This is a genomic window from Streptomyces sp. NPDC040610, assembly GCF_055594065.1.
This window is the reverse complement of record NZ_JBVIXA010000012.1, coordinates 111,917-223,406: the sequence shown is the minus strand read 5'-3', so window position 1 is coordinate 223,406 and position 111,490 is coordinate 111,917. Positions and strand designations below refer to the sequence as shown.

Annotated in this window: 102 protein-coding genes, 3 pseudogenes and 1 riboswitch (2 of these 106 cut by a window edge); of the genes and pseudogenes, 64 read left to right on the top strand and 41 right to left on the bottom strand. The window is 71.5% G+C overall.

The window, feature by feature from the left end:
- The 5 genes from ACZ6AA_RS33315 to ACZ6AA_RS33295 all read right to left on the bottom strand — a co-directional run.
- A protein-coding gene (locus ACZ6AA_RS33315; protein WP_468481079.1) for an ABC transporter ATP-binding protein crosses the window boundary here: on the bottom strand, positions 1 to 364 show its beginning. 485 nt of this gene lie to the left of the window's left edge; only the first 364 of its 849 coding nucleotides appear in the window; its start codon is at positions 362 to 364; the stop codon falls past the left edge of the window.
- A 50-nt stretch (positions 365 to 414) separates the two neighbouring features.
- On the bottom strand, positions 415 to 1,434 hold the full coding sequence (locus ACZ6AA_RS33310) for a FecCD family ABC transporter permease (protein WP_468481078.1): 1,020 nt from the start codon (positions 1,432 to 1,434) through the stop codon (positions 415 to 417).
- 155 nt (positions 1,435 to 1,589) lie between these two features.
- Entirely contained in the window at positions 1,590 to 2,633 is a 1,044-nt protein-coding gene (locus ACZ6AA_RS33305) for an ABC transporter substrate-binding protein (RefSeq protein ID WP_468449297.1), read from the bottom strand.
- Between the two features lie 58 nt (positions 2,634 to 2,691).
- A riboswitch (cobalamin riboswitch) is annotated at positions 2,692 to 2,877 on the bottom strand.
- A 13-nt stretch (positions 2,878 to 2,890) separates the two neighbouring features.
- Positions 2,891 to 3,391 (bottom strand): VOC family protein, encoded by a 501-nt coding sequence (locus ACZ6AA_RS33300; RefSeq protein WP_471462194.1) that lies wholly within the window; start codon positions 3,389 to 3,391, stop codon positions 2,891 to 2,893.
- Complete coding sequence (locus ACZ6AA_RS33295) at positions 3,388 to 4,299, bottom strand: helix-turn-helix domain-containing protein (RefSeq protein ID WP_471462192.1); 912 nt, start codon at positions 4,297 to 4,299, stop codon at positions 3,388 to 3,390. Before ACZ6AA_RS33295 ends, ACZ6AA_RS33300 begins: the two co-directional genes overlap by 4 nt.
- Positions 4,300 to 4,474: 175 nt before the next feature.
- Here ACZ6AA_RS33295 and ACZ6AA_RS33290 point away from each other — a divergent pair, with 175 nt between their 5' ends.
- Positions 4,475 to 5,626 (top strand): HAD family hydrolase, encoded by a 1,152-nt coding sequence (locus ACZ6AA_RS33290; RefSeq protein ID WP_468449300.1) that lies wholly within the window; start codon positions 4,475 to 4,477, stop codon positions 5,624 to 5,626.
- 108 nt (positions 5,627 to 5,734) lie between these two features.
- Here the strand turns inward: ACZ6AA_RS33290 and ACZ6AA_RS33285 are convergent, their stop codons facing one another.
- Positions 5,735 to 6,703: an asparaginase domain-containing protein gene (locus ACZ6AA_RS33285; protein ID WP_471462190.1), complete on the bottom strand. Its 969-nt coding sequence runs from the start codon at positions 6,701 to 6,703 to the stop codon at positions 5,735 to 5,737.
- 126 nt (positions 6,704 to 6,829) lie between these two features.
- Entirely contained in the window at positions 6,830 to 7,189 is a 360-nt protein-coding gene (locus ACZ6AA_RS33280) for a hypothetical protein (RefSeq protein WP_471462188.1), read from the bottom strand.
- A 221-nt stretch (positions 7,190 to 7,410) separates the two neighbouring features.
- On the opposite strand from ACZ6AA_RS33280, the gene ACZ6AA_RS33275 reads away from it, so the two are divergent.
- The 5 genes from ACZ6AA_RS33275 to ACZ6AA_RS33255 all read left to right on the top strand — a co-directional run bounded on the left by ACZ6AA_RS33275 (position 7,411) and on the right by ACZ6AA_RS33255 (position 11,891).
- Positions 7,411 to 7,779 carry an arsenate reductase family protein gene (locus ACZ6AA_RS33275; RefSeq protein ID WP_468449303.1) on the top strand — a complete coding sequence of 123 codons (369 nt, stop codon included), beginning with the start codon at positions 7,411 to 7,413 and terminating at the stop codon, positions 7,777 to 7,779.
- 109 nt (positions 7,780 to 7,888) lie between these two features.
- Positions 7,889 to 8,359: a hypothetical protein gene (locus ACZ6AA_RS33270; RefSeq protein WP_471462186.1), complete on the top strand. Its 471-nt coding sequence runs from the start codon at positions 7,889 to 7,891 to the stop codon at positions 8,357 to 8,359.
- 369 nt (positions 8,360 to 8,728) lie between these two features.
- Positions 8,729 to 9,766 carry a glutamine synthetase gene (gene glnII / locus ACZ6AA_RS33265; RefSeq protein WP_468449305.1) on the top strand — a complete coding sequence of 346 codons (1,038 nt, stop codon included), beginning with the start codon at positions 8,729 to 8,731 and terminating at the stop codon, positions 9,764 to 9,766.
- 386 nt (positions 9,767 to 10,152) lie between these two features.
- Positions 10,153 to 10,770, top strand: a complete 618-nt coding sequence (locus tag ACZ6AA_RS33260) for a winged helix-turn-helix domain-containing protein (RefSeq protein WP_468449306.1) — start codon at positions 10,153 to 10,155, stop codon at positions 10,768 to 10,770.
- 125 nt (positions 10,771 to 10,895) lie between these two features.
- Complete coding sequence (locus ACZ6AA_RS33255) at positions 10,896 to 11,891, top strand: NAD-dependent epimerase/dehydratase family protein (RefSeq protein WP_471462184.1); 996 nt, start codon at positions 10,896 to 10,898, stop codon at positions 11,889 to 11,891.
- Between the two features lie 311 nt (positions 11,892 to 12,202).
- Here the strand turns inward: ACZ6AA_RS33255 and ACZ6AA_RS33250 are convergent, their stop codons facing one another.
- Complete coding sequence (locus ACZ6AA_RS33250) at positions 12,203 to 14,389, bottom strand: MMPL family transporter (protein ID WP_471462182.1); 2,187 nt, start codon at positions 14,387 to 14,389, stop codon at positions 12,203 to 12,205.
- Between the two features lie 248 nt (positions 14,390 to 14,637).
- On the opposite strand from ACZ6AA_RS33250, the gene ACZ6AA_RS33245 reads away from it, so the two are divergent.
- The 3 genes from ACZ6AA_RS33245 (at position 14,638) to ACZ6AA_RS33235 (ending at position 18,161) form a co-directional block, all read left to right on the top strand.
- On the top strand, positions 14,638 to 15,915 hold the full coding sequence (locus ACZ6AA_RS33245) for a sensor histidine kinase (protein ID WP_468481001.1): 1,278 nt from the start codon (positions 14,638 to 14,640) through the stop codon (positions 15,913 to 15,915).
- The gene (locus ACZ6AA_RS33240) at positions 15,900 to 16,550 is read left to right on the top strand and encodes a LuxR C-terminal-related transcriptional regulator (protein ID WP_468449310.1); all 651 of its coding nucleotides are present in this window, start codon (positions 15,900 to 15,902) and stop codon (positions 16,548 to 16,550) included. The genes ACZ6AA_RS33245 and ACZ6AA_RS33240 overlap by 16 nt, the downstream gene beginning before the upstream one ends.
- A 75-nt stretch (positions 16,551 to 16,625) precedes the next feature.
- Entirely contained in the window at positions 16,626 to 18,161 is a 1,536-nt protein-coding gene (locus tag ACZ6AA_RS33235) for a DUF1996 domain-containing protein (protein WP_468449311.1), read from the top strand.
- A gap of 51 nt (positions 18,162 to 18,212) precedes the next feature.
- Here the strand turns inward: ACZ6AA_RS33235 and ACZ6AA_RS33230 are convergent.
- Positions 18,213 to 18,679 (bottom strand): annotated as a pseudogene (locus tag ACZ6AA_RS33230) (hypothetical protein).
- Positions 18,680 to 18,791: 112 nt separating this feature from the next.
- Here ACZ6AA_RS33230 and ACZ6AA_RS33225 point away from each other — a divergent pair.
- Entirely contained in the window at positions 18,792 to 21,929 is a 3,138-nt protein-coding gene (locus ACZ6AA_RS33225; RefSeq protein WP_471462179.1) for an alpha-N-acetylglucosaminidase, read from the top strand.
- A 227-nt stretch (positions 21,930 to 22,156) separates the two neighbouring features.
- On the opposite strand, the gene ACZ6AA_RS33220 is transcribed toward ACZ6AA_RS33225, so the two are convergent.
- Together ACZ6AA_RS33220 and ACZ6AA_RS33215 are read right to left on the bottom strand one after the other, a co-directional pair.
- On the bottom strand, positions 22,157 to 24,112 hold the full coding sequence (locus ACZ6AA_RS33220) for a hypothetical protein (RefSeq protein ID WP_468449313.1): 1,956 nt from the start codon (positions 24,110 to 24,112) through the stop codon (positions 22,157 to 22,159).
- Between the two features lie 76 nt (positions 24,113 to 24,188).
- Entirely contained in the window at positions 24,189 to 24,686 is a 498-nt protein-coding gene (locus ACZ6AA_RS33215) for a tetratricopeptide repeat protein (RefSeq protein WP_471462176.1), read from the bottom strand.
- 103 nt (positions 24,687 to 24,789) lie between these two features.
- Between ACZ6AA_RS33215 and ACZ6AA_RS33210 the strand changes: the two genes are divergently transcribed.
- The 3 genes from ACZ6AA_RS33210 to ACZ6AA_RS33200 all read left to right on the top strand — a co-directional run bounded on the left by ACZ6AA_RS33210 (position 24,790) and on the right by ACZ6AA_RS33200 (position 27,594).
- Positions 24,790 to 25,704 (top strand): metal-dependent hydrolase, encoded by a 915-nt coding sequence (locus ACZ6AA_RS33210; protein ID WP_468449315.1) that lies wholly within the window; start codon positions 24,790 to 24,792, stop codon positions 25,702 to 25,704.
- A 1-nt stretch (position 25,705) separates the two neighbouring features.
- Positions 25,706 to 26,797 carry a PDR/VanB family oxidoreductase gene (locus ACZ6AA_RS33205; RefSeq protein ID WP_471462173.1) on the top strand — a complete coding sequence of 364 codons (1,092 nt, stop codon included), beginning with the start codon at positions 25,706 to 25,708 and terminating at the stop codon, positions 26,795 to 26,797.
- Positions 26,798 to 26,889: 92 nt separating this feature from the next.
- A complete protein-coding gene (locus ACZ6AA_RS33200) occupies positions 26,890 to 27,594 on the top strand; it encodes a TetR/AcrR family transcriptional regulator (RefSeq protein WP_468449317.1) in 705 nt (234 codons plus the stop codon).
- 103 nt (positions 27,595 to 27,697) lie between these two features.
- Here ACZ6AA_RS33200 and ACZ6AA_RS33195 read toward each other — a convergent pair whose 3' ends face one another.
- Positions 27,698 to 28,057, bottom strand: a complete 360-nt coding sequence (locus ACZ6AA_RS33195) for a 5-carboxymethyl-2-hydroxymuconate Delta-isomerase (RefSeq protein ID WP_468449318.1) — start codon at positions 28,055 to 28,057, stop codon at positions 27,698 to 27,700.
- Between the two features lie 116 nt (positions 28,058 to 28,173).
- Complete coding sequence (locus tag ACZ6AA_RS33190; protein WP_471462170.1) at positions 28,174 to 29,937, bottom strand: SpoIIE family protein phosphatase; 1,764 nt, start codon at positions 29,935 to 29,937, stop codon at positions 28,174 to 28,176.
- A gap of 295 nt (positions 29,938 to 30,232) precedes the next feature.
- Between ACZ6AA_RS33190 and ACZ6AA_RS33185 the strand changes: the two genes are divergently transcribed.
- The 3 genes from ACZ6AA_RS33185 to ACZ6AA_RS33175 all read left to right on the top strand — a co-directional run bounded on the left by ACZ6AA_RS33185 (position 30,233) and on the right by ACZ6AA_RS33175 (position 34,043).
- Positions 30,233 to 31,975, top strand: coding sequence for a glycoside hydrolase family 13 protein (locus ACZ6AA_RS33185; RefSeq protein ID WP_471462168.1), 1,743 nt, complete (start codon positions 30,233 to 30,235; stop codon positions 31,973 to 31,975).
- A 48-nt stretch (positions 31,976 to 32,023) separates the two neighbouring features.
- Positions 32,024 to 33,052, top strand: coding sequence for a LacI family DNA-binding transcriptional regulator (locus ACZ6AA_RS33180; RefSeq protein ID WP_468449321.1), 1,029 nt, complete (start codon positions 32,024 to 32,026; stop codon positions 33,050 to 33,052).
- A gap of 118 nt (positions 33,053 to 33,170) precedes the next feature.
- Complete coding sequence (locus ACZ6AA_RS33175; RefSeq protein WP_468449322.1) at positions 33,171 to 34,043, top strand: phosphatase PAP2 family protein; 873 nt, start codon at positions 33,171 to 33,173, stop codon at positions 34,041 to 34,043.
- 49 nt (positions 34,044 to 34,092) lie between these two features.
- On the opposite strand, the gene ACZ6AA_RS33170 is transcribed toward ACZ6AA_RS33175, so the two are convergent.
- Positions 34,093 to 37,086, bottom strand: a complete 2,994-nt coding sequence (locus ACZ6AA_RS33170; RefSeq protein ID WP_468449323.1) for a bifunctional [glutamine synthetase] adenylyltransferase/[glutamine synthetase]-adenylyl-L-tyrosine phosphorylase — start codon at positions 37,084 to 37,086, stop codon at positions 34,093 to 34,095.
- Positions 37,087 to 37,205: 119 nt separating this feature from the next.
- Here ACZ6AA_RS33170 and ACZ6AA_RS33165 point away from each other — a divergent pair, with 119 nt between their 5' ends.
- Together ACZ6AA_RS33165 and ACZ6AA_RS33160 are read left to right on the top strand one after the other, a co-directional pair.
- Entirely contained in the window at positions 37,206 to 37,718 is a 513-nt protein-coding gene (locus ACZ6AA_RS33165; RefSeq protein ID WP_471462165.1) for a pyridoxamine 5'-phosphate oxidase family protein, read from the top strand.
- A 67-nt stretch (positions 37,719 to 37,785) separates the two neighbouring features.
- Positions 37,786 to 38,214, top strand: coding sequence for a VOC family protein (locus tag ACZ6AA_RS33160; RefSeq protein WP_468480993.1), 429 nt, complete (start codon positions 37,786 to 37,788; stop codon positions 38,212 to 38,214).
- Between the two features lie 54 nt (positions 38,215 to 38,268).
- On the opposite strand, the pseudogene ACZ6AA_RS33155 reads toward ACZ6AA_RS33160, so the two are convergent.
- Positions 38,269 to 38,355, bottom strand: a pseudogene (locus ACZ6AA_RS33155) (glutamine synthetase); the annotation flags it as partial.
- Between the two features lie 524 nt (positions 38,356 to 38,879).
- Here ACZ6AA_RS33155 and ACZ6AA_RS33150 point away from each other — a divergent pair.
- From ACZ6AA_RS33150 to ACZ6AA_RS33140, 3 genes are all read left to right on the top strand, one after another.
- Positions 38,880 to 39,815 (top strand): hypothetical protein, encoded by a 936-nt coding sequence (locus tag ACZ6AA_RS33150; RefSeq protein ID WP_471462162.1) that lies wholly within the window; start codon positions 38,880 to 38,882, stop codon positions 39,813 to 39,815.
- 277 nt (positions 39,816 to 40,092) lie between these two features.
- On the top strand, positions 40,093 to 40,461 hold the full coding sequence (locus tag ACZ6AA_RS33145; protein WP_471462160.1) for a hypothetical protein: 369 nt from the start codon (positions 40,093 to 40,095) through the stop codon (positions 40,459 to 40,461).
- A gap of 233 nt (positions 40,462 to 40,694) precedes the next feature.
- Positions 40,695 to 40,910 carry a hypothetical protein gene (locus tag ACZ6AA_RS33140; protein WP_471462158.1) on the top strand — a complete coding sequence of 72 codons (216 nt, stop codon included), beginning with the start codon at positions 40,695 to 40,697 and terminating at the stop codon, positions 40,908 to 40,910.
- Between the two features lie 56 nt (positions 40,911 to 40,966).
- Here ACZ6AA_RS33140 and ACZ6AA_RS33135 read toward each other — a convergent pair whose 3' ends face one another.
- From ACZ6AA_RS33135 to ACZ6AA_RS33125, 3 genes are all read right to left on the bottom strand, one after another.
- Positions 40,967 to 41,413, bottom strand: a complete 447-nt coding sequence (locus tag ACZ6AA_RS33135; protein WP_471462218.1) for an NUDIX domain-containing protein — start codon at positions 41,411 to 41,413, stop codon at positions 40,967 to 40,969.
- 52 nt (positions 41,414 to 41,465) lie between these two features.
- On the bottom strand, positions 41,466 to 42,689 hold the full coding sequence (locus ACZ6AA_RS33130) for a helix-turn-helix domain-containing protein (protein ID WP_471462157.1): 1,224 nt from the start codon (positions 42,687 to 42,689) through the stop codon (positions 41,466 to 41,468).
- A 233-nt stretch (positions 42,690 to 42,922) separates the two neighbouring features.
- Complete coding sequence (locus ACZ6AA_RS33125) at positions 42,923 to 43,291, bottom strand: GntR family transcriptional regulator (RefSeq protein ID WP_471462155.1); 369 nt, start codon at positions 43,289 to 43,291, stop codon at positions 42,923 to 42,925.
- Between the two features lie 486 nt (positions 43,292 to 43,777).
- On the opposite strand from ACZ6AA_RS33125, the gene ACZ6AA_RS33120 reads away from it, so the two are divergent.
- From ACZ6AA_RS33120 to ACZ6AA_RS33100, 5 genes are all read left to right on the top strand, one after another.
- Positions 43,778 to 44,590: a DUF4097 family beta strand repeat-containing protein gene (locus ACZ6AA_RS33120; RefSeq protein WP_471462154.1), complete on the top strand. Its 813-nt coding sequence runs from the start codon at positions 43,778 to 43,780 to the stop codon at positions 44,588 to 44,590.
- A gap of 103 nt (positions 44,591 to 44,693) precedes the next feature.
- A complete protein-coding gene (locus ACZ6AA_RS33115; protein WP_471462153.1) occupies positions 44,694 to 44,858 on the top strand; it encodes a hypothetical protein in 165 nt (54 codons plus the stop codon).
- A 182-nt stretch (positions 44,859 to 45,040) separates the two neighbouring features.
- Complete coding sequence (locus ACZ6AA_RS33110) at positions 45,041 to 45,334, top strand: hypothetical protein (protein ID WP_471462151.1); 294 nt, start codon at positions 45,041 to 45,043, stop codon at positions 45,332 to 45,334.
- Entirely contained in the window at positions 45,331 to 45,537 is a 207-nt protein-coding gene (locus tag ACZ6AA_RS33105; protein WP_471462150.1) for a hypothetical protein, read from the top strand. Before ACZ6AA_RS33110 ends, ACZ6AA_RS33105 begins: the two co-directional genes overlap by 4 nt.
- Positions 45,534 to 46,532: a DUF2637 domain-containing protein gene (locus ACZ6AA_RS33100; RefSeq protein ID WP_471462148.1), complete on the top strand. Its 999-nt coding sequence runs from the start codon at positions 45,534 to 45,536 to the stop codon at positions 46,530 to 46,532. Before ACZ6AA_RS33105 ends, ACZ6AA_RS33100 begins: the two co-directional genes overlap by 4 nt.
- Positions 46,533 to 46,991: 459 nt before the next feature.
- Here ACZ6AA_RS33100 and ACZ6AA_RS33095 read toward each other — a convergent pair whose 3' ends face one another.
- Entirely contained in the window at positions 46,992 to 48,446 is a 1,455-nt protein-coding gene (locus tag ACZ6AA_RS33095) for a hypothetical protein (protein ID WP_471462147.1), read from the bottom strand.
- Between the two features lie 138 nt (positions 48,447 to 48,584).
- Here ACZ6AA_RS33095 and ACZ6AA_RS33090 point away from each other — a divergent pair, with 138 nt between their 5' ends.
- Positions 48,585 to 48,869, top strand: coding sequence for a hypothetical protein (locus tag ACZ6AA_RS33090; protein ID WP_471462146.1), 285 nt, complete (start codon positions 48,585 to 48,587; stop codon positions 48,867 to 48,869).
- 189 nt (positions 48,870 to 49,058) lie between these two features.
- Here ACZ6AA_RS33090 and ACZ6AA_RS33085 read toward each other — a convergent pair whose 3' ends face one another.
- Positions 49,059 to 49,652, bottom strand: a complete 594-nt coding sequence (locus ACZ6AA_RS33085; protein ID WP_471462145.1) for a hypothetical protein — start codon at positions 49,650 to 49,652, stop codon at positions 49,059 to 49,061.
- 87 nt (positions 49,653 to 49,739) lie between these two features.
- Between ACZ6AA_RS33085 and ACZ6AA_RS33080 the strand changes: the two are divergent.
- The 14 genes and pseudogenes from ACZ6AA_RS33080 to ACZ6AA_RS33015 all read left to right on the top strand — a co-directional run.
- Positions 49,740 to 50,195: pseudogene (locus ACZ6AA_RS33080) on the top strand (GGDEF domain-containing protein); the annotation flags it as partial.
- On the top strand, positions 50,192 to 50,521 hold the full coding sequence (locus ACZ6AA_RS33075; protein ID WP_471462143.1) for a hypothetical protein: 330 nt from the start codon (positions 50,192 to 50,194) through the stop codon (positions 50,519 to 50,521). The pseudogene ACZ6AA_RS33080 and the gene ACZ6AA_RS33075, both read left to right, overlap by 4 nt.
- 48 nt (positions 50,522 to 50,569) lie before the next feature.
- Positions 50,570 to 52,057, top strand: coding sequence for a DNA cytosine methyltransferase (locus tag ACZ6AA_RS33070; protein WP_471462141.1), 1,488 nt, complete (start codon positions 50,570 to 50,572; stop codon positions 52,055 to 52,057).
- 95 nt (positions 52,058 to 52,152) lie between these two features.
- Entirely contained in the window at positions 52,153 to 54,390 is a 2,238-nt protein-coding gene (locus ACZ6AA_RS33065) for a cell division protein FtsK (RefSeq protein ID WP_471462139.1), read from the top strand.
- 141 nt (positions 54,391 to 54,531) lie between these two features.
- Positions 54,532 to 54,825 (top strand): hypothetical protein, encoded by a 294-nt coding sequence (locus ACZ6AA_RS33060; protein WP_471462138.1) that lies wholly within the window; start codon positions 54,532 to 54,534, stop codon positions 54,823 to 54,825.
- The gene (locus ACZ6AA_RS33055) at positions 54,816 to 55,004 is read left to right on the top strand and encodes a hypothetical protein (protein WP_471462136.1); all 189 of its coding nucleotides are present in this window, start codon (positions 54,816 to 54,818) and stop codon (positions 55,002 to 55,004) included. Before ACZ6AA_RS33060 ends, ACZ6AA_RS33055 begins: the two co-directional genes overlap by 10 nt.
- Positions 55,005 to 55,013: 9 nt before the next feature.
- The gene (locus ACZ6AA_RS33050; RefSeq protein ID WP_471462134.1) at positions 55,014 to 55,346 is read left to right on the top strand and encodes a hypothetical protein; all 333 of its coding nucleotides are present in this window, start codon (positions 55,014 to 55,016) and stop codon (positions 55,344 to 55,346) included.
- 19 nt (positions 55,347 to 55,365) lie between these two features.
- Positions 55,366 to 55,758, top strand: coding sequence for a hypothetical protein (locus ACZ6AA_RS33045; RefSeq protein ID WP_471462132.1), 393 nt, complete (start codon positions 55,366 to 55,368; stop codon positions 55,756 to 55,758).
- A complete protein-coding gene (locus ACZ6AA_RS33040) occupies positions 55,755 to 55,940 on the top strand; it encodes a hypothetical protein (RefSeq protein ID WP_471462130.1) in 186 nt (61 codons plus the stop codon). Before ACZ6AA_RS33045 ends, ACZ6AA_RS33040 begins: the two co-directional genes overlap by 4 nt.
- A 4-nt stretch (positions 55,941 to 55,944) precedes the next feature.
- Positions 55,945 to 56,433, top strand: a complete 489-nt coding sequence (ssb, locus tag ACZ6AA_RS33035; RefSeq protein WP_471462128.1) for a single-stranded DNA-binding protein — start codon at positions 55,945 to 55,947, stop codon at positions 56,431 to 56,433.
- An 88-nt stretch (positions 56,434 to 56,521) separates the two neighbouring features.
- Positions 56,522 to 57,430: a bifunctional DNA primase/polymerase gene (locus ACZ6AA_RS33030; protein ID WP_471462126.1), complete on the top strand. Its 909-nt coding sequence runs from the start codon at positions 56,522 to 56,524 to the stop codon at positions 57,428 to 57,430.
- A 37-nt stretch (positions 57,431 to 57,467) separates the two neighbouring features.
- A complete protein-coding gene (locus tag ACZ6AA_RS33025; protein ID WP_471462125.1) occupies positions 57,468 to 58,910 on the top strand; it encodes a DNA primase family protein in 1,443 nt (480 codons plus the stop codon).
- 54 nt (positions 58,911 to 58,964) lie between these two features.
- Positions 58,965 to 59,210, top strand: a complete 246-nt coding sequence (locus ACZ6AA_RS33020) for a helix-turn-helix domain-containing protein (RefSeq protein WP_471462123.1) — start codon at positions 58,965 to 58,967, stop codon at positions 59,208 to 59,210.
- Between the two features lie 79 nt (positions 59,211 to 59,289).
- Positions 59,290 to 60,549, top strand: a complete 1,260-nt coding sequence (locus ACZ6AA_RS33015) for a site-specific integrase (RefSeq protein WP_471462122.1) — start codon at positions 59,290 to 59,292, stop codon at positions 60,547 to 60,549.
- Between the two features lie 342 nt (positions 60,550 to 60,891).
- Here ACZ6AA_RS33015 and ACZ6AA_RS33010 read toward each other — a convergent pair whose 3' ends face one another.
- From ACZ6AA_RS33010 to ACZ6AA_RS33000, 3 genes are read right to left on the bottom strand one after another with little or no spacing between them, the layout of a single operon-like run.
- A complete protein-coding gene (locus ACZ6AA_RS33010; RefSeq protein ID WP_471462120.1) occupies positions 60,892 to 61,881 on the bottom strand; it encodes a hypothetical protein in 990 nt (329 codons plus the stop codon).
- Positions 61,859 to 62,518, bottom strand: coding sequence for a hypothetical protein (locus ACZ6AA_RS33005; protein ID WP_471462119.1), 660 nt, complete (start codon positions 62,516 to 62,518; stop codon positions 61,859 to 61,861). The genes ACZ6AA_RS33010 and ACZ6AA_RS33005 overlap by 23 nt, the downstream gene beginning before the upstream one ends.
- A 10-nt stretch (positions 62,519 to 62,528) precedes the next feature.
- Positions 62,529 to 63,320, bottom strand: coding sequence for a TIGR04255 family protein (locus ACZ6AA_RS33000; RefSeq protein WP_471462118.1), 792 nt, complete (start codon positions 63,318 to 63,320; stop codon positions 62,529 to 62,531).
- Positions 63,321 to 64,039: 719 nt separating this feature from the next.
- Here ACZ6AA_RS33000 and ACZ6AA_RS32995 point away from each other — a divergent pair.
- The gene (locus ACZ6AA_RS32995) at positions 64,040 to 64,666 is read left to right on the top strand and encodes a hypothetical protein (protein WP_471462116.1); all 627 of its coding nucleotides are present in this window, start codon (positions 64,040 to 64,042) and stop codon (positions 64,664 to 64,666) included.
- 141 nt (positions 64,667 to 64,807) lie between these two features.
- Here ACZ6AA_RS32995 and ACZ6AA_RS32990 read toward each other — a convergent pair whose 3' ends face one another.
- Positions 64,808 to 66,169: a glutamine synthetase family protein gene (locus ACZ6AA_RS32990; protein ID WP_030363288.1), complete on the bottom strand. Its 1,362-nt coding sequence runs from the start codon at positions 66,167 to 66,169 to the stop codon at positions 64,808 to 64,810.
- A gap of 461 nt (positions 66,170 to 66,630) precedes the next feature.
- Here ACZ6AA_RS32990 and ACZ6AA_RS32985 point away from each other — a divergent pair, with 461 nt between their 5' ends.
- Positions 66,631 to 67,305 carry a DUF3105 domain-containing protein gene (locus ACZ6AA_RS32985; RefSeq protein ID WP_468449354.1) on the top strand — a complete coding sequence of 225 codons (675 nt, stop codon included), beginning with the start codon at positions 66,631 to 66,633 and terminating at the stop codon, positions 67,303 to 67,305.
- A 7-nt stretch (positions 67,306 to 67,312) separates the two neighbouring features.
- Entirely contained in the window at positions 67,313 to 67,954 is a 642-nt protein-coding gene (locus ACZ6AA_RS32980) for a DUF305 domain-containing protein (RefSeq protein WP_471462114.1), read from the top strand.
- Positions 67,955 to 68,050: 96 nt separating this feature from the next.
- Here the strand turns inward: ACZ6AA_RS32980 and ACZ6AA_RS32975 are convergent, their stop codons facing one another.
- On the bottom strand, positions 68,051 to 68,530 hold the full coding sequence (locus ACZ6AA_RS32975) for a DUF5990 family protein (RefSeq protein ID WP_471462112.1): 480 nt from the start codon (positions 68,528 to 68,530) through the stop codon (positions 68,051 to 68,053).
- Between the two features lie 48 nt (positions 68,531 to 68,578).
- Entirely contained in the window at positions 68,579 to 69,622 is a 1,044-nt protein-coding gene (locus tag ACZ6AA_RS32970; RefSeq protein ID WP_471462110.1) for a hydroxyacid dehydrogenase, read from the bottom strand.
- A gap of 329 nt (positions 69,623 to 69,951) precedes the next feature.
- Here ACZ6AA_RS32970 and ACZ6AA_RS32965 point away from each other — a divergent pair, with 329 nt between their 5' ends.
- The 4 genes from ACZ6AA_RS32965 (at position 69,952) to ACZ6AA_RS32950 (ending at position 74,647) form a co-directional block, all read left to right on the top strand.
- Entirely contained in the window at positions 69,952 to 70,806 is an 855-nt protein-coding gene (locus tag ACZ6AA_RS32965) for an ABC transporter permease (protein WP_468450133.1), read from the top strand.
- A gap of 68 nt (positions 70,807 to 70,874) precedes the next feature.
- Positions 70,875 to 71,738 (top strand): carbohydrate ABC transporter permease, encoded by an 864-nt coding sequence (locus ACZ6AA_RS32960; RefSeq protein WP_471462216.1) that lies wholly within the window; start codon positions 70,875 to 70,877, stop codon positions 71,736 to 71,738.
- A 34-nt stretch (positions 71,739 to 71,772) separates the two neighbouring features.
- Positions 71,773 to 73,449 carry an extracellular solute-binding protein gene (locus ACZ6AA_RS32955; protein ID WP_468480991.1) on the top strand — a complete coding sequence of 559 codons (1,677 nt, stop codon included), beginning with the start codon at positions 71,773 to 71,775 and terminating at the stop codon, positions 73,447 to 73,449.
- A 133-nt stretch (positions 73,450 to 73,582) separates the two neighbouring features.
- Positions 73,583 to 74,647: a LacI family DNA-binding transcriptional regulator gene (locus ACZ6AA_RS32950; protein ID WP_468449359.1), complete on the top strand. Its 1,065-nt coding sequence runs from the start codon at positions 73,583 to 73,585 to the stop codon at positions 74,645 to 74,647.
- 190 nt (positions 74,648 to 74,837) lie between these two features.
- Here ACZ6AA_RS32950 and ACZ6AA_RS32945 read toward each other — a convergent pair whose 3' ends face one another.
- Genes ACZ6AA_RS32945 through ACZ6AA_RS32935 form a run of 3 tightly spaced genes read right to left on the bottom strand, consistent with a single transcriptional unit; the run spans position 74,838 to position 77,933 of the window.
- Positions 74,838 to 75,641: an alpha/beta fold hydrolase gene (locus tag ACZ6AA_RS32945; protein WP_471462215.1), complete on the bottom strand. Its 804-nt coding sequence runs from the start codon at positions 75,639 to 75,641 to the stop codon at positions 74,838 to 74,840.
- Positions 75,642 to 75,694: 53 nt separating this feature from the next.
- A complete protein-coding gene (locus ACZ6AA_RS32940; protein WP_471462108.1) occupies positions 75,695 to 76,414 on the bottom strand; it encodes a DUF998 domain-containing protein in 720 nt (239 codons plus the stop codon).
- A gap of 13 nt (positions 76,415 to 76,427) precedes the next feature.
- Entirely contained in the window at positions 76,428 to 77,933 is a 1,506-nt protein-coding gene (locus tag ACZ6AA_RS32935; RefSeq protein ID WP_468449362.1) for an APC family permease, read from the bottom strand.
- A 70-nt stretch (positions 77,934 to 78,003) separates the two neighbouring features.
- On the opposite strand from ACZ6AA_RS32935, the gene ACZ6AA_RS32930 reads away from it, so the two are divergent.
- From ACZ6AA_RS32930 to ACZ6AA_RS32920, 3 genes are all read left to right on the top strand, one after another.
- Positions 78,004 to 78,588 (top strand): hypothetical protein, encoded by a 585-nt coding sequence (locus ACZ6AA_RS32930; RefSeq protein ID WP_471462106.1) that lies wholly within the window; start codon positions 78,004 to 78,006, stop codon positions 78,586 to 78,588.
- 134 nt (positions 78,589 to 78,722) lie between these two features.
- On the top strand, positions 78,723 to 80,426 hold the full coding sequence (locus ACZ6AA_RS32925) for a multicopper oxidase family protein (RefSeq protein WP_471462104.1): 1,704 nt from the start codon (positions 78,723 to 78,725) through the stop codon (positions 80,424 to 80,426).
- 229 nt (positions 80,427 to 80,655) lie between these two features.
- Positions 80,656 to 82,407, top strand: a complete 1,752-nt coding sequence (locus ACZ6AA_RS32920; RefSeq protein ID WP_471462102.1) for an NAD+ synthase — start codon at positions 80,656 to 80,658, stop codon at positions 82,405 to 82,407.
- 422 nt (positions 82,408 to 82,829) lie between these two features.
- Here ACZ6AA_RS32920 and ACZ6AA_RS32915 read toward each other — a convergent pair whose 3' ends face one another.
- The 4 genes from ACZ6AA_RS32915 to ACZ6AA_RS32900 all read right to left on the bottom strand — a co-directional run bounded on the left by ACZ6AA_RS32915 (position 82,830) and on the right by ACZ6AA_RS32900 (position 87,858).
- Entirely contained in the window at positions 82,830 to 84,053 is a 1,224-nt protein-coding gene (locus ACZ6AA_RS32915) for an MFS transporter (protein WP_468449366.1), read from the bottom strand.
- Between the two features lie 171 nt (positions 84,054 to 84,224).
- Positions 84,225 to 85,247, bottom strand: coding sequence for an endonuclease/exonuclease/phosphatase family protein (locus ACZ6AA_RS32910; RefSeq protein ID WP_468449367.1), 1,023 nt, complete (start codon positions 85,245 to 85,247; stop codon positions 84,225 to 84,227).
- Between the two features lie 269 nt (positions 85,248 to 85,516).
- A complete protein-coding gene (locus ACZ6AA_RS32905) occupies positions 85,517 to 86,185 on the bottom strand; it encodes a TetR/AcrR family transcriptional regulator (protein WP_468480983.1) in 669 nt (222 codons plus the stop codon).
- 71 nt (positions 86,186 to 86,256) lie between these two features.
- Positions 86,257 to 87,858: an MFS transporter gene (locus ACZ6AA_RS32900; protein ID WP_468449369.1), complete on the bottom strand. Its 1,602-nt coding sequence runs from the start codon at positions 87,856 to 87,858 to the stop codon at positions 86,257 to 86,259.
- A 285-nt stretch (positions 87,859 to 88,143) separates the two neighbouring features.
- On the opposite strand from ACZ6AA_RS32900, the gene panB reads away from it, so the two are divergent.
- From panB to ACZ6AA_RS32885, 3 genes are all read left to right on the top strand, one after another.
- A complete protein-coding gene (gene panB, locus ACZ6AA_RS32895) occupies positions 88,144 to 89,025 on the top strand; it encodes a 3-methyl-2-oxobutanoate hydroxymethyltransferase (RefSeq protein ID WP_471462098.1) in 882 nt (293 codons plus the stop codon).
- 298 nt (positions 89,026 to 89,323) lie between these two features.
- A complete protein-coding gene (locus ACZ6AA_RS32890; protein ID WP_468449371.1) occupies positions 89,324 to 90,367 on the top strand; it encodes an ATP-binding cassette domain-containing protein in 1,044 nt (347 codons plus the stop codon).
- Positions 90,364 to 91,221 carry an ABC transporter permease gene (locus ACZ6AA_RS32885; protein ID WP_468449372.1) on the top strand — a complete coding sequence of 286 codons (858 nt, stop codon included), beginning with the start codon at positions 90,364 to 90,366 and terminating at the stop codon, positions 91,219 to 91,221. The genes ACZ6AA_RS32890 and ACZ6AA_RS32885 overlap by 4 nt, the downstream gene beginning before the upstream one ends.
- Before the next feature lie 52 nt (positions 91,222 to 91,273).
- Here ACZ6AA_RS32885 and ACZ6AA_RS32880 read toward each other — a convergent pair whose 3' ends face one another.
- Positions 91,274 to 94,804 carry an AfsR/SARP family transcriptional regulator gene (locus ACZ6AA_RS32880; protein WP_471462096.1) on the bottom strand — a complete coding sequence of 1,177 codons (3,531 nt, stop codon included), beginning with the start codon at positions 94,802 to 94,804 and terminating at the stop codon, positions 91,274 to 91,276.
- A 299-nt stretch (positions 94,805 to 95,103) separates the two neighbouring features.
- Between ACZ6AA_RS32880 and ACZ6AA_RS32875 the strand changes: the two genes are divergently transcribed.
- Positions 95,104 to 95,901, top strand: coding sequence for a site-2 protease family protein (locus tag ACZ6AA_RS32875; protein ID WP_471462094.1), 798 nt, complete (start codon positions 95,104 to 95,106; stop codon positions 95,899 to 95,901).
- A gap of 29 nt (positions 95,902 to 95,930) precedes the next feature.
- Here the strand turns inward: ACZ6AA_RS32875 and ACZ6AA_RS32870 are convergent, their stop codons facing one another.
- From ACZ6AA_RS32870 to ACZ6AA_RS32860, 3 genes are all read right to left on the bottom strand, one after another.
- The gene (locus ACZ6AA_RS32870) at positions 95,931 to 96,128 is read right to left on the bottom strand and encodes a hypothetical protein (protein WP_468449375.1); all 198 of its coding nucleotides are present in this window, start codon (positions 96,126 to 96,128) and stop codon (positions 95,931 to 95,933) included.
- Positions 96,129 to 96,210: 82 nt separating this feature from the next.
- Positions 96,211 to 96,915: an NADPH-dependent F420 reductase gene (gene npdG / locus ACZ6AA_RS32865; protein WP_468449376.1), complete on the bottom strand. Its 705-nt coding sequence runs from the start codon at positions 96,913 to 96,915 to the stop codon at positions 96,211 to 96,213.
- 47 nt (positions 96,916 to 96,962) lie between these two features.
- Positions 96,963 to 98,066, bottom strand: coding sequence for a sialidase family protein (locus ACZ6AA_RS32860; RefSeq protein ID WP_468480979.1), 1,104 nt, complete (start codon positions 98,064 to 98,066; stop codon positions 96,963 to 96,965).
- Positions 98,067 to 98,145: 79 nt separating this feature from the next.
- Between ACZ6AA_RS32860 and ACZ6AA_RS32855 the strand changes: the two genes are divergently transcribed.
- Both ACZ6AA_RS32855 and ACZ6AA_RS32850 read left to right on the top strand, forming a co-directional pair.
- The gene (locus ACZ6AA_RS32855) at positions 98,146 to 98,748 is read left to right on the top strand and encodes a hypothetical protein (RefSeq protein WP_468449378.1); all 603 of its coding nucleotides are present in this window, start codon (positions 98,146 to 98,148) and stop codon (positions 98,746 to 98,748) included.
- A gap of 128 nt (positions 98,749 to 98,876) precedes the next feature.
- Positions 98,877 to 100,145 carry an MFS transporter gene (locus ACZ6AA_RS32850; RefSeq protein ID WP_468449379.1) on the top strand — a complete coding sequence of 423 codons (1,269 nt, stop codon included), beginning with the start codon at positions 98,877 to 98,879 and terminating at the stop codon, positions 100,143 to 100,145.
- A 325-nt stretch (positions 100,146 to 100,470) separates the two neighbouring features.
- Here ACZ6AA_RS32850 and ACZ6AA_RS32845 read toward each other — a convergent pair whose 3' ends face one another.
- Positions 100,471 to 100,698: a hypothetical protein gene (locus ACZ6AA_RS32845; protein ID WP_468480978.1), complete on the bottom strand. Its 228-nt coding sequence runs from the start codon at positions 100,696 to 100,698 to the stop codon at positions 100,471 to 100,473.
- Between the two features lie 58 nt (positions 100,699 to 100,756).
- Here ACZ6AA_RS32845 and map point away from each other — a divergent pair, with 58 nt between their 5' ends.
- Together map and ACZ6AA_RS32835 are read left to right on the top strand one after the other, a co-directional pair.
- The gene (gene map, locus ACZ6AA_RS32840; RefSeq protein WP_468480977.1) at positions 100,757 to 101,614 is read left to right on the top strand and encodes a type I methionyl aminopeptidase; all 858 of its coding nucleotides are present in this window, start codon (positions 100,757 to 100,759) and stop codon (positions 101,612 to 101,614) included.
- 221 nt (positions 101,615 to 101,835) lie between these two features.
- Positions 101,836 to 102,513: a biliverdin-producing heme oxygenase gene (locus tag ACZ6AA_RS32835; protein ID WP_468996008.1), complete on the top strand. Its 678-nt coding sequence runs from the start codon at positions 101,836 to 101,838 to the stop codon at positions 102,511 to 102,513.
- 12 nt (positions 102,514 to 102,525) lie between these two features.
- Here ACZ6AA_RS32835 and ACZ6AA_RS32830 read toward each other — a convergent pair whose 3' ends face one another.
- The 3 genes from ACZ6AA_RS32830 to ACZ6AA_RS32820 form a co-directional block, all read right to left on the bottom strand.
- A complete protein-coding gene (locus tag ACZ6AA_RS32830; protein WP_468450137.1) occupies positions 102,526 to 103,182 on the bottom strand; it encodes a PhzF family phenazine biosynthesis protein in 657 nt (218 codons plus the stop codon).
- A gap of 311 nt (positions 103,183 to 103,493) precedes the next feature.
- On the bottom strand, positions 103,494 to 105,035 hold the full coding sequence (locus tag ACZ6AA_RS32825) for an HtaA domain-containing protein (RefSeq protein ID WP_471462090.1): 1,542 nt from the start codon (positions 105,033 to 105,035) through the stop codon (positions 103,494 to 103,496).
- Positions 105,036 to 105,172: 137 nt separating this feature from the next.
- Positions 105,173 to 106,702 carry an HtaA domain-containing protein gene (locus ACZ6AA_RS32820; RefSeq protein ID WP_471462088.1) on the bottom strand — a complete coding sequence of 510 codons (1,530 nt, stop codon included), beginning with the start codon at positions 106,700 to 106,702 and terminating at the stop codon, positions 105,173 to 105,175.
- A gap of 146 nt (positions 106,703 to 106,848) precedes the next feature.
- Here ACZ6AA_RS32820 and ACZ6AA_RS32815 point away from each other — a divergent pair, with 146 nt between their 5' ends.
- The 5 genes from ACZ6AA_RS32815 to efeB all read left to right on the top strand — a co-directional run.
- Positions 106,849 to 107,874, top strand: a complete 1,026-nt coding sequence (locus ACZ6AA_RS32815) for a heme/hemin ABC transporter substrate-binding protein (RefSeq protein ID WP_471462086.1) — start codon at positions 106,849 to 106,851, stop codon at positions 107,872 to 107,874.
- The gene (locus ACZ6AA_RS32810; protein ID WP_468449386.1) at positions 107,871 to 109,034 is read left to right on the top strand and encodes a FecCD family ABC transporter permease; all 1,164 of its coding nucleotides are present in this window, start codon (positions 107,871 to 107,873) and stop codon (positions 109,032 to 109,034) included. Before ACZ6AA_RS32815 ends, ACZ6AA_RS32810 begins: the two co-directional genes overlap by 4 nt.
- The gene (locus ACZ6AA_RS32805; RefSeq protein ID WP_468480973.1) at positions 109,031 to 109,879 is read left to right on the top strand and encodes a heme ABC transporter ATP-binding protein; all 849 of its coding nucleotides are present in this window, start codon (positions 109,031 to 109,033) and stop codon (positions 109,877 to 109,879) included. The genes ACZ6AA_RS32810 and ACZ6AA_RS32805 overlap by 4 nt, the downstream gene beginning before the upstream one ends.
- A 124-nt stretch (positions 109,880 to 110,003) precedes the next feature.
- A complete protein-coding gene (gene efeO, locus ACZ6AA_RS32800) occupies positions 110,004 to 111,161 on the top strand; it encodes an iron uptake system protein EfeO (RefSeq protein WP_468449388.1) in 1,158 nt (385 codons plus the stop codon).
- A 30-nt stretch (positions 111,162 to 111,191) separates the two neighbouring features.
- Positions 111,192 to 111,490, top strand: the 5' end (the start) of a protein-coding gene (gene efeB / locus ACZ6AA_RS32795) for an iron uptake transporter deferrochelatase/peroxidase subunit (protein ID WP_471462084.1). 1,012 nt of this gene lie beyond the right edge of the window; 299 of the gene's 1,311 nt are visible here — the first part of the coding sequence; it begins with the start codon at positions 111,192 to 111,194; its stop codon lies off the right edge, out of view.

The following is a 111,490-nucleotide window of genomic DNA, read 5'->3' as shown; positions in this document are numbered from 1 at the left end:
TGCGGCCGAGGGCCACCACCTCCCGTACGGTCAGCTCCACCTGCGTGGCGGCGTGCTGGTCGACCACCGCGAGCCTGCGCGCCGTCTCCCTGCGGCCGAGCCGGGGCAGCGGCGTGCCGTCCAGCGTGACCACGCCCGCCGCGGGTGCGAGGACGCCCGCGAGGAGGCGCAGGAGCGTGGACTTGCCGGAGCCGTTCGGACCGATCAGGCCGAGCGTGGTGCCCGGCCGCGGGGCGAGCGTGATGCCGTCGACGATGAGGCGGCCCCCTGCCTCATGGGCGACGCGGGCCGCCGCGAGCCCGGGGGGTGCGGGCTTCTCGTACGTCGTCGGCTTCTCGTACGCCACCGGCTTCTCGTACGTCATCGGCTCCTCCGCCGCCGTCGGCCCCTCCGCCGCCATCCGCTCCCCCACCCTCATCGGCTCTTCCGCGTCCGGTACAGCACCGCCACGAACGCCGGTACGCCGATCAGCGACGTGACCACCCCCACCGGGACCTCCTGCGGGTCGAGGACCGTGCGGGCGAGGGTGTCCACCCAGATCAGGAACACCGCGCCCGCGAGCGCCGTCACCGGGAGCAGCCGCGGATGGCCCGCCCCCACCACCGCCCGGGCCGCGTGCGGCAGCGCCAGGCCCACGAACCCGATCGCCCCGGCGCTGCTGACCAGGGCCGCCGTCAGGAGCGCCGTGGTGCAGAGCAGCAGCACGCGCACCCGGCCCACGTGCACGCCGAGGGTGGCCGCCGCGTCCTGGCCGAAGGCGAACGCGTCCAGCGCCCGGGCGTGCAGGAGGCACACGGCGAGCGCGACGACGAGCACCGCGCCGCACGTCCAGACGTCCGTCCAGGCCGCGCCGCTCAGCGAGCCGAGCAGCCAGAACAGGACGCCGCGGGTCGTCTCGGCGTCGGCCGCGGTGAGGACGACGAAGGAGGTGAGCGCGGAGAAGAGCTGCATCGCGGCCACGCCGGACAGGACCACCCGGTCCGTGGTGTCGCCGAGGGTGTGGCTGAGCAGCAGGACCAGGGCGAAGGACAGGACGGCGCCGATGAACGCGCCCGCCGACACCGTGAGCGCTCCCCCGCCGACGCCGAGGACCACGACGGCGACGGCGCCCGTGGACGCGCCGGAGGAGACGCCGAGCACGAACGGGTCGGCGAGCGGGTTGCGCAGCAGCGACTGGAGCACCGCCCCGCACACGGCGAGGCCCGCGCCGCACACCGCCGCGAGAACCGTGCGCGGCATCCGCAGGTTCCACACGATGCCGTCGCGGATCGGCGTCAGCTCCGCCTCGCCCCAGCCGAGGTGGGCCGCCACGGCCGACCACACGTCGGGCACGGAGATGTCGGCGGGGCCGATGGTGATGGCCACGGCGATGGAGAGGAACAGGACCGCGAGTCCGGCCAGGGAGAGGAGCGCACCGCGCAGCGCGGCACGCAGGCGGCCAGCCGGGGATGCCTGACGTACGTCACCTGGCGCGACCTCGTACGACGCGTCGCCGGGCGCGGTCTCGGACGACGACGCATCACCGGGCGCGGCCTCGGAGGACGCGTCACCGGCCACGGCGTCGCGCGAGCCGCCGTCCGCGGCGCCCCTCACTTCGTCAGGCCGAACTCGCGCAGCGCCGCCGCGACTTGTTCGATGCCGTCGACGGTGCGGACGCTCGGGTTCAGGGCCTGGCCGCTGAGCAGGACGTAGCGCTTCTTCTTCACGGCCGTGAGGTTCTTCGTGGCCGGGTTGGACTCCAGGAACTTGATCTTCTGGCGGGCGCTCTCGGCGGACTGGGACCTGCGGGTGAGGTCGCCGATGACGAGGACGTCGGGGTCGCGGTCGGCGATGGTCTCCCAGTTGATCTGGGGCCACTCCTCGCGGGTGTCGGCGAAGGCGTTCTGCACGCCGAGTTCGCGGGTGATGACGCCGGGGGCCCCGCAGCAGCCCGCGATGTAGGGGGACTCGGAGTTGGCGAACCAGTACATGAGGGTGGTGTCGGAGGCGTCGACGGACTTCTTGGCGCGCGCGGCCCGGGACTTGAGGTCCGCGATCAGCTTCTCGCCGCGCTTCTCCACGTCGAAGACCCGCGCGAGGTCGCGGATCTCGCCGTACACGGTGTCCATGGTGAGGGTCTTGGTGCGGGTGCCGTCGTCGTCACCGGCGTTGTCCTTGCCCGCGCAGTCGGTCGGCGAGACGTAGACGGGTACGCCGAGTTCGGTGAACTTGGCGCGGTCGGCGACGCCGCCCTTGCCGACCGTGTAGAGGAACGACGCGCTGACGAAGTCGGGCTCCTTGTCGAGCACCTTCTCCAGCGCCGGGTAGCGGTCGGCGAGCCGCGGGACCTTGGCGTTCTCCTTCTCCAGGCCCTTCAGGACGGGGTCCGTCCAGGTGCCGGTGCCCACCATGCGGTCGGCCAGGCCGAGGGAGAGGAGGATCTCGGTGGAGCCCTGGTCGAGGGAGACGGCCCGCTCCGGCGGGGCCTGCACCTTCGTCCGCTCACCGCACGCGGTGAGGGTGACGGGGTAGCCCGCCCGCGCCTTGTCCGACGTCTTCGCGGGCGAGCCGCCGCACGCGGTCAGCAGGACGAGGCCCGCGCTCAGCGAGGCGGCGAGGGATGTACGGCGAACGCGCCGCGTGGTCGAAGGCACACGTCTTCCCGAGTCTCAGGGCTCATGCGCGGAGCCTGGTCTGCGAACTCCGCCGCCCGTGCGGACGGCGGTGCCAGCAGGTCTTCGGACTCGGGTTCGTCCGGGCGGGGCCGCCTTCCCGGGGTCCGTGGACTCCCAGTGGCCGCTGGCCCCGCCCGTCCCCCTCACCGCTGCGCGTCAGTTCCGGACTTCCACCGGATTCCCCGACCCAGATGCGGGTACGACTGGCGTCCGCAAGCTATCACTCCGGCGCGGCATCACCCCTGGTCGGGGCGCGGCTCACCGCGGTAGGTGCCGAAGGACCACTTGTTGCCCTCGGGGTCGGCGACCGCGAACTCGCGGCTGCCGTACGGCTGGTCCTCGATCTCGCGGATCACCTTCACACCGGCGGTGGTGAGGCGGAGGTAGAGGTCGTCGACGTGGTCGGTGACGACGTACGCGCCGAACGTGCCCGGCCGCAGGCACCATTCGGCGGCCTTCGGGTCGTAGCTGCCGAGCATGACGCCGCCGCCCTCGGGCCAGTCGAGCTGGGCGTGGGCGACGCGGTCGCCGTCCTCGTAGACGGCGGTGCGCAGGAAGCCGACGGTGCCGACGAGGAAGTCGATGAGGGCGGGGGCGTCGTCGGCCTGGAAGGTGGCCCAGACGTCGGGCGCGCGCCGGTGCGCAGGGGCTTGGTCGGCCTGACCGGCCTGATCAGCCTGGCCGGTCTGCGGGCTCTGCGCGCTTTGCGTGCTCTGCGGGGTTTCGTTGCTGTTCATGTGTCCCAGTCTTCGCCGCCCGCGTGCCCTCCGGCTTGGATATTCCGGCACTCCTCGGCCATCCAGGCGCTGGGGCTCACGCCCGTGTACTGCCGGAAGTCCCGTACGAGGTGGGAGTGGTCGTAGTACCCGCAGTCGGCGGCGATCCGGGCGAGGTCGGGACGCCTGCCCGCGGCGACCGCGCGGACGACGGCCGCCTTCGCGTGCTGGAAGCGGATGAGGCGGGCGGCCTGTTTGGGGGTGACGCCGGTCTCGGCGCGGAACAGCGCGGACAGCCGGCGTTCGCTGAGGGCGACGTGCGCGGACAGGCCGCGCAGGGTGCCCGCGCCGCGGTGCCGGGCGAGCCAGGCCCAGGCCTCGCCGACCTCGGGCCGCACCGCCCCGGCGCGCTCGGCGTCGGCCGCGCGGCGCGCCAAGTAGGCGTTGAGGAGGGCGAACCGGTCACCCCAGGCTTCCTGCTCGCAGAGGCGTTCGCGCACGTCGGCGGCGAGGCGGCCGAGCACGTCGGTGCCGTCGGTGACGAGCTGCCCGGCCAGCTCGGCGGCGGGCAGGCCGAGGAGCGCGCGGGCCGCGAGCGGGTGCACGGCGAGCTGGATCCCGGCCTCGTGCTCGGGCTGGACGACGTACGCGGGGCTCTGGTGCAGGCCGCCGACGACGATGTCCGTGCGGACGGCGTCGGGGCCGGTCGCCTGGCCGGGGGTGGCCCCGGTGGTGACGGGGCCGTCGAGGGAGAAGATCAGCGTGAGGTACGGGGACGGCAGGCCGCGGTGCAGGGCGGGGCGCCGGCCGCTGCTGCGGTAGCCCACGGCGGACACGACCAGGCCGCCGGGCGGGGGCGCGGCGCGGACGAACTCGCGGGAGGCGGCGGCGCCGTCCCGGGCGGTGGTGTCCGTAGCCGTGGGGCCCATGACCCCATTGTGCGCGGGCACGGACGGGCCTGTCGTCCGGTGCGGCTACCCGCCTCCGTCCGTCCCATGCCCGGCACGCACGGTGACCTCGATCATGGGAATCGGGCGCCTGGTCCTCGTAGCATGGCGCGCCGCTCCGGACGGGTCGGCGCAGCGCTCTCAGGGAACGGGAACCATGGCTATTCGGGCAAAGGGCAGGCTGGCGGTCGGCGGAGCGGCGGGGGCGCTGGCGGCGGCGGTGTTCGCGGGCGGCGCGCTGTGGCCGTCCGCGGCCGACGCGAAGGCGGCGGACGGCAAGGGGCCGAGCGCGTCGGCCCGTGCCGCGGCGGCCGACCTCGAGCACTGGCCGAAGCCGGTGGCGGCGAAGCTCGGCAAGGTCATCGCGAAGAACGAGGGGAAGGGCGCGTACGCGGTCTTCGACGCGGACAACACGACGTACCGCCACGACCTGGAGGAGTCGCTCCTTCCGTTCCTGGAGATGAAGGGCGTCCTGAGCCGCGAGTCGATGGCACCGTCCCTGAAGGTCATCCCGTTCAAGGACACGGCCACGCACAAGGAAAGCCTGTACAGCTACTACAACCGGCTCTGCGAGGTCGACGACCAGGTCTGCTACCCGTGGGCGGCGCAGATCTTCTCCGGCTTCACGCTGAAGAAGCTGAAGGGGTACGTGGACGACCTCCTGGCGTACGACAAGCCGATCCCGGCGACGTACTACGAGAACGGCAAGGTCACGAAGACCGAGGTCGAGCGGCCCGAGTTCTTCCCCGGCATGCAGGAGCTGTACAAGTCGCTGCGCGCGCACGGCATCGAGGTGTACGTGGTGAGCGCGGCCAGCGAGGACCTGGTGCGGATGGTGCTCGCCGACCCGAAGTACGGGTACGGGGTGAAGCCGCAGAACGTCATCGGCGTCGGCCTGCAGCTCAAGGATCCGAGGACGGGCCGGGTGACCAGCGCCCGCAAGGAGATCGCCGAGGGCCGGTTCGGCCCGAAGGACCGGGCGAAGCTCGCGGCGTACGAGCTGACGCCGAACCTGTGGGCGCCGCTGACCTGGTACCAGGGCAAGCCCGCCGCCATCTCCACGTACATCGACGAGTGGAAGAAGCCGGTCCTCGTCGCCGGGGACACCCCCGTGAGCGACGGCCCGATGCTGTTCCACTCGGCGGACGTGCGGCACGGGGGCGTGCGCGTGTGGGTCAACCGCAAGGACAGCTACATGAAGCAGCTGGACGGGATGAAGCGGAAGAACGCGGCGCGGCAGCGGGAGTTGGGGCAGCCGGTGACGGCGGACAAGCGGTGGCTGACGGTGACGCCGGAGCAGATCGGCTAGCGGGTCGGAGCGGTCGGGCCGAGGTCGGCCCGTGCGCGGGGGCGGCCCGCCCGGGGTCGGCCCCACCGGGGAAGTCCCGGGGTCGGCCGACCCCGGGGCTTCCCCGCGCTACCCGGCCCGCAGCCGGTCGAAGGCCGCGCCCACCGCCGCCCGGTCGGCGCCGTCGGCGAGCAGCGCGTGCAGGAGCAGTCGGGCCTTGGGCGCGTCGAGCTGGCCCGCGGAGATCAGGCTGCGGGAAAGCAGGTCGGACTCCGAACCCGGCCCGCGGTAGGTCTCGCTGAGCAGCGGGCCCGCGCCGGTGCGCGAGGCGAGGACGACGGGCATGCGGGCGGCCGCGGCGGCCAGCGGCTCGACCAGCCACTTCGGCACGTGGCCCGCGCCGAACGCGGCGACCACCAGGCCGTCGAAGCGGTCGTCCACGGCTTCGAGCAACTCGCCCCCGTCGCCCAGGGAGAGCGTCAGCAGGGCGACGCGGGCGGGGGCACGCAGCCGCAACGGCCGCTCCACCGTGGGCTGCCCGGGCCGCAGCAGGATGTGCGGGACGCCCTCCACGACGCGGCCGAGGGGGCCCGCGCCGGGTGAGGCGAAGGTCGCCACGGACGTGGTGTGCGTCTTGCGCACGTGCCGGGCGGCGTGGATCTCGTCGGCGAGGACCGTGAGCACGCCGAGGCCGCGGCAGCCCGGGTCGGCGGCGGTCGCGAGCGCCGCGGCGAGGTTCGCCGGGCCGTCCGCGCCGGGCAGGTCGGGGCGGCGCATCGCGCCCGTGACGACGACGGGCTCGCGGGGCGCGCAGACCACGTCGAGCAGGAAGGCCGTCTCCTCCAGGGTGTCGGTGCCCTGCACGACGACCGCGCCGTGCCCCGCCGCGGTGGCCTCGTCCACCCTCCCTGCCAGCTCGGCCAGGTCCGCCAACGCCAGTGAGGATCCGGGGAGTCGGCGGACGTCGTGCAGCTCGATGTCCACTCCTGCCGGGACCGGGGCGGCGGCCAGGGTCTGGGCGCCGGTGAGACGGGCGTGGTCGCCGCCCTGCGCGGAGATGGTGCCGCCGAGGGTGAACACGCTGACGGTCTTGGGCACGGGGGCTCGCTTCCGGGGCGGGAGGTGGGACGGGGTGGGGCGGGTGGGCCCCCTGGGGCCTCTCCCCGCTTTCACCCCGTCCCGAAACGAGCGGACCGCGCCGGTGCGGCGCGGCCCCGGTCCGCGTCAGCGGCTGTAGCGCATCAGGGCCCGCACCATGTGGCAGGTGGTGTCCGACGGCGGGTGGATGCCGACCGTCTCCGCCATGGTGCGTATCCGTACGTTGCTCGCCTGGTTCGGCACCAGGACGCCCGCGTCGAGCAGGGCGATGGCCAGGCGCATGGCCTTGAGGCGGCGGTTGTGCGTGATGTACCAGTCGCGGGGGCGGCCGGGGGGCAGGGGGCGCTTCTCCATCGGGACGTACGGCACGTCGCAGAGCGTGGGATGGTCCGGGCGCGGGGCGCGCGACCTGCGCGCGGGACGCGGGGCGGCAGTAGTGCGGGTGCGGGTGACATCGGGCTTCGACGGCAGTGCGGCAGCGGGCACAGGCATCCTCCTGTCGCGTTCAGGAGCCCTCGCGGCCCCTTCGAACATTGCTACCAGTTTACTGCCCACCACTGACAATCAGCAGTCCGCACAGACCGCCAAACTCGCAGGTGGACAGGGAACTTGCCGCTCCGTCACACCAGTTCCGCGAGGTACGCGTGGGACTCCAAGAATTCGAACACCACCTGGGTCGCGAGGCTCACGGCGCTAGCGTGTGCGCCATGGAGATCTGGATCAACCCCGCCTGTTCGAAGTGCCGCAGCGCGCTGTCCCTGCTCGACGAGGAGGGCGCCGCGTACACCGTCCGCCGCTACCTGGAGGACGTGCCGAGCCCCGACGAGATCCGCGCCGTCCTCGACCGCCTCGGCCTGGAGCCCTGGGACATCACCCGCACCCAGGAGGCCGCCGCGAAGGAGCTCGACCTGAAGGACCGCGCGCGCTGGCCGCGCGACGCGTCCGGGCGCGACGCCTGGATCGAGGCGCTCGCCGCCCATCCGAAGCTGATCCAGCGGCCCATCATCACGGCGGACGACGGTACGGCGGTGGTGGGGCGGTCGGAGGAGGCCGTGCGGGACGCCCTCGCGCGGTAGCCGATCGACCGGCAACCGATCGGCCACGGCAGGCAAAACGTTACATACCGGCCCATAGGGTTGAGCGCTCCATCTGCGGAAGGCAGGCCACCGGAGGAAGGAGCGCACCGTGCGGAGCTGGCTGTCCGGGGGCGTGTACGGCACCGTCCTCGCGAGCGCGCTGCTCGCCGCCCTCCAGTCCGAGGGCACCCCCTACACGCCCTACTACGACGCCGCCTGGGTCATGGTCACCGCGGGCACGGCGGCGCTCGCGCACGGCTACGCCCATCACATGACCACGCATCGGCCCGGCAGGGGGCTGCACCGGTGGCGACAGCTCGGCTGGGCCCTCGCCGACGAGTGGCCCGTCGTGATCGCCTGCTGGCCGACCGTGGCGCTGCTCGTGACCGCCGGGGTGATGGGGTGGCCCGAGGCGGACGTCACGTACGCGGGGCTGATGTTGAACGCGGCGCTGCTCTTCGGGTGGGGGACGTTCGCCGCGTTGCGGGTGGGGTATCGGCGGGGGGCCGCTGTGCTGATCGGGGGTGCGGATGCGGCGATCGGGGTGGTGATCGCTGTGGCCAATGCGGTGATCAAGTAGGGCCCTGCCGGGGGCTCCCCAAGCCCGCCCCTTCCCGAAACTGGGGGCTCCGCCCCCAGACCCCGCTCCTCAAACGCCGGAGGGGCTGTATATCTCGCCGGTGCGGCAAGGTTTTGGCCCGTCCGGCGATTGAGGACGAGGCGCGGAGCGCCGATCAGCGGGGGTCCAGGGGGCGGCAGCCCCCGGGTTCGGGAAGGGGCGGGGTTGGGGAGCCCCCGGCAAGGTGACCCCCATCACCCCCACCCCAGGTAACACGGGGTTCACAAACGGGCAACGGACGGGAAATCGCGGGTTGGCAGTCTGCGCAGCATCACCACGGCCGCAGCACCCGCACGTCTGCGCCGTACCAAGCGTCAAAGGATGAAGCCCGTGACCTTCAAGGCTGAGTACATCTGGATAGACGGCACCGAGCCGACGGCCAAGCTTCGCTCGAAGACGAAGATCCTGGCCGACTCCCAGCGCACCGCCACGGTCGCGGACCTGCCGATCTGGGGCTTCGACGGCTCGTCCACCAACCAGGCCGAAGGTCACGCCTCGGACCGCGTGCTCAACCCCGTCGCCAGCTACCCGGACCCGATCCGCGGCGGCGACGACATCCTCGTCCTGTGCGAGGTCCTGGACATCGACATGACGCCGCACGCGTCGAACACGCGCGCCGCGCTGGCCGAGGTCGCCGGCCGGTACGCCGCGCAGGAGTCGATCTTCGGCATCGAGCAGGAGTACACGTTCTTCAAGGGCGCCCGCCCGCTCGGCTTCCCGGAGGGCGGCTTCCCGGCGGCGCAGGGCGGCTACTACTGCGGCGTCGGCGCCGACGAGATCTTCGGCCGTGACGTCGTCGAGGCGCACCTGGACAACTGCCTGAAGGCGGGCCTCGGCATCTCCGGCATCAACGCCGAAGTGATGCCCGGCCAGTGGGAGTTCCAGGTCGGCCCGCTGTCCCCGCTGGAGGTCTCCGACCAGCTGTGGGTGGCCCGCTGGCTGCTGTACCGCACCGCCGAGGACTTCGGCGTCTCCGCGACCCTCGACCCGAAGCCGGTCAAGGGCGACTGGAACGGCGCGGGCGCGCACACGAACTTCTCCACGAAGGCGATGCGCGAGGGTTACGAGGCGATCATCACCGCGTGCGAGTCGCTCGGCGAGGGCTCCAAGCCGATGGACCACGTCAAGAACTACGGCGCGGGCATCGACGACCGCCTCACCGGCCTGCACGAGACGGCCCCGTGGAACGAGTACAGCTACGGCGTCTCCGACCGCGGCGCGTCCGTCCGCATCCCGTGGCAGGTCGAGAAGGACGGCAAGGGCTACATCGAGGACCGCCGCCCGAACGCCAACGTCGACCCGTACGTCGTGACGCGGCTGCTCGTCGACACCTGCTGCTCGGCGCTGGAGAAGGCCGGGCAGGTCTGACCGATCCGAACCGTTCCCTACGGTCTGCCGGTTTTCGTCCGGGGCGCCCATCCGCGTGGTGGGCGCCCCGGACGCGTCCCCCAACTTCCGCCTCGGAGCGGGCCGTTTCGGGCCACGCGCACACCAAGGGGTCGTATCAACGTGCGAGAGGAATCCGCCGAACCCGTTCTCATCTGCTTCAATGGGGCCATGGGCAGCTTCCAGGACACCGCGACAGGTCACTGTGACCTCGAGCCTTTCTGGCCTTCCCGGCAGCATCACGACTTCGACCGGGTGTGTTGCCGCGCGCTGACCGCGCGGGCCCTCTGAAGCCGTTCTCCCGGCCTCCGGCCTGACGCGCACGACGTACGTCCTCGACGACTCCTCCGCGCGAAAGAGCTGACCTCATGGCGAACTCCCGTTCCTTCTCCGCCGCCCCCGCCGCCGCCACCTCCACGGCCCCGGTGGCTCCCCGCCCCACCACCCCCTCCGCACGCGGGCGTCTGCGTGCCGTCGCCCCCGACGAGGTCGCCCAGGTGTCCGGCCTCGCCGACATCTCGGGCTTCCTGCCGCCGGGCGCGACGCTGCTGCCCGCGCCCCAGCACACGCTGCCCGCCCGGCCGGGGCAGCCGCCGATGATCGGCTATCTGGTCCTGCTTCCCGCCGGCCAGGAGCACGTCCCCGCCGGTCCCGTCGCCGCCGAGCCCGAGCCGTCGCTCGACGCGGGCGGCCGCGGACCCGTGCGCATCGACACCGCGCGCCGCTCCGCGCACGTCGAGGGGCAGCCGCTCGACCTCACGTACCTGGAGTTCGAGCTGCTCGCGCATCTCGTCGCCCATCCGCACCGGGTGCACACCCGCGACCAGTTGGTGACGACGGTGTGGGGGTACGGGCACGTGGGCGACGGGCGGACCGTCGACGTCCACATCGCCCGGCTGCGACGCAAGCTCGGGGTCGAGCACCGGGCGACGATCCAGACGGTGCGGCGGGTCGGGTACAAGTACGCGCCGCCGACCGCCGGGTGACGGCCGTCGGGCCCCGCCGCGCGGCAGCCGTCAGGACCTGGCCGGATTCCTCCTGCGGCTGAACGATTCTTCCGCTGGCGGAATCCGGTTCCCCCGGGGCCGCCCCTGCCGTCAGAGTCGCGCTCATGAGACTTCTGATGCTGGGTGGTACGGAGTTCGTGGGGCGGGCCGTCACCGAGGACGCGCTCGCGCGCGGCTGGGACGTGACGGTGTTCCACCGGGGGCGGCACGCGGCGCCGGACGGGGCGCGGGCCGTCCACGGGGACCGGACCACGGCCGCGGGGCTCGCGGCGCTCGCCGCCGACGGCGGCCCGTGGGACGCCGTCGTCGACACCTGGTCCGGGGCGCCGCGGGTGGTCCGGGACGCGGCGCGGCTGCTCGCCGGGCGGGCCGGGCGCTACGCGTACGTCTCCAGCGCCTCCGTCTACCGCTACCCCGGCGAGGCCGGGTCCGACGAGTCCCACCCCCTCGTGGCGGGCGACCCCGACGCCGACGCCGTCGCCTACGCGGAGGACAAGCGCGGGGGCGAGCTGGCCGCGGAAGGAGCCTTCGGGGCGGAGCGGACGCTGCACGTGCGGGCCGGGCTGATCCTCGGCCCCTACGAGAACATCGGGCGGCTGCCGTGGTGGCTGAACCGGGTCGCCCGGGGCGGGGCCGTGCTCGCGCCCGGGCCGCGGAACGCCTCCGTCCAGTACGTGGACGTACGCGATCTCGCCGTGTGGACGCTGGACGCCCTGGCCGCGGGGCTGTCCGGGCCCTACAACGTCGTCTGCCCCCAAGGGCACGTCACCATGGGCGACTTGCTCGACGCGTGCGTGGGCGTGGCGGGGGCGCCCGGGGTGGAGCTCGTCTGGACCGCCCCCGAGGCGGTGCTCGCCGCGGGCATCGAGCCCTGGCAGGAGCTCCCCGTCTGGCTGCCGCCCGGCGAGCTGTACGACACGATGCACGACACCAGCCCCGCGAAGGCCCTGCGGGCCGGGCTGCGCTGCCGGAGCGCCCTCGACACGGTCTCCGACACGTGGGGCTGGCTCCGGAGCCTCGGCGGGGTGGCGCCGCAGCGGGCTGATCGGCCGGTGGTGGGGCTTCCCCCGGCGAAGGAGGCAGCTGCGCTGGGCCTGTGAGGTGGCCTTGGCCGGCCGAGGGGGCGGTGGCCTGGCTCAGGGTGCCCCTCCGCGGGCCGGGGTGCGGTGGCGCTTGCCGGGCTGCTGCCCGGGCCCGGTGACCGTGGACGTCAACGGCACCGTGGACGGCAACGGGCCCCGCATCCCGCACTCGCCGACGGCGGGCAACCCCAGCAGGAGACGCTCTCCGTCTGGTCGGCCGGAAACGGGTGGGCGGGTGGGAGGCCCGCCCGCCACGGGTGACCCCAGGCCAAGGGCCCGCCCCGCCCACCCCGGAGGGGGCGAGTGGGGCGGGCCCGGCTCGTCGGGGCTCAGACGCGCTGCGGGGCGGGCGCGGGTGCCGGGGCCACCGGGGCCGGGGCCTCGTGGGAGACCTGGGGCAGCCACCGGAGACAGCGCGGAGTGTGCCAGTTGCGCTCGCCGAGAAGGGTCATGAGGGAGGGCAGCAGGACCATACGGACCACCGTGGCGTCGAGGAGGACGGCGACCCCGAGCCCCACCCCCATCTGCTGCATGTCCTGCATGGACAACGTGCCGAAGACGGCGAACACGGCCACCATGATCACAGCGGCACCGGTCACCGCACCGGCGGTGCGCGTGATGCCCTCACGGATCGCGTCCCGGTTCCCGAGCCCCCGGTCCCGCGCCTCCCGGATCCGGGAGACCACGAACACGTGGTAGTCCATCGACAGGCCGAACAGGACGACGAGGACGAACAGCGGCATCCAGTTCTCGATGGCGCCGACCTTCTCCGAGCCGATGAGCGAGGCACCCCAGCCGTGCTGGAAGACGGCGGTCATGACGCCGTACGCGGCGCCCACGGACAGCAGGTTGAGGGCGATGGAGGTCACGGCGATCACCACGGACCGGAAGCTGAACAGCATCAGCAGGAACGTGACGGCGGCGATGAACAGGAACACCGGCACGATGCCCTTGGAGAGCTGGTCGCTGAAGTCCTCGGACTCGGCCAGGTCCCCGCCGACGTACGCCTCGACTCCCCCGCCGCGCCCGTCCCGTACCTCACGTACCTCGTCACGCAGCTCCGCGAGGGCCTTCTTCGCGTCCGCGCCGGTACCGCTGCCGGGCAGCGGGACGGCGATCTCCGCGACGTTCTGGCGTGCGTGGACGGTGACTTCGGCGGCCTTGCCCGCCTGCTGCTTCAGCGTACGGAGGGTGTCGCGCGCCGGTCCTGAGGTGATGTCGTCGGCCTTGACCACGATCCGGGCGGGCGCGGGACCGCCGGGGAACTCCTCGGTGATGGCCTTGAAGGAGACGGAGAGCGGCGCGTCGGAGCCGAACTGCTTCTCCAGGCCGAGCTGTTCGGTCTTCATGCCGAGGGCGGGCGCGGCGAGGGCGAGAAGCAGCACGGTCGCGGCGACCGCGAAGAACTTCGGCTTGGCGAGGACCGGCTTGAGGAGCGATCCGGCGACGGAGCCGCTGGCGTGGACGCCCTTCTTGGAGCGGCGGTTGAGGAAGGGGATGCGACCGGCGTCGATGCGGTCGCCGAGCCAGGCGAGCAGCGCGGGCAGCACCGTGACGGAGCCGAGCATGGCCACGCAGACGACCAGGATGGTGGCGACGGCGAAGCCCTTGAAGAGGAGCAGCCCGGACAGGAACATGCCCGCCATGGCCACCATGACCGTCAGGCCGGACACCAGGACGGCCCGCCCGCTGGTGGCCGCGGCGATGCGCAGCGCGGTCTCGGCGTCGTGCCCGGCGGCCCGCTCGTCCCGCTCGCGCCGCAGGTAGAACAGGCAGTAGTCGACGCCGACAGCGAGGCCCATCAGGAACATCACGGAGTACGTGGTCTCGAACAGGTGCAGCGAGTGGCTGGCCAGGGAGAGCAGGCCGAAGGCGGCCACGCAGGCGGTGAGGGCGAGCCCGACGGGAAGGAGCGCGGCCACGACGGCGCCGAAGGCGACGAGGAGGATGCCGAGTGCCAGCGGTACGGCGGTGAACTCGGCCTTCTTCAGGTCGTCGGAGAGCAGGTCCTTCAGGTGCTTCTCGGAGCTGGCGTCGCCGAACTGGTGGACGCTGATCCCGCGCTCCCGCCCGGCGTCCTCGGCCTTGGCGACGGCGTCGAGGACCGGCTGCACCTGGTCGGCGGCGTCGTCGGACTTGCCCTTCATCTGAAAGCGCAGCAGGGCTTCCTTGCCGTCCTCGGAAGGCAGCGGGGGCTGGACCTTCTCGACCTTGCCGGTGTCGCGGAGCGCCCGGGAGAGGTCGGCGGCGGCGTCCCGCCAGCCGTCGGCGGACTTGGCGCCGACCATGACGAGCTCGCCCGCGGGCTCGTCGATCCCGGCGTCGTCGAGGATCTTCGTGGCCCGGGCCGAGTCGCCGACGCCCATCTCGTCGTCGGTGGCCGTGACCGTACCGGTGGCGCCGCCGATCACGGTGGCGAGGACCACGAACAGCAGCCAGCCGAGGATCGCCGTCTTGCGATGGTGTGCGCTCCACACCCCGAGTCGTGCCGCGAGGTTCTTCCCCTTGGCGCTCATGTCCTTCGCCCCCAGTTGAGTAAGCGTGAGATAAGCCGAACTGACGTGATCCACGCTAGAAATCAGGGGCGTCCCGCCCCAGCCGCCGAGCCCCCCTGTCGGTGAAGCACAGGGCCCCGCGCGGAGGTGGTGCTGGCAACACCCCCAAGCGGGTGCCCGGACCAATGACCCGGGCCGCCGTGACCAGGGAGACTGTTCGAGTGCCGGACGCAGCGACCGCGTACGGGCCGTTTGAGGAGAGGGACATCATGAAGACGTCGAGGGTGCGCGAAGCACTGGTGTCGGGGGCGCGCGGCCTGTATCTGGCGATCATCTCGCTGGCCGGGTCGATCACGCTCTTCGTCCTCGCGGTCGTGTCGATCGCGTTCATCGCGCTCGGGATCGGCCTCTTCACGACCCCGGTGGTCCTCGCGGCCGTGGCCAGGTTCGCCAACCTGCGCCGGGTGCACGCCGCCGAGTGGGCGGACGTCCGCATCCCGATCCCCTACCGGCAGCCGCCCGCGACCGAGCCGCCCGGAGCCGTCGGCCAGGTCGCGCGCTGCCTGCGGATGCTGAAGGACCCGGCGACCTGGCGCGACCTGCAGTGGCTCCTGGTCGACATGACGGCGGGTGCCGTCATGGCGATCCTCGCGCCCGCGCTGATCCTCTACATGGCGTACGGCTGGGTCCTCGCCCTCGGCGTCTGGCGGCCGATCTACAACGCGGGCGGCGGCGAGTGGTTCGCCTTCATCCACGTCACCTCGCAGATGACCGCGAACGCGGCGGCCCTGCTCGGCACGGCCCTCTTCGCCGTCGGCCTCTACGCCAACCCGCAGCTGATCCGCGGACACTTCCTGCTCGCCCGCAGCCTGCTCGCGCCCACCGCCTCGATGCGCGAGCGCGAACTCGCGCTGCGCGTGGACCGCCTGGAGGAGACCCGGCACGACGCGGTGGACACCTCCGCCGCCGAGCTGCGCCGCATCGAGCGCGATCTGCACGACGGGGCGCAGGCCCGCCTGGTCGCCATGGGCATGGACCTCGGCACCATCGAGGCGCTCGTGGAGAAGGACCCGGCGAAGGCCAAGGAGATGCTCGCCAAGGCCCGGCAGAACTCCGGCGAGGCGCTGACCGAGCTGCGCGACCTGGTCCGCGGCATCCACCCGCCGGTGCTCGCCGAGCGCGGCCTCGGCGACGCGGTGAAGGCGCTCGCGCTGCGGCTCCCGCTGGAGACGGAGGTCGACGTGGAGCTGCCGGGCCGCCTGGACGAGCCGGTGGAGGCGGCGGCGTACTTCGCGGTGAGCGAGACCCTGACGAACGCGGTGAAGTACGCGCAGGCGGAGCGCGTCTGGGTGGACGTGCACCACGCCAACGGCATGCTGCGGATCGCGATCACGGACAACGGCAAGGGCGGGGCGCGGATCGGCGCCGGGTCGGGGCTGAGCGGGATCGAACGGCGACTCGGTACATTCGACGGCGTACTGGCCGTCAGCAGCCCCGTTGGCGGTCCGACCATGGTGACCATGGAGATCCCTTGCGAGTTGTCCTAGCCGAAGATCTCTTCCTGCTGCGCGACGGTCTCGTGCGGATGCTGGAGGCATTCGACTTCGAGATCGCGGCGGCCGTAGAGACCGGGCCGGAGCTGACGAAGGCCCTGGCCGAGCTTGAGCCGGACGTCGCGGTCGTCGACGTCCGGCTGCCGCCGTCGCACACGGACGAGGGCCTGCAGTGCGCGCTCGCCGCGCGGCGGGCGCGCCCCGGTCTTCCGGTGCTCGTCCTCTCGCAGCACGTGGAGCAGTTGTACGCGCGCGAGCTGCTCGCCGACGGCAACGGCGGGGTCGGCTATCTCCTCAAGGACCGGGTCTTCGACGCGGAGCAGTTCGTGGACGCGGTGCGCCGGGTCGCGGCGGGCGGCACCGCGATGGATCCGACGGTCATCCAGCAGCTCCTCTCGCGGCGCGCCAGCGACCAGCCGCTCGGCGCGCTCACCCCGCGTGAGCGCGAGGTCCTCGAACTGATGGCGCAGGGCCGGTCCAACGCCGCGATCGCGGGACAGCTCGTGGTGACGGAGCGGGCCATCGCCAAACACACCTCAAATATTTTCGCGAAGCTCGACCTTCCGGTGTCGGACGACGACAACCGCCGTGTCCTCGCGGTTCTCGCCTATCTCGATCAAGGGCGTTGATACGTAAGGGAGTTCGCGCCGAGAATTTCCCGGCGGGCTTTGAACACGGTGGACCGCCGGTGCGTACGTAGCCCCATGGGACGCACCTCACGACGCACGTCACGAAAACGATCAAAACTGGCCGGGCGGGCGATCGCCGCGTCGGCGGCGCTCATCCTGGGCGGCGGCGGACTTGTCGCGGTGAATGTCTACGCGAACGCCGAGGACGGCGGGGGTCCGCCGCCGGAGAGCCAGGTGCAGAACCAGGCTCAGGGCGGGGACCAGCAGGCGACCACCATCAGCTGCCCCGACGTCGGCAATCAGCTCCCGGAGGTTCCCGAGGGCGCGCGCGCCGAGGTCGACCGCGAACTCGCCACGCTCGACAGCCAGATCACCGACGCCTATGCCCGGTTCGCGGAGGCCGAGGACAAGAATTCCGTCCTCGGCCCGCTCGCGGAGCAGCGGCGCCCGACCATCGACAACATCCGCTCGGCCCTCGACAAGGACGGCCGAGCACCCGAGAACCTGGACAGCATGGCGCCGTGCACCCTGCGCGCCGACGACGACGGCCGCGGTCAACAAGGCAGCCAACAGGGCGGGGACCAGGGCCAGGGCGGCCAGGACCAGGGCAGCGGCAACGGCGACCAGGGGCAGGACGGCGGCCAGGACCAGGGCCAGGGAGATGGCCAGGGCGACGGGCAGGGCGGGGACCAAGGGCAGGGCCAGGGCCAGGGTCAGGCGGGCAACGGCCCCGAAGCCGGTGACTTCGTCGACATCAAGTCGGTCCGCCCCAATGTCCAGAAGCCGCGCAAACAACGCGGCGCGTCACGCGGCACCTTCACCACGAATTGCGGAACGAACGAGAACGGAAAGTTCAATCCGGACAATGTCATCGTCGCGCCCGGCGTGAGCAATGGCGCCCACCATATGCACGATTACGTCGGAAATCAGGAGACGGATGCCTTCTCCGGTGACGACGATCTCGCGAACGGTGACACCAGTTGCCGCAATCGGGGCGACAAGTCGACGTATTACTGGCCGGTCCTTCGACTGCAGAACGGAAACAACGAGAACGACGCCGACGCGGACGGCGGCGGCCGGGACAAGAACGTCGGCGAGATCCAGACGCCGGACCAGGTCACGCTGAAGTTCGCCGGAAGTCCGGTCGGCAAGGTGACCGCGATGCCACGTTTCCTGCGCATCATCACCGGTGACGCCAAGGCCTTCACGAATGGGGACGCCAACGCCAACGCGTCCTGGAGCTGCACCGGATTCGAGAACCGGCAGCTGAAGGACAAATACCCGATCTGCCCCCAGGGCAGCAAGGTCGTGCGCACCTTCAACTTCCAGAGCTGCTGGGACGGCCAGAACACCGACAGCGCGAACCACCGCACCCACGTCGCGTTCGCCGACCAGCGCAGCGGCCGCTGCCCGCAGGGCTTCCGCGCCATCCCGCAGCTCGTGCAGCGCGTCGTGTACGACGTACCGCCGGGACCCGGCTTCGCCGTCGACTCCTTCCCCGAGCAACTGCACAAGCCCATCACCGACCACGGCGACTTCATCAACGTGTTCGACGAGCGGCTGATGCAGCGCGTCGCCAAGTGCATCAACGGCAACCGCCGCTGCGCATAACCCCCGAACTGCTGCGCGGCCGTCTCCGCGCGGTGCCGGTGGAACCGTGCCCTACGTGCCCAGGGCCCGGTCCTCGCTCCCCCCACCACCCTCCCTCACGGCGAGTGGTGCGAGGCCCGTTCCACCGTCCCGCCGAGCCGGCCGCGCAGCGCTCCGACCACGGCCGGATTCCCGACGGCGACCCACTTCCTGCCGACGAGGTATGTACCGCCGTAGTCCTTGGCCGCGTTCAGCCAGTCGCGCTCGCCGCGGTCGGTGGCGAAGGTCGCGAGGACGAAACGGCCGTCCTCGTTCTGGCACTTGGCCTGGCGCAGCTCATCGGCGTTCGTCTGGATGTCGGGCGCGCACTCGGCCTTCGCCGCCAGCTGCTCCAGAGTCCCGGTGGCCGTACTCGGCGCCGCGTCCGCCGCGCCACCGCCACCGGATCCCTCGTCGGAGCCCGCGGCGAGACCCGCCACGATCACCAGGCCGAGCGTCGTGGCCGAAAGCGCTCCCGCGGCCCACACCATCTTCCTCATCTCTTCCTCCTGTCCCGTCCGGCGATGCGAACTCGCCTTCTCCGTACGCACCGTTGAGCGCCGGAGGCCGCGCGGATACCGTGCGCCGCAGTCATCGACGCAGGGGGTACACATGTACGAACCGTCGCGACGCACCATGCTCGGCACCGCCGGCGCCATCGGCCTGACGGGGCTCGGAGGCCTGGGAACCACCGTCGGCACCCCGGCTCCGGCCCACGCGGCCGAGGGGCCCGCCGCGGGCCCCGCCCTCGATACGGATTCCGCGCGCTCCGTGCTCAATCGGCAACTCCCGCACCACGCGGACCAGTTCAGACTGAGACTGGTCCCGGCTCAGGGAGGCCGGGACCGCTTCCGCGTGACCGGCGCCACGGGCCGCATCGAGGTGTCGGGCACCACGCCCGCCGTGCTGCTCACCGGCGTCCACTGGTACCTGAAGTACGTGTGCGGCGCGCACATCGCCTGGAACGGCGGCCAGCTCGACCTGCCACGCCGCCTGCCCGCACCGGCCCGCCCGCTGACCCGCGCCACCGCGCTGCGCCACCGCTTCGCCCTCAACGACACCAACGACGGCTACACCGCCCCGTACGCCGACTGGCCGTACTGGGAGCGCATGATCGACGTCCTCGCGCTGCACGGCTGCAACGAGGTGCTCACCATCGCGGGCACCGAGGCCGTCTACCACCGCGTCCTGAAGGACTTCCAGTACACCGACGCCGAGTCCCGCGCCTGGCTGCCCGCGCCCTCGCACCAGCCGTGGTGGCTCCTTCAGAACCTGTCCGGGTACGGCGGCCCGCTCTCCCCCGAGATCATCGATCGGCGCGTGGAGCTCGGCCGGAAGATCGTCGACCGGCTGCGCGACCTCGGCATGGCGCCGGTGCTCCCCGGCTACTACGGGCACGTCCCGGACGGCTTCGTGGCCCGCAACGGCGGTGACGCGCGCGTCGTCCCGCAGGGCACCTGGCACGGCTTCAAGCGCCCCGACTGGCTCGACCCGCGCACCGACGCCTTCGCGCGGGTCGCCGCGTCCTTCTACCGCCACCAGCGCGAACTCTTCGGCGCCGCCGACCACTTCAAGATGGACCTGCTGCACGAGGGCGGCACCGCGGGCGACGTGCCCGTGCCCGCCGCCGCGCAAGGCGTCGAAACCGCCCTCAGGACCGCGCACCCCGGCGCGACCTGGGTGATCCTCGGCTGGCAGGAGAACCCGCTGCCCGCGCTCCTGGACGCCGTCGACCGCGAGAAGATGCTGATCGTCGACGGCGTCTCCGACCGCTACCAGAACGTCAGCGACCGCGAGAAGGACTGGGGCGGCACGCCCTACGCCTTCGGTACGATCCCGAACTTCGGCGGCCGCTCCACCATCGGCGCCCGTACGCACCTGTGGCAGGACAGGTTCTTCGCCTGGCGCGACAAGCCGGACAGCGCGCTCGTGGGCACCGCGTACATGCCGGAGGCCACCGACCGCGACCCCGCCGCCTTCGAGCTGTTCTCCGAACTCGCCTGGATGGACGACGAGGTGGACCGCGCCGACTGGTTCTCGGCGTACGCCGACTTCCGCTACGGCGGCCGCGACAGCCGCGCCCGCGCCGCCTGGCGTGCCCTGCACGACACCGCGTACCAGCACCGGGCCGTCGAGCGCAGCGACCCGCACGACTCGCTGTTCGCCGCCCGCCCCGACCTGGCCGCGAACCGCGCCGCCGAGTACGCGCCGCGCGCCCTCACCTACGACCCCGGCCGCTTCGACGCCGCCCTCGCCGGGCTGCTCGGCGTCGCGAGCGGACTGCGGCGCAGCGCGGCCTACAAGCACGACCTCGTCGATGTCGCCCGCCAGGCCCTCGCCCACCGCAGCCGCCAGCTCCTGCCCCAGCTCAGGACCGCGTACACGCGCAAGGACCAGGACACCTTCCGCGCCCTGTCGCACCTGTGGCTGCGCCTGATGCGGCTCTCCGACGACGTCACCGGTACGCATCCGGCGTTCCTGCTCGGCCCCTGGATCGAGGACGCCCGGCGCCTGGCCACCAGCGACACCGAGCGCGCCGAGTTCGAGCGCACCGCGAAGGTCCTCATCACCGTCTGGGGCGACCGGCCCACCTCCGACCCCGGCAACCTCCACGACTACGGCAACCGCGAATGGCACGGCCTGACCGGCGACTTCTATCTGCCGCGCTGGCAGAAGTGGCTCGACGAACTCGCCGACGCGCTCGCCGCGGGGCGCGCGCCCACGCCCGTCGACTGGTACGGGGCCGTCGAGGAGCCGTGGACGCGGGAGCGCAAGGACTATCCGCTGCGGCCCGTCGCCGACGCCCACCGCACCGCCGCCCGCGTCCACGACGTCCTCGCCCGCGCCCCCTACCAGGGCTCCCTGGACGTCACCGCGGCGCCGCCGTCCTTCCCGCCCGGCGGGCACGCGCGCATCTCCGCCCTCTTCCGCAACGTCAACGGGCTGCGCGCCACCGGCCGCGTCGACTTCACCCTCACCGGCCTCGACGCCGATCCTGACGGGCCGACGTCGCTGCCCCGGGTGCCCGCCGGGGGCAGCGGCACCGTCGCCTGGCGCGTGAGCGCCCCCGGCGCTCCGCTCGACCGGCCGCTGCGGCCGCTGCCCTACACCCTCACCGCCCGCTACGGGCCCGAGGGCGAGAAGCGGGTGCCCGCCGTCCACGAAGGGACCCTCTTCGTCGCCGGGCCCCTCGGCCCGGGCTGGGAGACCTACACCAACAGCGGGGCCGTCTTCGGGGAGTTGGACGGGCGGTACGCCATCGACGGGGGCGGGGCCGATCTGTGGCGGGGCACCGCCGAGTTCGGCGCCCTCTACCGGCCCGGGGGGCTGCGCGACGGGGGGTCCGTCACGGTCCGCGTCGACTCCCAGGCCGTCACCGGGCCCTGGGCCCGCGCCGGGATCATCGCCCGCAACTCCCTCGCCACGCCCGGCTCCCCCGGCTTCCTCAACCTCGCCGTCACCCCCGCCAACGGCGTCGTCCTCTCCTACGACACCACCGGCGACGGCACCCTCGACACCTACCAGCGCGTGACCGGCGTCCGCGCGCCCGTCCTCCTCCGGCTCTCCCGTGCCGGGGGCACCTTCACCGGGGCCCTCTCCACCGACGGCGGCACCACGTGGCGCACCGTCGCCTCCGTCCCGGTCGCCGGGGTGGGCTCCGCCCAGGACGTGGGGATGTTCATGACGGCGACGCACGGCGGGGCGGGGGGCCGCGGCACGGCGGAATTCAGCGCGTGGCAACTGCCCTGACCCTGCCGGGGGCTCCGCCCCTGGACCCCGGGGTGGGTGCCCCCTCCGGGTGGGCCGGGGGCACCCCCGATCACGCTCCGCGCTCGTCCTCAAACGCCGGACGGGCTGACATGTGCCGGGCTGTTGGTCAGGAGACGGGCAGTAGGGGCGGGTGGGTGGGGAATAGCCCGTCCGGCGTTTGAGGACGAGGCGCGGAGCGCCGATTCGGGGGTGCCCCCGGGGGTGGTTCAGCGCAGGGTGGGGAGTTTGGTGCCGTCGGGGAGGGTGCCGGTCACCGTGGGGCGGGTGCCCTGGGGGGTGCGGGTGGCGAGGGTGTTGCCGGAGGCGCGCTCGCCGCCGGACACGGCCACGGAGGCCACGTCCTTGCTGCCCGCGGCGAGCAGATACCAGCCCCCGGCGGGGGACTTCCACAGCACCCCGGCCAGCACCCGCGGCTCCCGCACCCCACAGGCGGGCCCCCCTTCGGCCTTGGCGGCGACAGCCCCGGCCGCGGCACCGGGCGCGAGGAACTGGGCGAGCACCCGCCCACCCCCACCGCGCCAGGTCTCGGCCCGGGTGCACACCCACACCGCGCCCCCGCTCCCGTCGGGCATCGCCTGCCGGGCGTACTGCCAGGAGTTCACGGCCCGCACCCCGTGCGACCGGGCCGCGGCGAGGGAGCAGGCAGTCCGCGCCCAGTCCCGGGGCGCGGCCTCGCGGGGCGCGTCGGGCCGCCCCGCGGTGAGGCGCGCGGGAGCCAGCTCGCCGAGGTCGGTGGCGAGCCGCGAGGCCCCGGTGTGGTCGCGGAGCTGGAGGGCGTTCCAGGACCGGCACTCGCGGGCGAGGGCGGGGCTGCCGAAGGGGTCGGTGACCCCGTCGGCGGAGCGCCGCAGCGGGGTGGCGGCGGCGTCGGGCTCGAGCAGGTCGCGTACGACGGCGGTCCGTACCCAGGGCGCCGTCAGATAGCGGACGTTGCCGTCGGCGCGGCCCACGACGACGGCCCCGGAGTCCCCGGCGTCCGCGCCGTCGACGCGGGCGAAGTCGAGCGCGGCACCGCCGGTCCCGTCCTGCGGCTCGGCGTACCGCACGACGCGCAGCCCGTCGTACAGGAGCACCACACGGGCCCCGTCGACGGGCCCGGCGAACAGCAGTTGCGGGGGCCCGGGCGGCGCCCCGGACGCGGTGCCGGGCGTCGCGGACACCTGCACGCTCCTGCCGGGCCGCGCCCACACGGCGAGGGCGCGCCTGAGCAGCGCCTTGTCGTCGATGAGCGCACCGCGGGCGGGCCACACGGAGAAGTCGGTGCGCGCGGACTGCTTCCAGGCGGCGGGCGCGACCCGGGTGAGCCGCCCGGGGTCGAGGGCGGCCTCGGCGGCGGGGTTCTTCGCGTACGGCGGCGCGGCGGCGCCGTCCGGGCCCCAGCCCTCGCCGGGCATGCCGAGCAGCGCCCCGCACACGAGGGCGGCGACGGCCGCGACGGCGGCGGCCTTCAGGTGCTGGCGGCGGCGCATCAGATCGGTGGGCCGGGCCTGCAGGGAGCACGGGTCGAACTCGGGCGACTCCAGGAGCGCGGCGGGGCCCCGGCCGCCGGGCGGCCCCTCGGCGCCGACCTCGGCGAGCGCGGCGGCGATGCCGTCGGCCTCCTCGGAGTCCTCGTCGGTGTCGACGCCGACCGCGTCGAGGATCCGCCGTGTCTCGTCGTCCGTGAGCCGTTCGAGCCCGCGCAGGACGTACGCGGCGCGGGCGGGCCCGGACAGGGCGGCGAGCCGCTGGTCCAGGGCGAGTTCGTCGGCGCCGCCGGAGCGCGGGAACAGCCTGAGGCCCCACACCTGCGGCAGCAGCGGCGGCAGTTGGGCGCGCTTGGGCCAGGCCCGCCGCTTCAGCGGAAGCCCGGCGTCGAGCGCGGCGCGCAGCACCTGGCAGCGGACGTAGGCGTAGCCGGGGTCGGTGCCCCGGCCCGCCTGCCTGCGCTGGTCGGGGACCGCGGGGGCGCTGGCGCGGCCGCGCGGGAGTGCGCGCTGGACCAGGGCGTGCGCGGTCAGGACGCGGCGGTTGCGGCCGAGGGCCGGGGGCAGCACCAGGTAGGCGAGGCGGACCAGGCGCGGGTAGTGCTCGACGAGGGCGGCCTCGGCCTGTTCCACGTCGACGACGGGTGATGCGGAGCCGCTCGGGGAGGCGGCTTTCGTGGACTGCGATGACGACACGTTCAGCAGAACGAGCGAATCGTCCGGCGGTCACTTCACGCTGGTGGGCGCGGGGGCCCGGCGGGGGTGCGCGGGGTCACTCGGGCTCGACCAGGAGGCGCGCGTAGTTCGCCAGCGAACGCTGGTAGCGCGGGAGATGGGGGGCGAGGGCACCCACCGCGAGGGAGACGGCCTCCCGGCCCCGGTCCGCGTCGATCAGACACAGGGCCAGGGTGGCGCGCACGGCGTCGTCCAACTCGTCGTGCTCCGCGTCGAGTTCCGGGGTGAGCAGGGCGATGCCCTCCTCCAGGCGGCCGATGTTCCGCAGGGAGCTGGCCAGTTGGATCACGGTGCGGCGCCGGCGGTAGCCGTCGATGCCGAGGGCCAGGGCCTCCTGGTACAGGGGGACGGCCTTGTCCGAGTGGCCGGTCGAGTCGTAGGCGCAGGCCCGTTCGAACGGCGCCACGGGGCTGCCCTCCGGCAACTCCCCGGCCAGCTCGTCGATCCGCTCCCGGAACTCCCCGGCCCGCTCCTCGTCGTACGCGTCGATCTCGGCCCACGCGGCGGCCATGCGCTTCTCCCAGTCTGCGTCCATCGCCACACTCTGGCACGACGGCCTCCCCGGCCCGTCCAGAGGGGAGCAAAAAGCCGCCGCACACACCTGTACCGCCCCAGCTACCCACCAGTACATTGACGCCATGTCTAATACGAAGGCCAGGCTCCCGCAGCCCGTCGCCTCCGAGCACATAGCGCTCAAGGCACGCAACGTCTCCTTCTCCTGGGAGAGCACCCCGCTCCACTGGCTCCCGGGGGACCCCTTCACCACGCACACGATCAACGTGCTGCACCTCCTGCTCCCGGCGGGCGAGCGCTGGTTCGTACATGTGTACAAGCAGGTGCTGCCCCTCATCCGCGACGAGCGGCTGCGCGAGGACGTCATCGGGTTCATCGGCCAGGAGGCCATGCACTCGCAGGCCCACGACGAGGTCCTGCCGCACCTGCGGGAGCAGGGCCTGGACCCCACCCCGTACACCGCCCAGGTCGACTGGCTCTTCGAGAAGCTCCTCGGCGACCGCACGCTGCCGCCGGGCAGGCCCCGGCACTGGTGGCTGATGGAGCGCGTCGCGATGATCTCGGCGATCGAGCACTACACCGCGTTCCTGGGCGACTGGGTCCTGAACGCGCGGGAGCTGGACCGGCGCGGGGCCGATCCGACGATGCTGGACCTGCTGCGCTGGCACGGCGCGGAGGAGGTCGAGCACCGGGCGGTCGCCTTCGACCTCTTCATGCACGTCGACGGGGGCTACCGGCGCCGCGCCCGCACCTGGGCCACCGCCTTCACCGCGCTGGTGTTCCTGTGGCAGCGCGGCGCCCGGTTCTTCATGGAGAACGACCCGACGCTCGTCGACGGCAAGGCCTCCTTCCGGGACTTCCACCGCAGCGGCCGCGCCGGCACCCTGCCCACCACGGGCGACATGATCCGCTCCATCCCGCGCTATCTGAGCCGCGCCTACCACCCCTCCCAGGAGGGCAGCACCGAGCAGGCCGTCGCCTACCTCGCCTCGTCCCCCGCGGCCACCGCCGCCGAGGCCCGCGCGAACGGAGCCGCCTGACATGCCGCCGCACCTGCCCCGCACCGCCCGCACCCTCCTCGTCGCGACCGTCGCCGCCCTCCTCGCCCGCCGCGCCCTGCGCCGCCGCATCGGCGCCTCCCCGCTGTGGCCGCTGCCCGCCCTGGACGAGCCCGTCTCCGGGCAGCCGCGCTCGCGGGCGCTGCGGCTGCGCGTCACCCACCGCGAGCGGGTCGCCGATGGCGTCGTCCAACTGCGCCTGGAGGGCGGGCACCTGGACGTGCTGCCCGCCTGGGAGCCGGGCGCGCATCTGGATCTCGTACTGCCGTCGGGGCTCGTCCGGCAGTACTCGCTGTGCGGGGACCCCGAGGACACGTCCTCGTACACCGTCGCCACCCGGCTCATCGGCGCGGACGAGGGCGGCCGCGGCGGGTCCCGCGAGGTGCACGAGGCGCTGGGCGAGGGGACGGAGGTGGAGGTGCGCGGGCCGCGCAACCGGTTCCCGCTGGTCGACGGGGCCGCGTCGTACGCCTTCGTCGCGGGCGGGATCGGGGTCACGCCGATTCTCGCCATGGTGCGGGCCGTGGACGCGGCGGGCGCCGACTGGCGGCTGCTGTACTGCGGGCGGAGCCGGGCCTCGATGCCGTTCCTGGAGGAGTTGGAGAAGCTGGGCGGGCCGGGCGGGCGGGTGACCGTCGTCGCCGAGGACGAGGCCGGGCGGCCCGACGTGGGGGGCTTTCTCGGGGCGGGCGCGGCGGGTGCCGTGTACGTGTGCGGGCCCGAGGGGCTCATGGACGCCGTCGCCGGGGCGCTGCCCGAGGGGTGCGCGCTGCACCTGGAGCGGTTCGCGCCCGCCGCGGCCGCGGGCGGCGAGAGCGCCTTCGAGGTCGAACTGCGGCGCAGCGGCCGCACGGTGACCGTGGGCGCGGACACCACGGTGCTCGCGGCCGTCCGCGCCGAGCTGCCCGACACCCCGTACTCCTGCGAGCAGGGGTTCTGCGGGACCTGCCAACACCGGGTCCTGGAGGGCGAGATCGACCACCGCGACGAGCTGCTGACCGACGGCGAGCGCGGGGACTCGATGCTGATCTGTGTGTCGCGGGCGCGCGGCACGCGGCTCGTCCTGGACGCGTAGCGGCGCGGCGGGGACGGCGGGGACACAGCTCGGGCGAACAGGCGGAGCAGGGGCGTCCGTTCACGGCCGGATCACATCGGTAGAGTGTTCGCATGACTACCGGGATGCGCCGCAGGATGGGTGTCGAGGAGCGGCGGCAGCAACTGATCGGGGTCGCGCTCGAGCTGTTCAGCCACCGCTCGCCCGACGACGTCTCCATCGACGAGATAGCGTCGGCGGCGGGCATCTCGCGCCCGCTCGTGTACCACTACTTCCCCGGCAAGCTCAGCCTGTACGAGGCGGCGCTCAAGCGGGCCGCCGACGAGCTGGCCGAGCGGTTCCTGGAGCCGCACGAGGGGCCGCTGGGGGCGCGGCTGCTGCGCGTGACGGGACGTTTCCTCGGCTTCGTCGACGAGCACGGGCCCGGCTTCTCCGCGCTGATGCGCGGCGGTCCCGCGGTCGGCTCCTCGACGACGAACGCGCTCATCGACTCGGTGCGGCAGGCCGCGTACGACCAGATCCTCGCGCACCTCGGCGTCACGGCGCCGCCCGCCCGGCTCGAACTGGTGGTGCGCTCCTGGATCTCGCTCGCCGAGTCGACGGCGCTGATCTGGCTGGACGGCCGCCGCATTCCGCGCGCCGAGCTGGAGCTCCAACTCGTCCATGACTTCGCCGCGTTGGCGGCGGTGAGCGCCGCCTACGACGACGAGATGGCGCTGCTGCTCGGCGGCATCCTCGCGGACGAGCCCGCCGACGGGCCGTTCGCGGACCTCCTCGGCCGCCTCGCCGCGCTGGCGCCGCGCGCGGCCCTTCCGTAGCCCGGCGGGAGCCGGTCGCGCCCCGGGGCGGTCGGCGCCTCAGGCCGTCGGCGCCTCGGGCCGTCGGCGCCTCGGGCCGTCGGCGCCTCGGGCCGTCGACGCCTCAGGCGTCGGTCGCCTTGCGGTAGGACGCGTCGAGGTCGCGCACCTCCGCCGAGATGTGCACCACGCGCCCCGCCACGGGCGTGAGATGGCGGCGTACGAGCGCGACCGCCGCGTCCGTCACCCGCGCCCTGACCTCGGCCGTGCGGCCGGGCAGCAGCCCGATCAGCACATGCACCACCGCGTGCCCGTCCTCGTCGCCGCCCACGACGGTCGCCTCCGTGCGCACGAAGCGGGTCTTGCAGGCCTCCAGGGTGGCGGCCGCCTCCTCGACGAGCAGCGGGTGCAGCGCGAGCGCGAGGCCCCGCCGGTCGAAGGAGTCCGCGAGCGGCTCGGAGTAGTCGACGGTGATCTGCGGCATGGGGTGCTCTCTCCGGCGTGCGTACGGCTACGGATCTGGGTGATCACCCTGTCTCCGTACGGGCTCCGCGCGCAAGGCCGACCGGACGGCCCGCGCGCGGCCGTCCTCGGGGCGGGCTAGGCGCCGACGGACGAAGCCGTCAGGCGCAGGGCCAACAGGGCGATGTCGTCGTCCCGTTCGCGGCCGAAGCGTTCCAGGAGCGTGTCGCACAGGGCGGTCACGCCGGGCGGGGCGGCGGCGGCCGCGAGGCGCAGGTGCTCCATGGACACGGCGAGGTCGGTGCCGCGGGTCTCGATGAGTCCGTCGGTGACCATGAGCATGCGGTCCGCGGGGGCGAGCCGGGTCTCCACGGGCGGCGGCCGGTCCAGGCCGAGGCCGAGCAGCGGGCCGCTCGCCCTGATGTACGCGGCCGGGCCCGTGTCGCTCACGACGAGCGGCGGGATGTGCCCCGCGTTCGCGACGCGGATGCGGCCCGTGGGCGGGTCGACGAGGGTCAGGCACATGGTGGCGGTGACGTCGGGGTGGTAGCGCTGGAGCATGCGGTCGAGGCGGGCGGCGAGGCGGCCGGGGTCGGGGTCCTCGATGCAGTACGCGCGCAGGGCGTGGCGCAGTTCCACCATCACCGTGGCCGCGTCCAGGGAGTGGCCCGCGACATCGCCGATGCCGGTGAGCACCCCGGCGGGCGTGGGCAGCGCGGCGTAGAAGTCGCCGCCGATCTCCGCCTGCCGGGACGCGGGTTCGTAGCGGACGACGATCTCGGTGCCGGGCAGGTCGGGCAGCGCGCTCGGCAGGAAGCTGTGCTGGAGGGTCAGCGCGATGTGGCGCTCCTTCTCGTACATCAGGAGCCGTTCCGCGACGCGGGCCGTGGCGTGCGCCAGGCGGCCGAGGTCGGTGGCGGAGTCCTGCGCGTACGCGGCGGTGGCCAGGCACACCGGGGCGCGGTCCTCGCGGGTGCGGGCGAGGGCGAGCAGCGCCCCCTCCCCCGGCACGGCGAGCCCGGCCGCCTCCGCCGCGGCGCTGTCCTGCCACGGGGTCGGACACCCCGCGCGTGCCTGGTCCGGGGCCCCCTCGCCGCGGCCCGCCGTGAACTGCACGGGCCCCCGCGACGCCCCCACGAACCCCGCGGGCCACATCGGCGCGGGCACGGTCGCGGTGTGGACGCCGGTCCTGCCGGACATCAGGCGCCACATCAGATGGGCGGCGCTCTCGTGCGCGTCGGCGCCGGGCGGCTCGGCGGCGGCGCGGCGCTGGGAGCGGCCGCAGTGGATCTCGCCCTCCTCGCCGAGGACGAAGGCCGCGGCGGGGGCGGCGGCGAGGCCCGCCGCGCCGGCCGCCGCCGCGTCCACCAGTTCACGCACCGAGCTCGCGGACTGCACGTCGAGGACGGCTTCGGCGAGGCGGCTGAGGCGGCCCGCCCGGGTCTGGGCGGCGCTGCGGTGCCGGGCGCCGCGGGCGGCGGCGCGGACGACGGCGGCGATCTCCTCCGGTTCGGCGGGCACGGTCAGATAGGACTCGCCGCCCGCGTCGAGGCCGCGGCAGCGGTCCGCGGAGCCGTGCGCGGCGGCGGAGAAGTGCACGACGGGCAGGGACGCGGTGGTCGGGGAGGCCTTCAGGCGGCGGCACAGGTCGTAGCCGCTCATGTCGGGCAGGCCCACGTCGACGAGGGCCACGTCGGGCAGGTCGTCCGCGCGCAGCCGCACGTCGAGTTCGGTCAGCGCCTCGCCGGCGCTCGCGGCCAGGACGACCCGGTGGCCCGCGCGGCGCAGCACCGCGCCCAGCGCGTACCGGCTCGCGGCCACGTCGTCGACGACCAGGACCGTGGTGACCCCCGGCCCGGCCTCTCCTTTGTCACCCTTGACTGCTTTGTCCTTGACGCCCACGTAGACATCCCCCAGGAGCGGCGGACGGTAACGGGCCCTTTCGGGCTCGCCGTCCACGCTAGCGCTCTAACACACCACCGGGGAGTACGTGGCCACGGTACGACCTGGAACGGTGGAGATCATCCGACCCTCAGCAGCCACCCCGGGCCCGGCGCTAGGATCCGCCCTCTCCCGGGCGAGGTCCGCCCGGCGTTCGTGACCTTCCCCGCGCGCGGCACGTTCATCCCTGTGCCCGGATCCGTCGGGGCGACACTGTGGGGAACGGCAGGGAATCCCCGTACCGGCAAGGGACTTCATGACCCAGCACATCACCGACGCCACCAGCACCGTCACGACCGACACCGCATCGGGCAGCACGCCCGAGGCCACCACCGGCACCGAAGGCCCCCGCGCCGCCCACGGCGGCTGGTGGCACGACGCCGTCATCTACCAGGTCTACCCGCGCAGCTTCGCCGACGCCGACGGCGACGGCATGGGCGACCTGCCCGGCGTGACGGCCCGCCTCCCGCACCTGAGGGACCTCGGCGTGGACGCCGTCTGGCTCTCCCCGTTCTACGCGTCGCCGCAGGCCGACGCCGGGTACGACGTCGCCGACTACCGCGTGGTCGACCCGGTCTTCGGCACCCTCGCGGACGCCGACGAACTGGTGCGCCGGGCCCATGATCTCGGCCTGCGCGTGATCGTCGACATCGTGCCCAACCACTGCTCGGACCAGCACGAGTGGTTCCGCGCGGCCCTGGCGGACGGCCCCGCGTCGCCGCTGAGGGAGCGCTTCCACTTCCGCCCCGGCCGGGGCCCGGGCGGCGAACTGCCGCCCAACGACTGGGAGTCCGTCTTCGGCGGCCCGGCCTGGACCCGCACCACCGACCCCGACGGCACCCCCGGCGACTGGTACCTCCACCTGTTCGCGCCCGAGCAGCCCGACTTCGACTGGGAGCACCCGGCGGTGCGCGAGGAGTTCCGCTCCATCCTGCGCTTCTGGCTCGACCTCGGCGTCGACGGCTTCCGCGTGGATGTGGCGCACGGCCTGATCAAGGCGCCGGGCCTGCCGGACGTCGGCCACGGCGAGCAGGTCAAGCTCCTGGGCGCCGCGCCCGTGCCGTACTTCGACCAGGACGGCGTGCACGAGATCTACCGGGACTGGCGGGCGCTGCTCGACGGCTACGACGGCGAGCGCGTCGCCGTCGCCGAGGCGTGGACGCCGACGGTGGAGCGCAGCGCGCTGTATCTGCGCCCGGACGAGCTGCACCAGGCCTTCAACTTCGCGTATCTGACGACGGGCTGGGACGCGGCCGCTTTGCGCGCCGTCATCGACCGCTCCCTGGACGCGATGAACTCCGTGGCCGCGCCCGCGACATGGGTGCTCTCCAACCACGACGTGGTGCGGCACAGCACGCGCTTCGCCGACGGCGACCCGGCCAGGGGGCTGCGCCGGGCGCGCGCCGCCACGCTGTTGATGCTGGCGCTGCCCGGCTCGGCGTACCTCTACCAGGGCGAGGAGCTCGGCCTGCCCGAGGTGACGGACCTGCCCGACGAGGTGCGCCAGGACCCGGCGTTCCTCCGCGGCGCCGGACAGGGGTCGGGGCAGGAGGGCACGCGGGACGGGTGCCGGGTGCCGCTGCCGTGGTCCGGGGCGCGGCCGCCGTTCGGGTTCGGGCCCGTCGAGGGCGGCCCGAGCTGGCTGCCGCAGCCCGCGGGGTGGGCGGACCTCACGGCCGAGGCGCAGCAGGGCGATCCGGCCTCGACCCTGGAGCTGTACCGGGCGGCGCTCGCGCTGCGCCGCGCGCACCCGGCGCTCGGCGCGGGCCGGGACGTGGAGTGGTGCGAGGCACCCGCGGGCGTCCTCGCGTTCCGCAGGACCGCAGCGGGCCGCACCCTCGTCGTGACCACGAACCTCACCGACCGCCCCGTCACTCTTCCCGCCCCCGGCACCCCGCTGCTGTGCAGCCTCAACTCGCGCACCCCCGCGGCCGACTTGGGCGGGCCCGGCACCGACGCCGTGCTCCCGCCGGACGCGACCGTCTGGTGGGAGCGGTGAGACCCGACTGGTGGGCAGCGTGAGACACGACCGGTACAGTCCAATCCTGTGACCGCGCGACTGGCCGACATCGCAGCACAGGCGGGGGTCAGCGAGGCGACCGTGAGCCGGGTCCTGAACGGCAAGCCGGGCGTCGCTGCGGCCACCCGCCAGTCCGTGCTCGCCGCCCTCGACGTCCTCGGCTACGAACGGCCCGTGCGGCTGCGGCAGCGGAGCGCGGGCCTGGTCGGCCTGATCACGCCCGAGCTGGAGAACCCGATATTCCCCGCCCTCGCCCAGGTGATCGGCCAGGCCCTGACCCGGCAGGGGTACACCCCGGTGCTCGCCACCCAGACCCCGGGCGGCTCCACCGAGGACGAACTGACGGAGATGCTGGTGGACCGCGGGGTCGCGGGCATCATCTTCGTCTCGGGTCTGCACGCGGACACCACGGCGGACACCGGGCGCTATGAGCAGCTGCGCGCGCAGGGGGTGCCGTTCGTCCTCGTGGACGGCTTCTCGCCGAAGGTGCGGGCGCCCTTCATCTCGCCCGACGACCGGGCGGCGATGCGCCTGGCCGTCACCCACCTGGCCTCGCTCGGGCACACCCGGGTCGGGCTCGCCCTCGGGCCGCGGCGCTTCGTCCCCGTACAGCGGAAGATCGAGGGGTTCACGCGGTCGATGCGGGAGACGTTCCGGCTGCCGCCCGAGGACATCGAGGGGGAGCTGATCCAGCACTCCCTGTACACGCTCGAAGGCGGACAGGCAGCGGCGGCGGCGCTCCTGGACCGGGGCTGCACGGCCGTGGTGTGCGCCAGCGACATGATGGCGCTCGGCGCGATACGGGCCGCGCGGGAGCGGGGCCTGGAGGTGCCGGACGACGTCTCGGTGGTCGGCTTCGACGACTCGGTGCTCGTCGCGTTCACCGACCCGCCCCTGACGACGGTCCGCAAGCCGGTGCCCGCGATGGGCCAGGCCGCGGTGCGCACGCTCCTGGAGGAGATCGGGGGTACCCCCGCCCCGCACAGCGAATTCGTGTTCATGCCGGAGCTGGTGGTCAGGGGCTCGACGGCCGCGCGCAAGGCCCCCGGGGCGTAGGGATCCGTCGTCCCTGGGGCGGAGGGGATCTCCTCGTACTTGGGGCGTAGGGAATGCGGTCGGAACCCGACCGGGGGATGATCTGAGCAGTGGTGGCTATCTGGCAGACTCTGTGCCTATGGGTGAGATGACTGTGACGACACTGGAAGGCCAACAGGGGCCCACCACCTCATCACCCATCGCGGGCGAGGAAGATGACCGCAATGGGCGGAATCTCCTGCGTCGGCTGCGCACGCCCCGGCGCCCGAAGCTGTGGTTCGAGATCCTGCTGATCGCGGTGAGTTACTGGACGTACTCACTGATCCGCAACGCCGTCCCGGAGCAGAAGTCGGCCGCGCTGCGCAACGCCGACTGGATCTGGGACGTCGAGCACAGCCTCGGTCTCGCCTTCGAGCGCTCGGTCAACCACGCGGTCGACTCGGTGACATGGCTCATCGTCGGCATGAACTACTACTACGCGACGCTGCACTTCATCGTGACGCTCGGCGTCCTGGTGTGGCTCTACCGCTGCCATCCCGGCCGGTACGCGGCCACCCGCCTGGTGCTCTTCGCGACGACGGCGGTGGCCCTCGTCGGCTACTACCTGTATCCGCTGGCGCCGCCCCGCCTGATGCCCGGCGGCGACTTCATCGACACGGTGGTGGTCCACAACACCTGGGGCTCGATGGCCTCCGGCGACCTGAAGAACATGTCGAACCAGTACGCGGCCATGCCGTCGATGCACATCGGCTGGTCCCTGTGGTGCGGCCTGACGATCTTCGCGCTCGCGTCGGTGCCCTGGGTGAAGGTCCTCGGCCTGCTCTACCCGACGCTCACCCTGGTCGTGATCGTGGCCACGGCCAACCACTTCTGGCTGGACGCGGTCGGCGGCATGATCTGCCTGGCGTTCGGCTACACGGTGGCGCGCCTCTGGTACGGAAAGCTGCCGTACGCCCTGCCGAAGCTGGTGCCCGAGCAACGGCCACGGGAGAAGGCGTACGCCCCCCGGTAGGGCAGCCCCTGCAAGCCCCCTGAGCCCTCCACCACGGCTCCACCACGGCTCACGCCCCGTAGAACCGCTCCTCCATCACCGCCCGCGCCCGCCGGGTGATCCGCCGGTAGTCGTCCAGCATCACGCCGACCTGGCCCGCGTCATAGCCCAAGTACCGCCCGACGGCGGCCAGCTCCCTGCCGTCCGACGGGAACGTGTCGCCCGCCCTGCCCCTCACCAGCATCACCGCGTTGCGCACACGGGTCGCGAGCACCCAGGCCTCGTCGAGGATCGCCGCGTCCTCCGTGGCGATCAGCTCGGCCGCGCACGCCGCGTGCAGGGCCTCGCGGGTGCGGGTGGTGCGCAGCCCGGGCTCGGCCCAGCCGTGCTGGAGCTGGAGCAGCTGGACGGTCCACTCCACGTCGGAGAGGCCGCCGCGGCCGAGCTTGGTGTGCAGGGTGGGGTCGGCGCCGCGGGGCAGCCGCTCGGACTCCATGCGGGCCTTCAGGCGGCGGATCTCGCGGACCGCGTCCTCGCCGAGGCCCTCCGCGGGGTAGCGCAGCGGGTCCACGAGGTCGACGAAGGCACGGCCGAGGTCGGCGTCGCCCGCGACCGGGTCGGCCCGGAGCAGCGCCTGCGACTCCCAGACCAGGGACCAGCGGCGGTAGTAGGCCTCGTACGACTTCAGGGTGCGCACCAGCGGCCCCGACTTGCCCTCCGGGCGCAGGTCCGCGTCGATGGCCAGCGGCGGGTCGGCGCTCGGCAGCTGCAGCAGCCGTCGCATCTCGGCGACGACGGAGTTCGCGGCCTTCGCGGCCTCCTGGTCGTCCACGCCCTCGCGCGGCTGGTGCACGAACAGGACGTCCGCGTCCGAGCCGTAGCTCAGCTCGCGGCCCCCGAAGCGGCCCATGCCGATGACCGCGAACCGGGTCGGCAGCTCGTCGCCCCAGCCCTCCCGGACCACCGCGCGCAGCGTGCCCGCGATGGTGGCGGCCGTCAGGTCCGAGACGGCGGTGCCGACCCGGTCCACGAGCGCGCCCGCGTCGGCCTCGACGGGGCTCTCCTCGGTGCCGTAGGAGGCGATGATGTCGGCGGCCGACGTGCGGAACAGCTCGCGCCGCCGCACCCCGCGGGCCGCCGCGACCGCCTGCTCGCCGCCGTCGGCGCGGCCCACGGCGGCGAGGACCTCCTGTTCCAGGTGGTCGCGTGCGCGCGGCTCAAGGCCCCGGGCGTCGCCGAGCAGCGCCACCGCCTCGGGCGCGCGAAGGAGCAGGTCGGGGGCGAACCGGCCGGCCGAGAGCACCCGGGCCAGGTTCTCCGCCGCGGCGCCCTCGTCGCGCAGGAGCCGCAGGTACCAGGGGGTCTTGCCGAGCGCGTCGGAGACCTTGCGGAAGCCGAGCAGGCCCGCGTCGGGGTCGGCGGAGTCCGCGAACCAGCCGAGCAGGACGGGCAGCAGGGTGCGCTGGATGGCGGCCTTGCGGGTCACGCCGGACGCGAGGGCCTCCAGGTGGCGCAGGGCCGCGCCGGGGTCGGCGTACCCGAGCGCCACCAGGCGTTCCCTCGCCGCCTCCGTACTGAGCCGGGACTCGCCGGGGGCGAGCTGGGCGACGGCGTCGAGCAGCGGGCGGTAGAACAGCTTCTCGTGCAGGCGGCGCACCACGGAGGTGTGCCGCTTCCAGGCGCGGGCGAGGTCGGTGAGGGGCTCGGTGCGCATGCCCAGGGAGCGGCCGATGCGGCGCAGGTCGGCGTCGTCGTCGGGCAGCAGGTGGGTGCGGCGCAGCCGGTAGAGCTGGATGCGGTGTTCCAGGGAGCGCAGGAAGCGGTAGGCGTCGTCGAGCTGGGTGGCGTCCACGCGGCCCACGTAGCCGCCCGCGGCGAGCGCGGCGAGGGCGTCGAGGGTGGTGGCGCTGCGCAGCGAGGCGTCGGCGCGGCCGTGCACCAACTGGAGCAGCTGGACGGCGAATTCGACGTCGCGCAGCCCGCCGGGGCCGAGCTTCAGCTCGCGGTCGACCTCGCCCACGGGGATGTTCTCGACGACGCGGCGGCGCATCTTCTGCACGTCGTCGATGAAGTTCTCGCGCTCGGCGGCCTGCCACACCAGCGGCGCGACGGCGGCCACGTAGTCCGCGCCCAGCTCGGCGTCACCGGCGACGGGCCGCGCCTTGAGCAGCGCCTGGAACTCCCAGGTCTTCGCCCAGCGCTGGTAGTACGCGAGATGGCTGGACAGGGTCCGCACCAGCGGGCCGTTCCTGCCCTCGGGGCGCAGATTGGCGTCGACCGGCCAGATGGTGCCCTCGACCGTGGTCTCGGAACAGATCCGCATCAGGTGCGAGGCGAGGCGGGTCGCGGCCCGCAGCGCCTTGTCCTCATCGGCGCCGTCGACGGCCTCGCCCACGAAGATCACGTCGACGTCGGAGACGTAGTTCAGCTCGTGGCCGCCGCACTTGCCCATCGCGATCACCGCGAGGCGGCACTGCGCGGCGTCGGCGGGCGCGTCCCTGCGGGCCATGGCGAGGGCGGCGCGCAGGGTGGCCGTGGCGAGGTCGGCGAGTTCGGCGGCGGTCTCGGAGACGTCGGTGGTGCCGCAGACGTCGCGGGCGGCGATGGACAGCAGGCAGCGGCGGTAGGCGACGCGCAGCGACACCGGGTCGTGCGCCTCGGCGAGGCCGCGCTCGAACTCCGCCACACCGGGGTGCAGGTCGGTGGCCTCGTACGTGACCAGGGCCCGCCAGTCCCCCGGGTGCCGGGCCAGATGGTCGGCGAGGGCCTCGGAGGCGCCGAGGACGCCGAGCAGGCGGTCCCGCAGGGGCTTGGCGCTGATCAGGGTGTCGAGCAGTTCGCGGCGCGCCATGTCGTCCGGCTGCGCCTCGGCGAGCCGGACCAGGCCGAGCAGCGCCAGGTCCGGGTCGGCGGTGGCGCCGAGGGCGTCGAGGAGCACCGGGTCGGTGCGGACGGCGTCCAGCTCGGACGCGGCGAGGAGGCGTTCGGCGGCGGACGGGTCGGTGAACCCGTACCGCAGCAGCCGCGTGAACGTACTGCTCCTGCGCCCCTGCGGCACCGTCATCCCCGCGCCCTTCGCTCGCCTGTTCCTGGCGACGAGCCTACCCAGGGCCCGGCCGATGAGTTCCGCCCGCGTGCGGGGTCCCCACTGGGACAGGAGCATGGAGAGCAGGAGGCTACGTCATGCCGAGCCAGGAACCCCGTACGGAGATCGACGCCCGCTACAGCAGCGAGGGGGCGGCCCCGACCCCCTGGCCACAGGCCCGGGACGCGCTCGCGGCGGCCGAGCTGTGCTGGATCTCGACGGTACGTCCCGACGGGCGCCCGCACGTCACCCCGCTGAGCGCCCTGTGGCAAGGGGGTGACCTGTGCTTCTCCACCGGCCCCGACGAGCGCAAGGCCCGCAACCTGGAGGCCAACCCCGAGGTCGTCCTGACCACCGGCACCAACCTCTGGGACAAGGGTCTCGACGTGGTCGTCGAGGGCACGGCGGTGCGGATCACGGACGGGGCGCGGCTGCGGGAGCTCGCGGCGGCCTGGGAGGAGAAGTACGGCGGCTTCTTCCACTACGAGGTGCGGGACGGCTGCTTCCTCCACGAGTCGGGACGCGCGTACGTCTTCGCGGTGACGCCCCGTACGGCGTTCGGCTTCGCCAAGGGCGAGCCGTTCAGCCAGACGCGTTACCGCTTCGCCTGAGGCGCCCGCGCCGGGGCACCCGCCCGTTCCCCGGGACAGGGCACCGGATCGCTGCTGTACTCGACGCATGGAATACACACTCGAAGTGATCGGCATCCCCGTCAGCGACCTCGACCGGTCCAAGGAGTTCTACGAGTCCAAGTGCGGCTTCCACGTCGACCTCGACGGGGAGGTCATGCCGGGCGCACGCCTGATCCAGCTCACGCCGCCGGGATCGGGCTGTTCGATCATGCTCAGCACCGTCCTCTGGGAGACCACCCCGGGCCCCACCCCCCAGCCCGGCTCCTACCAGGGCCTCCAGCTCTGCGTCCCCGACATCAAGCAGGCCCACGCCGAGCTGACCGCCCGCGGCCTGGAGATCTCCGAGCCGGTCCAGTACGCGGAGCAGGACGGCGCCACGTTCATGTACTTCACCGACCCGGACGGCAACGGCTGGGCGGTCCAGGAGTATCGGGTACGGGCGAAGACACCACTGCGGGAGGCGATTCACCCCTGACCGGGACGTCGGGAGAGCCCCGTGAGGGGCGCGGAACTGCGCCCCTTCGGGGCCCTACAGCACCGGCAGGTTCTTGCGGAGCTCGAAGGCCGTCACCTCGGAGCGGTACTCCTCCCACTCCTGCTTCTTGTTCCGGAGGAAGTGGCTCAGCCCCTGGGTGACCTGGCTCAGTCACCTCTGGCACAGGGCTGACCAGCGCCCGGACGGCTGTCGTTGGTCATTGTTGGTCGTTGCGGGCCGCTCTCGCACGGCCCACGGACGGCCCGGAATCGGTGGCGCGATCCCACGTGATTCGATGCGCACACGGCTCCGGAGGCCGTATGCCGGAACAGCCCTGACCTGCGGGAGCGGCGGGCCGATGCCACTGTCCCCTTGCGGTTCACGCACTTCTCACGCACTCAGTGGGCGCTTGGGGCTGCTCGGCAGCAGACTCCGGACTCTCGGTCTGGATGCCCCGTCATGGGAGCCGGACGACATGAGCCCGCACCTGGAAGCAGCTCACGAGGCCGATGAAGGCAAGAGCACGTGCCGCAGGCCAGTCCGCGGGGGTACGTACTTGGAGATCTCGGAGTCACTGCATCTGAAGATTGAGGCAGGCAAGATCGCGAGGCGCCGCCGTCAGAAACCCCTAGGCCAATGGTCGAAGTCACAGCTACCGTCATCCCATGGACGATTCCCTCTCGTTCGACAGCTTCGTTGCAAGCGCTCAAAGGTCGGGCCTCAAAGCCATGGAAGACCATGCCCAGGGCGAGTACGACGAGTTCGCGCTCCACGGTGGGGTAGCAGTTGAACTCCTCGCGAAGGCTGTCCTGGTGTCCAAGAACCCGATCTATATCGCCGAGATGCGGGGAAGCACCGAGATGCTTTTCCACCTCGGCGGACATCGCGCAGCAAGTAAGGTCCGCACGATCGGGGCTATCGAGGCAATCGCACGGTTGCGAACGCTCGATATACTTGGCGCCGACAGGCAGTTGGATCTCTTGATCGATTTGCGTAACGGAGTCGCACACACGACCGGCACGCAACAAGCCAAGTCCCTCATGCCCGTCCTTGCACAAACTGTCGAGAAGCTGCTACAGGAAGTAAATCGCCCCTTGGATTTGTTCTGGGGGCGTTGGACGACCGTGGCCCGCTTGGCTGTAGATACAAAACGTAGTCAGATCTACCGAGACGTTCAGGTCCGAATCCGCCAAGCTCGACTCGCTTTTGATGACCGCTTCGAAGGACTCCCTAGCGGAGCCAAGGAGCGCGCCATGAGCACCCCGGTCCCGGAGGGCATTCACCAACGGGGCATTTATGAAGTCAGAGCCATCGGTGATGACGTCCTATTCACAGTGTCTCCGGCTCTTTGCCCTGCCTGTGGGGGGCGTGCGTGGATGCGACTCAGGACTCTGACCGAGTCAAGTACTAGCGCGACTATGAGTACCGAAGCTCTTTCCTGCCCACTCTGTCGCCTGGAGCTGAACGGCCAGGGAGAGATCGATGCGTCTGGCGCGCATGTTGAAGGAGAACCGAGAACACCCATACCCTCGACGATCACCATGACGTACGGACCCACCATGCCGTACTCAATTGAACTCGGCGAAACCCACCCGGGCTGACCTTCACATAGATGCGACGTCGCAGAGCGTTGGTTACAGAAAGCTGCCGGAGACGAATAGGATAGGCACCCTTGTGCATCGACCTAGACTGGGCTGAAATGAGCTTGTGGACGCAAGCTCAGCAGCAGTTCTAGGGGCGGCAGTCGGCGCGGTCGGAGGCCTCGGGGGTGGTGTTCTCACAGTCATTGGGCAAACACGGTACCTGCGTATCCAGCACCGCGCAGAGCGGGAACAGTGGCTGAGCGATCTTCGGCGCGAGACTTACAACAACCTCCTGATGACAACAAAGCAGTTGTCGAACAGCTTATGGAAAGCCGCTGATCAACTGCATGAAGTGGCAGCCAACCCTGCAGATTGGCAAGCCGTGTACCGGGAGGCGCACGATGCGTGGACCCAGTTCAGTGCATCTGCGGCGGCAGTCAGCATGGCCGGACCTCGGGGTGTAGCGGAGGTGGCGGGGCGACTGCGGACGGCGATGAATGAGTGGGAAATGGTCTGCACCTCATGGACTCATGCCGCAGTGCGCAGTGGGGACGGCCAACTGCGGGACTACGAAGCTCGATTTAAGGCTGCGGCTGCCGCAAAGCAGCCTCTCGACGAGGAGTTTCAGCTCGCAGCGCGGCAGGCCTTGGGCACGAACGAGTAGACCGGCGCGCCTTCCGCTCCGGCCACCGCGCTCAGATCACGACTCAAGCGGATGCTTGCATTCTGGGCCGCGACGAGTCGCGGCTCAGGGCAATGTGGCGCCAACCCAGGCTCAAGGAACCAGCCTCAGATGAGTTCCTTTCCAGCCAACCGTCCGTAACAGAGTCGCCGCATCACCCTGCCCCCGCTACACAGGGAAGCTGGGACGTTCCTGCCTGGGGGAAGGGCCGACCGGTGAAGCTGACGATCAATCTGGCAGTTCTGCTGGCTGTCGCCCTCGTCATATTCGTACGCCGACGCGTACAGGCCAGAAGTCGGGTCGACCAGACGATGGTGCTGACCGTAGCGGTGACGTTCGGTGTGCTGGTCGCTCCAACTGACTTCGGTCAGGGAATTCTGCGTACCGTTACCGATCTCGCGCAGAGCGTTTCGGATGCAGGCACTCCATGATCTCGGGGTAGTGGAGTATCCCGGCGGCACCTAGGGACTCCCCTCGGCCTTCACTATCACCCTGGATGCTGGCCGTGCTCCAGGTAGGCCACCTGACCCTCGCTGCGAGCGTTCACGGCCGCCCGGACCCGTCGCGCGAGACGCGGAATGGTCAAGGAATCGACGTCATCGATGCTGTGGAAGGCGTACGCCTTGATCTCGGAACGCTGCAACCGGATCTGTTCCTGAAGCTGGGCAGGTAGCTCACCGCCATCGAAGAGATACAGCACCTTGTCGCCTTCAGCAGGGCTGGGGGCCCAGTCGACGGCAAGGAGACGGCCGATCTCAGGCGTGATGCCCAGCTCTTCGCGGACCTCCCGCACGCATGCCTGTAGCGGGGACTCACCGGCGTCGACGTACCCGCCCGGGATATCCCGGTAGTCCTTGTACGTCGGCTCAAGGAGCATGACGCGCCCGTGCTCGTCAAAGAACAGCGCGCCCGCAGCCATGCGCGGGCGCGCCATCTTCGCCTCGTGTTCGTTCTCGGTCTCGCTCACGTGACCGAGCCTAACCACCTCAGACGACTCGAAGCCTGCCGGCCAAGTCGGCCACCGAACTGCTTGGGCGCCCCCGTGTCCCTCGGACCCAGCCGAGTACGAGCTCACGGCTCATGTAGTGGTGCCTGACCTGCTCCGGGGCCAGCTGTTCCGCTTCAAGGACCACGGCGAGCGCTTCGTCGGTGCGGTTCCGGGCAGTGAGGGCACGCGCTACTTCGAGGTCGTGGCGCACCCGGCGCTCAACAGGCAGGCCGCTCGTATCGATCTGCGCTCCGAGGTCGGAAGCGATCTGGAAGTCTCCGAGTTCTCCGGCCGTGGCCACCTTGTGGATGGCGACGTTGGTCGGGCCGAATGCCGTCCACATGTGGTTGGCGTCGGCGCCGAGCCGTGTTGCCGTCGTCTCCGCTTCGCGGAGGAAGTCCTGGGTCGACGCGCGGTCCTCTGCGCGGGCGGCCGCCATGGCCCCGGTCAGGAACAACGTCCCGTAGACGGACAGGTACGAGGGCGTCGCTTCGCCGAGCCCTGGTTCCAGATATCCGGCCGCGTCGCCTACGAGCTGTACGGCGGTCTCGTATCGCCCGGTCGACAGCAGGCAGTGAGTCACGGAGCGGAAGAGCGATCCCGTGATCACGTTGTTGCCGCTCTGCTGCGCTGCGGCCAGTCCGCGGTCGGCCGCCATCCACGCAAGTTCGTTCTCACCGAGCTTGCCGAGCACCATCGCCGCGCCCTGGTACGTCAGCGCGAGCAGGGCGTTGGCTTCCTCGCGCTCCTCCCCCGCGTACGTACGGGAAGCCACGAGGGCGTCGGCAAGGAGGAGCGGCAACTGCCGCGTGGCGAAGCCGAAGCGAGATGCCTGGTAGGCGTCCCACACCTCGCCCACGTCGGCTCGAAGGTTCGCCAGAGTCGGGGGCTCGCCGTCGGCGGGCGCGCTCAGGAGCGGGGTCAACTGGCGGTAGTCCATGAGGGCTTCGCGCAGAGCAGGGACGGTGCGCCGGCCGCTGTCGTTCGACCACTCCAAGAGCGTGGGCTCGCCGATGAGGTCGCCGATGGAGACGTCCAGGGCGTGGGCCAGGGCACGGATCACTGAGAGTCGGTCAAGCTCGATGCGGTTGTTCTCCGCCTTGCCGAGCCAGTCCGACGTACGGCCGACCAGTCCGGCCAGCACTTCCTGGGAGAGGCCCCGGCGATGCCGGTACCAGGCCACGCGTTCGCCGATCGTCAGGTGCTGCGTCATTCCTCGCATGGCTTCAGCCTCACCTCAGTTGGGATGAGGACCCCGGAAGGTTTTTCCGGGGTCGCCTCAGAGCCTGGTCATAGCGTCGTAGGTGTCGAGACCGAGACATCCACAGCGATGGCAAGGGGGCACAGGCATGTCTCTGACATCTGATGAGCGGCACCAAGTGATGGTGGCTCTTTCGGAGCTCTCTGCGGAAGTGGGCGCCCTCGCAGAACGCGCACGAGGCCTTGCGGAACCTGTCAGTTCGGCTTGTCCGACTTCTCCAACCGCTGAAGACGCTCGTCCAGACGCGCCAGGTGCTCACGCATCGATTCGACCTCCTTCATGATTGCGGCGAACTCCGGGCTGGGGCTCGGCGCTTCCTCATCGCCTGAGACCTGAGCGCTCACGAAGTAGCCGCGCGTCGAGTCAGGGGCCACCAGCCCCCACTTCGCCAGGAGTTGGACGGCCTTGGTGGCTGTTCCCGCGGCGACATCGAAGCGCTCTGCGATCGCACGAACCGAAGGCAGCTTGTCCCCCGCCTTCAGCCTGCCGGTCTTGATCTCGTCCCGCAGGGTCTCGGCGATCTGCTCGTTCACCCGTCGCGCGTCGTCAGAAGTAGGCGTCATGCGTCGATGCTAGCCCCTCTTGATCTAGGTCAAGCAGCACGACCAACACAATCTCTTGTACTAGTTGTAGCAGCCGTGCTAGAACAGTCTCACGCCAAGCGGGATCGCCCGGCAGGAAGGCGGCTCAGCCGCACGCCAACGGGCCCCGGAAGCGCGTTCTTTGATAAGCGCGTCGCCGCAGGTGACCGCACATAAGTGGGCTTCTGAGCCGTCTCCCCCGAAGTGACGGCCGCGCGCACGCAAGATCGCGCATCGCACTGTCTGCGAGCGGGCCCGGCCTGGCCACGATGCCGTCGGCCCCGCTCGCTTCCAAGGCGGCCCCTTGGCCGCTCCCCGTCTTGGCTCAGCGGCCGGATGTGCCGCTGCCAGTCGCCTGATCCGCGCCTGCCGCCTCTCGCGGCTTGGCCTGCCGGTCGCGACGGCGTCCCGAACAGGGACAACCCGCCGCCCCGGCCTCCGTACCCCGACGCAGTCAGGAGTTCTTCCATGACCAAGCGCACGATCCCCGTGGCCGCCTTCGGTCCGATCGCCCTGGACCTGACGATGCACACCGGCACGATCCACCTGGCCGTCGACCCCGCGTTGAAGCAGGCGCGGGTGGAGCTGACGACGGACGCCGGATCGGGTCCGTCGGCCGACGCGATCCGGGACACCGACGTCAGCCTCACCGGGCAGAACCTCACCGTCCGTGTCCCAGACACCGCCGGCGCAACGGCGGGCAGCACGACCGTGAGCTTCAACGGCAACACGATGACGTTCTCCGGCGGCAACGGCGTGCAGATCAACGGCGGCAACATCTACGTCTCCGGGCACGGCCGCGGCAAGGTCTTCGTCAACGGCCGCGAGGTCACCGCCGACGGCCCCGCCGGGCCAGCACTGACGCCGATCGCCCTCACCGCCCATCTGCCCGCCGGGTCCGTGGCGTTGGTCAGCACGCGCAGTGCCAGGACGGTCGTCACGGGTGAACTGGCGCGCCTGGATTTCGACGCCACCTCCGCAAGCCTGACCGCGGAGCGCATCGGGGACCTGGACGCCACGATCACCAGCGGCAAGGTGGTCGTCAGTGACGTGACGGGCTCGCTCGCGGCGAACGTCACCTCCGGCTATCTCGCCGTCGGCGCCTACAGCGGTCATGACGCGCGGCTGAACCTCACCTCCGGCCAGGCCCGGATGGCCGCAACCTCCAAGTCCAGCGGCCGCATGGCGGTGGACGTCACCTCCGGCCAGGCGTACATCACCGGCGCCGCGCACCTGAACGTCCGCCGCCGCGCCACCAGCGGCTACGTCCAGGTCAGCTAGCGCCGCTACCGCCCCGATGGTCGCAAGGCCGGGTTCGACTCCCGGCCGGGGCACCGCGGCACAGCAGCCGCGTGCAAGTCCACCACGCACTGAGGAGAAGTACATGAGCGACAAGAGCCGCGCCGTCTTCAACTTCGGCGACAACGACGACATCACGTTCGGCGGGGACATCGTCTTGGGCGACCAGATCGACGTGTCCGGTGGAGTGGTCCACGGCGACGTGATCATGGGTGGCCGCGCCACCGAGGACACGGACGACAACGAGTAGAAGCCGCAGCATACCGGCCCCGGCCAAGCCGCGAGGTGGCGGATCGAATCCGCTCCGGGGCACCGCGCTCCTGCCGCATCCCGCGGTACGGACGCCATCTCACACGGGGCGGGCGCCGTCTCGCCAAAGGCCTGCGCCCGCCCCGGCTTCCTCCCGTCCCTCCGCATCAGGAGTGCCTTGTCATGAAGTCGTTCATCGGTATGCATGAGGTCGTCTCGGTTGACGACTACATCGAACTCGCCCTTGGGGCCCCGGTTGAGCTGTGGCTGGGGGTGGAGGGCGAGAGCGAGTTAGAGCGCGCGGCGCGTGAGGATGCGGCGCGCGACATCCTCGCCGACCACCCGCATCTGGTCGACGACGTGTCCCGGATCGCCGCCGAGGCCATCGAGGCCTTCGCGCCGACGCTGGGCGACGTCGCCCCGCTGGCCCGGCCCGCCACCCGTCGCGGCAAGGCTCCGAGGGCGGTGGCGGCATGAGTACCAAGTCCTCGCCGCCGGACCTTGTGGCTCTGTGGCTGTTCCTGGCCGGGGCGTTCACCATGATGTGCGCCACCGTGGTCCTCATCGGCACGGGCGATTCCGTGTGGCGGTTCGTCCTCGCCGGTGGCGGTGTCGTCCAGTTCACCGGGTGGGCGCTGCACCGCTGTGCGCTGTGCCGCCAGCGGGGCGGTGTCCGATGAGCACCCCCGTCGCGAGTGAGCGTGCTGCGGTTCCGCCGCTGACGCGCCCTGAGTTGGGCCTGGCCGGGCTCGGGGCGCTGGCCGCCGCCGGCGTCGGCGGGCTCGGCCTCATCTCCTCCTTCGATGCCGTGTCGGTGGCTGCCGCACGGTGGGGGTTCGGTGAGCCGTGGATGCTGCCGGTCGGGATCGACGTGGCCATCCCGGTGTTCACCGTGGCCAACCTGCTGTTGATCCGGATGGACATGGCGCTGGCGTGGGTGCGGTTCGTGCCCTGGGTCCTCACCCTCATCACGTGCTGGCTGAACATCGCGGCCGGGCACTCCCTGTCCGCGAAGGTGGCGCACGGCACGATGCCGCTGCTGTGGGTGGTGTTCTCCGAGATCGGCGCGCACATCTACGCGGTGCGGATCGGCGCGGCCACCGGTCGGCGCATGGACAAGGTCCGCTTCTCGCGGTGGCTGCTCGCCCCGCTGTCGACGTTCGCGCTGTGGCGGCGTATGACGCTGTGGGAGATCACCTCCTACGCCGACGCGCTCGCCCGCGAGCGGGAGCGGCAGTTGTCCCGTGCGGAGTTGCGGGAGCGCTACGGGCGCGGCTGGCGCCACAAGACCCCCAGGCGCGAGCGCGTGATGCTGCGCATGGGCGAACTCGCGCCCGCCGCCGACGAGGTGCCGCTCAAGGCGGAGCAGGCCCCCGAGCCCCCGCTGCGCGAGGCAGTCAAGCCGCCGCGCAAGCGCCCGGCGAAGCCCTCGGCCAAGACGGTGCAGCGCAGCTTCGAGGACACGCTGGCCCAGGCGCGTAAGGCCACTGCCGACTGGGAGGACAGCAAGATCAATGCCGAGGTGCTGCGCAAGGAACTGCGCTGCGGCTCCGGCCCCGCCCGGCAGGTGCGTGACGTGCTGCTCGCCGAACGGGCCGACGGCCGGGTCCTGCACCCCGTCGACACCCCTGTGCCGGACGCGTCCGGCGACGACGCCGAGGAGGTGGCAGCGTGAACAGCCTGGCCACGATCCTCCTGTCCGCACTGCCGCTCGCGGCAGGCTGGTCCGTCCACGCACGGTGGCTGCGCGGCCGACTGGACACAGCCCGGCGGGATCCGCTCACCGGGTTACGCACCCGTGAGGGGTTCACCCGCCGTGCCACGGCTCTGCTCAGGGACCCGCGCGCGGTCGTCGTCCTCGCCGACGTCGACCATGTTGACCGGACTACCGCAGGGCAAGCCGGTGTGTCGGGGGACGTGTTGAGGCTACGCCCGGTACGAGACATACAGAAGTTCTCTGGGAGAGGCCGTGTGGCGCGAGGCCATGAGGACAGTAGCTGTGCAGCTCAGCGCCGACTTCGCTTACCGTAGCCAGTGCAACAGGTGTGGCGCCATCGCTGGATCGAGCGAACTGGGTGGCGCCTGCCTGTCGTCCGGCCTTCCAGACCAGATCGCAGGATTCAGCCTCAGGCTCTCAGGTCTTGCGAACAGCACTGGTGAAGCCAGCAACGAAGAGGGTCGCAAAGCCCCAGGCAAGGGCCTGGAGGGTCCAGCCAGTAGCCGTGAGGGCCTGACCGGCGGCATTGTCGGTCGTAACGCACCGACTGCGGACATCGGTCTTGAGCAGAGGCAGCCCGAAATCGATGCCCACGCCCACACGGTCCGTAATCGAGCAACCGCTCGAGCGGGCACTCTTGGAGTCGGCAGGTGCAAGTCCGCCGTGCGCACCAGGGCCGACCACAGCCAGCAGTACTGCAGCGAGGACGATGGCAAGGAGCCATAGCAGGGCCCGCCACGGCTGATAGCCGTAGCCAAGGGTGAGCCAGGTCAGTCGGCCCCAAACGCGTTCCCCACGGCTTGCGGCCCTACGTAGCTGGTCGTCACGCTGGGCAATCAGGACAGTGCGGGCGTCGCGGTCATGTCCTTGGGCGCGGTGGCCCGAAGCTAACTGCTGGTATGGCTGCGCGGAGTAGCTGAAGGTGGCGACACTCAGCAGCTCCAGCCACGTCTCCCATGGAACCCCCTTGGGTATGCCCGTATAGGTCAACCCGTCCACAGATAGCCGCTCAGCGGAATTGTACGCCTCCGGGTTTACGGCACAAAAGAATGACTCAGGGTCAACGTCAAACACGAACTGACCACCGATACGGGCCTCATTCAGTCGAATCGTTCCAAAGATGCCACCGTTCACTGATTGGAATTCACCGCCCAGGCAGAGGTCGCCGTCAACTCTCAGGCTTTCGGCCCATAGTACGGGGTTGTGATTGCTCAGCACCCGCGCCTCTACACACTCCAGCATTCCTCCGATATGCACCCGGCTCAGCCGTATCGCGCCATGCGCACCACCGGCGAACGCTTCGAACACGCGGTTCCCGTACCAACCGCGCAGCAGAACGTCCCCATCAACTCGCATACCGTCGGCAGAAAGTGCCGGACCCCAGCCGCAGTGCAGCTTCGCACTCGTAAGGACCAGATCGCCGGTGATGTGGGCCCCGTAGAGTCGAACCTGCCCCTCAATCTTCGCCTCTGGCAGCCACAGGGTAGTGGTGGTGAGCCCACCCGCATCCAGAGCCTGACTGGAGCCCTCAATGAGACATCCTTCTAAAAGAAGGGCAGGTAACTGGGCATTGTTAGCCACGATTCCTTCAGTGAGAAAACACCAGGACAGATCTAAACTCAAGTCGGTGGAGAGGTTTTCTAGGTTGAGCTGGCCGGTGATTAGGGTACCGCGCAGACGCACTCCCCGTGGGTCAGGATCGGGCGCGAGTCGGCCGCGCATGATGTCTCGAATTACTTGAGCAGGGATTGTCCGGTCATCGCCCCAGGAACGCATTTCCTGCTCGTCAACAGCACGATCCCCTGCACGCAGATCCAGCAACTCGCCACGCGAAACATGGTCGATTAGCATCTGTGCCAAGTCTGCCATCATGCCCCTTCCGACCGGCTATACCCGTCACCGTACGGCGCAGACCAGCTCCTGTCTGCGCCGTCGACATCGCTACTAAACGGACGCGGAACCAGGGTTTCGGCACAGGAATCACTCTCGCTGGTTCAGGGCCCGGGTGAGATGGCGGTTGGCGTCGCGTGCAGCCTCAAGTTCAGTTGTGCGCTCGTCCAGCACCGCGGTCAGTTCGACGCTGTGCTGTTCAAGCGGAAGCGGCTGATCGAGATCATCCACAGCCTGACTGACCGGGTCAAAGAGGCCAAGCTCAACGGCTGGCTCGGCGAAGCCGAAGGGCTCCAGGTCAGTCTCCAGGCGGCCAGCAAAAAGCTGACGGCAATGGACCAGGCCCACGCCCGCAACACGACCCGCATCACCGATCTAGGGCTGCCCCAGATCAGACACTCCTGAAGATCACGCGGGGTGCGGCCCACCTACCAAGCTCGCCGCCCCCCGTCCCCACCTGCCTCGGCCGCGGCAACATATCGCGCCAAGAATCATGGCGCCTCCCCCCGGGGGCGCAGCCTCCAGGCTGCCCTGGCCGAGAGCAGCAACGGTCGCCGACCCACCACTCGCCAGTCCGCTCTACAACCACGTCCGCTAGGAGGCTGATATTCGGTGGCAACTACAAGGACACTCGCCTTCCGCGCAGTCGAGCGCTTGATAGGAAGGGTCAACCAGACCACTCTGTTGCAGTTCCTTCAGCAACTGCGTGAACCCAGCGCGAGACTTGTCATCGGACACTTCTTCGCCAGCCGCCTCGCCGAGCTTGCGCCGGGCCGTGGCCAAACCACAGGCGTACTCAGCGACGTGCCACGCGATCAGCCCATCCAAGTAGTGAACTACCGCGTCCCTCCTGCCCGCCGTGCCGAAAGAATCCGAATCCCGCAGCAACGCGGCGCGACCTGCTGCGAGCCGTTCGAAGCACCACAAGAGGGTGAAGTACGCCGTGAGGCTGGCAGCAACATCGTGGCCGCCACCAGAAGCATCGAAACCGCCATAGTGCAGAGGCCCCGTGATCGCGCGGGCGTCGGCAACTTCCCCCGTGGTCAGATCGCGGTGCAGGGCACAGGCTCTCTCAAAACGTGCACGTCGATGCTCGGACCGATAGGCGACAAGGGCAATGGCAACTGCGACCAGAGCAACAACTGTCGAGGAAATCCCAACCACGGCGGACCAGTCGATCGCTCCCATACATCCCCCCAGCAGCCGAACCAGCTCCCCTTAGAGCACCGCGCTCTCGCTGCCTTGTCCAGAGTCAGAAAACGGCTCTTAGTCCAGAAAAGCCGTTTCAAGCAGATCAACGACACCCACGGGCACGCGGCCGGGGACGCGCTGTTGAAGGCGACCGCGGACCGTCTCGCCCACCACGTCGGCCGTACCGGGGTGGCGGGGAGGCTCGGGGGCGATGAATTCGCCGCCGTCCTCATCGACAACCACGGCACCGCCGGCGACCTCCTCGCCGTGCTGCACGGCGTGCTCGCCCGGCCGGTCGACGGCCAGGACCCGCACGTGCGCACCACCATCTCGCTCGGCTGGGTCCGCGCCGCAGACTTCCCCGCCGACGATCTGTCCGGGCTGCTGCGGCGGGCGGATGAGGCGATGTACGCGGCCAAGCAGGCCCGCGCCGGAACCCGCCGCGCCGGACTCGGCTGGCTGTTCGCCACCGTCACCGGACGCCGCTCCGGCCGCACCGGCGCCCGCACCGACGTGCCCGTGGTGGGGGTGGCGGCATGAGTGAACCGCTGACCACTCCGGCCGTGTGGCGGCCGGTGATGAAGGCGGCGGGATTCCGCTGCCAGTGCACCGGCCAGTGCGGCAACGCGCACACCAAGAGCGGCGGGCGCTGCCCGCACGAGCACGACGCCTACACCAGTAGGCACGGGAGCCGGGTGCATCTGATGGCCGCGCCGGCCGACCCGCTGACCGCCCCCGTGGCGGCGGCCGGACTGTCGGCCAGCGAGTTGCGGGCCTGGTGCCCGGCCTGCCACACCGCCGCCGCCCGCCGTGCCCGGCGCGAGCAGCCCGCGCCGTCGGACCAGCGCGCCCTCTTCGATCTCTGAACCTCGTCCTGTGCTCTTCCCTCTGATCCGTGAAATGGGAGGTCGGGCATGAGCCTGACGTTCACCGATCTGTTCTGCGGCGCGGGCGGCTCCTCCACCGGCCTGGTCGCCGCCGGATACGACCTGAAGCTCGCCGCGAACCACTGGCAGCGGGCGATCGAGACGCACGCCGCCAACCACCCCGGTGCCGAGCACCTCATCGCCGACATCAACAACTACGACATGCGACGCCTGCCGCGCACGGACGTGCTGTGGGCCTCGCCCATCTGCACCGAACTCTCCCCCGCGGGCGGACGCCGCCGCACGCACGGGCAGCTCGCCTTCGACCTTCAGGAACACGGAAGCGTCGCGGACGCGGCGTGGGAGCGTACGCGGGCCACCGCCTACGACGTCATCCGGGCCACCGAAGTCCACCGCTACCAGGCGGTGTTGTGCGAGAACGTGCTGGAGTTCGTCGTCGACTGGGAGCTGTTCGACTGGTGGCGGCGCGGTATGGAACTGCTCGGCTACCGCTCGCAGATCGTGTCGGTGTCCTCCGCCCACGTCGGCGGCGCCGACAACCCGGCCGCGCCGCAGTGGCGGGACCGCATCTACGTGGTCTTCACCCGCACCACCATGCCGCTGCCCGACCTCAAGCCCACACCGCCCGCCTGGTGCCCCGAGTGCTGCGAGGACGTACTTGCCGTCCAGTCGTGGCGCAATGGGCGCCGGGTGGGCAAGTACAAGCAGCAGTACGACTACCGCTGCCCCAATACCCGCTGCCGCCACGTCATCGTGGAACCCTACGTACGCCCGGCGGCGAGCATTATCGACTGGTCCAACCTCGGGGTGCGCATCGGCGACCGCGCCGCCCACAAGCTGCGCCCGCTAGCTGCGAACACCATCAATCGCATCCGCGCCGGACTGGCGCTGCTCGGAGACCAGCGCATGGTCCTCACGGTCAACCACGGCGGCCACGACGGACGCCCCGCGCCCGCCGACGGGTCCCCTCTGGCCGCCCGCACGGTGAAAATCGGAGACGCGGTCCTGGTCCCGGCGGGCGGCACCTGGAACACCGCCTCCACCACGGTGGCGGAGCCGATGCGGACTCGCCTGGCCAACCCCAAGGGCTTCGAAGCCCTGCTCACCCCGCCGCAGGCGGATGACTCGTTCATCGTCACGCTGCGCCGCAACGCCAGTGCCCGACCGGTCTCCGCCCCGGTGGACACCGTCACCGGGCAGGGCCGCCACCACTGGCTCGTCATCCCCTACCGCAACGCCGCCGCCAAGAGCGCGGCCCAGCCGCTGCACACGCTCGGCACCGTCGACTCCGCCGCCCTGCTCGGTGCGGCACCGCAGTTGGAGGACTGCCACTACCGGATGATCCAGCCGCGCGAACAGCTCCTCGCGCAGCGCTTCCCCGACGACTACGTCGTCCACGGCAACAAGGGCGAACAGACCATACAGGCCGGGAACGCCGTGTCCTGCAACGTCGCCCAGTGGATCGGCGCCCGCGTCGCCGACGCCCTGACCCAAACGGCCGCGCACGCCGCCTGACAAACCCCGCACATCAACTACGCGGAGCCCGGCCGCCCAACCTTCCACAGCCAGCGACCGGGCTCCTCTATCCCCTCTGTAAGGAGGACAGTTCAGTGAAGCACCCCGACGACGACAACGAACTCTTCCACCGGCTCGAAGCCGAGATGAGCACCACCCACGGCCTCACCTCCGGCGGTGAGGTAGTCGACCTCGACAAGGCCCGGTCGGCGCGCGGGGAGTCGGCCGACCCGGCCCCCGACCCGTCGGTCGACTCCGGCCCGACCGAGTCGGGCTCGGCGCCGGTCGCCGAGTCGGCCGACCCTACTTTGCACGTGATGGTCGACCAGCCGACCGCGAAGTCGGCTGGTCCTGGCTATCTGGGTCGGCTGATGGGCGCCCGGCGCCGTGACGTGGTTCCGGTGTGGCTGCGGTCGGTGGCGGAGCTGAAGACCGCCACCGCGTGGGTGGCCCGGCACTACGCGCACACCGTCGGCTATCACGCGCTGCGCTCGCCCTGGTACGCCACCCGCCTCGCCCTCCAAGCCCCTGCCGGGGCCGCGAAGTTCACCGGTGCCACGATGCGGTGGGTCGCGGACACCGAGGGCGAGCCGGTGCGGCTGGCCGCGGTGCGGCGCGAGGACGCGGCGGAGTATCTGAAGCTCTCCCGGCAGCGCGACGGCCGCGTCCGCCTGCGCGCCCTGGTCGCCGTGCTGGCGATGTTCGTCGGGCTCGGCTCTGCCCTGGCGATCTACGTGCTCGCCCCCGGCTGGCTTCAGACGATCTCCGTCGGCGCGCTCGTCATGGCCCTCGGCTGCGTCGGGCGCAAGGCCGATGCCCCGGTCATCCACCGCGCGGTCGACCTGCCCAAGGCCACCAAGCTCACCAGTGACATCGTCCTGCGCGCCCTCGGCTCCCTCGGCATCCCCGCGATCAACCAGGCGCAGGGCAAGGGCCGGGACGGGTTTGAGTTCACCGCCCCGATCACCCGCGACGGCCCAGGCTGGCGCGCGGAAGGCAACCTGCCCTACGGGGTGACGGTCACCGACATCATCGAGCGCCGCGAACGCCTCGCCTCCGGCCTGCGCCGCCCGCTGGGCTGCGTGTGGCCTGAGGCGGTGCCGGACGAGCACACCGGGCACCTGGTGCTGTGGGTCGGGGACCAGGACATGTCCAAGGCGAAGAAGCCCGCCTGGCCGCTGCTGAAGTCCGGCAGCACGGACCTGTTCAAGCCGGTCGCCTACGGCACCGACCAGCGCGGACGCTGGGTGGAGATCACCCTCATGTACATCGCCGGGGTGATCGGCGCGATCCCGCGCATGGGCAAGACGTTCCTGCTCCGCCTCCTGACGCTGATCGCCGCGCTGGACCCGCGGGCGGAGCTGCACACCTACGACATGAAGGGCACCGGCGACCTGGACCCGGTGGGCGATGCGGTCTCCCACCGGCACGCCGCGGGCGACGATGACGACGCCATCGAGTACATGATCCGCGACTTCCGAGCCCTGCGCGAGGAACTGCGCCGCCGTACGAAGGTGATCCGCTCGCTGCCGCGCGACATCTGCCCGGAGTCGAAGGTGACCAGCGCTCTTGCCGACAAGCGCTCCCTGGGACTGCACCCGATCGTCATCAGCGTGGACGAGTGCCAGGTGCCCTTCGAGCACCCCAAGTACGGCAAGGAGTTCGAGGAGATCGCCACCGACCTGGTCAAGCGCGGCCCGGCGACGGGGATCGTGCTGCTGCTCGCCACGCAGCGCCCAGACGCCAAGTCTCTACCCACGGCCATCAGCGCGAACGCCTCACTGCGAATGTGCCTGAAGGTCATGGGCCAACTGGAGAACGACATGGTGCTCGGCACCTCCGCCTACAAGCGCGGGGTACGGGCGACCATGTTCGCCTGGGCCGACAAGGGCATCCACTACCTCGTCGGCGAGGGCTCCGACGCCCGCATCGTCTACGGCGTCTTCGTCGACGCCCCGCACGCTGCGGCCATCGCCGCCCGCGCCCGCAAGGCACGCGAAGCGCTCGGACTGCTGTCCGGCCACGCCCTCGGTGAGGCACCCGAGCCGACCGCGCCCGCCTACGACCTGCTCGCCGACATCCTCGCCGTGGTCGCGGCCAAGGAAGCCAAGGTGTGGTCGGAGACCGTGGTGGCTCGCCTGGCGGAGCTGCGCCCGGAGGTCTACGACGGGTGGGAGCCCGAGACGCTGTCCTCGGCTCTCAAGCCGCGCGGGATCGCCACCATCCAGGTCGGCCGACGGGTGAAGGGCAAGGTCGTCAACCGGCGTGGCATCGACCGCTCCCACATCACCACCGCGATCGCGGAGCGTGACGGGAAGCGGGATGCGGGCTGACGCCTGAGGGCCGCTAGCGCTAGCGGCACACCCCGCTAGCGTTAGCGGCCCCCTTAGCGCCCTGCACCCATCTTGATCAGGTCGCTAGCGGATAGCGACCCACCTGCGGAAACCCCTGAAACCCGCCTGGAAGGGCTCGTGATGACCCCTGCCCTGCTCGCTATCACCCTCCTCATAGGCGTAACGCTCTGTTATGTCGCTGTGTGTGCTGCCTCGCCGTTCGGGAACTGCCGCAAGTGCTCCGGATGGGGCTTTGCGATGAAGACCGACCGCAAGGGGCGCCTCAAGCGCGGCAAGGACTGCCGCCGCTGCCACGCCACCGGCAAACGCATCCGCACCGGCCGCTGGCTCTACAACCGCTGGGCCCGCACCTACCGCAACGGCACCCAACCGCCCGCCACTTCGGCCTCGAAGGGAGGCCCGACATGGTCGTGACCATCTCGCTCGTCCTGCTCGCCGGGGTGGTCCTGGCGCTGCTCGTGCACCACCGCAAGGTCGCCGTCGGCGGCGCGCTCGTGGCCGCGCTGTTCGGGTTCCTGCTCGCCTCCACCGACGCCGGACCCGACATCAGCGACTCCCTCCAGTCCATCGCCGACACCCTCTCCGACCAGTAGGAGGCGCCCATGCGCCACCGCGCCCCGCCCCCGCCCACCCCGGGAATCCTCGCCCCCCACATCCCCGCCGACACCTACCGCCGCGCACAAGCCACCGGCCAGCCGATCATCCTCATCCAGCCCATGCCCACCGTGCCCGCCCCGCAGCGCCGCACGGCCCGCACCTGCCTGATCGGCGTCAGCGTCGTCGTCGCGGCCGGTGTCGGCGGCATGGGCCTGGTCGTCGCCTTCCTCGCGCTGCTCGACATCGCCGCGCACACCGCCACCGCCATCGGCGGCGCCGTCGGCACGGTCGGCGTCGGCGGGATCACCGTCAAACTCACCCGCCCCAAGACCAAGTGACCAGGAAGGAACACCCGCCATGACCGTCCACACGACACCCCTCGCTCTGATCGTGGGCGCCGACCAAGCCCATACCTTCCTCCACTCCAGCGCCCGGGAACTCGTCGACCTGGACCACCTGCCCGAGCCGGTGGCGTTACGGCTCACCCACCGGCGCGTCCTGCGCGGTGACCCGATGGTGCTGGCCGCGTCCGGCCAGGTCTGGACGCTGCGCGCGGACACCGACCCCGACGACGCCCCCGCCCACCGCCTGTCCGTGCACGCCCGGCTCGCCTGCCCGCCCCGCGTGCTGGTCACCGACCCCGACGACCCCACCGGCGAGGAGGACGAACTCCTCATCGAGGTCCTGGAGATGTACCAGCTCGCCACCTGGCACCACCACCGCCCCACCGCTGAGGAACACGCCGCGTGAGCTTCGAGATCCGTGTCATCTGCGACCCCCTCGACAGCAACCGTGTCAGCGCGGCCCTGGCCGCCGCGTTCGACACCGGCCCGGCCCGCACTTACCCCACCCGCGACCGCAAGCGCACCCGCCTGTACTTCACCGCCGACCACCGCGACTCCAGCGACAACCGCACCCCCGAAAGCGAGTGACCTCATGTCCGCAGGCGAGACCCCCATCACCGTCATCGGCAACCTGACCGACGACCCCGAACTCCGCTTCACCCCCAACGGCGCCGCGATGGCGAAGTTCACCGTCGCCTCCACCCCCCGCGCCTACGACAAGACCAGCGGCCAGTGGCAGGACGGCACCGCGATGTTCCTGCGCTGCACCGCCTGGCGCGACCTGGCCCAGCACATTGCCGACAGCCTCCCCAAGGGCACCCGCGTGATCGACAACGGCCGCCTGCGCCAGCACAACTGGCAGACCCCCGAGGGCGACAACCGCTCCATGCTCAGCCTCGAAGTCGACGAGATCGGGCCCTCGCTGCGCTTCGCCACCGCCAGGGTCGAACGCGTCCAGCGAGGTGCCGCGACGACCCGTGTGGGCGCGGACGCGTGGACCAACGCCGCTCCCGCCGCGGGCGCCACCCCGCCGTCGTCGTGGGCGGGCACGCCGTCGCAGGGCGATCAGCCCCCGTTCTAGATACGCCCGGGGCGGGGTGCCGTCTCGCCAAAGCCTGCACCCCGCCCCGGTCCTCCCGTCCCTCCACGAGAGCAGGAGAACCCCCAGCATGCGCCATGCCACCCCACCCACGCGAGACCAGCACAGGCCACAGCCGACCAGTCCCCTGACCACCGCACTGGCGCTCGCAGCCAGGGGCGTGCCCGTGCTGCCGCTGCGCGTGGGCAAAGCCCCCTTCAACAACTGCCCCACCTGCGCCAAGAACGCGTGCGGCGGGCGGCCGAACATGAAACAGGCCGGACCCTGTACCTGCCCGCGCCCCTGCCACGCATGGGCCGCCGCGACCACCAACCCCGACACCCTCGCCTCCATCGCGTGGGCCACCGCATGGAGGCAGGCCACGGCGGTCGCCTACCACCCCGCCGGCGTCCGCCTCACCGTCGTCGACCTCGACCACGCCGACGCCATCGCCTGGGCCCAAGCCCATCTGCCGCCCACCCGCACCGTGCCCACCACACGCGGCCAGCACTGGATCTACCTCGGCACCATGCCCTCCGCACACGGCGTACGGCCCGGTGTGGACATCAAATCCCGCATGGCCTACGCCCGCTGGCTCGGCCCCGGCACCGGCCGCATGACGCCCCTGCCCGATGCCGTGCGCAGGCTCGCCGTCCGCAAAGAGGCCACCCCGCCGCGCGGGGCGGTGGCCTCTTCCACCCCCGCCCCGGCGGTGTGGGAGCGGTCGGTGGCCAGCGGGTGCCGCCATACCGAGCGCTACGTCCGCACCGGCCTGGAACAAGGCCTCGCCCTCATCCACGCGCACCCCGAAGCCGGCGCCGGATCACAGACCTTCCAAGTCGCCCGCTTCCTCGCCAAACAGCACAGCCAGTGCCCCGGCCCCTGCAGCCTGGACGCCCTCGCCGAGGAGATCATGGCCGCCGCCGTCGCGGTCGGCGTGCCCGAACCCTACGCACGCCGCGCCGTCACCAACGGCCTGAACCCCACCCCCGCGGCATGAACCACCCCGCACGCACCACGGAAGGAAGGGGCCTTGCATGACCGCCGAGGAACTGCCCGCGCCCTCCAACCCCATGGCCGTCGCCCGCCGCCTCCTGCCCGACTGGCAAAACGACCAAGGCCACCTGGTGTACCGGCGCTGGCGCGGCTCCTGGATGCGCTGGACCGGAACAAGCTGGCGCGAGCTGGACGAGAACCAGATCCGCGCCCACATGTACACGCGCCTTGAACACGCCACCTACCAGGGCGGCACCGACCGCGACGGCAACCCCGAAATGCACGACTGGGCACCCACCAAACAGAAGATCAGCAACCTCCTGGACGCCCTGGGAGCGATCACCCTGCTAGCCACCGAAGTCGACGCACCCGCATGGATCAACTGCCAGCACGGCGACGTCAGCGAGGACGGGCCGCTCGTGGCGTGCGACAACGGCCTGCTGCGCATCCGTGACCGCGAACTCCTCCCGCACGGGCCCGGATTCTTCAACCTCGTCTCTGTGCCCTTCACCTACGACCCCCACGCCACCTCCCCCACTTGGGAGCAGTTCCTGCGCCAGATCTGGCCCGACGACGCCGACGCCATCGCCGCGCTACAGGAGTGGTTCGGCTACGTCCTCTCAGGCCGTACCGACCAGCAGAAGATCCTCCTCATGGTCGGCCCCTCCCGCTCCGGCAAGGGCACCATCGCCCGCATCCTCAAAGCGCTGGTAGGCAAGGAAAACCTTGCCGGGCCCACCCTCGCGGGCCTGGGCACGAACTTCGGGCTGTCGACCCTGATCGGCAAGCCGCTCGGAGTCATCTCCGACGCGCGGCTCTCCGGCAACGACAACAGCCAGGTCGTGGAAAGGCTGCTGACGATCTCCGGCGAGGACACCATCGACATCGACCGCAAGTACCGCCAGCCCTGGACCGGCAAACTGCCCACCCGCCTAGTGATCCTGTCCAATGAGCTGCCCCACTTCGGCGACTCCTCCGGGGTCATCGCCAAACGCTTCGTGCTGCTCAACATGCGGGTCTCCTGGCTCGGCAGGGAAGACTCCACCCTCACCGACCGGCTGACCGCGGAAATGCCCGGCATCCTCAACTGGGCACTGGACGGCCTCGCCCGCCTCCAGCGCACCGGCCGCATCACCGAACCCGCCTCCAGCCGCGAGGCCGTCACCACCATGCAGGACACCGCCTCCCCCACCAGCGCCTTCGTCCGCGAACGCTGCACCACTGGCCCGGCCTGCAGCGTGCCCGTGGACGCACTGTGGACGGTCTGGCGTGAATGGGCCGAGGACAACGGAGTCCGCCCCGGCACCAAGCAGGTCTTCGGCCGCAACCTGCTATCCGTCGTCCCCCAGCTCAACCGCAACCGGCCCCGCGACACCGACGGCCGACAAGTCGCCACGTACAACGGGATCAGCCTCATCCAGTGCGAACCACATTCGCCTGAGTCGCGACTCATCGCGACTCAAGGCCCCTCTGAGCGCCGCTGAGTCGCGATGAGTCACGACTCAGAGCAATGTGATTCCAACTCGCGGGAGGACGCCGTGAGCGCGACCGCCCCCATCGAGACCGACCCCCGAGCCAGCCTCAGGGGCGGCCTCCCGGACCGGTACCTCACCCCCGACGACATCGCCGAGATGTTCGAGGTGCCCCTCGAAACCGTCTACCAGTGGCGCAAGAAGCGCACGGGCCCACTCGGCTTCCGCGTAGGCAAACACCTCCGCTACGACCCGGCGGATGTACGCGCCTACGTCACCGAACGAAAGAAGGCCGAGCAGACAGCCGCCTGACACATTCACCCACCGCACACGCGGGGAGGGCCACGTCGTGGCCCTCCCTGCTCCATGCCCAGAAGGGATTCCGCCCTACATGGCAGGCCACATCCAAGACCGCTGGTACAAGACCGAAACCAACGCCGACGGGAAAACTGTGCGCACCAGGACCGACCGCCACGGGACGGGCCTGCGCTACCGCGCCCGCTACGTCGGCCCCGACGGCACCGAGAAGTCTCAGAGCTTCCCCGACGGGCAGAAGCGCAAGGCTGAGCTGTGGCTGAACAAGACCATGGCCGATATGGACAGCGGCCGGTACATCGATCCCAAGGCAGGTCGCACCACCTTCCGCCAGTACGCCGAGAAGTGGCTCAAGACGCAGACCACCGATGCCACGACGAGAGAGCCAGTCCGCGTGCAGATCCGCCGGCATGCCATCCCGTATCTGGGGTCGCGGCCGCTCGGCTCGTTCAAGCCCGAGCACATCCGCGACTGGCTCGCCGAGCTGGAACGTGCGATCCCCGCCTCTTCGTACCGCCGGGTCATCTTCGCAAGCGTCTCCGCCGTGTTCACGGCGGCGGTGGAGGATGACCACCTGCACCGGAATCCGTGCAAGTCGAGCAGCGTCCGCGCGCCCGGCCCGAACAATCGTCGCGTGGTCCCGTGGACCATGGAGCGCACGTTCGCCGTACGCGCCGCACTGCCGGAGCAGTACCGCGCCGCTGTCGACCTGGGTGCCGGGTGTGGCCTTCGGCAGGGCGAGATCTTCGGTCTACCGGTCGACGAAATCGGATTCGACACCGGATGGCTGCACGTCGCCTACCAGGTGAAGGTGTCCGAAGGAAAGCTCGTGTTCGCCCCTCCCAAGCGGGAGAAGGAACGAGACGTGCCGCTCGCCGCTTCCGTGGCACACGTACTCAAGGAACACATGGAGGCCCACTCGCCCGTGAAGGTGACGCTGCCGTGGCAGCGCCCCGACGGGCAGCCGGTCACGAAGCGGCTCTTGTTCGTGCGCCCGGACGGTGACGGCGCCGTCCGGCGTACAGACTTCAACACCCGCTTCTGGAAGCCCGCCCTCGTGACGGCAGGCGTCATCCCGGAGCCCAAGCTCGGCGAGCGCCACCAGGCCGCGCGCCAGCACGGCATGCACGCACTCAGGCACTTCTACGCGTCTGTACTTCTGGACGCAGGCGAGAACATCAAGGCCCTGAGTACCTACCTGGGACACACCGACCCCGGCTTCACACTCCGTGTCTACACGCACTTGATGCCGAGCAGTGAGAGACGGTCTCGCAAGGCCGTGGACATCATGTATCGCGGCGTGGACCGGCGTGTAGTGCAACGCTCGCCGCGGTAGACCTTCCCTACCTCATCAAGCACCCGGCTAGGCCCCGCCGGGCGGGCTTCCCGGCTACGCTCGGGGCGCCGCTCCTGCCTTCGGCCCGCTCCGCCCCGGCTGCGCCGACCCGGCCAGCGGGCACATCGTGGCGAGCGTGGTGCGCTCCCGTCCCGTCCACCATCGACCCAGGCAGAGCCGAGCAGACGCGGCCCACGGCTTCCAGGTCGTTCGTACAGTGGCGCGCTCCACCTGGACGCCATGAAATACGCCCGCTCCACGGTGTGTGGGTCGACGGCGGACGGGATGGGAGTTGAAGAGCGGATTGGGTGAAGCTGAGTGCTTAGCGCACCGTGACGCCTCTCATTCCTCTCCTGAAAGAGAGAGGTACTCCAGATCAAGCTGCTCTGTTTGCCGAATCTGCTCCAGGGTGAAGCTCTCGGTATCCGCAAGCTGAAACGTGAAGGACTTGATTTCCGCCACGGGTTCACACAATGATACCCAGTATCTGCAAACTCCCAGCCACTTTTCGAGCGCGTCAATGTCATTACAAGTCTGGATTCCGCGAAGCGCTTCAGGCGAAGGCGTGGAGCCGTCCCATCGAATAGTCACGAAATCGGCTTCCGGTAGCACATCAGGGTAGAGAATGAAATACAGGACGACTTCCACTTGACGGGAATTCCAGTTGGGCAGGCCTCCCGCGCGGATTTGAAACACTTTACGAAGCGCGTAACCCTCATCGCTACCTTTCCCGTGTTTCCCGAGGAGCCTCCTCCGCATACGGGAAATCGATTTGTTGAAGTTGTCTGGGAAAGCAAATCTGCCGAATCTGCGAGAAACAATGGCTGCAAAATCGCGAATCTGGCTGTCTGCAGATAGGCCATGGACAGGATCACTGCCGATCAAAACGCTTTTTTCTGCGGTGAACATCCGGGTGAGGTCCACGGCAACGCCTTCGCCAATGCCTGGAAGCCATGCGAGTGTGGTTGATTCGCCTTTACGTACGGAAGGCGCAAGGGACTCCGGAATCTCGACTAGTGGGCACACTTGCACGTAAGGCTGAATTGCCACGCTGCGAACAACATCACACGTCTGAGAGACAATCGCATATCCGAGTGACTCTTTAGTGTCCAGTGCCAAAAATTCCGGGGCGTCGTGGTCCTCGACGGCAAGGGGAATAGATTCCCCAAGACGAAAAGAATCGGTCGCATCGGACAGCGGTCGCCGCAGGTCAACGAGCCGTAGAGCATAGATGTCGCGCAGAACATCGCCTTGGCGCCAACGAGCCGTTTCGGCGTCTACGCGTTGCTCGATAACGCCCTTCTGCACCTCATCGGCTGTTTGGTTCGCCATCCATGCTCCGACTCTCTTGCCCACCCAACCGTCGACCACTTCGAACAACCTCGGTCTGCGGCACGGGGGTTGGATCAGTGCCTCGTAGCAGACTAGCGGCCGACATCTCGGCACGCAGCGGCTTCTCCTGAGTTCGAAGGCCGAAACCGATCATCAGCCGGTATGGAGTCGTCTCGCCTGCCTGAGAGGTCAACAGGTGATCGCGTGTGGACTCTGGCTCGCCTTGGTCGTACTCGGCGATCACCGCAAGGTGCCGGTCGAGGAGGTACGCATGGTGCTCCGTCATCCGGTTTCCGGATGCCCAGAGGTGCACGGCACGCCTGCTGACTCCAAAGAGGCGAGCCACCTGATTCCAGCTCAAGCCAGAGCGGTCATGCAATTCACGAATCTTGAGTTCTGTGCCACGGATTTTCGCCGAGTCCACGTCCGTGCCAGTGGCAACCCCGTTGCCGGTCTGAAAGCTTACGTAAGCAATCTCTTCTTGTCGTGCCGGCGGACTCTGAACGATGTTAGTCGTTCCCGTGACGCCCCAAAACAGGAGCGCGGTAGCAGAAATTGGCCTTACGCTGGCTGAGGCATATCCACCAGAACGCGCACTTATTTCCTCATCGCGCGTCGACGTCGTCATTACCGTCACGACTAGCCCCCTAAGCGTAGCGTTCCAGGAATGCGTCCTTCACAAGCGCCCTAAAGCCGCGATAAGCAGCTCCAGCAAGGTTCAGCACTCTGATTGATACGCGCTCGACTGAGTATTCCTCCGCCGTGTCAGTAAATGAATCTAGATCCAGCAACCATGTGGCCGTAGAGGCAACCGGAACAGTAGGTTCTGCAGTGGCACCAGGTGGAACCCAGCCGCTGCGGACCAATAGCCTATCTGATCCGCGTGCGAAGAGACTTTCATTTACTGATTGAGTCAATTTCGCCTGTTGGGTTTCTTGGGCGAGAGCCCATCCACCTAGAACGTGCGAATGCACGAATTTATTCAGATCACTCAAGACCTCTGCGTCCGAGATCTGATTAATGTATCGAATTCCGACGCGGTCGCACAAGACCGGGTCCGCGATGTCGCTTAGTGCACTCAGGACCGTAGTGAGCCGTTCGCAAAAATCCTCGCGAGAGGTGTATTTGCTGGTTTCGAGAGAGATGAACGAGTCGGAAAATGAGACCTGCCATTCTCTATTTCGACTCTGGAGCTGCCAAACCATTCCCTGACTGGGTTGCTGCATCACGCCCTGCGGGCTAATGACAAGGTTAATGCCAGCTTTTTGGCGCCCAATAGGGTACAAATCTCGCAAGGCTTTCGCGAGCCGATGTTGCCCTTCCGGCAGTGCGAGTTCGGGCACGGAAGGGTAGCGAACCTGCGTCAGGACGCGCGACAGAGGGGCCCGCGCAAGCGGTACCTCGATGGCTGGCAAGTCTCCAAACAGTCCGTCGCCCATACTTCACACGTTACTTCACACCCCACCGCGTGGCACTACTTCGCGCTCGATCTCACACTGGGAGCCGACCGAGTCGAACACGAGAACTGACGGAGTTGTGAGACTGGCTGATGTCTCGACCATGCAGGGAGGAAACGCCCCTAGGCCTCTAACCAGCCTGGTTCTGAGTCGGTCGGCAACGCAGGCGCCAGCGGTGGGTCGTGCCGTCGACGACAATGCGGCGCGAACCCTTGCGGCCGCTGCCATGGCGAGACTGACCGCGACCCTAGCTGTTCACGGCGTGGGGAGGCTGAGAGTTTCGGGCCGTCTCTGGGCCGTCCAAGGCCGCTCAGCAGTGACCAGCGGCGACCGACATGACAGGTGCCCAGCGCGACGAACCCAGGTCAGCCCCATCCATCTGCGATGCTGGTACAGCCATGCCTAAGCCCGGAGAACTAAGCTTTCGTGCGCACTGATCTTGCGGACCGGGTGAGTTTCCACTGCTGGCAATGCCGACGAACAGCGGCGGACAAGCGCGAACATCAGCGGACCGTCAGCGCAGGTGACAGGCACAGCAGCCCAAGCGAGGCGACCACCCCGAGCCGCTTCGAGACGAAGGGCCCCGTCACCAGTAGCGCCAGCAGTTCCAGCCCTTGTGGCCAAATTGCCCCCTTGTGGGCACCTCGTGCGCCTGCCACACAGTTGATGGGTGGACGTTCAGGGGGGGGAGGGCGCGTCATATGGCGGTGTCAGGTGGAGACTGGGCCAAGCCGTCCGATTGGGCAGTTGGGCGGTTCGGGCGACAGGCCGGCGCGCTCGCTGCCATCGTCCCGCGGCAACTGGCCAAGGCACACGCGACAGCGCATGCCACGCACCTCGCGGCCGGGCTGAAGAAGCGGAGCCCCTACGGGGTCACGCTCGCACAGGCTGTCCGGGAGCATCTCGCGGACATGGCGCGTGAGATGAACGAGTCCGTGCGCGATGTGCGCGGATTCGAGTACGCGGTGATCCAGGAGCACGTCCTCTTCCCGTACAGGTACGCCGACCGGCTGAAGCCCCTCGACCGTGCCCGGTTGCCCGCCAACGTCTCTCCCACCCGCCGTCGGCTGTTCCGGGCCCATGGGCCGAAGTCACCGGAAGGTCTGTTCGAGCTTGATGACGGCCTCACGACGGAGGAGTACCTCGGACTGCACGATGCCTTCGAAGAACTGGGGGCTTCGACGAAGCTCGTCTGCGTGTTCTTCACGGCGGATGCGGAGAACGGCATACACGCCATCTACTGGGGAGAAGCGCACCTCGAACCCGACCGCTCTTTCACCTGGCCTCACAGTGAACAGCTCCCGGTGGCACCCGTGCCGTTCGGGTGACGGATGAGCCCGACCTCGGCGGCCCGATCAGGCGCCGACGGCCCACAGACGGCCCAGCCTCCAATCCGACACTTCGGGGCCGTCGGTCTTAGACCGACGGCCCCGAAGGCTTGATGCGCTGAGAAACGCTCTGACCTGCCCTTACAGCACCGGCAGGTTCTTGCGGAGCTCGAAGGCCGTCACCTCGGAGCGGTACTCCTCCCACTCCTGCTTCTTGTTCCGGAGGAAGAAGTCGTACACGTGCTCGCCGAGCGTCTCGGCGACCAGCTCCGACCGCTCCATGAGGGCAATCGCCTCGCCGAGGTTCTGCGGCAGCGGCTCGATCCCCATCGCGCGCCGCTCCGCGTCGGAGAGGGCCCAGACGTCGTCGTCGGCGCCCGGCGGCAGCTCGTAGCCCTCCTCGATGCCCTTGAGGCCGGCGGCGAGCAGGACGGCGTACGTCAGGTACGGGTTCGCGCCGGAGTCGATGGAGCGGACCTCGACGCGGGCCGAGCCGGTCTTGCCGGGCTTGTACATGGGCACGCGGATGAGCGCGGAGCGGTTGTTGTGGCCCCAGCAGATGTACGAGGGGGCCTCGCCGCCGGCGCCCGCGGTGCGCTCGGAGCCGCCCCAGATGCGCTTGTAGGAGTTCACCCACTGGTTGGTGACCGCGGAGATCTCGGCGGCGTGCTTCAGCAGGCCCGCGATGAAGGAGCGGCCGACCTTGGAGAGCTGGTACTCGGCGCCGGACTCGTAGAAGGCGTTGCGGTCGCCCTCGAAGAGCGACAGGTGCGTGTGCATGCCGGAGCCGGGGTGCTCGGAGAACGGCTTCGGCATGAAGGTCGCCTGGACCCCCTGCTCCAACGCCACCTGCTTCATGACCAGGCGGAACGTCATGATGTTGTCGGCCGTGGAGAGCGCGTCGGCGTAGCGCAGGTCGATCTCCTGCTGGCCGGGGGCGCCCTCGTGGTGGCTGAACTCCACCGAGATGCCCATGGATTCGAGCATCGTGATGGCCTGGCGGCGGAAGTCCATGCCCACGTTCTGCGGGGTGTGGTCGAAGTAGCCGGAGTTGTCGGCGGGGCTCGGCCGGGAGCCGTCCAGGGGCTTGTCCTTGAGCAGGAAGAACTCGATCTCGGGGTGGGTGTAGAAGGTGAACCCGAGGTCGGAGGTCTTGGCGAGCGCCCGCTTCAGTACGTAACGGGGGTCCGCGAAGGACGGGGAGCCGTCCGGCATCAGGATGTCGCAGAACATCCGGGCCGTGCCGGGGGCCTCGGCGCGCCAGGGCAGGACCTGGAAGGTGCCGGGGTCGGGCTTGGCGATCATGTCGGACTCGTAGACCCGGGCGAAGCCCTCGATGGCCGAGCCGTCGAAGCCGATGCCCTCGTCGAAGGCCTGTTCAAGCTCGGCGGGAGCGACCGCGACCGACTTCAGGAAGCCGAGTACGTCCGTGAACCACAGGCGCACGAACCGGATGTCGCGCTCCTCCAGAGTGCGGAGCACGAACTCCTGCTGCTTGTCCATCTCGACTTCCACCCATCCTTGCTGGTCGGAACCGGCTGCTCCCAAGCCATGGGACGTCGCCCCGGCACACGAGCATCCCACCACACGGTTTCGTGCGCGTTGCGGCTGCTCCTTGCCCATAGTGCACGCTCACCCCGGCACGGGGTATCCGGGACGGGTCCGGGGGCCCGGCGGGGCGGCCGGGGCGGGGCGGCCGGAGCCGGGGGCCGGAGCGGGTGGCCGGGGTCCACATGGCCGGGATCGGCCGGATGGCGGCGGCACTCGCCCGTGCCACCCGTGCAGTATTTGACAGAGCGCCTCCTCCACCCGCCGACGCGGAGGCTACGATCAACGCACTCGCAACGCCCCCAGCTGTGCCGCACCGCCCCTTGGCTCCACCGGTTCCACGCACCGCCCTTGTTCCACGCACCGCCCCTTGTTCAACCCATCCGACTTCGTCGCTTTCCGCAGAAGGACACACCATGGGTTCCGCCAAGAAGACGAGCAGCGCCGAGCGCAAGGCCCGGATAGAGGAGATGCGGCGCGCCGAACGCGCCCGCGAGCGCCGCAACAGCGTGCTCACCATCGCCTTGAGCACGGTCATCGTCGCCGCGCTCGGCGTCGGCGGCTACTTCCTCATCTCGCAGGCCGACGACGACAACAACGAGTCCGGCAAGGCGGGTGACGCCAAGGCGGTGGCCAAGTTCACCACGACCGCCGACGGCGAGCGGGTCTGGGATGCCAAGAAGCTCGGCCGCACCCACGTCGGCGGCAAGGTGAACTACCCGGTGACCCCGCCGGTCGGCGGCAACCACAACCAGGTGTGGATGAACTGCAACGGCGACGTCTACACCAAGGAAGTCCCCAACGAGAACGCTGTGCACTCCTTGGAGCACGGCGCGGTCTGGGTGACGTACAACGACCAGGCGAAGCCCGCCGACTTGAAGAAGCTGGAAGCCAAGGTCAAGAAGACCCCGTACTCCCTGATGAGCCCCGTGAAGAAGCAGAAGGACCCGATCCTGCTGTCCGCCTGGGGGCACCAGCGGGCGGTGAAGGACGCGGCCGACAAGCAGATCGACCCCTTCTTCTCCACCTACGTCCAGGGCAAGCAGACCCCCGAGCCCGGTGCGGCCTGCACCAACGGCCTGGGGCAGTGATGACGTGATGAAGCGCAGGGACTGGCTGATCGGCGCCGTCGCCGGGGCGGTGCTCGCGGCGGGCGGCATCACCGCCGCCGTCGCCTCCACCGACGGCTCCTCGGGCTCCTCTGATGCCGCCGGTTCCGACGGCGTGCCGTCGAGCACGTCCGCCGACGCGGGGTTCGCCCGGGACATGGCCGTCCACCACCAGCAGGCCGTCGAGATGTCCTACGTCATCCGGGACCGCACCCGGAACAAGGAAATCCGGCGCCTCGCCTACGACATCGCGCAGACCCAGGCCAACCAGCGCGGCATGATGCTGGGCTGGCTCGACCTGTGGGAGCTGCCGAAGGTGCCGCCCGGCGAGCCCATGGAGTGGATGGACATGACCGGCGCCCCCTCGGCGGGCGACGGCTCCCTCATGCCGGGCATGGCCACGAACGCGCAGATGAAGCGGCTCGGGGAGCTGAACGGGAAGCAGGCCGAGGTCTTCTACCTGAAGCTGATGACCGCCCATCACCAGGGGGGCATCCACATGGCTCAGGGGTGTGTCGAGCGGTGCGATGTGCCGGTTGAGCGGCGGCTCGCGCAGGGGATGGTCGAGTCCCAGGAGTCCGAGGTCAAGCTGATGTCCGACCTGCTGAAGGCGCGGGGCGCGAAGCCGTAGGGGTGCCCTCGCGGGGGCGCCCCAGTCCCGCCCCTTCTCCGAAACCGGGGGCTGCCGCCCCCTGGACCCCGCTGATCGGCGCTCCGCGCCTAGTCCTCAAGCGCCGGACGGGCTGATATTTACCGGCACATCTGGGGCGCCCCCGCGAGGCCTACACCCCCACCCCACCCCCGGCGGCCGCACCCCTGCGCACAACGGCATCCCCGCCCCGTCCGTGAGCCCCACCTCCCCCACGGCCGCCCCGGCCTCCAGCGCCGCCTCCGGCAGGTCGCCGAACCACAGCTTGGCCCGGCGGAACATCGCGAACTGACCGCCGGGGGGCAGCTCGCCCCAGGTGAGGTAGAAGAAGCGGTCGCCCCGCTTGCCCTGGACATGGGGCCCCTTGAAGTCGGGGGTGCCGTCGGGCGCGGCGACCACGGCCACCTCGAACTCGAACACCGCCTCGGCCGCGTCCGCCCGGACCAGCTGGTCGGGCTCCGCGCCGCGCTGCACCCCCACGTGCACGTCCCGATAGTCCCCGCACTCCGCCCCGGGCAGATCACGGCCGATGAGGCGCACAGTCAGCTTCTGAGTCATGGGATTCAGTCCACCACGGGGGTCTGACAGTCGCCCGCGGGCGGGCCCTCACGCGAGCCGCACGAGGTCCTCCCGCCGCAGCCGCCCGAGCAGTGCCTCCCCCCGCACGTACCGCTCGACCTCCGCCACGGCGTACTCCCCGAGCCTGCGCACCTCACTGCCCTGCGCACCCGCGATGTGCGGGGTGACCAGGACGTTAGGGAGGGCGAGGAGGGGGTGTCCGGGCGGCAGGGGTTCGGGCTCGGTGACGTCGAGGAAGGCGTCGAGGCGGCCTGCGGCGCAGGCGCGGGTCAGGGCCTCGGTGTCGACGAGGGAGCCGCGCGCGGTGTTGACGACGACGCCGCCGTCGGGGATGAGGGCGAGCATCCGCTCGCTCAGCAGGCCCCGGGTCTCGGGGAGTTGGGGCGCGTGCAGGGTGACGACGCTGCTGGCCCGGCAGAGGTCGGGCAGATCGACGAGGTCGACGCCGAGGGCGGCGGCCTGGGCGGGGGTGACGTAGGGGTCGGTGAGCAGGACGCGGTGTCCGGCGTCGGAGGCGTTGAGGGCGGCGATGACGCGGCGGCCGATGCGGGAGGCCCCGACGACGCCGATGGTGCGGGCGTCGGCGCCGGTGCGTTCGGTGAACGGCGGCCAGCGCTCGGCGTAGCGGGCGGCGGCGGGCAGCGCGCCCTTCGTGGCGAAGGTGATCGCGGCGAGGGTGTAGGCGACGACGGGGCCCGCGTTGGCGTCGGCGGCGGAGGAGACGAGGATGCCGCGGTCCCACAGGGCGTTGGTGACCACGGGTTTGACGGATCCCGCGGCGTGCACGACGGCCCGCAGGCGGGGCGCGTGGGCGAGCACGTCGGCGGTCAGGCGGGGGCAGTCCCAGCCGGTGACGAGGACCTCGGCCCGGGAGAGCGCCGCGCGGGCGTCGGCGCCGGTGAGCCCGCCGGTGAGCGCGCCGGGCGGCAACTCGACGCTGCGGGCCAGGCGTTGGCGCAGTCCGGGGGCGAGGACGCGGTCCACGACGTCGGCCCCCATGGCGAGGGCGGCCACCGGCCTGCGCCGCTCCGGTCCCGCGGCTTCCCGCGGCTGCTCCAGCTGATCGGGCACGCGTCGCCACCTCTCGTAGAAAACGGTTACTGGAAGGAGTCAGGAGGCTAAGCCTCTGTCGCGACAGCGGTCAAGAGAGGGCAGGCAGCGTCAAGGGACAGCTCTGCGAAGGGGGTTGACCGGGGACAGTAACCGCTTTAGATTCCCGGCACCTTGTCCCGACAGCTGTGTTCAAGACTGGGGGTTCCGTGTCAGCGGTGACGAAGGACCGGGCCGAAATCGAGGCGGTGACACCGCCGACGGAGCCCACCAAGGGGGCAATTGCCCGCAAAAGCGGGCGGGGCGAGAAGTGGAAACGGTTTCAGCGCACTCGGCTCCTGGTGCTGCTCATGGTGCCGGGCCTCGCGTACTTCCTGGTCTTCCACTACGGCGCGTTCATCGCGAACGCCGTGGCGTTCAAGGAGTACGTCCCCTTCGACGGCCTGTGGGCGAGCCCCTGGGTCGGCACCGAGAACTTCAGCCGGATGTTCGGCGACCCGGACTTCTGGCACGCGACCTGGAACACGCTGTTCATCGCGGTGCTCCAGCTCGTGTTCTTCTTCCCCGCGCCGCTCGCCCTCGCGCTCCTGCTGCACAGCCTGACCTCGGACCTGCTGCGCCGCTTCACACAGTCCGTGATCTATCTGCCGCACTTCCTGTCGTGGGTCGTGGTGGTGGCGCTGTTCCAGCAAGTCCTCGGCGACACGGGCCTGTTGAACACGACGCTGAGCGACGCGGGCCTGCACACCGTCGACGTCATCGGCAACCCGGACGCGTACAAGCCGCTCGTCGTCCTCGAAGTGATCTGGAAGGACGCGGGCTGGGGCACGATCATCTTCCTCGCCGCGCTGATGCAGGTGAACGAGCAGCTCTACGAGGCCGCCGCGATCGACGGGGCCGGGCCCTGGCGGCGCTTCTGGCACGTCACGCTGCCCAGCATCCGGCCCATCGTGATCCTGCTGCTGATCATGCGGCTCGGCGACATCCTGTCCGTCGGCTTCGAACAGATGCTGCTGCAACGGCAGTCGGTGGGCCCGGAGGCCGGTGAGGTCCTGGACACCTTCGTCTTCTGGCAGGGCATCGTCGGCGGCGACACCGGCTACGCGGCCGCCGCCGGACTCTTCAAGGGCGTCGTCGGCGCGGCACTCGTCTTCACAGCCAACCGGATCGCACACCGGCTCGGCGAGCAGGGGGTCTACAAGTGAGCAGCACCATCAGCCCCAGGACAGCGCCACGGAAGCCGCGTACGCCCCAAGTCGTCCGCCCCGCCTGGATGGAGCGGCCCCGGCCGCTCACCAAGGCCGCCAAGGGCGTGGCGGTCGCCGTCGTCCTCGCCCTCGTCCTGATCCCCTTCCTGGTGATCGTCTCGACGTCGCTCGCGTCCAACCGGGAGGTCGTCGACAACGGCGGCTGGGTGCTGTGGCCGAGCGAGCCGACGCTGCGCGCCTACCGCACCGTCCTCAGCGGCGGCATCGTCACCAAGGCGCTCGGCGTGAGCGTCGCCCTGACGGCCGCGGGCACCCTCTTCTCGCTCGCCTGCACCACCTTCCTCGCCTACGCCCTCGCCCGCCCCGGCGTCTTCGGCGGCAAGCCGGTGCTGCTCCTCATCCTGTTCACGTTCCTCTTCCCGCCCGGCATGATCCCGGCGTTCCTGCTGGTCAAGGGCATGGGGCTGATGGACACGTACACGGCTCTGATCGCGCCCGTGCTCATCAACGTCTTCAATCTGATCGTCCTGCGCGGCTTCTTCCAGGGGATTCCCGAGGAGCTGTACGAGGCGGCGCGCCTGGACGGCGCGAACGACTGGCAGATCCTGTGGCGGGTCGTGCTCCCGCTGTCGAAGGCGGCGCTCGCGGTGGTCTCGCTGTTCTACGCGGTGAGCTACTGGAACGCCTGGTTCCATGCCTCGATCTATCTGGAGTCCGACCACTGGCCGCTGTCGCAGGTCCTGCGGACGTACGTCATCGGCGGCTCCCAGATCGCCGACACCGGCCTGAGCGAGGCGGGCCAGGTCTCCGCCCCGCAGACGACACAGATGGCCGTCCTCGTGATCGCGACCGTGCCGATCCTGCTCGTCTACCCCTTCCTGCAGAAGTACTTCACCAAGGGCGTGCTCACCGGCGCCATCAAGAGCTGAGCCACCTCCCCGTACACGCCGAAAGGTTGACCTCGTGTCTGGTTCCCAGGGTTCCTCGCGCCTCCCCATGGGGCGCCGGGCGCTGCTGCGCTCGATCGCCGTCGGCGGCGCCGCCCTCGCCGCCCCCGCCGTCCTCACCGGCTGCTCCACCGGCTCGGGCGGCGGCGGTGACGTGTCCAACGCCGGGAAGAAGATGGCCCCTTGGCCCACCTTCACCCCGACCAGGGGCCCGGCGCCCGACCTCCCGCCCAGCACCGCGGGCGTGCAGGCGGGCTTCACCTCCTACCCGCGGCGCCTGGTGACGGCGACGGACGGCAAGCCCGGCACCGGCAAGGAGAGGATCCGCGTCCTGTCCATCACGTACGGCACGCCGCCGAAGCCCGCCGGGTCCAACAAGTACTGGCAGGCGATGAACGAGGCCCTCGGCGTCGAGGTCGAGTTCACGGTCGTGCCGGACGCGGACTTCCGCTCGAAGATGGCGACGCTCATGGCGGGCGACAGCGACGACCTGCCGGACCTCATCAACATCGGCGGCGGGTACGTCCTGCCGCGCGAGGCGCAGTTCGTGAAGGCCCGCTGCGCCGACCTGTCGGAGCACCTGTCGGGCGACGCGGTCAAGGACTACCCGAACCTCGCGGGCATCCCCACGTACGCCTGGGAGGGCATGGGCCGGATCGGGGGGCGGCTCTACGGGCTGCCGGTCGAGCGGGCCAAGGTGCAGGGCGCGATGTTCATCAACCGTGAGGCCTTCGACAAGGCGGGCTACCGGCCCGGCATGTCGGCGCCGGACTTCCGGGCGATGGTCAAGGAGGGCTCCGGCGGCGGCAAGCACATGCTCGGCACCTCGACCGTCAGCTACTACAGCTACCTCTACCACGCCATGTGGCACGGGGCGCCCAACGAGTGGCGGATCAAGGACGGCCGGATCACGCCCATGTACGGCACCGAGGAGTTCAAGGCCGCCCTGGAGTTCATGGCGCGGCTGCGGGCCGACGGCGCCTACAACTCCGACGCCACCTCGATCTCCCAGGTCGACCTGAAGACGCAGTTCTACAACGGCACCGTCCGCTCCATGACGGACGGCTGGGGCGCGGTGCTCTCCAACGCGCAGGGCATCAAGGACGCGTACACCCTGGACGCCGCCGTGCCCTACGAAGTGCCCGGCGCGACGCCCGTCTACCAGCAGAACCGCGGCTGCTTCGGCTACACCGTCGTCAAGAAGGCGTCCAAGGAGCGCATCCGCCTCATGCTGCGCGTCCTGAACTGGCTGGCCTCGCCGTTCGGCTCCAAGGAGTACCAGCTCATGCACTACGGAGTGGAGGGCACCCACTTCCGGTTCGACAAGGCGGGCGACCCGATCCCCACGGAGCGCGGCCTCGTCGAGTCCCGCACGAACCTGCCGTTCCCGTATCTGATGGACGCCCCGCAGCCGCTGTACTTCCCCGGGCAGGCCGGCCTCACGAAGCGGCTGCACGCCTGGGAGAAGAAGGTCGTGCCGCTGCTCGTGCCCAACGACCGCTGGGGGTTGCAGTCGGCGACCTTCAACCGGGTCGGCGCGTCGCTCCAGCAGATCGTCGAGGACGGGGTGACGGCCGTCGTCTCCGGCCGCAAGAGCCTGTCCTCCTGGGACGACGTCCACCGCAAGTGGCGGTCGCAGGGCGGCGACAAGTGCGCCGAGGAGTTCGCGGAGGAGTACGAGGCGGCGCACTGAGGCGGTGGCGGGGGCGCGATGATGGTCCCGGGCGGGCCGTACGTCCGTCCGGGACGCGCTGTCCGTACGTCACGCGCGGGCCGTCCGCCGCCCGAGGGCGGGCGGCACCGGGCGAGTTGAGGAGAGGCACACAGTGGGGGAACGGGTCACCATCCGCGAAGTCGCCGCACGCGCGGGGGTCTCCGTGGCGACCGTCTCGCGGGTCCTCGCGGGCAACTATCCGACGTCCGCGACCTCGCGGGCGAAGGTGCAGCGGGCCGTGAAGGAGCTGGACTACGTCGTCAACGCGCACGCGCGCGCGTTGGCGGGCGCCGGGCGCAAGACCATCGCCGTGCTCACCTACGACGTGCTGAGCCCGTTCTACGCGCACGTCGCGCAGGGCGTCGAGATGGAGGCCGCCCGGCACGGGCGGCTCACGCTCGTCGCCTCCACCGGCAGCGATCCCGCGCGGGAGCTGGCGCTGGTGCAGATGATGCGGGAGCAGGCCGCCGAGGCGGTCGTCCTCGTCGGCGGGGTCATCGAGGACGACGAGTACCGGGAGCGGATGGCCCGGTACGCCGAGGCCCTCGCCGCCGCGGGCTCCCGGCTCGTGCTGTGCGGGCGGCCCGCGCCCGCGCCCGACGTGCCCGCCCTCGTCGTCGAGTACGACAACGAGGCGGGCGCGTACGCCGTGACCAGCCATCTGCTCGGCGCGGGGCACCGGCGCATCGCCCTCATCGGCTACCAGCCCGGCAACACCACCGGGGAGGACCGGGTGCACGGGTATCTGCGGGCCCTCGACGACCACGGGGTGCCGCGGTCCGACGCGATCGTGCACGGGGTGGGGTTCGGGCCGCACCACGGGTACGAGGCGATCCGGGATCTGCTGCGGGCCGCCGACGGGAAGCCGGAGTTCACCGCCGTGTTCGCCGGGGACGACCGGGTGGCGGCGGCCACGGTGGTCGCGTTGCGGGAGTACGGGCTCTCCGTCCCCGAGGACGTCTCCGTCGTCGGCTACAACGACGATCCCGTCGCCTCCGACGTCACGCCCGGGCTCACCACCGTCCACATCCCCGCCGAGGAGATGGGGCGCACCGCCGTCCGCCTCGCCCTCTCGGGGGCGCCGCCGCGGTCGGGGCCCGAGCGGCACGTCCTGGGTACGCACATCGTGGTCCGCGCGAGCGTTCGGCGTCTTGCCGTGGTTCGGGGGCGCGTCTGACGCGTCGGCTGCGTCGGCGCCTTCCCGAGCCCGCCGCTCCCCGGCGGATATCCCCCACCCGCCCACCCGTTCACCCCACACGACGGGCTTCTGGCAGCAGTCCCTCCCTCCTCCCCTCCCCGCTGTGGGCAGTTGGTCTGCCCAGAGGGCGATGAAGGAGGGGTGGGCACCACCCACCCCTGCAGCGCCGTCAGGTCTGGCTCGTCGCGAGGATTGCCTCGGTCACCTCGTGGGGGTGAGACCGCATCAAGAGGTGGTTCGCCGGGGTCAGGGCGCGGTAGGTCGCCCCCAGTGTCGTGGCCAAGGCGCGTTGGCGGGTCAGCCAGGGGTCGGACGCGGGCGTCCGGGAGGTCGACGCCGCGAGGACCGTCACCGGGGTTCCGGCGGGCAGGCGGGACCCGCGCCGCAGCAGCGCGAGCTCGTGCGCCACGTCGGCGTACGTCACGTACTCAAGGAGCCCCGCACGCCACACCCGACTCGCGCCGTAGAGCGAGCGCAGCTCCCGTGGGGCGGGGCGCCCCGCCAGCCACCGCGCGGGCGGGCCCAGCGCGAGCGGCACCCCGGCCGCGCCGAGCACCGCCCCGCAGGCCCGGGCGGCAGCCACCCGCGCGTCCCGGCAGGGAACGGCCCGCGTCGACTTCTCCACGCTGGAGTCGACCAGCACCACCCCGGCCGTCCGCCGAGGACAGAGCCGTGCGAAGGCCTCCACGTGGAACCCGGCGAGCGAGTGCCCCACGACGGTCACCGCCGCCCCGCCGAGCCCCACCGCGTCCAGGACGAGCCCGATCCGCTCGGCCTCCCCCGCCAGCGTGGGCGCCCCCCGCGCGGGCCCGCTGAGCCCGAGCCCGGGCCGGTCGAAGCGGACGACGGTGCGGTACGGGGCGAGGCGCGCCACCACGGGGTCCCACTCCCGCCAGGCGAGGCCGAGCCCCGCGCTGAGCACGCACACGGGCCCGTCCCCGGTCACGTCCACGTGATGCGGCACCCCGCCGATCCGTACGAAGGAACCCCGGGACGGCGTCGCCACCCTCACCCCCGATGCCACCCTCACCCCCGGTGCCAGGATCGCCTTACCAGCCACGCCACCACCACCAGCCACACCGCGATCGTGAGCAACTGGAGCCGCTGCGCGACCCCGAGCCCCCAGGTTCCCCGACCGGCGTCGAACGCGGCGACGGCCGCCAGCGTCCACACGGTGGCGGCCAGTTCGACGCCGAGCAGGAGGGTGAGGAGCCCGCCCGCGCGCGCCCCGGCCCTGCGTACCACCACCGTGAGCAGCACCATCCCCACCAGCGCCCCCGCCACCGCGACACTGCTGCTGACGGCGTGCGCGGAGTGCGCCGCGGGCACGAGCCCGGCCCGCTCCCGGGCCACGCAGGCCGCGTCCGCGGTGGGCGCGCAGCTCAGCGGGAGCCGCGAGTCGGCCGCGGTGGCCGCGCCGAAGACCGCGACGCCGGTCCACCCGAGGGCGGTCAGGCGGGCGAGGCCGCGCGAGAGCCCGGCGGGCCGGACGCGCCGCAGCAGCGCGAGCACGGCACCGGCGCACACCAGCACGCCCGCCCCGAAGTCCAGGGAGCGGAAGAACGTCCCGTACGGCTGGTCCTCGGCGGCGAGCTCACTGACGTACGACCGCAGCGGCGAGAGCCCGGTCGGCAGGAACGCTTCGAGGGCCCACGTGGTGTAGGCGAGGGCGCCGAGCGCGAGGAGAACGGCGACGGCCGTGCGGGCGCCGCGGCGGGCTCCGGCGGCGGGGGGCTCGGGAGACATAGGCGGACAAAGGCTAGTCCGTGGCGTTCGTGCGCTGGTGGTCAGGGTGAATCCACTCCGGTCTGCGGTACTTGAGGAAGGCGGCGGGCGCGACGACGCCGAGCGCGAGGAGCCCGCCGCCGACGATGAGCAGATAGCGCCACAGGGGCGCGTTCCCGAACTGGTCGGGCGGTACGAAGCCGATGCCGAGCGCGCAGGCCGAGGCGACGAAGCCGACCCCGGCGACCAGCGTCACGGCGGGCACCACGAAGCCGCGCCGCACGTGCGGCTGGGTGGCGCGCAGCCGCACCACGGCCACGAACATCAGCAGATAGGCGATGAGGTAGATCTGCACGGTGATGACGGAGAACATCCAGTACGCGCTGGACACGTCGTCGCTGAACGCGTAGAGGACGCCGATGAGGGTGGTCACGACCCCTTGCGCGACCATGATGTTGAGCGGGACGCCGTGCCGGTTGAACTTCTGCAGGAACGGCGGCAGATATCCCTCCTGCCGGGCCAGCGTCACCAGCCCCTTGGCGGGTCCGGCCAGCCACGTGAGCATCCCGCCGAGCGCGGCGAGCACCAGCATGACGCCGACGACCTTGGTCATCCAGCCGACGTGGAAGTGGTCGAAGAACGCCTGGAAGGCCTGCATCAGACCGGCCGTGAGGCTGAGTTCGGAGGCCGGCATGACCCAGCTGATGGCCAGGGCCGGAAGGATGAAGATCAGCAGGACGAGTCCGGTGGCCAGGAAGACCGAGCGCGGGTACTCGGCGCGCGGGTGCCGCAGCGAGGAGACGTGCACGCCGTTCATCTCCATGCCCGCGTACGACAGGAAGTTGTTGACGATGAGGACGAGGCTGGCCAGGCCCGTCCACGGCGGCAGCCAGTGGTCGGCGCTCATCGGCGCCTCGGAGGCGTTGCCCTGCCCCAGGAAGACGATGCCGAGCGCTACGAGGACGACACCGGGCACCAGGGTGCCGATCACCAGGCCGAGCGAGGACAGGCCCGCGACGGTCTTCGTGCCGCGCGAGGTCACCCATACGCCGGTCCAGTAGATGACGACGATGACGATGGCCACGTAGAGGCCGTCCTCGGCAAGACTCGGGTGCACGACGTACGCGAACGTGGAGGCGACGTACGCGAGCAGGCTCGGGTAGTACGCGATGGTCATCGCGAACTGGCACCACACCGCGACGAAGCCCAGCGGCTTGCCCAGGGCCTCGCTGACCCAGCGGTAGATGCCGCCGGTCCAGCCGGAGGCCAGCTCGGCGCCGACGAGGGCGGTGGGCAGCAGGAAGACCAGGGCGGGCAGCAGATACAGGAAGACCGCGGCGAGGCCGTACAGGGCCATCGACGGGGACGGGCGCAGGCTGGCCACCGACGCGGTGGTCATGAGGGCGAGCGTCAACCAGGAGATGAACTGCCGCTTGGTCCCGGTGTCGGCGCCCGCGTCCGAGGCGAGCGCGGCCACCTCCTCCGCCGCCGCGGCCCCGGGCGTCGCCCCGTTCTGACCGGGTCTGTCCGTGGTCGTCATGGGCTCATGATCGTCGGAGGGTGCCGGGGCCGCACCTCACCCCATACCCAGGAGGGGTAGGCTCCGGGCCGTGACCCCGAAGAGCCCGACGACGCGCGCGAGCCAACTCGCCCTGCTCGTCGCGCTGCTCTTCGGCATCGTGGCGATGCATTCGCTGGGTCATCCCCGGGAGCACGGGGCGAGCGCCGAACGGGCTACCGCGGGCGGGCACGCGGGGGCGGTGGCGGGCGGTGGGCACGCGCGCGCGGGGGGCGGTGATGAGCACGCGCGCGGGGTCAGCGGTGGCCGGCACGCGCGCGGGGCGATGGCCGTGAACCCGGTGGACGTGACTCCGATGACCGCGAACTCGGCGGACGTGCACCCGATGACCGCGGGCTCGATGGACGTGAGCCCGGCGGCCGGGAGCCCGGCGGCCGGGAGTCCGGCGGCGGGCGGCCCGGCCGACGGGCACGACTCCGGCATGGACCCCCTCTCCGTCTGCCTGGCCGTCCTCGGCGCCGCCCTCACCCTCGCCCTGCTGTACGCGGCGGTCCGCCACCGGCCGCGCGGCACCCCCGTGCACGTACCCGGCCCCGCCCGGCTCCTGGACGCCCTGCGGCCCCATCCCCCGCCGCCCCGCGCCCTTCTCACCCGCCTCGCCGTGCTGCGCGTATAGGCCGCCGCACCGGCTGTTTCGCGCTGCCCGCGCGCCCCGGAGACGGAATGGGAACCTCCGGGCGGTGAGCGGTGTACCAGAAGCAGCAGACGCGCCCTTCTGCACGCACCACACAGACGAGGTGTTCACCAACCATGCGCACACCCATCTCGCGCACCCCCCAGTCATCGGGCACCCACCAGCCATCGGGTACGCCCCGGTCTTCGGGCGCGCCCCGCATCCCGGACGCGTCGCGCCGGGCGCTGCTCGGTGCCGCGATCGCCGCCGCCGGCACGGGACTTGTGACGGCCTGTTCCGGCGACGGCTCCCACTCCGGGCACGCGGGCGGCGGCCAGGGCGGCCCCTCCGCGCCCCCGAAGGGCTATGTGACACCCACCGGCCGGGAGGTCGCCGCCGCGGAGCGCAGGCGCCCCGGCGGCGGCCGGGTCCGAAAGCTGCGGCTCACGGCCGCCCCGGCCACGCTCGACCTCGGCGGCCCCACGGTGCGCACCTGGGCGTACGGCGAGGACCTGCCCGGCAAGGAGGTCCGCGTCACCGCGGGCGACACCCTCGCCCTCACCCTCGCCAACCACCTCCCCGAGCCCACCACCCTGCACTGGCACGGCCTCGCCCTGCGCAACGACATGGACGGCGTCCCTGCCCTCACCCAGCGCGAGATCCGCCCCGGCGCCGACTTCACGTACCGCTTCAAGGTCCCGCACCCGGGGACGTACTGGTTCCACCCCCACGCGGGCACCCAGCAGGACCGGGGGCTCTACGCACCCCTGATCGTCGACGACCCCAAGGAGCCCCTGAAGTACGACAAGGAATGGGTCGTCGTCCTGGACGACTGGGTCGACGGGGTGGACGGCTCCACGCCGGACGCCGTCCTGAAGGAGCTGCGGGCCGGGATGGACCACGGCGGAAGCGGCGGCGGGGACGGCGGGGGCGGGCACGACATGTCCCACATGTCGATGACGCGGCCCCGGTCCAAGGACACCGCGGAGCCGAGCGGCCCGGCCGGGCCCTCTCGGATGATGATGGGCGCCAGGAGCGACATCCTCGGGCCGGACGCGGGCGACGTGGCCTACCCCCACTACGTGCTCAACGGCCGCACCCCCCAGTCCCCCACGACCTTCCGCGCCCGCCCCGGCGACCGCGTCCGCATCCGTCTGATCAACGCGGGCGGCGACACGGCCTTCCGGGTGGCGCTCGGCGGCCATGAGCTGACGGTGACGCACACGGACGGCTTCCCGGTGCGGCCCAAGAAGGCCGACGCACTGCTCATCGGCATGGGCGAGCGGTACGACGTCCTGGTCACCGTCAAGGACGGCGTGTTCCCGCTGACGGCGGTGGCCGAGGGCAAGAAGGCGGCGGCCAGGGCGCTGCTCCGCACGGGCGGGGGCGCGCCGCCGCCCGCGTCGGCGCGCCCCAAGGAGCTGACGGGCCGGGTACTCCTGGCCGACCGGCTCACGGCCGACGACTCCGTGGCCCTGGACGACCGCGAGCCGGACCGCACGGTCAGGATCCGGCTGACGGGCGGCATGGCGAAGTACGACTGGGCCTTCGACGGGAAGCCCTACTCCCCCGGCGGGCGGCACCCGGTCCGCGCCGGGGAGCGCGTCCGGATCGCGTTCACCAACGGCACCACGATGTGGCACCCGCTCCATCTGCACGGCCACACGTTCGCCCTGGCGGGCGCCCCCGGACGCCCCCGCAAGGACACGGCGGTCGTGCTGCCGAACGGCACGCTGACGGTGGACCTCGACGCGGACAACCCCGGCCTGTGGATGATCCACTGCCACAACGTCTACCACGCGGAGGCGGGGATGATGACGGTGCTCGGCTACCGCTCCTGAGGGTGCCGGGGCACCGGCACTGACGGCGGTCGGCGCGGGTGCCGACCGCCCCCGGAGTGCGGGTCACGACCCCCGCACCCCGGGCGCGCCCCCGGCAGCCGCCTGGGTGCGCCCCCGCGCCCACCCGGCGCCGGGGCGCATCCGGCCGCCGTGTCCCACGCCCCACGTGGGCCGCCCCACACCCGTCCACAGGGGGCATCGCGTCGATTTGACGATTAGACTGGGCGACGTGCCTCAACTACGCCTCGCCCTGAATCAGATCGACTCGACCGTCGGCGATCTCTCCCAGAACGCCGAGGCGATCGTCCACTGGACCCGGCACTCCGCCGAGCAGGGAGCGCACCTGGCCGCGTTCCCCGAGATGGCGCTGACCGGCTACCCCGTGGAGGACCTCGCCCTGCGCGCGTCCTTCGTCGACGCCTCCCGCCGGGAGCTGCGCGCCCTCGCGGCCCGCCTCCACGACGAGGGGCTCGGCGAACTCCCCGTGGTGGTCGGCTACCTGGACCGCACGGAGGAGGCCAAGCCGCGCTACGGCCAGCCCGCCGGAGCCCCCCGCAACGCGGGCGCGGTGCTGCACCGCGGCGAGGTGGCGCTGACCTTCTCCAAGCACCACCTCCCCAACTACGGCGTCTTCGACGAGTTCCGGTACTTCGTGCCGGGCGAGACCCTGCCCGTCGTCCGCGTGCACGGCGTCGATGTCGCGCTCGCGATCTGCGAGGACCTCTGGCAGGACGGCGGCCGCGTCCCGGCGACGCGCACGGCGGGGGCGGGGCTGCTGCTGTCCATCAACGCCTCGCCGTACGAGCAGAACAAGGACGACCAGCGTCTGGAGCTGGTGCGCAAGCGCGCGCAGGAGGCGGGCTGCACGACCGCGTACCTCGCGATGACGGGCGGCCAGGACGAGCTGGTCTTCGACGGGGACTCCATCGTCGTGGACAAGGACGGCGAAGTCGTCGCGCGGGCGCCGCAGTTCGCGCAGGGGTGCGTGGTCCTCGACCTGGAGCTGCCCGCCGCCGGGCCGGTGCCCGAGGGCGTCGTCGACGACGGCCTGCGCGTCGAGCACGTCACGCTGTCCGCGGAGCCGCTGCCCGCGTACGAGGCGGAATTCGACGGCGGGTACGCGGACCGGCTCGACGACGACGAGGAGACGTACTCGGCGCTCGTCGTGGGGCTGCGGGCCTACGTCACCAAGAACGGCTTCCGCTCCGTCCTCATCGGGCTCTCCGGAGGCATCGACTCCGCGCTGACGGCGGCGATCGCGTGCGACGCGCTCGGGGCGGAGCACGTGTACGGGGTCGCGATGCCGTCGCGGTACTCGTCCGAGCACTCCGTCGGTGACGCCGAGGAGTTGGCGCGGCGTACGGGGCTGAATCTGCGCAACGTCCCCATCGCGCCGATGTTCGACGCCTACATGGAGTCCCTCGGCCTCACCGGGCTCGCCGAGGAGAACCTGCAGTCGCGGCTGCGCGGGACCACGCTCATGGCGCTCTCCAACCAGGAGGGGCACATCGTGCTCGCGCCCGGCAACAAGTCCGAGCTGGCCGTGGGGTACTCGACGCTGTACGGCGACTCCGTCGGGGCGTACGGGCCCATCAAGGACGTCTACAAGAGCGCCGTCTTCCGCTTGGCGCGGTGGCGCAACGAGGCGGCCCGCTCTCGCGGGGAGACGCCGCCGATCCCCGAGAACTCCATCAGCAAGCCGCCCAGCGCGGAGCTTCGGCCCGACCAGGTGGACACCGACTCTCTGCCCGACTATCCCGTGCTCGACGGGATCCTCGAGTTGTACGTCGACCGGGACCAGGGGGCCGATGAGATCGTCGCCGCCGGGTTCGAGGCGGAGCTCGTCGCCAAGACGCTCCGCATGGTGGACACCGCCGAGTACAAGCGCCGGCAGTACCCGCCCGGCACCAAGATCTCCCCCAAGGGCTTCGGCAAGGACCGGCGGCTGCCGATCACGAACCACTGGCGCGAGACGGCTTGACCGGGGGCCCTGCCGGGGGCTCCCCAACCCCGCCCCTTTCCCGAAACCGGGGCTGCGCCCCTGGACCCCAGGGGTGGGACTCCCCTCCGGGTGGGACGGGGCACCCCCGAATCGGCGCTCCGCGCCTCGTCCTCAAACGCCGGACGGGCTGAAAACTTCGCCGGGGCGGGCCGGAGAAGGCACTGCGGGGCCGGGGCGCAGCGGGGGTCGGGGGCGGAGGGGCGCAGGGGCTGGGCAGGGCAGGGCAGGGCAGGCGACGTGGTGGGGTGGGGTGGGGTGGTGTTGTGGGGTGGTTCGGGGCCCGCGAGTGCCGGGCTGTTGTCCAGCCCGTGGACAGGTGGGGCGGGTGGGTGGGAGAGAGCCTGTCCGGCGTTTGAGGACGGGGCGCGGAGCGCCGGTGGCGGGGGTGCCCCCGGTTCCGGCTACGGGTGGGGCGCGTCGGCCGGGGGCGCGGGGACGTGTTCGGCGACCAGGCGGCCCGGGGCCCCCGGCCCGGTCTCACGGCCGCGGTCGACCGCGTACGCCACGGACGCCACCCCGATGCCGAAGACGGCAAGCGCCGCCCCGGCCACGGCGGGCGACGTGACGCCGAAGCCCGCGGCGAGGGCGAGCCCACCGATCCAGGCCCCACCGGCGTTGGCGAGGTTGAAGGCGGCCTGGTTGGCGGAGGAGGCGAGGGAAGGCGCGGCGGCGGCCTTCTCCATGACCATCAACTGCAGGGGCGACCCCGTCGTGAACGCGGCCATCCCGAGCAGCGTCACCCCCACAGCCGCACTCCACTCGGCCCGCATGAGGACGGGGAAGAGGAGCAGGACGAGGACGAGCGCACCGAGCCCGCCGAAGAGGGTCCCGCGCAGGGAGTGGTCGGCGAGACGCCCCCCGAGCAGGTTCCCCGCGGTCGCGCCGACGCCGAAGAGGGCGAGCAGCAGCGTCACGCTGGCCTCGGCGAACCCGGCGGAGTCGGTGAGCATCGGGGTGACGTAGCTGTAGGCGGCGAAGAGGGCGCCGAAGCCCGCGACGGTCGTACCGAGGGCGAGCCAGACGGGCAGCGAGCCGAGGGCGCGCAGCTCCCCGCGGAGCCCGGCGTTCTCGCCGTGACCGTGGTCGGCGGGCACGAGGAGCGCGAGCGCGGCGATGGCGGCGAGCCCGATGGCGCTGACGGCGAGGAAAGTGGCGCGCCACCCGAGCTGCTGCCCCATGAGGGTGGCGACGGGCACGCCGACGACGTTGGCGACGGTGAGCCCGAGGAACATCAGGGAGACGGAGCGGGCCTTGCGCTCGGGCCCGACGAGCCCGGTGGCGACGACCGCGCCGACGCCGAAGAACGCGCCGTGCGGAAGGCCGCTCACGAAGCGGGCCACCATCAGCCAGTGGTAGTCGGGCGCGGCGGCGGACACGGCGTTGCCGACGACGAAGAGGGCCATCAGGCCGATGAGGACGCGCCGCCGGGGCAGCTTCGCGGTGACGGCGGCGAGCAGCGGGGCGCCGATGACGACGCCGAGGGCGTAGGCGGAGACGAGGTGCCCGGCGGTGGGGATGGATATGTGCAGGTCGTCCGCGACGTTGGGCAGCAGGCCCATCATCACGAACTCGGTGGTGCCGATGCCGAAGGCGCCCACGGCGAGGGCGAGCAGGGCCAGGGGCATGAGGGACGTACCTTCCAGGAACGGGGGCGCGAGACGGCGGGCGTACGGAATCCGGGTCCGTACCACCGACGGATCCGTACCACCGCTCGATACGAAGCCGAATCCGTAAGTTTACCGTCGAAACAAAGGCTCCCGGCCCGAGTATTCCGCGAGGTTAAGGGCGGATGACCGTCAGAGGTCGACGCTCGCGGCCACCGGCAGGTGATCGCTGCCCGTCTTGGGCAGGGTCCAGGAGGACACCGGCTCGACGCCCTTGACCAGGATCTGGTCGATGCGTGCCATCGGGAACGAGGCGGGCCAGCTGAAGCCGAACCCGTCGCCCGCGGCGCCCTGCGTGGAGCGCAGCTGGGAGGTGACGGCGTTCAGGGCGCGGTCGTTCATGGTGCCGTTCAGGTCGCCGAGCAGCACGACCTTGCCGAGCCGCTCGTCGGAGATGGCCTCGCCGAGCGCGTCGGCGCTGTCGTCGCGCTGCCCGGCCGTGAAGCCCGCGTCGAGCTTGACCCGCACCGACGGCAGGTGCGCCACGTACACGGCGACCTGCCCCTTGGGCGTGTCGACGGTGGTGCGCATCGCGCGCGTCCAGCCGAGCTTGATGTCGACGGGCTTGGTCCCGGTCAGCGGGTACTTGCTCCAGACGCCGACGGTGCCCTGCACCGAGTGGTACTTGTACGTTCCGGCGAGCGCCTTCTCGTACGTGGGCACGGCGGCGGCGGTGAGTTCCTCCAGGGCGACGACGTCGGCGCCGGACGCGGCGACGTCGCGGGCGGTGCCGGAGGGGTCGGGGTTGTCGGCGTTCACGTTGTGCGTGGCGACGGTCAGGTCGCCGCCGCTGCCGGACTTGTCGGTGATGAGCCCGCCGAAGGCGCTGAACCAGACGGCCACCGGCAGCACGAGCGCGATCAGGGCCGTCGCGGACTTGCGGACGACGGCGACGACGAGCAGGACCGGGACGAACACACCGAGCCAGGGCAGGAAGGTCTCGGTGAGGCTGCCGAGGTTGCCGACGCCGTTGGGGATCTGGGCGTGCAGCAGCATCACGAGACCGATGAGGACCGCGATCCCCGCCGTGATCAGCCCGCGCCGCCAGATGCCGGGGTCGCCCCGCCATCCGTCGGCCAGGCGCCGCAGTCCGGAGGTCCGGCGCTCGGGGTCCGAGCCGCCGCTGTCCGTCTCCGCCTTGTACGCCTGCGCCATACTCTCGTCGCCTCACTGACTGCCGTGCACACCGTCTCCCCGCCCCTGCACCCTAGGCGATGATCGCGTGTCTCCTCCGCCGTCCGGTGACGGCCGTACGGGCACGAGGACGACCGGACGGGCTCGCGAGGTTCCGGATGTGTGCGCCAGGCACGGCCTCTGTGACGAAACGCGCACATCGTCCATGGGGCGTGGCGCACGCGGCCGGTGCGGGCAAGGGGCGGGCGGCCGCGGCGAGGGTGGCGAACGCCACGCACGCGGCCGCGGGTTCACTTCGCGGGCCGCAGTCCTTCGAGGACCAGGTCGACGATGCGCACCGGCAGGTCCTCGTCCAGCGGGGCGTCGGGGCGCAGCACGCTGCGTACCAGCATGGGGCCGACGAACAGTTCGTTGGCGAGCACGATGTCGACGTCCGCGCGGAGTTCGCCGGTCTCCACGCCGCGGCGCAGCACCTCGAAGGAGACGCGGCGCTGCGGGTCGATGACCGTCTTGTGGTAGGCCTCCCACAGTTTCGGCAGGCTCTTCATCTGCGCGAAGACGTTGTGCAGGATCGCGGACGAGCGCATGGTGAGGCCGCGGCGGCGGATGTGTTCGACGAGGACGACGAGGTCGTCGCGCATGGAGGTGCCGGGGAGTTCGGCGGGGGGCTCCTCCAGGGTGCGCAGGACGTCGACGAACATCTCCTCCTTGCCGCTCCAGCGGCGATAGATGGTGGCCTTGCCCACCCCCGCGGTGCGGGCGACGCGCTCGATGGACAGCTCCGCGAGGGGTACGCCGTCCTCGATGAGCTTGATGACGCCCTCGATGATCGCGCGTTCCACGGCCTCGCTCCGGGGACGGCCCCTGGCGCCTGCGCCCTTGGCGGTGTCGCCCTCGACCTTGCCGGTGCGGCCCTGCTCCACGATGTTCGACTCCTCTGCGGTCTGCGTCCCCCGCATTGTCCCTGGTCCCCGTCGCGGGACCAGGGACACCGTCGTCCTCACGATGCCGTCGGCCCGGAGCCGCGCCCTCAGTGGTCGGCGCCCACCCGGTCGGGGGCGGGAGTGTCCGACGAGGGCACCGCTTCCTCGGGCGGCTTGCCCGGCAGGTACAGGGAGACGACGAGCACGCCCACCAGGGCGACGCCCGCACCGCACAGCGCGGTGATGTGCATGGCGTGCAGGAACGAGTCGTTGGCCGCGGAGACCAGCGCCTCACCCCGCCCGCCGAGCCGCCCGGCCACCCCGAGCGTCGCCTCGATGGACTCGCCCGCGGTGTGCCGCGCCCCGGGCGGCAGCACCTTCAGCTCGTCCTCGACGCCCCCGCGGTAGGCCGCGGAGAGGACGGACCCGAGGACGGCGATGCCGAGCGCCCCGCCGACCTGCCGGAAGGTGTTGCTGAGGGCGGACGCGGAGCCCGCCTTCTCGCGGGGCAGCGCCTGCATGATGACGACGCTGGTGGGCGTCATGATGTGCGCCATGCCCGCGCCCATGAAGAAGAAGATGACCTCCATGACCCAGATGGGAGTGTCGGCGTCGAGGAGGGTGAAGGCGACGAGCGTGAGGGTGATCACCGTGAGACCACCGGCGCAGACGGCCCGGACCCCGAAGCGGTCGACGACGAGCCGGGCGCGCGGCGCGAAGATCAGCTGGGCGACGGCGAGCGGCAGCATGAGCAGGCCGGTCTCCAGCGGCGAGTACCCGCGCACGCTCTGGGTGTAGAAGACGGCGAAGAACGTGACGCCCATCAGCGCGAAGAAGACGAGCGCGATGGCGGTGATGGCCGCGGAGAAGACGCGGTTCTTGAAGTACGAGATGTCGATGGACGGGTGGTCGCTGCGCTTCTCGTACCAGACGAAGCCGACGAGCACGGCCAGGCCCGCGAGGATCGTGGCGAGGGCCGCGGGGTCGGTGAAGTCGGCGAGCTGGCCGCCCTTGATGATGCCGTAGACGAGCAGCACCAGGCCGATGACGGAGAGCACGACGCCGACGAGGTCGATGCGGCCCGGCTTCGGGTCCTTGGAGTCGGGGACGAGCACGATCATCAGGCCGATGGCGACGATCACGATCGGCACGTTGATGAGGAAGACCGAGCCCCACCAGAAGTGGTCGAGGAGGACGCCTCCGGTGATGGGCCCGATCGCGACGGCGAGGCCGACGCCGGCGGCCCAGATGCCGATGGCCTTGGGCTGCTCCTCGCGCTCGAAGACATGCATGAGGACGGCGAGGGTCGCGGGCATCACGAAGGCGGCGCCGAGCCCCATCAGGCCGCGGAAGCCGATGAGTTCGGCGGGCGAGCCGGACTGGGCGGCGAGCGCGGAGCCGATGCCGAAGACGGCGAGCCCGGCGAGCAGCACCTTCTTGCGGCCGAGGCGGTCGCCGAGCAGGCCCGCGGTGAAGAGCAGTCCGGCGAAGACGAGCGTGTAGGAGTTGATGGCCCACTCGAGCTCGCCCTGGGTGGCGCCGAGGCCGGTGGGCTCGGGGGTCGAGATCGTCTTGATGGCGACGTTCAGGATCGAGTTGTCCAGGACGACGATGAGCAGGCTGAGCATGAGGACGCCGAGGATCGCCCAGCGACGGCGGTGCACCGCCTCCGGTATCCGGGGCGTGTCGGGGACGGCAGGTGTGGTCATGCGCCCCACCCTAGGCCCATTTCGATACGAGACCGTCTCGTATTGGAAAGGATGGGGAAGGCTTTACGCGCTCTTTTCCGGCTCCTTCCCCGTCCATCATGTGGAATCTTTCCGTCCACTCCCCGGAACCAAGGCCTCCGTGCCCCCGGAACCCGCCGCGTCCACAGCCGGGCCGGAATTGGCCGAAAGAACACCCCCTAGCCTCCGGGCGGCACGCGATGCCACCATGGACGTGATCCGGGGACGCCGTCAGGGCGCCTCGAGACGACAGAAGGAGCCGTTGCGATGACGCAGCTTTCGGCTGCCCAGAGCCCCGCCCCCAAGGAGCGGACGCCCGACAGCAGCAAGGCGCTGTACGGCGGCAAGGGCACGCGCCGCATCACCGTCCGCGACATCACCGCCGCCAAGGAGCGCGGCGAGAAGTGGCCCATGCTCACCGCGTACGACGCGATGACCGCGTCCGTCTTCGACGAGGCCGGGATCCCGGTCATGCTCGTCGGCGACTCGGCGGGCAACTGCCACCTGGGGTACGAGACGACCGTGCCCGTGACCCTCGACGAGATGGCCGTCCTGTCCGCGGCCGTGGTCCGCGGCACGAGCCGCGCCCTGATCGTCGCCGACCTGCCCTTCGGTTCGTACCAGGAGGGCCCCGTCCAGGCGCTCAGGTCCGCCACCCGCCTGATCAAGGAGGCCGGGGTGGGCGCGGTGAAGCTGGAGGGCGGTGAGCGCTCGCTGGCCCAGACCGAGCTGCTCGTCAGCTCCGGCATCCCCGTCATGTCCCACCTGGGCCTGACCCCACAGTCCGTGAACACCATGGGCTACCGCGTCCAGGGCCGCGGCGAGGAGGCGGCCCAGCAACTGCTGCGGGACGCCAAGTCGGCCGAGGCCGCGGGCGCCTTCGCGGTGGTGCTCGAACTCGTACCGGCCGAGCTCGCCGCCGAGGTCACCCGGTCGCTGCACATCCCGACCGTGGGCATCGGCGCGGGCTCCGACTGCGACGCCCAGGTCCTGGTGTGGACCGACATGCTGGGCCTGACCGCAGGCAAGATGCCGCGCTTCGTGAAGCAGTACGCGGATCTGCGCGGCGTGATGGGCGACGCCGCGAAGGCGTTCGCCGAGGACGTGGTGGGCGGCGCGTTCCCGGCCGCGGAGCACGCGGTCCACTGACGCCCTGGCCGCGGCTCCCGGCACGACGTGCCCCGGGAGCCGCGGCCGACCGAACCATCGCGGCACCAACGGCAGCCCGCCGACCGTCCCCCGTCGGCGGGCTGCCCGCCTCCTCCCGGCCTGTCCGGGTAGCCACCGTCGATATCGCGCCACCGCGCCTCGCGGGCAGCTCGCACCGCTTCGCGGTGGTTCCTCCGCACCCGTCCATGAGGACGGCCGCCCACCGGCAACCCCCCGCTCCCGCTCCTGTCGGTCGGCTGTCGGTGGATTGTCGGTGGCACCTGCTCTCATGTACGGCATGACAGAAATCGACAACAAGCCCCAACGGGGAGCGGACGGCGCCGGAAGCGCCGTTTCGGTACGGGGGCTGGTCAAGCACTACGGCGAGACCAAGGCGCTGGACGGCGTCGATGTGGACGTCCGCGAGGGAACGGTCCTCGGCGTCCTCGGACCCAACGGCGCCGGCAAGACCACACTCGTACGCTGCCTCTCCACGCTGATCACACCCGACTCCGGCAGCGCCTTCGTCGCGGGGTACGACGTGCTGCGCCAGCCGCGCCAGCTGCGCCGCGTGATAGGCCTCACCGGTCAGTACGCGTCGGTGGACGAGAAGCTGACCGGCTGGGACAACCTCTACATGATCGGGCGGCTGCTCGACCTGCCCCGCAAGGAGGCCCGCTCGCGCGCCGACGGCCTGCTGGAGCGCTTCTCGCTCACCGAGGCCGCCCGCAGGCCCGCCAAGACGTACTCCGGAGGCATGCGCCGCCGGCTCGACCTGGCGGCGTCGATGATCGGCAGCCCGGCCGTGCTGTTCCTGGACGAGCCGACGACCGGCCTCGACCCGCGCACGCGCAACGAGGTCTGGGAAGAGGTCAAGCGCATGGTCGGCGACGGCGTGACCGTCCTGCTGACCACGCAGTACATGGAAGAGGCCGAGCAGCTCGCCAGCGAGCTGACGGTCATCGACCGCGGCAAGGTCATCGCCAACGGCGGCATCGAGGAGCTCAAGGCGAAGGTCGGCGGCCGCACCCTGCGCATCCGCCCGGCCGACCCGGCGCAGCTGCGCCCCACGGCCACCGCGCTCGACGAGGCGGGCCTCACGGGCCTCGCCACGACCACGGTGGACGCCGAGACCGGCACGGTCCTGGTGCCGATCCTCAGCGACGAACAGCTCACGGCGGTCGTGGGCGCGCTCACCGCGCGCGGCATCACGCTCTCCGACATCGCCACCGAACTGCCCAGCCTGGACGAGGTGTTCCTGTCCCTCACCGGTCACAAGACCAGTGAGTCGCTGGACTCCACGGCCACGAAGGCCGACGATCTCAAGGGGGTCGCCGCATGAGCGCCACCACCGTCAAGGCGCCCTCCGCGCCGCCCGCGCAGGAGCGGCCCGCGCCCAAGGCCGAGCCCGACACGCGGATCGGACTGCGCGCCCATGTGCGCCACACCAGCGCGCTGGTCCGCCGCAACCTGCTGTGGATCAAGCAGGACATGGAGTCGATGTTCGACGCCGTCCTGATGCCGATCGTCTTCACCCTGCTGTTCGTGTACGTCTTCGGCGGCTCCGTGGGCCAGGCCCTCGGCGGCGGCCGCGACGAGTACGTGCAGTACGTGATCCCCGGCCTGATGGCCATGATGGGGATGAACATGGCCATGGGTGTGGGCACCGGCTTCAACCAGGACTTCCAGACCGGTGTGATGGACCGCTTCCGGTCGCTGCCCATCGGCCGCTCCTCGGTGATGATCGCCAAGATCGTGGTCGAGCTGCTCCGCATGCTGGTCGCCACGGCGATCCTGCTGGTCGTGGCCCTGATCATCGGCTTCTCCGTGGAGAGCATCCCGGGCCTGATCGCGTCCATCGGCCTCGCCATGGCCTTCGGCGTGGGCCTGATGTGGATCTTCCTGACCATGGGTGTCGTCATGAAGAGCGCCCAGGCCATCCAGGGCATGGGCTTCCTGGTCCTGATGCCGCTGCAGTTCGGCTCGTCCATCTTCGCGCCGACGGCGTCCATGCCCGGCTGGCTCCAGGCGTTCACGGACTACAACCCGCTGTCGTCGCTCGCCGACGCCGCCCGCGGCCTGATGAACGGCGGCCTGCCGGTCGCCCACGACGTGTGGGTGACGCTCATCTGGTCGGTGGTCCTGACCGGTGTGATGGCGCCGATCGCGATCCACAAGTTCCGCACCAAGACGTGACGCGGACGTCGCGCCCGCGCCCGGTCCGGGGCCGCCGGGACGCGGCCCGTGGTCACAGTCCCGCCGAGGCGACGGCTTCCTCCCAGGAGAGGCCGTCGCCTTCGGCGTACGCGGCCGCGTAGCCCGCGTCGCCGAGCAGTGCGCGGACCGTCCGCTCGGCGGCGCCGCGGATCTCCCGCTCCAGGGCGACCGGGACATGACCGGACGGCAGCCGGGCGTCGGCCACGGCGAGCAGCCGGGCGGCGTCCGCCGCGCGGCCGGTGTCGTGGCAGGCGAGGGCGCGGGCCGCGGTCGCCAGATGGACGGAGAGCAGCTGCGGGGCGACGACCTGCGCCAAGGGCTCGGCGGCCTTCGCCACGGCTCCGAGGGCGCGGCCGAGCCCGCGCTCGTGCTGGCCCTCGAGGGTGTCGAGCCAGGCGTGCGAACCGAGCAGGAAGCCCTCGAAGAGGGCGAAGCCGAAGACCGCGAACTCATCGCGCAGGAGCACCAGTTGCTCGCGCGCCTCCCGGACGCGGCCGGTCCGCCCGAGCAGGCTGACGAGGAAGAGCCGGGCGGCGGGCAGCGCCCCGTTCAGCCGGCTGCCGCTGTCGTCGATCACCTGCCGCAGCAGGGCCTCGCCGCGCTCCTCCTGCCCCGCCTCGATGAGCACCGTGCCGAGCCGGGCGGTCAGCAGCGACACCTGGGCCCGCGCGCCGACCTCCTGGGCGTGCTCCATGGCGGCCTGGAAGTCGTCGGCCGCGAGCAGGTACGCACCGCGCCGCTCATGGGCCTCGCCGCGCGACGACAGCGCCTCGGCCGCGCCGAAGGAGTCACCGATGCGGGTGCAGATCGCCAGGGCCTCGTCCGCGTCGGCGACGGCGTCGCCCGCCCAGTCGGCGCGGTTGGCGAGGACGTTGGCGCGCTGCTGGAGGGCGGCGGCCAGCTCCCAGTCGAGACCCAACTCGCGGCAGGCGGCGACGGTCGCGTCGACGACCTGGCGCAGCCGGTCGGCGTCCCCCGCCATCAGGACGGCGAAGAACCACAGGTTGCCCGGGCTCCGGCAGGTCTGCGGCAGGCCCGGCCGGTAGGTGTCCCGGATCGCGCGCAGCTTCCGGTCGGCCTCCGGGGTGTGCCAGCCCACCGGGTCCATGTCCATGCAGGACAGCTGGATGAGGTGCACACCGCGGCGCGCCTCCTGGAGGAGTTCGCCCGTCAGCGGGGGCGGGATGTCGGTGCAGCGCCCGTACAGCGGAGCGGCGGGCGTGACGGGGCCCGCGAACGGGTCGGGCCCGAGGGCGAGGACCTCCCGGGACCAGTTCCGCACCTCCTGCCGCAGATCGCGGATCAGCCAGAACCACGACAGGGACAGGACCAGGCACAGCGCCTCCTGCTCGTCGCGTGCGGCGACGGCGTGGCGCAGCGCGGTGCGCAGGTTCTCGTACTCCGCCTCGAACGCCGCGATCGCCTCGCGCTGCCCGCGGCGGCGCAGCGCCGGGTCGGTGACGCGGGCGAACTCCCGGAAGTGGACGAGGTGCGCGCGGGTCACCCCGGCCCGCTCCCCCGCCTCGTCGAGCCGCTCGGCGGCGTACTCGGAGACGGTCTCAAGGAGCCGGTAGCGCATCACGTCGCCGTGGGCGGCGGGAGCGGCGACGAGGAGGGACTTGTCGACGAGGGACCCGAGAATGCCAGGAATGTCCCGCCGGTCCACAAGCCCGCGCGCACCCTCACCACCCGACTCCCCCAGGAACGAGCCCCCTCCCCCTGACCCTCCTCCCGCGCAGACGGCCTCGGCTGCCGCGAGGTCGCAGCCGCCCGCGAAGACCGAGAGGCGGCGCAGGACGGCGCGCTCGGCGTGGTCGAGGAGGTCCCAGGACCAGTCCACGACGGCGCGCAGGGTCTGCTGGCGGGGCAGGACGGTACGGGAGCCGCTGGTCAGGAGCCGGAAGCGGTCGTCGAGGCGGTCGGCGATCTGGCGCGGGGCGAGCATGCGCAGCCGGGCCGCGGCCAGTTCGATGGCGAGGGGAAGGCCGTCGAGGCGGTGACAGATCTCGGCGGCGGCGCGGGGGTCGTCGTCGATGCGGAAGCCGGGGCGTGCGGCGGCGCCGCGGTCGGCGAGCAGGCGCAGGGCGAAGGGTTCCGGGAGCGGTTCGACGGGGCGGACCAACTCGCCCGGTATGCCGAGGGGTTCGCGGCTGGTGGCGAGGACGGTGAGTCCGGGGCACTCGGCGAGGAGCCGCTCGGCGAGGCGGGCGGCGGCGTCGATGACGTGCTCGCAGTTGTCGAGGACGAGCAGCATGCGGAGCGGGCCGCAGTGCTCGGCGAGGCGCACCACCGGGTCGGCGGCGTGCCGCTCGGCGGCGGCACGCAGCTCTTCGGCGCCCGCGCCGCGCAGCACGGTCTCGCGGGCGCCGAGGGCGGTGAGGACGGCTTCCGGTACGTCGTCGGGGTCGTCCACGGGGGCGAGTTCGGCGAGCCACACGCCGTCCGGCGAGGTGTCGCCCACCGCCTCCGCGGCCTCCTGCGACAGCCGTGTCTTGCCGGCGCCGCCGGGTCCGGTGAGCGTCACGAGGCGCGCACGGCTCAGGTCGTCCCGGATGGCGTCGATGTCTCCCGTACGCCCGACGAAGGAGGTGAGGCGGGCGCGGAGGTTGCCGGGGGCGGGGCGGGTGCCTGGGCGGCGGCCGGGGCGGGTGTCCGTACCCCGGGTGTCCATGCCGGAGTCGGCACCGGTGAAGGTTCCCGTGGCACGGCTGGAGCTGCCCATGCCCATGTCGGAGCCGACACCGGCGGGGCTGCCCCCCGCGGTGGCCACGACGGCGGACACCGGACTCTCGTCGACAGGACCGACCCCGCCCGACCCACCGCTCGACGCGACCGCACCCCCCGAGGGCCGAAGCAACTCCCCGTACAGAGCGCGCAGTTCAGGGCCGGGGTCGGCGCCGAGGCTGTCGGCGAGGGTGTGGCGTACGCCTTCGTAGGCGGCCAGGGCCTCCGCCGCGCGGCCGACGTCGCGCAGGGCGCGCAGACGCAGGGCCTGGAGGGGCTCGTCGAGCGGGTGGGCGTCGCACAGGGCGGTGAGTTCGGGGAGGGCGGACTCGGACTGCCCGAGGAGGAGGGCGGCGGTGAACCGGGCGCGCAGGGCGTCGAGTCGGCGTGCGGACCAGCGGGCGGCTTCCGCCGTGTGGTCCGGCAGGTCGGTGAAGGGGTCGCCGTGCCAGAGGCCGAGGGCGTCGTCGAGGAGGGCGGCGGCCTTGGCGGGGTCGCCGTCGGCGAGGGTGCGGGTGCCTTCGCCGACCAGGCGCTCGAAGCGGTGGGCGTCGATGTCGTCGGGGGTGGCGGTCAGGTGGTAGCCGCCGTCGGCGGAGGCCACCGCGTCGGCGCCGAGGGCGCGCCGCAGGCGGCCGACCAGGGCCTGCAGGGCGGCGGGGGCGTCGGCCGGGGGTGCGGTGCCCCAGACCTGGTCGACGAGGACGGGCGCGGGGACGGGGCGGCCCGGGCGCAGGGCGAGTGCGGCGAGGAGGGCGCGCAGGCGGGCGCCGCCGACGGGCACGGTGGTGCCGTCGGGGCGCAGGGCCCGGGTCACGCCGAGAACGCGATAACGCACGCGCCCATTGTCCCCCGCCCACACGCCGCCCCGTCCCCCCGGTCACGGGGAAGCCCCACCGGACCGACCCCCGCCATCCGAGCCGGAGGGGACGTGCCGGTATGTCCGCGCGCAGCTCGGCCCACCACGACGGGCGTACAGGAACGGTCGACGACGACGCACACGCGAGCACGGACATACCGCCACGGCCCCGCCCCACGAACCGAACAGAGGGCGAAAGGACAGCAACCCCCTGATGCCACCCCCGACAGGTAGCCTCCAGCAGCAACGGCACCCCGTTCCGCGGACGAAGGAGCACCATGACCACCGCCCCCACCCGGAGCGACCGCCGGGTCAGCCCGGTCTTCCTAGGCATCGCCGCGGTCGCCGCGGCCTCGGGCTGGGCGGCCTGGACCGGCTTCGCGGACAACCCGGGCTTCGCCGTCTTCCTGTTCGTGACGGCGGCCTGGATCGTCTCGCTGTGCCTGCACGAGTACGCACACGCCCGCACCGCCCTGCACAGCGGCGACATCTCCATCGGCGCGAAGGGCTATCTGACCCTGAACCCGCTGAAGTACACGCACGCGCTCCTGAGCATCGTCCTGCCCGTACTGTTCGTGATCATGGGCGGTATCGGCCTGCCCGGCGGCGCCGTGTTCATCGAGCGCGGCCGCATCCAGGGAAGGTGGCGGCACAGCCTGATCTCGGCGGCGGGCCCGCTGACGAACGTCCTGTTCGCGGTCGTGTGCACCGCGCCGTTCTGGCTGGACGCCCTGGACGGCGTCCCGGACACGTTCCGGTACGCGCTCGGGTTCCTGGCCCTGCTCCAGGTGACGGCGGCGATCCTGAACTTCCTGCCGATCCCGGGCCTGGACGGCTACGGGGTGATCGAGCCGTGGCTGTCGTACAACATCCGCCGCCAGGTGGAGCCGTTCGCGCCGTTCGGGCTGCTCGCGGTCTTCGGCATCCTGTGGATCCCGGAGGTCAACGACGTGTTCTTCGACGCGGTGGACGCGATCCTGCGCGGCCTCGGCGTCACCGACTGGGACACCTACTGGGGCCAGCGCCTCTACCGCTTCTGGCAGGGCACCCCGGACATCCCCGTGATCAACGGCTAGCGAAGGCCGTCAACGGTTGGCGAAGCCCGTCAGCGGTTGGCGGAGGCCGCCCCGCCACGCTGCCGCAGCACCTTGGCCCGGCGGGCGTAGTACCAGGTCATGTTGGACGAGAGCCCGGCGAGCAGCACCCACACGATGCCGAGCAGGCTGCCCTGCGCGAAGGCGACCACGGCGGCGGCGACGGACAGGACGCAGACGACGAGGGCGTACAGAGCGAGGCGGGGCATGGGGTGCGGCTCCTGGTGCGGCGATCCGGCGGACGTACCGCACCAGTGTCCCCCATGCCCCGGGCCCGCGGGAACGCGGTGGCTACACGTCGGTGACGCGCAGGCCCGCGTGCGCCTTGTAGCGCCGGTTGACCGAGATCAGGTTGGCGACCAGGGACTCCACCTGGTGGGCGTTGCGCAGGCGTCCGGCGAAGACGCCGCGCATGCCGGGGATGCGGGCCGCGAGGGCCTGCACGAGGTCCGTGTCGGCGCGGCTCTCGCCGAGCACCATCACGTCGGTGTCGATCTCCTCGATGGACTCGTCCTGGAGGAGCACGGCGGAGAGGTGGTGGAAGGCGGCGGTGACCCGGGACTCGGGAAGGAGCGCGGCGGCCTGCTCGGCGGCGCTGCCCTCCTCGGGCTTCAGGGCGTAGGCGCCCTTCTTGTCGAAGCCGAGCGGGTTGACGCAGTCGACGACGAGCTTGCCCGCGAGCTCGTCGCGCAGTGCTTCGAGGGTCTTGGCGTGCCCGTCCCACGGCACGGCGATGATCACGACGTCGCTGCGCCGGGCGCACTCCGCGTTGTCCAGGCCCTCGACGCCGAGGCCGAGTTCACCGGCCGCGGCGGCGGCGCGTTCGGCGGCGCGGGAGCCGATGATCACCTTCTGCCCGGCGCGGGCGAGGCGGTAGGCGAGCCCGCGGCCCTGGTCGCCGGTGCCGCCGAGCACGCCCACGACGAGCCCGGACACGTCGGGCAGGTCCCAGGGGTCCTTCGCGGGCGCCTTCTGCACACTTTCCGTGGAAGTCATGGTCAGACCTTACGTCCGTGCCGGGCGCCCGCCCCGGCCGACCGCGCTCAGTCCAGCCGGTGCAGCGGCACGCGCCGGAAGGTGATGGTCTCGTACGCGCTGAAGTCCCCCGTCTCGTACAGGAGCCCGACCGCGTCCTCGTCGAGGCGGACGAGGTCGGAGTACCCGGCGGGCAGCCCGTCGACGGTGTGGGCGGGGTGCCAGGTGGTGCCGCCGTCGTGGCTCCTGCGGATGCTCATCTGCGCGCGGAAGCCGGGGTCGGCGGGCCCGGAGTACAGCAGCAGGTCCGGGTCGACGAGCTGCAGCACGCTGGCCTCGACGACGGGGCCGGTGAGGCAGGACTGGGGCCGGAACGGCTTGGCGAGGCTCTGGCCGCCGTCGTGGGAGTGGGCGTCGGCGCGGGTGCCGGGGGCCGGGGAGTCGTTGCGGGTGTTGAAGTAGACGCGGCCGTCGGGGAGTTCGGCGGCGGTGGTTTCGTTGACGTTGATGTAGCCGTTGGTGTTGTCGTCGACGTACCCGATGCGCCAGTTCTGGCCGCGGTCGTCGCTGAGCAGGCAGTGTCCGCCGTTGTACTTGCCCTCGGTGCCGTTGTCCGTGCCGGTGGGCGGCAGGGAGTGGTTGGCGGGGACGACGACGCGGCCGCCGGTGAGCTGGATGGCGTGGCCGGGCGTGGTCGCGTACCAGCGCCAGGCGGTCTTCTTGGTCTGCTTGGTGATCTCGCGCGGCGCGGACCAGGTGAGGCCGTCGTCGTCGCTGTGCCGCACCCAGACGCGGCGGCCGTCGGCGGCGCTCACCTCGCCGCGCCGGATGGCGTTCTCGGTGGCCGCGGCGGCGTTCCGGACGTGCACGAGCAGGATGCGGCCGGTGTCGAGGACGACGGGGGCCGGGTTCCCGGCGAGGTCGGTGCCGTTGGCGCCGACGACCTGGAGCGGCCCCCAGGTGCGGCCGCCGTCCACGGACCGCTTCAGGACCACGTCGATGTTCCCGAAGTCCTCCTGCGAGCCGACGCGGCCCTCGCAGAAGGCGAGCACCGTGCCGCTGTGCGTCACGACCACGGCCGGGATCCGGAAGCTCGCGTACCCCTCGCGTCCCGCGCGGAAGGGAACGGACGTCTCGACGGTCCCGGTTGTCTCAGCTGTCTCCACTGGCATCCGTGCCCCTTCCCCAACGTGGGGGAATTCGCGGTGAACTCCCGCTGACGAATCTCCCGTTGAGGCAGTATGCGCCCCCATGGACGCCGTACGCGTCGCGCTGCTGCGCGAAGTTCTCGCCGGGACCGAATGGCCGGGCGCCACCCGCCGCTTCGCGGGCGCGCTGCGCGCCAGTGTCGTGCCGCACGGCGGCGGCCTGCTGCTCGTGGGCACGCGGGAGTACGAGCCGTGGCATCTGGCCGCACACCTCGTGGACGAGGCCGCCTGGTCGGGCACGCCGGAGCTGACGCCCACGCTCGTGCGGCACCGGCCGCGCCCGGACGCGCCCGCGCAGCTCTCGGTGGGCCTCGGCCGGATCGAGGCGGCGCGGCGCGGGGAGACGCTGCTCGTGGTGGCGCCCACGGCGCCCCCGGCGGGGCTGCTCTCGCGGGTGCACGACGCGCGGCGGGCGGGCGCCACGGTGTTCGCGCTCGGGGAGCGCGACGGCGATCTGGGGGCGCTCGCCCACGAGTCGCTGACGCTGCCCGACGAGGCGGGCCTCGACCTGGACACGGTCCAGCATCTGGTGAGCGCGGCGGCGGGCGAGAACAGCCTGCCCGCGCCGCGGGGTCGGCGCCGGGTCCGCGACCGGCTCTCGCGCCTGGCGGACCAGCTGACGGCGCCACCGCCCGCGCGGTGGTGAGGGCGGCTGGGCGGGCCGCGGCCGGGACTCGGCCGGGCTCGGCCCGGGGCCCCCGCTCAGCCCTGGGCGGGCCCGGCCGGGACAATTCAATTGCGCCGCACGTCCCCCGCCGCTGAACATGACCCCTTGTGAAACGTTTCGCCGCGATCCTGCCCGACCTCTCCCCCTGGCACTCCACCCGCGACTTCCGGCTGCTCTGGGTGCAGGGTCTGGTCACCTACTTCGGCAGCTTCATGGCGATGATCGCCCTGCCGCTCCAGATCAAGCACCTCACCGACTCGCCGCTCGCCGTGGGCGCGATGGGCGCCGTCGAGCTGATTCCGCTCATCGTCTGCGGCCTGTACGGCGGGGCGCTCGCCGACGCGGTGGACCGGCGCAAGGTGATCCTGCTGACCGAGGCGGCGCTCGGCCTGCTGGCGCTCGTGCTGTTCGTGAACGCGCTGCTGCCCGAGCCGATGCTGTGGCCGCTGTACGTGGTCGCGGCCGGTGTCTCCGGTCTCGCCGGGCTCCAGCGGCCCGCCCTCGACTCGCTGATGGCCAGGATCGTGCCGCACGACCAGCTCACGGCCGCCGCCGCGCTGAACTCGCTGCGCTGGAACGTCGGCGCGATCGCCGGTCCCGCGCTCGCGGGTGTCGTCGTCGCCTACGCCGGGCACGCCAGCGCGTACGCCGTCACCGTCGTCGGGTTCGCCGTGTCCGTGGTCCTGTGCACCCGGCTCTCGCCCGCGCCCGCCACACACGGGGCGCGGAAGCCGTCGCTGCGGGGGCTCGCGGAGGGGGCGCGGTACGCGTGGTCGCGGCCCGTGCTGCTCGGTACGTACGCCATCGACGGGGTGGCGATGCTGTTCGCCTTCCCGAACACGATCTTCCCGTTCCTGGCGGACGACCTGGACGCCGAGTGGTCGCTCGGGCTGATGTACGCCGCCGGGGCCGTGGGGTCGCTCGTCCTCAGCCTCACCAGCGGGTGGACGTCGCGGGTGCGGCGGCACGGGGTGCTCGTGGTGTGCGGGGCGGCGGGGTGGGGGCTCGCCATCACGCTGGCCGGGGTGCTCGGCAATGTCTGGCTTGTGCTGTGCTGTCTGGCTCTCGCCGGGGCGGGCGACATGCTGAGCGGACTCGCCCGGTCCACCATCTGGAACCAGACGATCCCCGACGAGCTGCGGGGGCGGCTCGCCGGGATCGAGGTCCTCTCCTACAGCGTCGGACCGCAGCTCGGCCAGGTCCGCGCGGGCGCGGCGGCGGGCTGGTCCGGGACGCGCCCCGCCATCTGGTCCGGCGGCCTGGTCTGCGTCGGCGCGGTGGGCGCCCTGGCCGCGGCGATGCCGTCCCTCCTGCGGTACGACGCGTCGACGGACCCCGACGCCCGGCGCCGCCGGGAGGCCGCGGCAGCCGCCTAGGCCGGTCGGGGCGCCCTAGGCGTTCCGGCCCCCCGGCCGGGGACGTGGCGCACGCCAACACAGTCGGCACCGTCGGCCGGGTGCTGTGCCCACCCGTGCCGCCCTGCGGCACGATTGCCCACAGCGGTTGAGGCCAGCGCGGCCCGTGGCAGTGGCAGCGGCAGCGGGAGGGGGAATTTAGCCCGCAGCCGCCGACGGTGGGGAACCCCCGCGGGAGACGTTCACTGTCCGGTCGAGGGTGAACGGGTGGGCGGGTGGGAGAGATCCGCCGCGAAGCGGCGGGACAGGAACACGCCCCACCGAGCCGCAGACAAAGAACCGCCCCTCAGTCCTCCTCGCCCCGCGCAGCGGAATCGTGCCACCGCGGATCGGTGTCCCACTCAAGATTCCGCTCCGAGGCGGTCTGCATCGCCCGGGTGGCCTCCTCCCGGGAGCCGTAAGGACCGAAGCGGTCCTTACCGGGACACTCCGGCCCCTCCTCGACCTTCTGGTGCTCCAGGCAGTAGAACCACTCGCCCGGCTTGCCGACGGTCCGCTTCTTGAACAGGGCCATGTCCGGCTCCTCTCTCTCCCGCCATGCTGCCCCACGGGCGCTCGTTAGACTCGCTGACATGTCTGGCCAGTCACTGCTCGTACCAGGGGAGCTCTCTCCCGCCCGCCCCGTGCCCGGAAACATCAGGCGCCCGGAGTACGTCGGCAAGCCCGCGCCGACCCCGTACACCGGACCGGAGGTGCAGACCCCGGAGACCGTCGAGCTGATGCGGACCGCGGGCCGCATCGCCGCGCGCGCGATGGCGGAGGCCGCGAAGGCCATCGCGCCGGGGGTGACCACCGACGAGCTGGACCGCATCGCGCACGCGTACATGTGCGACCACGGCGCGTACCCCTCGACGCTGGGCTACCGCGGCTTCCCGAAGTCGCTGTGCAGCTCGGTCAACGAGGTCATCTGCCACGGCATCCCCGACTCCACCGTCCTGAAGGACGGCGACATCATCAACCTGGACGTGACGGCGTACATCGGCGGCGTGCACGGCGACAACAACGCGACGTACCTCGTCGGCGACGTGGACGAGGAGTCGCGGCTGCTCGTCGAGCGCACCCGGGAGTCCCTGAACCGCGCCATCAAGGCCGTCAAGCCCGGCCGCCAGATCAACATCATCGGCCGGGTCATCGAGTCGTACGCCAAGCGCTTCGGCTACGGCGTGGTGCGCGACTTCACCGGCCACGGCATCAACTCGTCGTTCCACTCCGGCCTGATCGTCCCGCACTACGACAGCCCGCACGCGACGACGGTCATCCAGCCCGGCATGACGTTCACGATCGAGCCGATGCTGACGCTCGGCACGCACGAGTACGACATGTGGGACGACGGCTGGACCGTGGTGACCAAGGACCGCAGGCGGACGGCGCAGTTCGAGCACACGCTGGTGGTGACGGAGACCGGCGCGGAGATCCTCACGCTGCCGTGACCGCGGGCCGAGGCCCGAAACCGGGGCCGCCCCGGCCGGACCAGGTTCGTCCTGGGCCGCCCGGGGCGGCCCTTTTTGATCGTTTACGCATCCCCGACGGGGAACGGGGTAGCGTTTTTACCGACAGGATGTCGGGAACCAGTTGACTTAGGTAAGCCTAACCTTGGATGATCGGTCCTGGCCACACCGCTTTCCCGCCCTTCTTCGGCTCCGGAGGTCCCATGGACACGGCGATCACTCAGCCCCCCACGTTCTCGACGCTCATCCGCACCGCGTCCCACGAACAGCACACCGAGGCGGAGTCGTCGACGTTCATGAGCGACCTGCTCGGCGGCCGCCTCGACGTGAGCGCGTACGCGCGGTACACGGAACAGCTGTGGTTCGTGTACCGCGCGCTGGAGGACGGCGCGGCGGCCCTCGGCGACGACCCGGTGGCAGGACCGTTCATACGGCCCGAGCTGGCCCGGGTGGCCGAGCTGGAGCGGGACCTCGCGCATCTGCGGGGCGCCGACTGGCGCGCGGGCCTCACGGCCCTGCCCGCCACGGCGGCGTACGCGGCCCGGGTCGAGGAGTGCGCGCGCACCTGGCCGGGCGGCTATGTCGCCCACCACTACACCCGCTATCTGGGAGACCTGTCCGGCGGACAGATCATCCGCGGCAAGGCCGAGAAGACCTGGGGCTTCGACCGCAAGGGCGACGGCGTCCGGTTCTACGTCTTCGAGGGCATCGCCAACCCCGCCGCCTTCAAGCGGAGTTACCGCGAACTGCTCGACGGCCTCGACGTGGTCGTGCCGGACGAGCTGGAGAAGCAGCGCATCGTGGACGAGTGCAAGCGGGCGTTCGCCCTGAACACGGCGGTCTTCCGGGAGCTCGGGGCCGAGTTCCCGCTGTCGGCCTGAGCCGCGCCGCCCTCAGGACAGCGTGAGACCGGGCGGCCGGGGGAACGTCACCCGGCCGCCCAGTTCGATGAAGCCGTCGGGGCCCGGGGCCGTGAGGAGTTGGGAGCCGCGGCCCTGGGTGATGTTCAGGGCCCGGCCGAGCTCCTGGGTGAGCGCGAGGGCCGCCGCCCCCGTCGCCTCGTCCTCGACGATCCCGTCCCCACGGCCGGGAAACCCCCGCGCCCGCACCCGCCCGGCGGCCTCGTCCTCCCACGCCCAGGCGTAGATCCACTCCCCCTCCGGCGGCACCGGAAGCGCCTCCACCTCCGCCGCCGACGCGTACCGCCGCAGCGTCCGCTCCTGCGCCCAGTCGGCCCGCGCCACGATCCAGCTGAACTCCCCGTCCTGATGGGCCTCGACGACCGCGGCGACGGTGACCAGCTCGGGCACGTCGAGCAGCCAGGCCGCACCGACGCACGGGTAGCCGGCGAACGGCAGCCGCGTCGAGGGCGTGTAGATGTCGACGGCCCCGCGCTCGGGGTCGTCGACGAACACCGTCTCGCTGAAGCCGAGTTTGGCGGCGAGCGCCTGCCGGTCCGCCCGCTCGGGCACCCGCGAGCCGTCCCGTACGACGCCCAGCTCGTTGCCGTACCGGCCGTCCGGGGCGCAGAAGACCCGCAGGACGTCGATGCCGTGGTGCACGTCGGGCACGCCCGCCGTGTCCCGTGTGTCCGGCCCGCCCCACGCGCTCACCGCATCCCGTGCGCCCGGCCCGTCCGGCGCGCCGTGCGGGTCGCGCGTGTCATGTTCGTTCGCTGCGTTCACCCGGGCATTGAAGCATCACGTGCCCCACATCCGTACACACGCCCGACGGCGGGCACCCGGCGCGCCAAGCGCCGGGTGCCCGCCGTCAGTTGGGCCGATGCGTTCGGTACGGTCCGTGCGGCCGGTTCAGCCCCTCGGGCCCGCGCCGCCGACCGCGGCCCCGCCCAGCGCGTCGCTCACGCGTGGCGGCCCGGGTGGAAGTCGTGCCGCCGCCGCGCCGCGTACACGACCCCGGCCCCGGCCACGACCACCGCGCCCGCGGCGCCGAGCAGCGCACCCGACGGCGCACCGGACCCCGTAGCGGCGAGCGACCCGTCGTCGCCGACCGAGCCGCCGACCGAACCGCCGCCCACGCTGCCGCCACCGCCGGCCGAACCGCCCCCGGCGGCCGCGCTGTCGGCGCCCGATCCGGAGTCACCGGCGCCGCCCGCGGGAGCGGGGATGTCGGCGCCGGCGGACAGGGTGAGCGCGACCGTCATCGGGTCGAGCTTCTCGCCCTTCTTGTACGGCGATCCGGCCGCCTCGCTCTCGAACTGCTTGGCGCCCGCCGCCGTGAGCCGCGTGGGCACCTTGCTGAGCAGGACGACGTCATTCTTCGCCTTGTAGGAGGCACGGGCGAGGTCGAGGGTCGCGAACTTCACGTCGTTGCTGGTGCGGCCCTGGGCCTTCACGTCCACGGTCAGCGTGCCGGTCTTGCCGCGCGCCTTGACCTTGAAGTCGCTGAACTTCATGTCGATGCCGTGGCCCTTGTACAGGAACCGCACGCTGCCGCCGAAGGACGCGTCGATCTTCTTGGCCCCGGCGTTCCAGGAGGCCTTGCTGTGCGGGAAGGCGTACCCGGACGAGGTCTTCTTCGCGCCGCCGGACGTCTGCACGCTGCCGCCCGTGGAGATGTAGCGGCGGAAGGACTCCTTCAGGCCCCAGGACAGCTTGCCGCCGACGACCTTGCCGCCCGCCTGACCGCCGGTGCCGGGCGACGGCTTCGAGGTCGGCTTCGTGGGCGTGGGCTTGGGCTTCGAGGTCGGCTTCGTCGGCGTGGGGCTCGGCTGCGGGGCGGGGCCGCCGGTCTTCACCGTGAGCGTGGCCGGGTCGAGCGCCTGGCCCGCCTGGTACATGCCGTTGAACGCCTTGGCGCCCTTGGCGGTGAGCGCCGTCGGGATGTCCTTGAACGTCATCGCGCCGCCCTGGCCCTGCCCGGGGCGGACCTCGCTGAGGTCGAGGGTCGCGAGGTCGATGTCGTTCTGCTTGGCGCCGTTGAGCGTGACGTCGGCCTGGATCGCCCCCGTCTTGCCCTTGGTGTGCACCTTGACGTCCGCGATGCTGATGTCGAACTTGTGCTGCGTCGAGGTGAAGCGCACAGCGCCCTTGAACCCGGCCTTCAGCGCGTGGTCCGCCAGTTCGTACGTGCCCTTGCCGCCGGTGAAGGTGAACACCCCGTTGTCCGGCGCCTGCTTGGCACCGCCGGTGGCCGTGATCTTGCCGTGCGCCATGCCCGTGACGTACTTCCGGAAGGACTCCTTCAAGCCCCAGTCCAGGGTGCCGTCCGTGATCGTGAAGGCCGTCGGCGCCTTCGGCTCGGCGGCCGCGCGGGGCGTGCCGGACGCGGCGTCCGACGGCGCGTCGGCGGCGACGGCGGGCAGGGCCAGCGCGGCGGTGCCCAGGGCGACGGCCGTCGCGACGGCGGCCGCACGGGCTATGGGGCGACGGGTGACTGCCATGGTCTGTGTGCTCCTCGGGAAAGGGAGGGGAGGGAGAGGGATGGGGGGAACAGGGCGTGGGGGGGGTGGGGGTGGGGAGTTGGGGGGATGAGTGGGGACGGGGAAGCGGATACGCGGGCGGGGCGGCGGGATGCCGTTCAGGCGGTCGGTCCCCCGGGGCCCGCGGAGGCGTCGCCCCCGTCACCCCCGGCGGACGCCGTCCGTGCCGCCCTGCGGCGGCGTTCGAAGCGGAACGCGAAGGCCGCAGCGACGAGCAGCGCCGCGACCGCGGCGAGCGTGAGGGGGAGCGCCTTCGACGAGCCGCCGGAGTCGTCGGAGTCGGCCGAGTCAGCGGCGGACTCCGGCTTCGCGGACGTCTTCGGCTTCCCGTCGGACGCGGCCTTCTTCGGGGCGGGTTCGGAGCCGAGGTCCGGCAGCGCGGGCAGTTGCGCCTTGTCGTCGACGGCGACGGCCAGCGAGACGGGGTCCATGGCGGTGCCCGGCCTGTACATCGAGCCGAACGCCTTGGCACCGTCGGCGGTGAGCTTCGCGGGGGCCTCGGTGACGGCGATGAGGCCGTCGCGCGGCTTGAGGTCCTTCAGTCCGGCGGCCGCGAAGGTGACGAGCGGGGCCTTCTCCTTGCGGAACTTCCCGCCGTCGACGTCGGCGTACAGCGTGCCCCGGCCGCCCTCCACGCCGACGGCGACCTCGCTCAGCCGGATGTCGAGCCCGTGCTTGCCGGTGAAGCGGACGGCACCGGCGAAGTCCGCGGCCAGGGTGCGCTTCTTCTCGTCGTACGAGCCCTTGCCCCGGGGGAAGCGGAACAGCGCGCCGCCGTCCTCGGCACCGGACGACAGCGTCCACTTGCCCTTGGCGATGGTCCCGGAGACGTACTCGCGGAAGGTGCGGCGCACGCCCCAGTCGACGGCGGCGTCCTCGATGCGCCCGGCGGCCCTGTCCTTCTTCGCGTCGGCCCCGGACTTCTTCTTGTCGGGCTTCTTCGACGGCCCGCCGTCGGACCCGCCGGGCTTGCCGGCGCCGCCGGAGCCCGCGACCAGGTCCGTCGACAGGCTCACCGGGTCGAGCCGGGTGCCCGCCGTGTAGTACCCGGCGAAGGCCTTCGCGCCCTGCGAGGTGAGCGTGGCGGGGAGGTTGGTGAGGGCGACGGGGCCCGTGCCGCCCAACATGTTGATGCCCGAGACGTTCAGCCGGGCCAGCGGCACCTGGGCGGTCGAGGTGACCTTGCCGGTGCCCTTCTCCTTGCTGACCATGTCGGCGTAGAGCGTGCCGGAGCCGCCGGAGACCTTGACCGTGGGGCGGCTGATCGTCAGGTCGAGGGCGTACGAGCCGCCCTTCTTGTGCCCGGTGAAGTGCACTCCCCCGGAGAACGCGGCGGTGAACGCGCCGGTGTCGGGGTCGTAGGAGCCCTTGGCCGAGTGGAAGCGGAACTGGCTGCCGCCGACCGTGGCCGCGCCGCCCTGGAGGTTCCAACTGCCCTTGGCGATGGGGCCGGTGACATAGCTCTGGAAGGAGGACTTGATGCCCCAGTCGAGCCTGCCGCCCTGCACGGTGCGCGGTTTCGCGTGCGCGGCGGTCATCGGGAGCAGCGCTCCCAGAAGCGCGGCCAGGACGGCCACGGCTCCTACGCGTGCGCCGCGGCGCGTGCGCGGCTGTCTGGGCGACGGCATCGGACCCCTCCAGGTCTGTTCATTAAGGTAAGGCTAACCTAAACTACGATCATCGTGGCGCGGAACCCCACGCCACAGCCACCCCGGCCGTTCGGGACACCGCGACGGCCTGAGACCCCAACAGCACGACAGGACGGTGGACTTCGGTGCGCAAGCCGCGCTCACTCCGTATCGGCGGCCTCGTCAGCGCGGCGGTCGCCGCGCTCGCGCTCACCCTCGCCGGGTGCGGCTCGTCCGGCGACGGCGGCGGCACCGGGGACGGCGGCGGACCGCGGGCGAAGGCCGCGCCGGCCGACCGCGTCGAGCCGCTCGCGGCCAAGGCGGCGCCGAAGCTGCCCGCGACCGTGAAGTCCGCCGACGGCAAGCGGGTCACCGTCGAGGACACCAGCCGGATCGTGCCGCTGACCGGCAGCCTGAACGAGATCGTGTTCACGCTCGGGCTCGGCGAGAACGTGGTGGCACGCGACATCACCGCCACCTTCGACCAGGCCGAGAAGCTGCCCGTGGTGACGCGCGCCCACGACGTCTCGGCGGAGAGCGTGCTGTCCCTGAAGCCGACGGTCGTCCTCGCCGACACCACGACCGGCCCGGCCGAGGCCATCGACCAGATCCGCTCGGCGGGCATCCCCCTCGTCGTCCTCGAACCGGCCAAGAGCCTCGCCGACGTGGGCCCGCGCATCGAGGCCGTGGCACGGGCCCTCGGCGTCGGCAGGGCGGGCGCCGCACTCAAGTCCCGTACCGAGGACCGGATCGCGAAGGTCCGCGCGACCGTGCCCAAGCAGTCCGAGAAGCCCCGGGTCGCCTTCCTCTACCTGCGCGGATCGGCCTCCGTCTATCTGCTCGGCGGGCGCGAGTCCGGCGCGGGCTCGCTCCTGGAGGCGGCGGGCGCGGTCGACGCGGGCAAGGCGTCGGGGCTGAAGAAGGACTTCACCGCCATCACCAGCGAGGCCCTGGCCAAGGCCGCGCCGGACGCGATCCTCGTGATGTCGAAGGGGCTCGACTCCGTGGGCGGACTCGACGGCCTGGTGAAGATCCCCGGCGTGGCCGAGACGCCCGCGGGCATGGACCGCCGGGTGGTGTCCATCGAGGACGGCGTCCTGCTCAACTACGGCCCCCGCACCGACCAGGTCCTCAAGTCCCTGGTGGACCAGCTCTACAAGGACGCCAAGTGACGCTCGCCGCACGACCGGGAGCGGGCTCGGACACCGGACCGAAAACCGCCCCGGACCGCACCCCGACCGGGCCCACGGACACCGACCCGGACCCGGCCGCCGAAGCAGCAGCGCCCGACCCGCGCCCCGCCCGCCGCGGCGCCCCCTTCCTCCTCACCACCGCCCTCGCCGCAGCCCTCGTCCTCCTGGCCCTGCTCTCCGCCGGGATCGGCGCGTACGACATCCCCCTCGGCGACGTGCTCGCCTCCGTCCAGCACCGCACGGGCCTCGGCGGGCACGCGCTCGACCGGGTCGGCGAGAGCGTGCTGTGGAACGTGCGACTGCCGCGCGTGGTGCTCGCGCTGCTCGTCGGCGCGTCCCTGGGATGCGCGGGCGCGCTGATGCAGGGCGTGTTCGGCAATCCCCTCGCGGAGCCGGGCGTCATCGGGATCTCCTCGGGCGCGGCGGTCGGCGCGGTCGCCTCCATCGCCCTCGGGCTCAGCTTCTTCGGCAACTGGACCGTCACCGTCTGCGCGTTCGTCGCCGGACTCGCGACGGTCCTGCTCGTGTACGTCCTGTCGCGCGACGGGGGCCGTACGGAAGTCGTCACGCTGATCCTCACCGGCATCGCCGTGAACGCCTTCGCGGGCGCGCTCATCGGCCTGTTCCTCTTCTTCGCGGACAACGCGCAGGTCACCCAGATCACGTTCTGGCAGCTCGGCTCGCTGGCGCAGGCCACCTGGCCGAAGGTGCTCGCCGTCCTGCCGTGCGCGGCGGCCGGACTCCTCGTCGCGCCGCTGTACGCCCGCAAGCTGGACCTGCTCGCCCTCGGGGAGCGGCCCGCGCGCCACCTGGGCGTGGACGTGGAGCGGCTGCGGATGGTGCTCGTGCTCGTGGTGGCGCTGCTCACGGCCGCGGCCGTCGCGGTGGCGGGGATCATCACGTTCGTGGGGCTGCTCGTGCCGCATCTGCTGCGGATGGCGGCGGGTCCCGGGCACCGGTTCCTGGTGCCGGGCAGCGCGCTCGGCGGGGCCGTCGTCCTCGTCGGCGCCGACCTCGCGGCGCGCACCGTCGCCGCGCCCGCCGAGCTGCCGCTCGGCGTGCTCACCGCGCTCTTCGGCAGCCCCTTCTTCTTCTGGCTGCTGCGCAGGACCCGCCGCAAGCAAGGGGGCTGGGCATGATCGGGACACTGAGCAAGCGGATCTTCGGGGTACGCGACCGGGTCCTGCCCGGACCCGTCGAGCCCGGCGACGTGCTCGCCGGGACGGCGGACCTCCGGGTGCGGCTCGGCGGCCGCGAGGTGCTGCGGGGCGTGACGGTGACGGCCCGCGCGGGCGAGGTGCTCGCCCTGGTCGGCCCCAACGGGGCGGGCAAGTCCACCCTCCTCGCCGCGCTCGCCGCCGACCTGCCCGCCGACGCGGGCACCGTGTCCGTCTGCGGCCGCCCCGCCCCGGACTGGCCCGCGCGCGAACTCGCCCTGCGCCGGGCCGTCCTGCCGCAGTCGGCCGCCCTCTCCTTCCCCTTCCCGGTCGAGGACGTCGTCCGGATGGGCCGGGCGCCCTGGGCCGGGACGCGCCTCGCGGACGACGACGACCGGATCGTGCGCGCGGCGATGGCGGCGACCGAGGTGGGCGCGTTCGCGGCCCGGCCGTTCTCCGCGCTCAGCGGCGGCGAGCGGGCGCGGGTGGCGCTCGCCCGGGTGCTCGCCCAGCGCGCCCCGCTGCTGCTGCTCGACGAGCCGACGGCCGCGCTCGACCTGCGCCACCAGGAGCTGGTCCTTCGGGTCTGCCGGGAACGGGCCGCCGCGGGCGACGCGGTGGTGGTCGTCCTGCACGACCTGGGGCTCGCGGCGGCCTACGCGGACCGGGCGGTGATCCTGGACGGCGGGGTCGTCGCGGCCGACGGGGCGCCCGCCGACGTCTTCGAGGACGGGCTGCTCTCGGACGTGTACCGGCAGCCCATCGAGGTGTTCCCGCACCCGCGGACCGGGGTGCCGCTCGTCACACCGCTGCGCACCATCGCTTGACCTGCGCTTTACCTCCTCATGGATAAGTCCGAAGTAAGGGTCGGTTAAGTTAGGCCCACCTCACTGGCCCGACACGCCAGTTCTTCTGTGTGCCTTCGTGCCAGTTCATCCCCCTGGAGTTCCCATGCGCCGCGCCCGTCTCACCGCCCTCACCGCTGTCACGACGGCCGCGGCGCTGGCCGCCGTCACGGGCTGCACCGAGAAGAGCAAAGCGGGCGACGACGCCGTCAAGGTGACGGCGAGCGACGACAAGTGCGAGGTGTCCAAGAAGGAGTTCCCGGCCGGCCATGTCGAGCTGGCCGTGGAGAACAAGGGCTCCAAGGTCACCGAGGTGTACATCCTGTTCCCGGACGACCGCATCGTCACGGAGCGCGAGAACATCGGCCCCGGCACCAAGCAGAACCTGACCGCCGAGGTGAAGGCGGGCGCGTACCGCATCGCCTGTGTGCCCGGCATGAAGGGCAAGGGCATCCGCCAGGACGTGAAGGCCACCGGCGGCGGGAAGGTCGCCAAGCGGGACCCGCGCCTGGACAAGGCCGTCGCCGAGTACCGCGCCTACACCCAGGCGCAGGCCGACGAGACGCTGCCCAAGGTGAAGGTGTTCACCGACGCCGTGCGCAAGGGCGACCTGGCGGCCGCGAAGAAGGCGTACGCACCCTCCCGCATCGGCTGGGAGCGCACCGAGCCGGTCGCGGAGTCCTTCGGCGACATCGACCCGAAGGTCGACGTGCGCGCGGACGGCCTTGAGGAGGGCCAGGACCTGGAGAAGGACTGGACGGGCTGGCACCGTCTGGAGCGCGCGCTCTGGAAGGACAAGAAGATCGGGCAGCGCGAGAAGGACCTCGCGACGCGGCTCGACAAGGACCTCACGGACTGGCAGAAGCGCGTCGGCAAGGCCGAGATCACGCCGTCCTCCATGGCCAACGGCGCCAAGGAACTCCTCGACGAGGTCGCCACCGGCAAGGTCACCGGCGAGGAGGAGCGTTACTCGCACACCGACCTGGTCGACTTCAAGGCCAATGTCGAGGGCGCCGAGAAGGCGTACGCGCTCCTGAAGCCCGTCGCCTCCGAGAACGACCCGGCGCTCGCCAAGGAGCTGGACAAGCAGTTCGCCGCCCTGGACAAGCTGCTCGACAAGCACCGCGCGGGCACGGACTCGTACACCTTCACCTCCTACGACAAGGTCGGCAAGGCGGACCGCAAGGAGCTGCAGGACAGCGTGAACGCGCTCGCCGAGCCGCTGTCGAAGCTGGCGGCCGCTGTGGTCAAGAAGTCCAAGTGAGGCGCGGCCGCACTTCGGGAAGGCACAGCCATGGCTGAGGACACGAACCCCACCGACACCACCCGCACGCCCTCCACCGACCCCGCCGATTCCGGCGCCCCGTCGCGGCGCGCGCTGCTCGGCTGGGGCGGGGCCGGGCTCGCGCTCGGCGCCGCCGCGGCGGGCGGCGCGGTGGCGATGGCGCGCCCGGACTCCGGCGACGACGTGGTGCCCGCGGGCGCGACCGGCGCGGCCGTCGCCTTCCACGGCGCGCACCAGGCGGGCATCGCGACGGGCGTCCAGGACCGGCTGCACTTCGCGGCGTTCGACGTGAAGACGGACGACCGCGA

Excerpts from the sequence above, each read along its gene's own strand:
- ACZ6AA_RS33015 (WP_471462122.1), top strand. The coding sequence starts at position 59,290 with ATGGCAGGCCACATCCAAGACCGCTGGTACAAGACCGAAACCAACGCC.
- ACZ6AA_RS33055 (WP_471462136.1), top strand. The coding sequence starts at position 54,816 with ATGGTCGTGACCATCTCGCTCGTCCTGCTCGCCGGGGTGGTCCTGGCG.
- map (WP_468480977.1), top strand. The coding sequence starts at position 100,757 with ATGTCTGGCCAGTCACTGCTCGTACCAGGGGAGCTCTCTCCCGCCCGC.
- ACZ6AA_RS32975 (WP_471462112.1), bottom strand. The coding sequence starts at position 68,530 with ATGACTCAGAAGCTGACTGTGCGCCTCATCGGCCGTGATCTGCCCGGG.
- ACZ6AA_RS33165 (WP_471462165.1), top strand. The coding sequence starts at position 37,206 with ATGCCGAGCCAGGAACCCCGTACGGAGATCGACGCCCGCTACAGCAGC.
- ACZ6AA_RS33060 (WP_471462138.1), top strand. The coding sequence starts at position 54,532 with ATGACCCCTGCCCTGCTCGCTATCACCCTCCTCATAGGCGTAACGCTC.
- ACZ6AA_RS33105 (WP_471462150.1), top strand. The coding sequence starts at position 45,331 with ATGAGTACCAAGTCCTCGCCGCCGGACCTTGTGGCTCTGTGGCTGTTC.
- ACZ6AA_RS33160 (WP_468480993.1), top strand. The coding sequence starts at position 37,786 with ATGGAATACACACTCGAAGTGATCGGCATCCCCGTCAGCGACCTCGAC.
- ACZ6AA_RS32965 (WP_468450133.1), top strand. The coding sequence starts at position 69,952 with ATGGTGCCGGGCCTCGCGTACTTCCTGGTCTTCCACTACGGCGCGTTC.
- ACZ6AA_RS33150 (WP_471462162.1), top strand. The coding sequence starts at position 38,880 with ATGGACGATTCCCTCTCGTTCGACAGCTTCGTTGCAAGCGCTCAAAGG.
- npdG (WP_468449376.1), bottom strand. The coding sequence starts at position 96,915 with ATGACTTCCACGGAAAGTGTGCAGAAGGCGCCCGCGAAGGACCCCTGG.
- ACZ6AA_RS33290 (WP_468449300.1), top strand. The coding sequence starts at position 4,475 with ATGGCTATTCGGGCAAAGGGCAGGCTGGCGGTCGGCGGAGCGGCGGGG.
- ACZ6AA_RS33110 (WP_471462151.1), top strand. The coding sequence starts at position 45,041 with ATGAAGTCGTTCATCGGTATGCATGAGGTCGTCTCGGTTGACGACTAC.
- ACZ6AA_RS33070 (WP_471462141.1), top strand. The coding sequence starts at position 50,570 with ATGAGCCTGACGTTCACCGATCTGTTCTGCGGCGCGGGCGGCTCCTCC.
- ACZ6AA_RS32905 (WP_468480983.1), bottom strand. The coding sequence starts at position 86,185 with ATGCGGGGGACGCAGACCGCAGAGGAGTCGAACATCGTGGAGCAGGGC.
- ACZ6AA_RS32825 (WP_471462090.1), bottom strand. The coding sequence starts at position 105,035 with ATGGCAGTCACCCGTCGCCCCATAGCCCGTGCGGCCGCCGTCGCGACG.
- ACZ6AA_RS33200 (WP_468449317.1), top strand. The coding sequence starts at position 26,890 with ATGACTACCGGGATGCGCCGCAGGATGGGTGTCGAGGAGCGGCGGCAG.
- ACZ6AA_RS32960 (WP_471462216.1), top strand. The coding sequence starts at position 70,875 with ATGGAGCGGCCCCGGCCGCTCACCAAGGCCGCCAAGGGCGTGGCGGTC.
- ACZ6AA_RS33210 (WP_468449315.1), top strand. The coding sequence starts at position 24,790 with ATGTCTAATACGAAGGCCAGGCTCCCGCAGCCCGTCGCCTCCGAGCAC.
- ACZ6AA_RS32845 (WP_468480978.1), bottom strand. The coding sequence starts at position 100,698 with ATGGCCCTGTTCAAGAAGCGGACCGTCGGCAAGCCGGGCGAGTGGTTC.
- ACZ6AA_RS32990 (WP_030363288.1), bottom strand. The coding sequence starts at position 66,169 with ATGGACAAGCAGCAGGAGTTCGTGCTCCGCACTCTGGAGGAGCGCGAC.
- ACZ6AA_RS33255 (WP_471462184.1), top strand. The coding sequence starts at position 10,896 with ATGAGACTTCTGATGCTGGGTGGTACGGAGTTCGTGGGGCGGGCCGTC.
- ssb (WP_471462128.1), top strand. The coding sequence starts at position 55,945 with ATGTCCGCAGGCGAGACCCCCATCACCGTCATCGGCAACCTGACCGAC.
- ACZ6AA_RS32935 (WP_468449362.1), bottom strand. The coding sequence starts at position 77,933 with ATGACGACCACGGACAGACCCGGTCAGAACGGGGCGACGCCCGGGGCC.
- ACZ6AA_RS33225 (WP_471462179.1), top strand. The coding sequence starts at position 18,792 with ATGTACGAACCGTCGCGACGCACCATGCTCGGCACCGCCGGCGCCATC.
- ACZ6AA_RS32915 (WP_468449366.1), bottom strand. The coding sequence starts at position 84,053 with ATGCCCCTGGCCCTGCTCGCCCTCGCCGTGGGCGCCTTCGGCATCGGC.
- ACZ6AA_RS33145 (WP_471462160.1), top strand. The coding sequence starts at position 40,093 with ATGACAACAAAGCAGTTGTCGAACAGCTTATGGAAAGCCGCTGATCAA.
- ACZ6AA_RS33170 (WP_468449323.1), bottom strand. The coding sequence starts at position 37,086 with ATGACGGTGCCGCAGGGGCGCAGGAGCAGTACGTTCACGCGGCTGCTG.
- ACZ6AA_RS33205 (WP_471462173.1), top strand. The coding sequence starts at position 25,706 with ATGCCGCCGCACCTGCCCCGCACCGCCCGCACCCTCCTCGTCGCGACC.
- ACZ6AA_RS32900 (WP_468449369.1), bottom strand. The coding sequence starts at position 87,858 with ATGACCACACCTGCCGTCCCCGACACGCCCCGGATACCGGAGGCGGTG.
- ACZ6AA_RS32940 (WP_471462108.1), bottom strand. The coding sequence starts at position 76,414 with ATGTCTCCCGAGCCCCCCGCCGCCGGAGCCCGCCGCGGCGCCCGCACG.
- ACZ6AA_RS33095 (WP_471462147.1), bottom strand. The coding sequence starts at position 48,446 with ATGATGGCAGACTTGGCACAGATGCTAATCGACCATGTTTCGCGTGGC.
- ACZ6AA_RS33075 (WP_471462143.1), top strand. The coding sequence starts at position 50,192 with ATGAGTGAACCGCTGACCACTCCGGCCGTGTGGCGGCCGGTGATGAAG.
- ACZ6AA_RS32855 (WP_468449378.1), top strand. The coding sequence starts at position 98,146 with ATGGACGCCGTACGCGTCGCGCTGCTGCGCGAAGTTCTCGCCGGGACC.
- ACZ6AA_RS32820 (WP_471462088.1), bottom strand. The coding sequence starts at position 106,702 with ATGCCGTCGCCCAGACAGCCGCGCACGCGCCGCGGCGCACGCGTAGGA.
- ACZ6AA_RS32805 (WP_468480973.1), top strand. The coding sequence starts at position 109,031 with ATGATCGGGACACTGAGCAAGCGGATCTTCGGGGTACGCGACCGGGTC.
- ACZ6AA_RS33120 (WP_471462154.1), top strand. The coding sequence starts at position 43,778 with ATGACCAAGCGCACGATCCCCGTGGCCGCCTTCGGTCCGATCGCCCTG.
- ACZ6AA_RS33090 (WP_471462146.1), top strand. The coding sequence starts at position 48,585 with ATGGCGGTTGGCGTCGCGTGCAGCCTCAAGTTCAGTTGTGCGCTCGTC.
- ACZ6AA_RS33045 (WP_471462132.1), top strand. The coding sequence starts at position 55,366 with ATGACCGTCCACACGACACCCCTCGCTCTGATCGTGGGCGCCGACCAA.
- ACZ6AA_RS32925 (WP_471462104.1), top strand. The coding sequence starts at position 78,723 with ATGCGCACACCCATCTCGCGCACCCCCCAGTCATCGGGCACCCACCAG.
- ACZ6AA_RS33030 (WP_471462126.1), top strand. The coding sequence starts at position 56,522 with ATGCGCCATGCCACCCCACCCACGCGAGACCAGCACAGGCCACAGCCG.
- ACZ6AA_RS33250 (WP_471462182.1), bottom strand. The coding sequence starts at position 14,389 with ATGAGCGCCAAGGGGAAGAACCTCGCGGCACGACTCGGGGTGTGGAGC.
- ACZ6AA_RS33175 (WP_468449322.1), top strand. The coding sequence starts at position 33,171 with ATGGGTGAGATGACTGTGACGACACTGGAAGGCCAACAGGGGCCCACC.
- ACZ6AA_RS33000 (WP_471462118.1), bottom strand. The coding sequence starts at position 63,320 with ATGGGCGACGGACTGTTTGGAGACTTGCCAGCCATCGAGGTACCGCTT.
- ACZ6AA_RS33115 (WP_471462153.1), top strand. The coding sequence starts at position 44,694 with ATGAGCGACAAGAGCCGCGCCGTCTTCAACTTCGGCGACAACGACGAC.
- ACZ6AA_RS32890 (WP_468449371.1), top strand. The coding sequence starts at position 89,324 with ATGACAGAAATCGACAACAAGCCCCAACGGGGAGCGGACGGCGCCGGA.
- ACZ6AA_RS33130 (WP_471462157.1), bottom strand. The coding sequence starts at position 42,689 with ATGCGAGGAATGACGCAGCACCTGACGATCGGCGAACGCGTGGCCTGG.
- ACZ6AA_RS33185 (WP_471462168.1), top strand. The coding sequence starts at position 30,233 with ATGACCCAGCACATCACCGACGCCACCAGCACCGTCACGACCGACACC.
- ACZ6AA_RS33300 (WP_471462194.1), bottom strand. The coding sequence starts at position 3,391 with ATGAACAGCAACGAAACCCCGCAGAGCACGCAAAGCGCGCAGAGCCCG.
- ACZ6AA_RS32995 (WP_471462116.1), top strand. The coding sequence starts at position 64,040 with ATGGCGGTGTCAGGTGGAGACTGGGCCAAGCCGTCCGATTGGGCAGTT.
- efeO (WP_468449388.1), top strand. The coding sequence starts at position 110,004 with ATGCGCCGCGCCCGTCTCACCGCCCTCACCGCTGTCACGACGGCCGCG.
- ACZ6AA_RS33215 (WP_471462176.1), bottom strand. The coding sequence starts at position 24,686 with ATGGACGCAGACTGGGAGAAGCGCATGGCCGCCGCGTGGGCCGAGATC.
- ACZ6AA_RS32835 (WP_468996008.1), top strand. The coding sequence starts at position 101,836 with ATGGACACGGCGATCACTCAGCCCCCCACGTTCTCGACGCTCATCCGC.
- ACZ6AA_RS33050 (WP_471462134.1), top strand. The coding sequence starts at position 55,014 with ATGCGCCACCGCGCCCCGCCCCCGCCCACCCCGGGAATCCTCGCCCCC.
- panB (WP_471462098.1), top strand. The coding sequence starts at position 88,144 with ATGACGCAGCTTTCGGCTGCCCAGAGCCCCGCCCCCAAGGAGCGGACG.
- ACZ6AA_RS32910 (WP_468449367.1), bottom strand. The coding sequence starts at position 85,247 with ATGGCGCAGGCGTACAAGGCGGAGACGGACAGCGGCGGCTCGGACCCC.
- ACZ6AA_RS33100 (WP_471462148.1), top strand. The coding sequence starts at position 45,534 with ATGAGCACCCCCGTCGCGAGTGAGCGTGCTGCGGTTCCGCCGCTGACG.
- ACZ6AA_RS33295 (WP_471462192.1), bottom strand. The coding sequence starts at position 4,299 with ATGGGCCCCACGGCTACGGACACCACCGCCCGGGACGGCGCCGCCGCC.
- ACZ6AA_RS32860 (WP_468480979.1), bottom strand. The coding sequence starts at position 98,066 with ATGCCAGTGGAGACAGCTGAGACAACCGGGACCGTCGAGACGTCCGTT.
- ACZ6AA_RS33235 (WP_468449311.1), top strand. The coding sequence starts at position 16,626 with ATGGGACGCACCTCACGACGCACGTCACGAAAACGATCAAAACTGGCC.
- ACZ6AA_RS33275 (WP_468449303.1), top strand. The coding sequence starts at position 7,411 with ATGGAGATCTGGATCAACCCCGCCTGTTCGAAGTGCCGCAGCGCGCTG.
- ACZ6AA_RS32875 (WP_471462094.1), top strand. The coding sequence starts at position 95,104 with ATGACCACCGCCCCCACCCGGAGCGACCGCCGGGTCAGCCCGGTCTTC.
- ACZ6AA_RS33260 (WP_468449306.1), top strand. The coding sequence starts at position 10,153 with ATGGCGAACTCCCGTTCCTTCTCCGCCGCCCCCGCCGCCGCCACCTCC.
- ACZ6AA_RS32980 (WP_471462114.1), top strand. The coding sequence starts at position 67,313 with ATGAAGCGCAGGGACTGGCTGATCGGCGCCGTCGCCGGGGCGGTGCTC.
- ACZ6AA_RS33135 (WP_471462218.1), bottom strand. The coding sequence starts at position 41,413 with ATGGCGCGCCCGCGCATGGCTGCGGGCGCGCTGTTCTTTGACGAGCAC.
- ACZ6AA_RS33125 (WP_471462155.1), bottom strand. The coding sequence starts at position 43,291 with ATGACGCCTACTTCTGACGACGCGCGACGGGTGAACGAGCAGATCGCC.
- ACZ6AA_RS32985 (WP_468449354.1), top strand. The coding sequence starts at position 66,631 with ATGGGTTCCGCCAAGAAGACGAGCAGCGCCGAGCGCAAGGCCCGGATA.
- ACZ6AA_RS33195 (WP_468449318.1), bottom strand. The coding sequence starts at position 28,057 with ATGCCGCAGATCACCGTCGACTACTCCGAGCCGCTCGCGGACTCCTTC.
- ACZ6AA_RS32885 (WP_468449372.1), top strand. The coding sequence starts at position 90,364 with ATGAGCGCCACCACCGTCAAGGCGCCCTCCGCGCCGCCCGCGCAGGAG.
- ACZ6AA_RS33245 (WP_468481001.1), top strand. The coding sequence starts at position 14,638 with ATGAAGACGTCGAGGGTGCGCGAAGCACTGGTGTCGGGGGCGCGCGGC.
- ACZ6AA_RS33010 (WP_471462120.1), bottom strand. The coding sequence starts at position 61,881 with ATGGCGAACCAAACAGCCGATGAGGTGCAGAAGGGCGTTATCGAGCAA.
- ACZ6AA_RS33025 (WP_471462125.1), top strand. The coding sequence starts at position 57,468 with ATGACCGCCGAGGAACTGCCCGCGCCCTCCAACCCCATGGCCGTCGCC.
- ACZ6AA_RS33085 (WP_471462145.1), bottom strand. The coding sequence starts at position 49,652 with ATGGGAGCGATCGACTGGTCCGCCGTGGTTGGGATTTCCTCGACAGTT.
- ACZ6AA_RS32870 (WP_468449375.1), bottom strand. The coding sequence starts at position 96,128 with ATGCCCCGCCTCGCTCTGTACGCCCTCGTCGTCTGCGTCCTGTCCGTC.